Genomic DNA, 112,448 nt, shown 5'->3' with positions numbered 1-112,448 from the left:
GGGATCGACTTCTCGTTGATGTAGAGCCCGTCGGCGACGAAGGCGAAGGCGATGCCGTTCTCCTCGGCCTTGCGGGCGTTGCGGATGAAGAAATCCAGATTGACGCTGGCATCGGCCGGATTGCTCGGGTGGCGCCAGGCGTTCATGTGGCTGCCGGCGCCCTGGAGCATCAGGCCGAAGGTGAGGCGGGTGCGGGACATGGGATCAGTCCTTCCGAAATCGGGGATCAGGCGGCGAGTGCCGGGCGTTCGCCGGCGAGCAGCGTGAGGGAAGCGAGGCGCCGGCTGGTGAGGGCATTCGGCGTGTCGATGACGAATTCGGCGATGCCAAAGCGGGCATGGAGCGCATCGAGCTCGCGCCGGACCTGCTCGGGCGTGCCGGCAAGAATGTGCGGCTTGCGGATCTCGGTGCGGTAGGAGGCGACGCCGGCCTGGCGGGCGTATTCGGCCGCCTGCTCCTCGCTGCCGAGGTTGAGGTTCTGGCCGTTGTCGAGGGTGAGTCGGACGACGCGGTGGTTCTCGGTCAGGCTCAGCGCCTCCTCAGCCGTCTCGGCGGCGAAGGCGGCCACCGCAAGCAGCAGCGGTGCCGTGCCGCCGGCCTTCGCATAGGCGTTGAGGCTCACCTCGATCGCTTTGGGATCGCCGTTGTGATGCCCGGCGAAGACGAAGTGCCAGCCGCGTTCGCCGGCCTGCCGGGCGCTGTCCGGGCTCGCGCCGAGCAGGAAGCGCTCCGGCGTCACGGGCGGGACGGGCAAGGCGCGGGCCTTGTCCCGTGGGCCGTCCGTCGCGGCGGGCGGCGCGAGGAAGCCGTCGAGCTCGTCCAGCAAAGCCTCGAAGGACGGCGCTTGCGCCGGATCGTGCAGCACGCGCAGCGCCTTGGTCGAGAGCGGCAGGCCGCCCGGCGCCTTGCCGATGCCGAGATCGACGCGGCCGGGTGCGAGCGAGGCCAGCAGGTTGAAGGTCTCGGCGACCTTGTAGGGGCTGTAATGCGGCAGCAGCACGCCGCCGGAGCCGATCCGGATGCGCTGCGTGCGCGCCAGCAGATAGGCGGCGAACACCTCCGGCGCCGGGCTGACGAGGCCGGGGAAATCATGGTGCTCGGCCAGCCAGAAGCGATGGTAGCCGAGACGCTCCGCCGCCTGGGCGAGGCTGACAGTGCGCTGCAGCGCCGCGCCTGCGGTTTCGCCCTCGATGAGCGGCGTCTTGTCGAGAAGGCTGAGTGAGTAGGTCATGGGTTTCGCTGTCGTTTGGGAGATCAGGCGGAGCGGAGGCCGAGCGCGGTCGCCGCCTCCTCGGCCATCCAGCCGAGCCGCTCGTAGTCGCCGCGCCAGTAGAGAAGGGCGGCGTCGTTGGAGCCGAGCCGGACCTCGCGCACCCGGCCGATGACGATCGCGTGCGAATGTCGTTCGATCAGCTCTTCCAGCTCGCAATCCAGCGTAGCCAGCGCGCCTTGGAGCAGCGGTGCGCCGCTCGGCCCCTCGCTCCATTCCGCATCGGCGTAGCGGGCCGGACCCTTCTCGCCGCCACGCCCGGCGAAGCGGTCGGCGACCTGCTTCTGGGCGGAACTCAGGAAATTCACGCCGAAGCTGCGATGGCGCGCGAGCACGGGAAAGGAGGAGGAGGCGAGATTGAGGCCGAACATCACCGTCGGCGGCTCGGCCGAGAGCGAGGAAAGCGAGGTCACGGTCAGGCCGGTGCGATCCTCGCCGCGCCCCGTCGTGATGACCGAGACGCCGCCGGCGAGATGGCGCAGCGCCGCGCGGAAGTCGCTCTTAGTCGCGGCCGAGGCCGGCAGAGACGACGCGACCCGGCGGGCCGGGAGCGAGGAAGCGAGGGACAGGATCGCCATGGAAATCTCCGGAGCAGGCGGTTCGGATTGGTGAGTGGGCGACGCCCGCAGGTGGCCGCCGTGCGGGTCGCCGCGGTGAACGCGAGTCATGCGTTCTCCATCGCCGGAGGAACCGGCGGCGTGGCTGTGTCGCTATGGAAAGATTTCAGGCGCTCAGGGCGCCCGACATCCTGTCAGGACCATCGACACCGAAGCGCCGGGGCAGGATTTGATGACTTCGTGCATGTCGTCACCGACGCGTCTCCGTGTCTCGGAGCCCACGATTTCGTCGTGGTGCTTTTAGCATTGTTGACGCGGTGCAAGCTGCTCCAGCAAATCCCGCGAAGGAGTGGTGCGAACACCGCTCGATACTGTTCATTCTTTCCGCGGAACGCTCTGCGGTCAATGAAACAGCCTTTCAAAGATCGCCCTCGCAGGAGGCGGAAGCGCCATCACGACGACCTGTGCCGGAAGAAATCCGTTCGCCGGTTCGAACGGGGTACCTGCTCCCGCAATCCGCCCTGAAGTTGCGTTTTCGCAAATTGATGCATGGCTCCTCCAGCTGATGCTGCGGTGCAGAGAGGTCGGATTTGCCCGGCTGCTGACGGAGAAGGCAGATGCCATGGCGATCTCGACGGCGCGGCCGAGCGCATCCTGCTCGACGAGGAAGGCGATGGTCTGGATATCGCCGCTCCTTCGGTGCAGAAGGAGCCCGACCGACCGGCGCCCCGGAGTGAAACGCCATGACCGCGGGTGAGATTGCGCCCGAGCTTCCCTTCGTCCGGGATGCGGACGGCTCCTTCGTGCTCGATGCCGCGCGGCTGGCGAAGCGCTTCGGCTGGTCGGCCGCGGAACTGCGCGAGATGATGCGCCGCGGACTGGTGACCAGCCGCGTCGAGCGGGGCGAGGCGGAGGACGAAGGCCGCTGGCGCCTCTCCGTGCGCTGCGGCAATCGCTGCTGGCAGGCCATCGTGCTGTCCGACGGGACCGTTGCCGAGGAGCAGCTCGATTTCCTGCCGGCCCCGGGCCGCCGCGGGCGGGCCTGAACCAGAGCCCATCGAGCCCTCGTTCGGCATGTCCGCAGCGCGGGCCTGCCGAACGAGGGCTCGATGTACATTTGCAGGCTCCGTCCCGATAATGCGGTTTCGATGGCGCGACTCGCGATCGGCGATCTGCGTGCTCCTCCTGCACTGTCTCGACGAGGGAACGATGCGTCTTATCCATCTCGGCCCGGCCATGATCCTCCTTGCGGCGCTGGGCGGTTGCGCGTCCCGCGAGCCGGCGGAATTCTCGGACGCGCCTGTGGTCCGGAGCATGACCATCCAGCCGCAACAACGCAGCTTTCTCGATCCCGGCCCCGCCCCAGCCCGGCTGAGCGGGCCCAGCTATACGCGCGACAGCGGAGCGAGCTTTGCCGGGCGATCCGACAGCTTCGGCAGCAGCGTGCTGCCCTCGTTCTGAGGTTACGGCATCGGAAACATGCGGCGGCCCAGGCTCGGGCCGCGAACGACGCTATTCCGGCAGGCGAAGCCCGGCGAGAAAGGTGACGACCGTCAAGGTTTTTGCCGGCTGGGCCTGGCAGTGGCGCTCGACGACTTCGAGGATTTCCCCATCGCCGTATTTCGACAGCCGCGAGGGGGAGTTCTGGCGCATGGCGTCCACCACCCAGCTGCCGATCAGATTGTGCATCTCCGAATCGGTGCTTCCACGCTTCATCCAGGCTTCGCAGGTGATGTAATCCTGCAGGAATTGGCCCTGGCGCAGCACTTCGCTCGTCGCCGTTGCCGGACAGGCCAGAATCAAAAGCGCTGCCAGCGCCCCCAGACGCATCATCTCCCCACCCCGTTTCTGTTTCCGCCGCTGCTCGGTCGCTCCGTCTTTCGCGCCCCGCCTGTTCCGGCTCGACAGCCTTGCCCCGCTTGAACTCGCGCGCTGTCGCCTGACGCGCATGGCGGGAGGGGCCTTGGAGATCCGGTCGTGTATCTGCGAAGGGAGCGGTAGATCATCGAGCATAGCAAGCTTCGCCTGCACGGCACCAGTGGAATCCCCTATCCGGCGTTGCTGCAATCGGGTTCGATGATATCTCGCGCCTGCAATATAATGACGATGTGGTTTGCAGTAATTCTCGACTGCATAGCTGAGAATCTCGCGGCGGCGCCGCGAAAGCCTGCCGTCACAGATGCGGCTTGGGAAAGCGGGACAAGCATGGCGCTTCAGCCATGGGCGGCGCACGAGCGGCCTTGTCCGGGCGGATGCGCGCCTTGCGTGTCGAATGCAGCGAAAAGATGCGCCTTCGGCTTGAGCGCGGGCTTCCGATTCAACCGCGGTTAACCGCCGCGGATGAATATTGCCCCATCGGACAGGGCTACCACCGGGGGGGAGATGGCCAGGGCCTGCGACAACGCCATCACTGATCGCCCGCGCTGGCGGGCGCAGCCTGTGATTGCGGCGGTCGCCGCTGTGCTCGCCTTCGCAGGTTGGGCAGCCATGGCCCAGACGCGTCCGGAAGAGCCGGTCAAGCTGCAGATCATCGGCGGGCTCGCCGGCATCACCCAATACACCAAGATCGAGCAGCCATTCTGGCTGTCGGAGATCAACACGCTGTCGAAGGGGCGGATCAGTGCAACGATCAGGCCGCTCGATACGGGTGGTTTGCGCAACCAGGAAATGCTCCAGCTGATGCGGCTCGGCGTCGTGTCGTTCGGCACAGCCCAGCTCAGTGCCATCGCAGGCGATGAGCCGGAATTCAGCGCTGTCGATCTGCCCGTGTTGAATCCCGATGTCGCGACGCTGCGCCGCACGGTCTCGGCATTTCGGGCGCATCTGCGCCAGATCATGCGCGAGCGCTACGACATCGAGCTTCTCGGGATCTACGCCTTGCCGGCCCAGGTCCTGTTCTGCACCAGGCCTTTCAAGGGGCTCGACGATCTCGCCGGCCGGAAAGTGCGGACCTCGTCGGTGGCGCAATCCGAGCTGATGGCGGCGATGGGCGCGGTGCCGATCATCCTGCCCTTTGCCGAGATCGCAACGTCCTTGCGCGATGGGGTGGCAGACTGCGCGATCACCGGCACGCTGAGCGGCTACGAGATCGGCCTGCCGCGCGTCGCCGTCGCCGTTCACGCCTTCGCGCTGAACTGGGGCATCTCGCTCTTCGGAGCCAACGGGGCCTATTGGGACGGGCTGCCGGCAGATGTGCGCGACATCATCCGCCAGGGCGTGGACCGGCTGGAGGAGCGGATCTGGTCGCAGACGGAGGCCGACACGCAGCGCGGCCTCGCCTGCAATGCCGGAACGGAAGCCTGCTCCGGCAAGCCCGAGCGGCCGATGACCGTGGTGCCGGCCCTGCCGGCGGACGCAACGCGCCGGCGCCTCCTGGCGGAGGTCGTCCTGCCGCGCTGGTTCGAGCGCTGCGGCCGGGACTGCGTCTCGGCCTGGAACACCTATCTCAAGCCGCTTCACGCCATCGAGCCCCGGACGCCGTGACTCGCCGCCCCCTCGATGAGGATCAATGATCAAGCGCCTTAAACTCCTGGTGGTAGCGGGGATGGCGGCCATCATAGCGGTGGCGGCCTTCGGCGCCTCCAATCTGGTGAGCCAGAGGGAGGTTGCCGCCTGGCGCACCGCCGAGCAATCCCTGGAAGGCGCGGCCGTCGCCGTCGAGAATGCGCTCGACCGGCAATTGCTGCAGGTCGACGGTGCGCTGGCGAGCTTTGCGACCCTGTTCGACGTCGCGCAGATCGGCCCCGGCCAGAGAGAGGCCGCCAGCCGCCTGCTTCGCGGGCTCAACTTCCAGACCATGGCGTTTCGCGATCTGCTGCTCGTCGGGCCGGATGGCAGCATCGTGGCCTCCGCCAGGGCGAGCGGCGCGCGTCACCCGCTGCCGCTGGATGTCGCGATGGTCTGGCGCATGCCGACGAACCTGATCGGCCCGCTCCGCAATGCCGTCACCGGCGACTGGGCGCTCTATGTCGCGCGCCGGATTCCGGCCTGGCACGGCATCATCCCCGTTGCGGAAGTACCCCTGCACACGCTGATGAAGCTGCTGGGAGAGGCCGGGGTCAGCCCCGGAACGCAGATTTCCCTCGAACGCGCCAATGGCCAGATCGTCGCGACGCTGCCGCATGACGAATTGCTGATCGGCAAGACCCGCGCTGTGGCACTGCCCGGGCAGGCGGCGAATGGCAAGGCCTTCATGATCGGAGACCGGAAAAGCGATACCAGCACGCTGAACGTGGTCAGAGGCTCGCTTTATGGCGATATCCGGGTCGTCCTGAGCGCGAAGAGCACGGTGGTCCTGGCGGATTGGCGCCATGATCGCGACAGGACGGTCACGGCGGCTTTCGTCGCCGTCCTGCTCCTGACAGCCTTTGCTGCAGCGATCCTGCTGGCCATCCACCAGCGCGAACGGGCGGATGCCGAACGTGCCCGGGCCTCGGCCGTGCTCGACAACGCGATCGAGGCCATGTCGGACGGCTTCGTGATGTGGGACAGCAACGACCGGCTGGTGACGTGCAACCGGCGCTATCGCGAGCTCTATGCCCTGAGCGCTCCCTTCATGACCACCGGAGCGCCCTTCGAGGACATCATCCGCAAAGGTGCCGAACTCGGCCAATATCCCCAAGCCACCGGCGATCTCGACGCGTTCGTCAGGGATGTCGCGACCTGGCATCGCCTGGGCAGCGGCTCCATCGAGCGCCTGCTGCCGGACGGCCGTTGGCTCCTCATCACGGAACGGCGGATGCGGGATGGTGGGATCGTCGGAATCCGCACCGACATTACCCCGCTCAAGGGAGCGCTGGCGGAACTCGCCGTCGCCAATACCCGCGCGAACGAAGCGGCAGAAGAGGCGCGGCAGCAGAATGCGGCCCTGCTCGAACAGGAAAGCCGCATTCGCTTCCTGGCGCATCACGACGATTTGACGAGCTTGCAGAACCGCTTCGCCTTCCGCGGCCAGATCGCGAAGTCGCTGCTGCGCAAAGAGGAGGATCCTGCGTCGGTCGCGCTGCTCTTCCTCGATCTCGACCGCTTCAAGGACGTCAACGACACGCTCGGGCATCCCGTCGGCGATCTCCTGCTGCTGTCGGTCGCGGAGCGCCTGTCGACCTGCGTGCGGGATAGCGATTGCGTCGCCCGGCTGGGCGGCGACGAGTTCGCGGTCCTCAGCCTCGGCCAGGAGCAGCCACGGCAGGCCGAGGCGCTGGCCGCGCGCATCATCGAGGTCCTGAGCCAGCCCTATGTCATCCAGGAGCGGACGATCTCGATTTCCGCGAGCGTCGGCATCGCCGTCGCCGAGGGGCCGGGCTTCGATGCCGACCTCCTGCTGAAGCAGGCCGATCTCGCGCTCTATCAGGCGAAGGCGCAGGGCCGCGGCGTCTGTTGCGTGTTCACGGCCGCGATGGACGACCAGTTGCGCGCCCGCCTCGCCCTGGAGATGGACCTGCGCCAGGCGATCGAGGAGCGGCAGTTCGAACTGTCCTATCAGCCGATCTTCGACCTGAAATCGAGCAAGCTCAGCGGTTTCGAGGCGTTGCTGCGCTGGCACCATCCGGTGCGGGGGCTGGTCGGGCCGGCGGAGTTCGTGCCGCTGGCGGAGGAGACGCGACTGATCGTCGAAATCGGAGAATGGGTCATCCGGCAGGCCTGCATGGATGCGGTCCAGTTGCCGGGCGATCTTCGCATCGCCGTCAACCTGTCGCCGGTGCAATTGATTTTCGGCGACGCGGTCGCGACCGTGCGCGGTATCCTCGCCGAAACCGGGCTCGATCCGGCGCGGCTCGAACTTGAGATCACCGAGACCGCGCTGCTCGCCAACGACAATCGCAATCTCGGAACGTTGAGGAGCCTCAAGGAGCTCGGCGTCCGCATCGTTCTCGACGATTTCGGCACGGGCTATTCCAGCCTGAGCCACCTGCGGCTGTTCCCGCTCGACAAGGTCAAGATCGACCGTTCCTTCGTGCGCGACATGACGGCCCATTCCGACAGCGCCGCCATCGTCACCGCCGTTGCCGCACTGGCGGCCGAACTCGGCATGGCGACGACGGCGGAAGGGATCGAGACACAGGACCAGCTTGATGCGGTCGATCGGGCAGGCTGCACGGAAGCCCAGGGCTATCTTCTTGGAAAACCGCAGCCGATCCTGCAGGCGGTCCACATGACGCTGTTCAGGCGCTCCTCCCGGAGCCGCGGGGGGCTGCGGGGCGGGCGGGCGCAGGATTCGTCCGACACGTTGTGACCCACGCGGGGGACGCCGCGGAAACGGTGACGTCACTCCAGCGTTGCGCCGGGTGGCGCGCTTCTGCCGGTCGTGCACCGACGGAGAAGTACGGAAACGCAGGACGGGAGGGACGTGGAGCGGGTACCGGGAATCGAACCCGGGTATTCAGCTTGGAAGGCTGCTGCTCTACCATTGAGCTACACCCGCATCGGGCGCCAAATTCCCCATCGGACCCGCCAGTGTCAAGGGGTCGATAAAGGTTGTCCGCCAGATGTCACCGTCGTGGCGGCGCGAGCCACCCGGCGTTTCCGTCAGAACCCGAAGTTCACGCCGGCCTTGAGGATGTCGCCGGAGGTGCGCGCCCGCATCGTGGCGAATTCGCCGGGAGCGAGACCGGTGACGTCCCGCAAAACCAGCTGCGCGCGCCCGAGGTCGTAGCGCGTATAGTCCAGCCGGACGGAGACGCCGGGCGTGATCGCGTATTCGACGCCACCACCGAGGACCCAGCCGCTGGCCATCTCCGAACGTGACGCCAGGTATGTCGGGTTGTTGGTGGGGTCGGGGGTGATCGAGCCGCTCTGCTCGACGCGGCCATAGGCATAACCACCCGTGCCGTAGACCAGCAGGTCGCCGAAGGCGATGCCGGCGCGCGCGCGAACCGTGCCAAGCATCGAAAGCTTGTTCTCGGTCTGCGTCGTGACCTGCACGCCGAACGGATTTACGGACGATATGTCCCTGCCGCCGAGGCGTGTGGCGGACAGGTCGGTTTCCGCCCCGAGGACGACCGGGCCGATCTGGTAGTTGAAACCGAGCTGCGCGCCGCCGACGGCACCGTTTCCATCGGGCGAGAGACGAGGAGCCACATTGCCGGCGTCGATAGAGGTGCGGACCGAGTCCGTGGGACCGTAGCCATCGACGATAGTGCGGCTATTTTGCCGGCCGGCACCGAGCGAGCCGCCGACATAGAAGCCTGTCCAACGGGGACGGTCTGGCCAACCCAACGGCAGAACCGGCTCGGCGACAGGCTGCGGCGCCGCGGGGACGGTCCTCGGAGCCGGAGCAGCCGGCATGACCGGGGCCTGGCGAGGCATGCCGGCTTGCGCCGGGGAGACGCCACGCGGCGTATAGTCGGCGCGGCGCGTGCGGGGCTGCTGGACAGCCGGGCAGACCGGGCAGGTCTGCGCGACCTGGACGCGGTTGCGGCTGGGCGCGGTCGCGGCCAGTCGCAGGGCCGCGGCGGTATGATCCGACACCGGATAGAGCCGGGCGTAAAGCTTGAAGGATTCTGCATCGCCCGCGAGCACTGCCTCGGCCCAGGCCCGTTCATCCGTTCGCTGGGCGAGGATGCGGTTCAGGCGCAGCGCAGCCTGATCTTCGGGGTTGAGGCTCAGCGCATTGCCGTAGATGTCGCTGCGGTCCCAGGCGATGGCGGTCCGGGCGGCATCGGCCGGCGACATGCCGCGCAGCGAGGCCAGGGTCGGGCGCGCCGTCATCGGCACGTTGCCCGCGGTCGCCGACGGGCTCGCAGCGGCACCGGCCGGGCGCTGGAAGAAGCTGAACTCGGTGATCAGCGAGGAGGTGTCCCAGGGGATCTGGGTGCCGTTGGTGGAGTCGTAGACGGCGAGGCGAATGCGCCGGAAGATCTGCTCGACGGCGAGACCCGGCTCGCGCGCCTCGCGTAGGAAGGCCGTGGTGAAGGGGCTGTTGGCGCCGGTGCCGTCCGCGGCGGTGGAGCCCGGAGAGGTCGCGAAGGCAACGAACGTGCCGCTGTTGGAGTCGATGCGGGCCAGACCGGCTTCGCTGTTGATGCCTTCATTGGCGCCGTCGACGATCTGCAGGGCGAGACCGCGGGCGGTCGGGCGGTCCGCAAAGGGGTTGTTGCGGCAGGCGTCGAGGATCGCGATCTTGGACTTGGCGCCGGCGCCGTCGAGCCGCCGCAGGATATCGCTCAGCGACAGGGATTGATCGGCAATGCTGGTTGCGATCTGCGGGCGGACATCGGTCGGCAGGATGTAGTTGGCGCCGTCGAGCTGCACGGCATGGCCGGCGTAATAGACCAGAGCCGTCGCATCGGGACCGCCGCGGCGCACCTTGTCGACGAAGACGTCGAGCGCGCCGCGCAGGCCGGCGAGCGACAGGTCGAGCGCCGGCGTGATGTCGAAGCCCGCCTCCTGCAGCATGGCGCGGGTGGCATTGGCGTCGTTCAGCGCGTTCGGCAGCTTGGTGACATTGGCATAGCCGCCATTGCCGACGACGAAGGCGAAGCGCTTCTGGGCAAGGGCAGGCGTGGCACCGAGGCTGAACGCGGCCAGGGCCACCGTCCACGCGGCGATGAGATACGCATAGGCCCGGGCATGTAAACGCATGCTGCTTCCCCTGCGCGAGAAGAACGACTCGCTCGTTCCTGTCTGACGCCCGCGAGTCGAACGGGCATCCGCCATATGATGGAGGTTCCCAGAAACGCGGTGGTCGAAGCAACATCAAATCGACACTGAAAAGCCACGCGCGAACAGCGGAGCTGAAGGCTTCATTCTTCAATTCCTGCCTTGCGTTAGCCGTAGCAGTCGCAGCGATATTGCAAGTATAATAGTGACGGTGTGACTTAATTGTCGTGGCATGCGGGTTTGTTTCGTACGCGCGGCAGGGGCAGTCTCGGGCTCCGCTCCTTCAAATGAATGAGGCGTCCGGGCGGCGCTTCGGCTGGAATGACGCGGACGGAGCGGGGCGGAAGCGGCCATGACGAGCGATCCTGCCATCAATCCCTATGACGCCGTGGCCTATCCCGGCCATTCCTTCTCGCAGACCCACCCGTCGCGGCTGGCGACCATCGCCCATTTCCACGGCATGGACCCGGCGCTGCCGAGCGCGATGCGCGTGCTCGAGCTGGGGTGCGGGCGTGGCGGCAACCTCATCCCGATGGCGGCGCAATATCCCGGCAGCCGCTTCCTCGGCATCGACCTCAGCGGCGACTCGATCCGCCAGGCGAGCGTCAATGCATCGGAGCTGGGCCTGAGCAATCTCGCCTTCGAGCAGCGCGACATTCTTGCCGTGGGCGAGGAGATCGGGACCTTCGACTACATCATCGTCCACGGTGTCTACTCCTGGGTGCCGGATGTCGTGCGCGAGCGGATCCTCGGGTTGTTCGGGCAATTGCTGGCGCCCGAGGGCGTCGCCTATGTCAGCTACAATGCGCTTCCCGGCTGCCGCCTGCGCGATCTCGCCCGCGACGTCATGCTCTTCGCGGTCAAGGATATCGAGGACCCGCGCGAGCGGGTCCGGGTGGCGCGTGCGGCCCTGAAGGAGATCGCCGAAGGCAGCGACCCCGACAGCTTCCACGGCGCGGCCCTGCGGCAGCGCCTGAAGCAGGTCGACGAACTGCCCGACAATGTCCTCTATCACGACGATCTCAATCCCGGTGCGCGCGCCTTCGCGCTGCACGAGGTGCTCGCGGTCGCCGAGCGGAACGGCCTGCAGTTCCTGGCCGAGGCCTCGTTCCCGAACCTCTACGGCGCCGCCAAGGGGCCAGCGCAGCAGATGCTCGACAGGATGCCTCTGGAGCAGATGGCGCTGCGCGAGCAGACGCTCGACCTGCTGATCGGCCGGGCCTTTCGCGAGACGCTGCTGTGCCGGGCTGCGATCCCGCTGAGGCGTGGCGTGCGGCCGGGCTCTCTCAGGCCCTATCATCTCGCCGCCAATGCGCGGCTGGCGCCGGCCAAGAGCGACGAGAAGCCCGGTGTCCAGCGCTTCAGCTTCGATGAGGGCGTGCAGCTTGCCGTCGACCTGCCGGTCTGCAAGGCGGCACTTGGGATTCTCAGCGCGATCTGGCCGGCGAGCATTCCCTGGGACGAGCTGGTCGAGCGTTCCTGCCGCGATGCGGCGGCCGAGCTTGGACCAGACCGCGCGCATGAGATCGCAAGGCTCGACGAAGCCCTGGTCGCGATCTTCAAGGCGGGGTTGCTCGACATTCGCCTGGAAGCGCCGCCGCTGACGACAGCGATCAGCGAGAAGCCGGCCGCCAGCGAGATCGCGCGCTGGCAGGCCTCGACTTCCGCCGAGGTCACCGATCTGCGCCATCGCACGGTGCAGCTCGACGGCGTCGTCGTGCGCAAATTCGTCAGCCTGCTCGACGGTTCGCGCGACCAGCGCATGCTGCTCGATGCGATGAACGCCTTTCTCGGGGAGGCCCGGGCAGCTGGCATCGCCGTGCCGGACCTGCCGGAGCGGGCGACGGCCGAGGAGGTGGCGATGCATCTGAAGGATGTCGCGCGCCTCGGGCTGCTGCGGGCGTGACGATTGTGAAGCGCCCCTCCGAGGGGTAACCTTGCGGTAGGGGGCGATGGAGCGCGGGCCAGCGGAATGAGCGAGCGCTTCCGGCAATTCCAGGCGCTGTTTCCGGAGGAGGCTTGCCTCGCCGCGCTGATGCGCCTGCGCCATGGCGGGACGAGCATGAGCTGTCCCGCATGCGGCCGGCCGGCGCAGTTCGAACCGCGTCCGAAATTGCGCGGCTTCGCCTGCCAGCATTGCAACTACATGATCCATCCGGCTGCCGGAACGCCGCTCGAAAGCCGGCGCACGCCGCTCCAGCTCTGGTTCTACGCCGTGAAGGTGGTGTCGGAGCAATCCGGCAAGGCCGCCGTCAGCACGATCGCGCGCGAGGCGAGCGTGCCGCAAGTGATGGCTCAGCGGCTTGTCGACGACCTGACGGTGCTTGCCGGAAAGGAGGAGGCCGGGTGGCTGGAGAGCTTGCGGAGCCTGGTGACGGGAAAGCCAGAAGCCGCTGCGGCTCCGGCGGTTGCGAGCCCGCCGCCTCCGCGCCCGTTACCCGCTCCGATCGCGTCCCCTTCCGTGCGGCCGGCGATGGCGGAACCGCCGCGACCGACTCCGGCGGCTCCAGCTCCATCGTCCGGGCGCCCAGCCACGCCTGCTCCTCCGGCCGGCGCGCGACCAGCTCCGGCGAAGCCTGAGGCCGCTGCCGAGCCATCCGATCCGCGGCCGAAGAAGGCTTCGTCCGGCCGCAAGGCGATCGCCGCGGTGGCGGCCGGCGTGGCCTGCGTGGTCGCCGCCGTGCTCGGCCTGGCCTATGCGCGGCTCCAGCAGCAGGAGCGACCGCAGCCGGAGCGGGGCATCGAGATCGCGGCCGTCGAGGCTCCCGCGTTGAAGGATGCGCCGGCCCGGCCTTCGCTGATCCTGTCCTCGGTCGAGCAGGATCTGGAGGGCGCGCGGCAGGCCGCCCAGTTCGCTCTCGACAACGACCCGTCGCTGGCGGCGATCAAGCCGCAGGACGACGCACCGACCCAGCAGGTACCGGTCAACCAGTTGCAATTGCCGTCGAACATCCTGCTGGTGCCGCCGAAGATGCAGAGCGGGCCGCCGCCGGGGCCAGTCTCGCCGAGCGGCGCGCCGCAGCCGCCGCCGCAGATCTCCAGCGGCGATCCTGATCAGATCCTGTCCTTCGGGCCGATCAAGATCCGCCGCCATCTCGTCGACCTGATCGTGCGCGCCAGCAAGGTCGTCGGCGCCGACCCAACGCTGCTGATGGCTGTCGCCGACAAGGAATCCTCGTTCTCGACCGCGGTGAAGGCGCAGACCTCCTCGGCGACTGGGCTCTACCAGTTCATCGAGCAGACCTGGCTCGGCGTGATCTACGAATTCGGGACGAAGCACGGGCTTGCCGCCGACGTGAAGCTGATCGGCCGGTCAGGGCGGCAATTCGTCGTGACGGACGGGTCGCAGCGCCAGCGCATCCTCGACATGCGGCGCGAGCCCTATATCTCGGCGTTGCTGGCGGCCGAGATGCTGAAGCGCGACACGCTCAGGCTGGAGCGGGCGCTCGGGCGCCACCTCACCGGCGGCGAGATCTACCTGATCCATTTCCTCGGCCCCGATGCGGCGCAAACCTTCATCGAGACGATGGAGGAGACGCCGGGCGTCAAGGCGGCGGAGCTGCTACCGAGGCCGGCCCAGGCCAACCGCCCGATCTTCTATGCCGATGCTGGCGGCGAGACCAAGGTGCTCTCGGTCTCCGAGGTCCACAAGAAGTTCAACGACATGATCAAGATCAGGCTCGACCGCTACAGCGCGGTCAGGCCGGGCATGGGCGGCGGCATCGCCCGGCCACAACCGAAGAAATGACGTTCCGCCGCCGCCCGCGGCCATCCGCTCCCTGGGAGCACCGAAAGGAGAAAGCCCATGCCGGCCAACCGTTTCGAACAGGTCGACGAGCCGCCGACCGATGCGATCACGCTGAAGCTGTCGGAGCGCGGCGGGGAGGCCTTCGGCCATGTGCTCTGCCCGGCCGATCTCGCCGGCGGGCATCTGGTCAACGATTTCGTCAGCGAGGAGCTGGCCGCGAAAGAGGCCTTCCGCACGGCGATCCGCCTCGCCAACGAGATCCAGGCGCCGATCGTGGTCGAGGACAAGGCCGGCATCTGGCAGGACGAGTGGGGCGTGCTGTATCGGGAGGAGTGAGGGCGGGGCCAGCCTCCGTCATGCTCGGGCTCGACCCGAGCATCTCCTCGATGAGATTCTCGGGTCTCCGCTACGCTGCGCCCGAGAATGACGGCTGAAACATAAGCCTCACTCGATCCGGAAATACTTGATCCCCAGGCCGAGCTTGCCGCTCTGGCGGGCGAGGTCGAGCTTGAGATTGGCGAAGAACTCGCTCGCGGGTGACGGGTTTGGCCCTGATAGTGCCGGCAGCGCCTCCTTCGTAACCAGTGCGAGCACGGTCTGCGGGCGGGCCGCGCCGCCGGTCGATTCGAGCTTGAGGTTGAAGACCACCTTGCCGCCCTCGCGCTTTGCGAAACTGGCGAGGTTGTAGACCAGCCCATCGTCGCCGATCAGCACGACGTCGAGATTCTGGCCGCCGCCGGCCTCGACCGAGCCGTTGAGGATCTCACCGCTCTTCATGTTGAAGGCGCCGATCTGGATTCTGGGGCTGCGGTCGATGCCGACGCCGGGCCGACGCAGGAAATCGACCATCGGGCATTGCGCCTCGGTCATCGGCCGCAGGTGGATCTGCGCCTCGAAGCCCTGCGCGGCCTTGAAGGCACCGTCGAAGGCGACGAAGGGGGCCGACGCGCTGCCGAAGCCTTCCAGCGTGGCCTTGCGGTCGCCGATCTCCAGCGGCCAGAGGAAGAAGCAGGAGCCGCCGTCATAGTCGCGGACATAGCGCTCGATCCGCTCGGCCGGCGTGCGTGGCTCGGGCTCGGGCACCATGGCGGCGACCTGCGGCGGCGCGACGCTCTGGCTGGCGGGAGGCGTCGGAATGACGACCGCGACGGGCGGCGGCTCCGGCGGCTTCACCTCGACGGCCGGGGGCGGCTTGGTGGGCTCGGGGGTGGGAGGACGCACCGGCGCCTGCTGGGGCGGTTCGACATTGACGGCGACCTGCGATCCCGAGGAACCGGGTGGAGGCCGTTGCGGCCGCGGCGTCTGGGGTGGAGGCGTTTGCGGTTGTGCGACGGGGGGCTGTGCCACCGGCGGCTGGCTCGGCTGAGGCGGAGGAGCCTTCTCGGCTGCCGGTGTCGCTGGCGCGGATGGCTGCGCCGGTGCTTCGGTTGGCGCGGCGGGCGGGTTGTTCGTCGCCGGCGGCTGGGCTGCAGGTGCCTCGGTCAAGGCGGGCGGTGCGCTGGCCGAGGCCGCGGGTGCACTGGCCGATGGCAACTCCGAGAGTGGCGGGGGGACATTGTTCGCCACGCGGGCCGTCTGGCCGCCACCGAGCGTCGTCCAGGCATAGAAGCCGCCGCCCGCCAGCAGGGCGAGCGCGGCGATGCCGGCGACGAGCGGCAGCGGCGAGCGTCCCGGCTTATCCGATATCTCCTTGCCGGTCGGTGCCCTGGCGGCGGCCTTCTTGCCTGAAACGGGGGCCTGCCAGTTGGCGACCTCCGCCATATCGGCCGGGCGGTCCTTCGGATCGGGCGCGAGCATGCGGGCCAGCAGCGGACGAATCCGTGCATCGACGCCGGACAGATCGGGCAGGCGGCGGCGCTTGTCGATGATGTCGACCTGGGAGCCGCCCATGTCGATGGCACGACCGGTCAGGGCCTGCGCCAGCACCAGCGCGAAGGAATACATATCCGAGCGGCCGCTGACCTCGCCGCCATGGAGGCCGAGCTGCTCGGGCGAGACATAATTGTATTTCCCGGCAAAGCCGGAGCCGATCACCGTGCCTTCGCCGAGGATGCTGGAGCGGGCGATGCCGAAATCGATGATCTTGGCGCGGGAGGGATCGCCGCCCGGCAGGATGATGTTGTCGGGCGAGATGTCGCGATGGATGATGCCGAGCCGGTGCGCGGCATGCAGGCCCGGCCCGACACGCTGGCGCAGGATATCGGCCTCCTCGACGCTGAGCGGCCCCTGCTGGATACGCTCGGAGAGCGGCTGTCCGTCGACGAATTCCATCGCGAGATAGGGCGTTTCGCTCACCGGATCGATGGCGAAGACGTAGTAGCGGACGATCGCTTCGTTATAGAGGTTGTGCAGGGCTGCCGCCTCGCGCCGGAACAGGGCGAGTACGGCCTCGTCGCGGGCCATGTCGGGGCGGATCATCTTGATCGCCACGGCGTCGCCGGTCTGGATGGCGCGGCCCTTGTAGACCTCGCCCATGCCGCCGACGGCGATCAGGCTCTCGATCTCGTAGATGCCGTTGAGCTTCGTGCCGATGCGGGCATTGGCGCGGGGCGCGAAGACGGTGCGCTCGGAGTCGTCGCTCATGGCGTTGTGCTCCCTGGCGTAGTAACTCCGCGCATAGACCGGTTCGGCATCCAGCGTGTCCTTTCGCTCGCCCCCTGTCGATAGCGCACGATCACGACGGTGACGTTGTCGCGCGCGCCGCGCTCCAGCGTCAGCGCCAGCAGGGCGTCGCAGGCGGCTTGCGCGCCGCCGGCCTCGACCGCGGCCAGTATCTCGGCGTCAGTGACATGCTCGGTCAGCCCGTCCGAGCAGAGCAGGAAGGCGTCGCCATCGGCGATCTCGCCGTTTTCCAGGTCGAGCTCGGGCGTGTCATGGACGCCGATCGCGTGGGTGATGATGTGCCGGCGCGGCGAGCGCTTCGCCTCCTCGGGCGTCAGCAGGCCGCGATCGACCATGTCCTGGACCTCGGTATGGTCGCGCGAGACCTGCGCGATGCGGCCGCTGCGGATCAGGTAGATGCGGCTGTCGCCGGACCAGAGGCAGGCGAAATGGCGCTGGTGGATCAGCAGACAGACAAGCGTCGCGCCCATGGTCGCGCCGCGCCGGTCGATCTCGGCGCGCAGATCGTCATTGGCCTTGAGCACGCCGGCTTCCAGCATGGCGAGCAAGTCCGGTGCGGAACCTGCGGCGCCGACAGCCTCCAGCGCCGCGACCACCGTCGCGCTGGCGAGCGCGCCGTTCTCGTGCCCGCCCATGCCGTCGGCGACGGCCCAGAGGCCGATTTCGGGCCGCAGGATGAAATTGTCCTCGTTGGCCGTGCGGACCTTGCCGGTATGGCTGATGCAGCCGGTCTCGAAATCCGGGTTCCGGCGCGGGGCGTCGTTCATGGCATCGCCCTCATGACCCGGCGCGCTCGGGCGCGAGATGACCGTCGAAGCGGCCGGTGAGCAGGCCGGCGAAGAGATAGGGATCGGGCAAGGCGTGGCCGGTCAGGGCGAGCGGCTCGAAATTCGGGCCGCCGACGGTCCAAAAATAGCACGCATGGGCATAGGCGCGGGCATGGTCCTCGACGCGCAGGGCCGCCAGCCGCTCGGGGAATCCGGAGCCGATCGCGGCGCTGACGATGGTGCCGTCGGCGAGCCGAACCATGTCCCGCGGTGGCGCGGCGAGGTGATGGTCATTGGGCAGGGGCAGGGCGCTCAGCCGCTGCGCCACGGCCTCGTAGCTCGCTTGCGGCTCCAACGCCTGCAACAGGAAATCCTCGATCGCCTCGAACCATGTGTCCTGAGGGTCGAGCTCCGGCGGCGGGATCGCGGCGCCCGAGCTGGCGGCAGCGAAGACGGTCAGCGGGAAATAGCGGCCGACGCCGTCGACGGAGGGCATGAAGGCGCCCGCCACCGTCTGCCCGCCATGGCCGCCGCCCAGCCAGAAGCGCCAGATCGGGGCGTTGAGATAGGCCTCCTGCCAGCGGTTGCCGAGTTCGAGCCGGCTCGCCGTTAGCCCGCCCTGCAGCCACTTTTCATACACCGCGAGGAAGCCGGAGGGGGCGTTCAGCGCGATGAAGTCGCGCTTGGCCGGGAGCTTGCCGAAGAGGCCGCAGGGCACGGGGTCATATTCCCGAAGGGCAGCGGATTTCCCGCAGTGCCGGCAGGATCAAGGGGTTCTTGAGCGAGCCGACGCCGAAGGAATAGCCGACCTGCCGGCCACCGGCGTTAAGGTTGAAGCCGACATTGTCGCCCTGTTTCAGCACCGAGCCGGCATCGAGCAGGCGGAAGAAGGACCAGGTGCCCTCCTTCTCGAAGAGCTTGGCCTCGCCGCCCTGCGCACCGCCGCCGCCCTGCTGGCCGGAGGAGAAGAAGCCGCCGCTGAACATGCCGCCGGAAGCGTTGCCGCCGCCGCCGCCGAGTGTCAGCGTCACCGCCGTCTTGCCGACGCCGCCGCCCGGCCACATCACCGGGGTCGGCGTGTTGACGCCCTGCTGGCTCGTCACGGTGAAGCCGTTGATCTCCAGCTTGGCATTGGCGGCATCGGCCGAGAGCGCGGTCGGGGTCACCACCATCTGGAAGGAGGGCAGGTTGCCGCCGGTCGGGAAGAAGGCCTCCTTGATCTCGCTGGCGCGCTGGAACTCGCGCAGCGTCGTCGGCGAGAGGGCGCGGGCGACGCGGCTGTCGACGCGCCAGTTCCATTGCGGCTTCGAGGTATCGACGAAGGGCTCCAGACGCTCCTTGTAGAACTTGTCCATGATCTGGCCGGGCGCGAAAAGCCGGGCGAAATCGGCGAGCGGCACGTCGCGGGCGCTGGCCCTGGTGAAGGGATAGCGGTTGTTCATCACCTCGGTGCAGACGCGGGTGACCTGCTCGGCCAGCGCCTGCCGCAGCAGGGCGACCGTCGCGCCGGTGGCGTCGCCTTCGAAATCATTGACCGCCTGGATCACCATGCCGTCGAAGGGGGCGGGGTAGCGCGAGGAATTGGCGCGCAAGGTCGCGATCAGCGGGACCAGCGCTGCATTCGCCGCCGCCGACTGGGCCGGGTTTGTCGCGGCGGTGGCGAGGTTCTGGTTGATCTCCGAGAAGGTCTGCAGAAGCTGGTCCACGGGCCGGCGGCCGAGATCGCCGTCGACGAGGACGTGGAACGGCTTGAACTGGCTCTCGATATCGGCGCCGAGCGCGGTGTCGGCCCCGCCGCCCGCGAGGATGCGGTCGACGCCGGGCGCGGCCAGCGGCAGATTGGCCCCGAGGCGGCTCAGTGCATTGCTCGCGCGCCGGGCCAGCGTATCGGCAGCAGCTTGGGCTGCTGCCTGGGTGACCGCCTTTTTTGCGTCGGGGCGTTCCTTGGTGAGCTGCGTCTCGTCGCGGAGTGCTTCCAGCACCTGCTTGAAGGGGGAGGTTGCGGCGCTGATCGCGCTGAGTGCGACATAACGCGGCTTGTCGGCATTGAGCGGCCGGAGCTTCAGGCGCTTCAGCATGCGCTGCCAGCTCGCGGCATAGTCGCGGCTGTAGAGCTTCATCAGGTCGGGGAAGAGCGTGGCGTATTGAGCGGTGATCGCCTGCTGGTCGAGGTTTTCGCCGAGTACCCAGCGTTCGCGCTCGATCTGGTCGCCGATATCGCCGAGCTTGGCGATGAAGGCGTTCTGGAAGCCCTCATAGGTGTAGAAATAGGGCACGCGGATCTGGTCGAGATCCTCGCCGGTGACGCCTTCGAAGACGAGGCGGACATCGGAGCCGCCGCGCTGGGACATGACCCAGTCCTTCTGGCTTTCGCTGCGGGATTGCGTGCGCAGCAGCTCATAGGCGCGCTCGGCGATGCTGAGGCGGCGCAGCGTGCGCTGGCTCTGTTCGATCAGCGACTGGTTGAGCTTGACGATCGGCTCGCCCGTGCCCTCGTCGAGATCGAGCATGGCGGCGAGATGCTCCTCCAGCGCTTCGCGGCCCTTGGCATTGGCCGGGCCGGGGAAGAGGTTCTCGGCCCAGTCCAGCCGCATCCAGGAAGTCACGAGCTCGCGGTCCAGCTTCGCCTGGCCGCCGACCATCATATAGACCTTGAGCGCTTCGTAGACGAAGCCGGGATTATTGGCGTTGGCCTCGAGCTGCTCTTCGAGCCGGAAAATGATGCGCGAGCGCAGCATCCGCTCCAGCGCCTGCTGGTAGGTGATCTCGGTCGCGTTCTGCAAGCGATCGCGCTGGCTGAGGCCGAAGGTCGCGAGCGTCGGCGTCGGCTCGCTCTTCGTCGCGTAGCCGGCGGGCATGTTCCGGAGCTTGTGCAGCAGCGGCAGGACGCGGCTGAAATTGCGGTCGGAGATCGTGGTTTCCTGCAGCACGGGGGCTGCGGCGCTGCGATAGTCGGAAAGCCCATAATTGGTCGCGGTGATCAGGTCGCTATTACGCGAGAAACTCGTCCACCACAGGCCCAGCGCGGCGAGCGACAGCAGCGCGACCGTCGCGAAGCCGGCGATGCGCAGGGCGGTCGTGCGTCGCGCGGCGCCGAGATCGGTCGATACCCAGCCGGATTCGCCGATCACGACCTTCTGGACAAGCTCGGTCAGGAAATAGCTCTTGCCCTTGCCGGAGAAGGAAGCCGCGCCGGCATGGTCCGAGCCGAAATTGCGCGAGAGCGCGCCGATCAATTGATCGATCGGGGTGCCTTCTTGCGTGCCGGAGGTGAAATAGAAGCCGCGCAAAGTCGCATTGGCGTGGTAGCGCGTCGGCTCGAAGACGCGGGTCAGGAAATCGACGATCGAACGCTTCAGCGTCGCCATCTGGCTGGGGAAGCCGAAGATCTGGGCGCGCGCGGTCGGGTTGTGCTCGTCCTGCAAACGATCGGGCAGGCGCTCGTTCAGCCGCTCGATCAGCGCGTCATATTCCGGCGGCACGTCGCCGATCATGTTGCGGGTCTTGTCGGCGGTCTGGAAGGTGTGGCCCCAGACCATGCGCCGCTGCGGCTCGGTCAACTGACCGAAGAACTCGTTGAAGCCGGCGATGAGGTCGGCCTTGGTGAAGATCGCATAGACCGGGAAATCGACCTTCAGCCGCTCGTGCAGCTCGAGCAGGCGGGCGCGGATCGCGTCGGCATGGGCGGCGATCTCTTCGGCTGAGGAGGTCAGCAGGTCCTCGACGCTGATCGCGACGAGCACGCCGTTGATCGGCTGGCGCGGACGGTTGGTCTTGAGCAGGTCGAGGAAGGCAAACCAGCTCGATTTCTCGGCCCTGGTGTCGGTGTCCTGCGTGGTGTAGCGGCCGGCGGTGTCGATCAGCACCGCATCCTCGGCGAACCACCAGTCGCAATAGCGCGTGCCGCCGGAGCCGGCGACGGCGGCGGGCGTCGCGCCGCGTGCGAGCGGGAATTTCAGGCCGGAATTGACCAGCGCCGTGGTCTTGCCGGCGCCGGGCGGGCCGATGATCACATACCAGGGCAGGTCGTAGAGATAGTCGCCGCCCTTGCCGCGCGCGCTTTTCAGCGTCGCGAGCGCGTCCTTCATGGCGCTGGAAAGGGCGGCGCCGTCGCCGGTCGCCTCTTCCTTCTCCAACGCCTCGGTGAGCGCAGCGGTCGCCTTGCGGCGGCGGATGACGATGAAGGCGATCCAGCCGAGCGCGCCGACGAGGAAGAGCAGGGCAATGGGCAGGCGGACCCAGACGGATTCGAACGGCCGGACCTCGCCGAAGGCGACGAAGGGGCTGCCGAACCAGATCAGCGCGGCGAGCGCGAGCGCGCCGATCAGGATCGCGAGGATGCGCAGCCAGGTGGCGAGATTCATAGCTTCGCCCTCCTAGTTCTGCCGCTGGATCAGGATTTCGACGCGCCGGTTCTGGGCGCGCCCATCGGCGGTATTGTTGGGGGCGATCGGCGTATCGGCGCCCTTGCCCTCGAAGCTGATCCGGTCCGGCTTGCTGAGCTTGGCCTTCAGGCCGTCGCCGACCGCCTTGGCGCGCGCCTGCGAGAGTTCGACATTGGACGGGAAACGGGCGGTGCGGATCGGCACGTTGTCGGTATGGCCGACGACCTTGATCGCGCCGCCCTCCTGCTCCAGCACGGCGGCGATGCGGTCGATCAGCGGCTGGAACTCGGCGCGCACGGCGGCCTGGCCGGGCTCGAACAGGGTGATGCCGACGAGGCGGACGATGACGACATTCGGCGTCACCAGGCAGACGATCGGCGGCTGCACGGCGGCGCAGACCTTGGGCGGCTGCGGCGGAGGCGGGGGAGGCGGCGGCGGGGCCGAGAAGACCTTGCGCATGATGCCGATCTCGCCCTTAGGATGGACCGAGAGCAGCGCAGTCGAGGCCGCCTCCGCATTGCCGGCGAGCAGGGCGCGGAAGACGAAATAGACGCCGAGCAGGGCAACCGCCGCGATCGCTGCGACCGACCAGACCGGGATCTTGAAGCCGGCGAGGGCCTGCGCGATCGCTTGTCCGCGCCAGCGTGGCGAGAGCTCGGGATCGGGCTGTTTCACCCGGCGCAGCGTTTCGAACAGGTTGCGCTGGATCATCTGGAGATTGTTGGCGCCACCGGCAGACGTCCGGTGGATGCCCTGGAAGCCGAGCGCGAGGCAGGCATGCATCAGTTCGAGCAGGTCGTAATTGACCGACGGGTCGGCCTTTGCCTTGTCCAGCATCTCGAAGAAGCGCACGCCGCCGATGCGCTCGCCGAAGAAGCGCGAGAGCATGCTGTATTGGGTCCAGACATGGCGGTCGTCGCCGGGGATGTTCTGGACGATGTCGTCGGCGCTGGCAGCGATGACGTATTTCGCGGTCTGCGCGGTTTCGTGCGAGACGCCGGCAGCGCGGACCTCATGCTCGAAGGCCTCGATGGATTCGCCGACCTGGCCGAGAAGCTGGGCGAAGGGCGCGTTGGAGAGGTTGGCGCGCATCCGCCCGAGCAGGAGCAGGAGCGGACCCGCGGCGCGCAGAAGCGGGTTGGCGTTCGGCGTCAGGAGTTGGTCGCGGCGCGGCAGGGCCTGGCCGCCGCCGCCCGAAGGCGGCGCCTGCCGCTGTTGCGGGATCGGTGTGGGCTGCGACATCCACTCGTCACCGGTGCCGGGCACGCCGGGCGAGGGCACTTGCGGTGGCTGATAGGGCTGGGGCGCCTGCGGTGCGGCCGGTGCCGGGGTGGCGGGAGCGGGCGGCAGGGGCGCGCGGCGCCCACCAGGGTTCGGCCTGATGATCGTGCGTTCGGAGCGGCCGAACGGATCTGAGGGCGAACCCGGATCGCTCATCGCCTGCCCTCCAGAACGGCCCAGAGCTCGAAGCTCGAGATCGGGCCAGTCACCGGAAAAATGCATGCCGATCGAACTCGCCGTCGAGAATTCCGGCCAGAGCGGCGAGGTGCGGTCGAGATAGAAATAGACATGATCCGTCAGTGCGCGGATCTGCGGTGGCGGCGTCGGCAGGTGGACGAGATTGATGCCCGGTAGATGGGCATGGACGATCTCGTTCATCTTGGTATTGGGGCCGACCTTGAAGAGCTGCGGGAACTGCGCCTGGATCTCGGTCAGCGGGCGGCGGGCGGCGACTTCCAGCACCAGTGTCGCGTTGCGCACGAGGCTGCGGTCGCGGATCGTCGACATGAAGGCGTTCTGCGCCCGCTCGACGATCTCCAGCCGGATCGCCCGGCGGCCGAGATTGGCCGAGAGGAAGTCCTGGATGTCGCGCACCACCGGGGCGAAGCAGTTTTCCAGGTCGTCATGATCGTAGGCCGGGTAGTCGCGGGCGCGACGCTCGGCGGTGGTGAAGGTGGCGAGTTCGCCGGCCAGTGCGAGGAAGGCCGAGAACAGCCGCTCGGGATGGACGAAGCGCGAGCGGCGCATGTGCTTGAGCACAGGGATGCTGCGGTTGAGGAGCTGGAGCACGAAATAGTCCGCGCTCTGCAGGCCGCCGCCGGCCGTCGGATCGGCGGCGTAACGGGCGAGCTCCTCCAGCTTGTTGTCGATCCAGCCAATGACGCGGTCGAGCCAGCCCTCGATCACCGGATAGGCCGAGCAGACCAGCACGGGCGGGGCGAATTTCTCGTCGAACAGGATGGCGCGGTCGCGCACTTCGAGAATGCGGCCGAGCGCCAGGCCGACATAGCCGGCCTTGGAGGTCTTGCGCAGCTCCAGCGTCAGGCGCGGGTGGGCGACGTCGATCTCTTCTTCCGTGCGCAGCGACGCGGTGGAATCGATCAGCATCTCGTTCGCCGGGACATAGCGGCTGGCCGAGCCGTTCAGCGTGTCCTCGACCTCGCGCGTATTGGCGGCGGCGAGCGGCAGCGAGAGCCAGACGATCTGGCCTGCGGCGTTCTCCGGGACCTCGATCGCGGCCGGGAGCGGGCTGTTGTCGGGCAGCGCGAAAGGCGTGCCGTCCGGCATCACGCCGACGGCGCGGCGCAGGCCGATGCGGCTCTGCTGGGCGAGGTCGCGGTCGATCTCCAGCACCGAAAAGCCCCATGGATAGGGCGTGACGTTCCTGACGCGGCTTTCCAGCAGGTTTTCGAGATAGCGGTCGCTCTGCTGGAAGTGGTGCGGCCTGAGAAACAGTCCTTCCGACCAGACGACCTTGCTGTACCACGACATTCCGGTCTCGCTCACTCGAAGGCAGGCGGGCTGAGCTTATACGGGCCTTGCCCAAGCGTCACCAAACGAATGCTAGCGCTCCGCGCGCGCGTCGCCGTCATTGACTTGAAGGATGCGGCGGGGTGATTTTCGCGGCAGTCCTGAGAGGAACGAGTCCGTTCGAGCAGGGGAGGCCCGCATGCCCAAGGGACCGGCCGCACGCGTCATGGACCCGGTGCTGCATCCGCTGCCCGGCATGCTCCAGCCCGGGCCGGGCAGCCTGAACGTGATCATCGGCGGCATGCCGGCCTGGCGCGGTGTGCCAGCCGCGGCCGCCGCCGCGCTTCAAGCCGCGAAGGCCACCTCCGACGCGACCCTTCAGGCGGCGCAGGCTGCGACATTGGCGGCTGCCGGAACGCCCGGCGCGCCCGCCGCCAAGGCGGCGGAAGAGGCGGCGAAGACGGCGGCGCTCTCCGCCATGAGCTCGGCGATCACCGGCGGAGCGGGCGGGGCGGACATCCATAACTGCCTGACATTGATGCCGCCGCAGCCGCATGGGCCTGGCGTGGTGATCGACGGCTCGCAGACCGTGCTGATCAACAACCTGCCGGCCTGCCGGGTCGGCGACACGATCCTCGAGGCACTGGGGCCACCCAACAAGATCATCATGGGGTTGCCGACCGTGATCATCGGCGGCTGATTGCAGATTGATTCAGGAAACCGGCGGAAGCCGCTGAGGCTGAATCGTTTTCTCGTTGGCGGAGTGCCATGGGCAAGGGCAGGCGGACGGTCCCGGATCGGGCGGAGGCGAAGATCGAGCGCTTTCGCCACAAGATCGTGCAACGCCTGTCCTCGGACCAGCGGCGGGCGAAGAACCATGGGCTTGCCCGCAACGGGCGCGTCGCCGAGACGCTCTGCTTCATGGCGCTGATCCGCGATCCCGCGCGACGCAAGCGCCCGATCCTGCCGGTGCCGAACGTGAGCTGCACGGCGGCGGTGCGCCAGTTCTTCCGGGCCGACGATGGCGAGCAGGCGGCGCATCTGCTACCCGGCCAGATCTCGATCGACGGCGCCTTTCCCTGGCTGTTCCTTGCGGGACCGGCGGCGCGGCAGCTCGAAAACCTCTTCGGCTATGTCGAGCCGCTGCGGGCCGACTACAACAAGGCCGATTCCGCCGCAGAGGCGAACGGGCTGACCGATGCCTTCGCCGATGCCTGCCGGAGGGTGCTGACCAGCAAGGGAGAACCTGCGGCCGATATCGTCGCGGCCTATGAGCAGGTCTGGCAGCCGGGCGCGCTTGCCGCCTTCGCGGCGGCCGAGGCACAGAAGCGCAGCAAGCCGACCCCGCCGCCGCTCGAGCGCGGTGTCGGCCTGGAATACGGCATGATCCTGAATTTCGAGGAGCGGATGGCCGCCTTCGAGGACGACTCGATCTGGGCGACCTACGAGCAGCTCAGCATCCTCGGCTATTACAAGGCCGCGATGGACGAGACGCCGCGCCAGCTCCAATTGCGCGCCATCCGGGAGATCCTGGCGCTGCCGCCGGCTTGACCGGGCAGGATTGGCGGGCCAAGCCGGCCCTTCCATTTCTCCTGCGACAGGACGTAAAGCCCATGACCATCGAACGCATCGGACTGGCCGCCCGCTACTGCGACGCCGCCATCTTCAACGGCATCGTCTTCCTCGCCGGCCATGTCGCGGAGAAGACCGAGGGCGCCTCGCTGACCGAGCAGACCGAGGAGGTGCTGGCGCTGCTGGAAGACACGCTGGCGCAGGCCGGCAGCCGCAAGGAGCGCATCCTCAGCGTCCAGATCTTCCTCACCGATATCAGCAAGATCGGCGAGATGAACGCAGTCTGGGACAAGTGGGTGGCCAAGGGCCATTCCCCGGCCCGCGCGACCGTCGAGGCGAAGCTGGCTTCGCCCGGCTACGCCATCGAGATCACCGCGGTGGCGGCGAAGGGCTGAGCCCAGCCCGCTCGACGCTGATCCAGCAGTGTCATCCCGGGCGCAGCGAAGCGAAGACCCGGGATCCATGCCTGAGCCTCTCCCATGAATGTTCCGGCATGGATCCCGGATCGGCGCGGCTTTGCCGCTTGTCCGGGATGACATCCTGAGAGGAGAGTTTGGCTATTTCCCGCCGCGGTCGTAGCACTCGGCGAAATAGATCATGAAGGCGTCGACGAGGCCGTTCTCGTAAGGCGCGGTCTTGGCGTCCCAGCGCGCGACATAGGCCTCCCACATCTTGGCCTTGCGTGAGCCGATCAGGCCGCCGAGACCGCCATCCTGCGCCGTCGCCTCGTTGATCGCCTGCGGATCGAGATCCTCGACCAACATCTTCAAGGCGTGCTGCATGGCCGAGTATGTCTTGATCTGGTGGGCCTTCAGGTCGCGGAAGCTTTCGTCGAAGGCGCGCTTGGCGTCGAGATAGCCGCTGCGCGGCTGGCCGAAGATCAATTGCAGGGCGTCGTCGACCGTCGGCGAGAATTTCAGCGGGTTGTTGTCCTGCGCCTGGATCATCGTCTGGCTGGTGCTGCGGGCGATGCGCTTGCTCTCCGCGCGGGCGGCGAGCAGGCTTTTCAATTCCTCGGCGATCAGCCGCATCAGGCCGCCGAGCTGCTCGGCGAAAGCGCCAGGGTCCTGCGTCGCCAGTGCCTGCGGCGAGACGCCGGCGCCCTTGGCGAAGCGCTGCATGAACTCACCCATCGAGATCGGCGTGGGGGCACCCGCCCGCGCCACGAGCTCCGCAGGGAAGGCAGGGACAGGAGGAGTGAGGGCCGGCGTGGACGCAAGGGGCGGTTCGGCCGGCATCTCCGGCGGAACCGCATCCTCAGCGGGCTCGTCCCACGGGTTGGCGCCTGATGGCGTGCTTGCGGGCGGGCGGCGCGGGGTCGGAATCGCCACGACCGGCTCTTCCGGCGGGAGAGGCTGCGGCTGGAGCGGCGCCCAGGCGAATTCATCGGTGCGCGGGGGAGGGGGCGCCCAATCCTGTGTAGGCGGCGGCGCCGGCGCGGCATTCGGGGCGGGGATATCGGCCGCCCAGTCGATGAAGCCGGCATGAACCGGCCTGGCATGGCTTGGCGGCATCAGGTCGCGGCGGGGTATCGGCGGGGCGGCTTCCTCGCTCGGCGCCCACAGCGAGTCCGGCTGGGCTGCGTAGGGCGGAGGGGGTGGGGCGGCGCTCGATGTCTGCCCGGCTTCGTCGTCGATGGCGACGGCGATGATGTAATGGCCGATCTCCAGCCGGTCGCCGCTCTGGAGCCGGTAGGGCGACTGCACGCGATGCTCGCCGCCATTGACGAAGGTGCCGTTGGTCGAGATGTCGCGCAGCCACCAGCCGCCGTCACGGAAGCGGATCTCGCAGTGGCGGCCGGAGACGGCGCGTGTGGGATCGGGCAGGGCCCAGTCCAGGTGCTGGTCGCGGCCGATATCGAGGCCGCGCCCGCCGCTGGTGGTGACGCTGAGCGGGCCGCCGTCGGGCAGAGAGGTTTCGTTCTCGATCGTCAGTGTCAGCGCCATCGCGGATATCCCGTTACGGCCCGAGCGGAAGGATCAGCGCTTGCCGGCATCGTCTTCAGCCAAACGAATGCATGCTTCGACGCAGGCGCGCAATGCGCCGTCGCGCTCGCGGGCCGGCAGGCGGTTGATCGCATTGAGCACCGCGATCCGGGCCATCTTGGCGGTCAGATCCGGCGGCGTGGGGATGGGGTGGCTTTCCGACATGCTGCCGCCGGAATAGCCGGCCGCCCAGGCGACGAAGGTGCCGGGTCTTGCGCTGTCGCCCACCTGAGCCAGCCGCAGCGCCGCGAATCTGGTCTTGTCGCCGGGCTCGCGCACCCAGGCTTCCGCAGCATCGAGGCCCGGGTCCTGCGTGCCGGGCGGCTGCATCGATCGGACTGCCTGCAAAGCCCACCACACCGTCTCGCGCCGCGGCAAGAGGAAGGCGCAAAAGCCGGCAGCCTCCGTCGGCGCCGGGCCCCTGACGAGGCGGCCGAGGAAGGCCAGCGGCGGCTCCGTGCTCGGCGCCATCGTCACGGCCTGATAGGCCGCTGGGTAGGTCTCGAACACTTCGCGGGCGGTGCTGAAGCGCAGGCGTGACATGGAGGCTCCGGCCGTTCGGTCGCTATCGGTCTGTGCGGTCAGTTGATGTTCACCATCGACGCCTTGATGGTGAGGATGCCGTCGCTCTTCACCTCCGTCAGCGCCTGGCTATGGATCGTGATCTTCGGCGATGTGATCTCGATGCTGCCGGGCGTCATCGTGATCTTGCTCTCGCCGACCTTGAGATTGATCTCCCGGAGCGCCTCGATGTCGAGCTTGCCGTTCTGCACGTCGAGCTTGTCGTCGCCCTTCTTCAGCGTGGTCTCGCGCGAATAGCCCGCGCCGTCGTAGCGCTCGCCGATATCGCGGGTCTCGATGTTGTTGACCGTGATCTTGTGGTCCTTCTCGGTCCGGATCTCCAGGACCTCCTGATCCTTGCGGTCCTCGAACTTGATCTCGTTATAGGTGTCGGAGAAGCCGGCGCCGTCGGTCGATTCCGATTTGAGGCCGGACTGGGTCTTGTTCGCCGGCAGGTCGTAGGGCGGCTTGTGCTGGTCGTTGACCACAGCGCCGACCACCAGCGGCAGGTCCGGGTTGCCCTCGATATATTCGACGATCACCTCCTGGCCGATGCGGGGGATGATCTGCCCGCCCCAGCCCTTGCCGGCCCACATCTGCGCGACGCGGGTGCGGCAGGAGGTCGAGCCGTCCTCGCGGTCCCAATGGAAGCGCAGCCAGATGCGGCCGTATTCGTCGACGTCGATATCGCCTTCCTCGCCCTTGTTCTTCTCGCCGACGACCTTGGCGGTATGCGGCCCGTAGACGGTCGGGCGGGGCGTCACGATCGGCGCGCGGAAGCGCTTGTCGCTTTTCTGGAGCTCGTAGGAACCGTGATAGAGCGCCTCGTCCCGGCGGCCGGACGAGCGGTAGCTCTGGATGCCATAGGCATGGGTGGCTCTGACGACGATGTACTCGCCGTTCTCGGCGCCGGTCGGGTGGTCGATGAGCTTCATCAGTGCGCCGGGATAGAGGCTCGCGGCGTCGCCGCCGGCATAGCGGCGGTCGTCCTGCGCCTGCTCGGCCTGCGCCATCACGCGGGCGAAATGCTCGCCCTGGTCGCGCTTGGTGTAGGCGGCCGGATAGTCGTAGGCCTCGTAGGACTTGGCCTTCGGAAACCCCTCCTCGGCGCGGGCGGTAAGGTCGGATTCCGATTTCTCGAAATCATAGTCCTTGAGCTCGAACTTGCCGGTGCGGAGGCGGCGGATCGTCGACCAGTGGGTCAGATGCTCGACGGCGCTGCGCGGGAAGCGGTTGCCCTGGGGCACGAAGGCGTAGCCGGAGGCATCGCCCTGGAAGCTCGGCTCGGCCGCCGCCTGGACCTGGTCATGGGCGGAGCGGGAATCGCAGAGCACGAGCTTGTGGTCGCCGTCGCTGTGCTTGAAATAGTAGTAGATGCCGTATTGCTCCATCAGGCGCAGCACGAAATCGAGGTCGGTCTCGCGATACTGCACGCAGTAGTCGATCGGCTGGAGCGTCTCGCTGGTTCGATCGTCGAAGCTCGCCGACCCCTCCTTCTTGAAGATCTCCTTGATGATGTCGATCGCGGTCTTGTTCTTGAAGATCCGGCAGTCGGCCCGCTGCGAGAGCAGCCAGAGCCAGGGCTTGAGCGTGAAGCGGTAGATATAGAGATCGTCCTGCTTGCCGAGCCATTGCGCGTCGACCAGCGTGCCGTTCAAAACGCGCTCGCTCTTGTTCTTGAGCGTGAACTTGATCGCGCATTTCTCGCTCATGGTGCTTTGCAGGTCGGCATTCTCAGTCTTGCTGGCCGCTTCGACATTATAAGTAAATAATTCGCTCAAAGCTTCGCTGGCTTCGAACTTGATAATAGAAAATTCGTCTTTTCCCTTTGGTGTAGAGAAAGACGCGGTGCTATTGTCTTGCCTAAGGGCGGGGGGCATCAACTGAACCTTTCGATTCGTGCTGCTATTTTTATCTTGACGTAGATGATTTCTGGAGTCATCCTTCCGTCCCTAAGTCATTAACTGCCAGACGGCGAAATCCAGCGGGAGTGTTCCCATGCGCAAGCAGCCCGGCCTCACTGCCTTTGTCGCCCTGACCGGCGCTTTGGTTCTCACCATGGCGAACGCGGGAGCGCAGACCTACAAGGCCGACGACATCGTCAAGCATTTCGGGCCGGCCGTGGCGCCCAAGCCCGCCATCACGCGCGGCCTCTGCGTCGGCACGGAAGCCGAATGCGCCAGGGCGGGGCAGGTGGTCGAGCCGGCCAAGCCGGTCAGCGCCTTCGACCTCGTCGTGAAATTCAAATACAATTCCGACGAGCTGGAGCCCGAGGCCAAGCTCAATCTCGACGAGTTCGCCAAGGCGCTGAAGACGCCGCAGCTCGCGAAGCAGACCTTCATGGTCGAGGGGCATACGGACGCCGCCGGCAGCGCATCCTACAATCTCAACCTGTCGCAGCGCCGCGCCCAGGCCGTGGTGCGCTATCTCGGCGGGCACGGCGTCAAGGCCTCCAATCTGGTGGCCAAGGGCTACGGGCAGAGCAAGCCGATCGCGTCCGATCCGCTCTCCGGCGACAACCGCCGGGTGGAGACCCGCCTGCGCACCGAATGAAACATGAGACGAAACGGTCGCGGCGATCCCGGCCGTGACCGGACCGCCGCTTCTGTGAGCGGGGAGAGCGATGGCCGGCCTGAATTTCGCCGAACTGACGAAGCCGGCCTCGGCCGACGAGCCCTGCGGGCCGGATCTCGAGGACGATCTCGATTTCATGAATGCCACGGCGCGGCTCGAGGTCGCGCTGCCGGTCTCGTATTTCCGCCGCGACGACGACGGGCGGCAGATCGCCTTCGACCGGACGAGCATCGAGTTCCCCGCCGCCTTCGCCGATCTCGGCAAGCTGCTGGAGCGCTCGCGCGACCTGCGGCTCTTCGTGCTCGCGGCGAAGCTGACGATCCTCAACCGCGACGTTCCCGGATTTACCGCCAGCCTCTCAGCCATGGCCGATCTCCTCGGCAGCTACTGGGAGGAGATGCATCCCCGCGCGATGGACGGCGATTTCGTGATGCGCGAGGTCGCGCTGCAGGGGCTCGACGAACTGGCGACGGTGGTGCTGCCGCTGCAGCATGCGCCCCTCTTCGTCAGCCGGCGGATCGGGCCATTCATGTTCCGCAGCCAGCTCGTCGCGAGCGGCGAGACCAAGCTGGTCGAGGGCGAGCAGCACCCCGACGCGAGCACGATCCAGGCGGCGCTGGGCGAGGTCGAGGTCGATGATCTCGTCGCGGTTCTCGGGCAGGTGAACGCGGCGCGTGATGCGCTCGCGCGCCTGCGGACGATCTGGCTGGAGAAGGTCGGTGTCGATCATCCCCTCGGCTTTCCGCGCCTGGCGACGCTGCTGGACCAGATCGCCGCCTTCCTCGACGCCGCGGTCGCACGGCGCGTCCCGGGCCATCAGGCGTCGGGGCCGGAGCCCGTGGCGACCGGCCCGCAGGGATCGGCAGCAAACACCGCAACCTTCAGTCCCGGCAGCGTTTCGAGCATCCTCCATGTGAAGGATACGCTCTCTGCCTGCCTCGGCTACTTTCGCAAAACCGAGCCTTCGAGCCCGGCCGTCCTGCTGATCGGGCAGGCGCAGCAGCTGATCGGAAAGTCGTTGATCGAGGTCATCCAGATCATGTTCCCCGACCAGGTGGACAAGGCGGTCTTCGAGATCGGCGAGCAGCGCCGGTTCCGTTTGCCGCTCGAGCGGCTGCCGGCGCCCGACGGCTACGAGGCGGAGAGCGAATACGAAACGAGCAGCGACACGGACGAGAGCTACGGCGACAGCGCGGACGAGGCCGGGGACGGCTACGACGGCGATGCCGAGGCGAGCGAGGAGGCTTCCGACGGGAGCGATAGCGAGGAGCTTGCTGTGGAGGTGGTCGAGGCCGTCTCCGCGCCGGTAGTTTCCGTGTCGTCCGCGATCGTGATCGGCAGCCGTGCGGACGCGGTCGGCGCGATGAGGGCGGTCGCCGCCTTCTATCGCCAGGCCGAACCCTCGCACCCGACGCCGCTCCTGATGGACAAGGCCTGTGCTCTGGCGCAGCATGATTTCATGTCGCTTCTCGGCAACATCCTGCCAGATGTCGTGCCGGTTCCGGAGGTCGACAGCTAGGGAAGTTATTCGTCATCGCCTTGAACCTCCCGTCACGCTTACGCGACTATATCGATGACGGGTGAAAACGGATAGGATGTCACGTTACGTCGGCGTGGCACGAATGCAGAGGGGCACGTCACATGGCCGGAGATTCTGGACAGAAGTTCATCCGCCGCAACAGGCCGCCTAGGGTCCATATCACCTATGAGGACCCGTACAACGCGGAGCAGAAGGTCGAGCTGCCTTTCGTCATGGGCGTCATGGCCGATCTCTCCGGCAACGCCTCGGCGGTCGAGAAGAGCGAGATCTCGCAGCGCAAGTTCCTCGACTTCGATATGGACAATTTCGATCAGCGCATGGCCGCGATCGAGCCGGCCGTGTCCTTCAACGTGCCAAACAAGCTGGGCGAGGACAGCAGCGAGAAGCTCTCGGTGGCGCTGAAATTCTCCAAGTTCGAGGATTTCAACCCGGCTGCGATCGCCCGCCAGATTCCGGCGACGGCGAAGCTGCTGGAGGCGCGCGAGCAGCTCGCCAACCTCTTGCGCTACATGGACGGCAAGATGGCCGCGAGCGACCAGATCAAGGCGCTGCTGGCCGATCCCCAGCTGATGGCGGCGCTGAAGGACAGGCTCGGCAAGGGCGAGCCTTCCGAGGACAAGACGGCGAACTGAGGGCAGGGCACGGGCCCGGCCCCCCGGAGCAACGGGCGAGGGAGCGCGAGCCGCTCTGTCGCCGGAGCGACGCTCCGGAAGGTTTGAGACGATCCTGTCCGCATGCGGCGGGGTCGGGGCCTGCAGGCGGTTAAGCGAGCGAGGCGGCAATGGCAGCGGAAGCACAAACCCAAAAGCCCGGCGGGGCACCAGTCGAGACGCGCGAGATCGACGATTTCTCGTCGATCCTGAAGCAGAGTTTCAAGCCCAAGACGGAGCGCGCGGCGACCGAGGTCGAGAACGCCGTCGCGACCCTGGTCAACCAGGCGCTGGCGGACCAGACCCTGATCAAGGGCGACGTCATCGACACGATCGAGGAGATGATCGCCAGGCTCGACGCCAAGCTGACCGAGCAGATGAACGAGGTGCTGCACGCACCCGAATACCAGAAGATCGAAAGCGCCTGGCGCGGTCTCAACTATCTCGTCTTCAATTCGGAGACGGATGCGCAGTTGAAGATCAAGGTGATGAACGTCTCCAAGGGCGAGCTTTACCGCAATCTCAAGACCTATCCCGGCGCGCGCTGGGACCAGAGCCCGCTGTTCAAGCAGGTCTACGAGCAGGAATTCGGGCAGCTCGGCGGCCAGCCCTTCGGCTGCCTGGTCGGCGACTACCATTTCAGCCATGTCCCGACCGACGTGCAGCTCCTGCGCGACCTGTCGAAGGTGGCGGCGGCGGCGCATGCGCCCTTCTTCGCCGGGGCCGACCCGACGTTGATGGGCATGGATACCTGGACGGAGCTGTCGAACCCGCGCGATCTCGGCAAGGTCTTCGATACGCCGGATTATGCGGCCTGGAAGGGCCTGCGCGACGCGGCCGACTCCCGCTATGTCGGCCTGTGCCTGCCGCGCGTGCTCGCCCGGGTGCCCTATGGCGCCAAGTCCGAGCCGGTCGAGGAGTTCGCCTTCGAGGAGGATACCGACGGGCACAAGGGCGAGAAATACGCCTGGATGAATGCGGCCTACGCGATGGCGGTCAACATCAACCGCGCCTTCAAGGAATATGGCTGGTGCACGCGCATCCGCGGCGTCCAGTCCGGCGGCGAGGTGCTCAACCTGCCGACCCATACCTTCCCGACCGACGATGGCGGCATCGATCTGAAATGCCCGACCGAGATCGCGATCAGCGACCGGCGCGAGGCGGAGCTGGCGAAATCCGGCCTGATCCCGCTGATCCATCGCAAGAACACCGACAAGGCCGCCTTCATCGGCGCCCAGTCGCTCTACAAGCCCAAGGCCTTCTCGGGGCCGGACGGCGTGGCGGCCACCGCATCCGACAACCTGTCGTCGCGGCTGCCCTACATGTTCGCGGTTTCGCGCTTCGCGCATTACCTGAAGTGCATGGTCCGCGACAAGATCGGCTCCTACAAGGAAAAGGAGCCGCTGCGCCGCTGGTTGCAGGAGTGGATCACCGACTATGTCGACGGCGATCCGCTCAATTCCAGCGAAGAGACGAAGGCGCGGCGCCCGCTCTCCGATGCGCGCATCGACGTCTTCGAGGACGAGGAGAACCCTGGCTATTACTCGGCCAAGTTCTATCTGCGGCCGCACTTCCAGCTCGAAGGCATGGATATCGGCCTGAGCCTGGTCTCGCGACTGCCAGCTCCCAAGCAGTGACCGTCACCTGACCCGCAGGTGACGGCGACAACGAGGATCTTCGGCGCGCCGACCGTGTGAGGGTGGCGCGACAGGAGAAGTGCGTCCACAGCGGGCCCGCATCCGCGCGCCCATAGCAATCCCTACCCTGGAGGTAACAATGGCTAGCGACTTCCTGCTCGAGATCGACGGCATCAAGGGCGAAAGCAAGGACTCCAAGCATAAGGACACGATCGAGGTCGATTCCTTTTCCTGGGGCGTCAGCAATGCGGGCTCGCATGCGTCGAATGCCGGCGGCGGCGCCGGCAAGGCGAGCTTCCAGGACATCCACTTCACGTCCTCGGTCGGCAAAGCCTCGACCAACCTCGCGCTGTTCTGCGCCACCGGCAAGCACATCAAGAAGGCCGTGCTCTATGTCCGCAAGCAGGGCGACAAGCAGCAGGACTATTACACGCTGACGCTGGAGGACCTGCTGGTGTCGGGCTACCAGTCCGGCGACGCCGCCGGCGGGTCGAGCATCCCGACCGACCAGTTCTCGCTGAACTACGCCAAGATCAAATACGAGTACAAGCCGCAGAAGGCCGATGGCTCGCTCGATGCGGCGCTGACCATGTCGTATGACATCAAGACCAAGGAAGCCAAGTAAGACGAAGCGTATCGGCTCCGGCCCGGGGCCGGAGCCGATACCTTGCCGGCAGCGTGGCAGATCATGGTCGATTCCGTCTCGAAGAAGCGGCTCAGGCCGCCCTTGATGTTCGCATTCCGGGAGGCGCATCTGGAGAAGGATGCGAAGACCGCGCTCGACCTGAGGGACGAGGGCGGTGAACGCGTGATCGCGCCGCGTCGCGCCGCGCCCCGTGCAGCCATCACCGAGCAGAAGCTGCGCCGCGAGATCGCGCTCGACCTCGATGCGCTCGTCAACACCATCAATCTGGGCTCCTGCCTCGATCTTTCCGGGCTGGAGCATGTGCGCCGCTCGGTGCTCAACCACGGCTTTCCCGACATGACGCGGCTCTCGATCGACGAGCACCGCGTCGATGCCATCCGCGAGGACCTCGCCGACGTGCTGGTCGGTTACGAGCCGCGCCTGATCCGCAAGTCGGTCGCCGTCGAGCGCGACGAGAGCCTCGATCCGGCCGAGCTCAAGATCCGCTTCCTCGTTCGCGCCGATCTCAATTGCGAACCGCTCAATATTCCCGTCCAATTCGTCGCCGATCTCGAACTCGACACCGGCAAGATCGCGATCAAGGGGCGGTGAGGCGATGAACCAGGAGTTTCTCGACCTCTACAACCAGGAACTCCGGCTTTTCCTGGAGCACAGCAAGGAGTTCGCGGAGGAGTATCCGGGCATTGCCGAGCGGCTCGGCGGGCTTGCCGGCGAGCGCATGGACCCGATGGTCGGCGGCCTGCTGGAGGGAGCGGCCTTCCTCGCCGCGCGCGTCCAGCTCAAGCTCAAGCATGAGTTTCCCGAATTCACCAACAACCTGATCGAGCAGCTCCTGCCGAACTATCTGGCGCCGACGCCTTCGGCGCTTCTGGCCGGCGTGGTGCCGACCTATTCGGACCCGGCCCTGCGCGAGGGCATGCGGATTCCGCGCGGCTCCTATATCGACGCGACCTATCTGGAGCGCGAGCGCCGGGTCGCCTGCCGCTACCGGCTCGGCGGCGACGTCACGCTCTGGCCTTTCGAGATCACGGCCGCCGAATACATCCCGGCACCGGGCCCGCTGCAGGCGCTGGGCCTGCGCACCGGCCCGCGAGCGTTGTCGGGCCTGCGCCTCTCGCTGACCCATCGGATGATGGCCGACCGGGAGCAGGAGCCCTCCGCGGCGCAGGCGCTGAAGAATCCGGCGAGCTGGTTCGCCGGCTGCCGGACCCGCGAATTGCCGTTCCATCTGCTCGGCAGCGAGGGTGACGCGGTCGCGCTCTACGAACAGCTCTTCGCGAACTGCATCGGCATCCATTTCCGCCATCTCGACGCGTTTGGCGATCCCGTGGTGACGCCGGGCGATGGCTGCCGGGTCGAGCAGATCGGCTTCGACGAGGACGAGGCGCTGCTGCCGGCCGATACCCGTGTGTTCCGGGGTTTCGACCTGCTGCGCGAGCTGTTTTGGTTCCCGCGCAAGTTCCTCGGCTTCCGGCTGGAGGGGCTCGGCGGCATCATGCCGAAGCTCAAGGCCAAGGCGATCGACATCATCTTCGTCTTCGACGAGGTCAACACGCGTTTGCCCGGCGCGGTGCGCAAGGAGATGTTCGCGCTCTACGCTGCGCCGGCGATCAACCTGTTCGAGAAGACGACGGACCGCATTCCGGTCAAGACGAACCAGCACGAGTTCCATGTCGTGCCGGACCGAAGCCGTGCGCTCGACTACGAGCCGCACAGCATCCTCTCTGTCCACGCGCATTATGTCGGCGGACGGGAGAAGCAGCCGGTCCATCCGCTCTATTCCTCGCCGGAAGGGGCCTCGCCGACGCAGGGGCTGCATTATACGCAGCGCCGCCTGCCGCGGCGGCGCTCCTCCGTCGAGCGCCGGCAGGGCAAGGCCTCCGACTATACCGGCACCGAGATGTTCATCTCGCTGGTCGAGCCGGCCGGCATTTCCGATGCGGCCTCCGTGGCCGAACTCAGCGTGCGGGCGCTCTGCTCCAACCGGCACCTGACCGAGCATCTGCCGACGGGGCAGGGCGGCGCCGATTTCCGGCTGATCGACAATGTCTCGCTCGACATCGCCTGCCTCGCCGGGCCGACGCCGCCGCGCGAGCCGGTCGTCTCCCAGCTCAAGCTGCGTTCGGAGACCGCAAGCACCGGCGTCGTGACCTGGCGCCTGGTCAACCTGATCAGCCTCAACCATCTCGGCCTCGTCCAGCGCGGGGCCGGCGAGAACGGCGAGGCGCTGCGCGAACTGCTCTCGCTCTTCGCCGATCTCGCCGACAGCGCCACCGAGCGGCGCATCCGCGGCATCAAGAGCGTCGACAGCCGCGCCGTTGTTCGCCGCTTTCCGCAGCGCGCCGGGACCGGAGCGGCGCGCGGGCTCGAGATCACCGTGCTGCTCGACGAGAAGGCCTTCGAGGGCTCGGGCGTATTCCTGCTGGGCGCGGTGCTCGATCGCTTCTTCGCCGAATACGCGGCGATGAACCATTTCACCCAGACGGTGATCCGCACCGTCGAGCGCGGCGAGGTGATGCGCTTCCCGCCGCGCGCCGGCGCGAGGCGCATCCTGTGAGCGAGGACGCCGTCACCCCCCTGGAGAAGACGCCGAGCTATGAGGCGCAGCTCGAAGCCGAGCCCTGGCGCTTCGACTTCTACGCGGCGATGCGTCGGGTGGAGCGCAGCTTCCTGGACCGCGCTCGCGTCGGCGACGTCGCCTCCCGGCGCGACGAATATGTCGCGCTGGGCGAGCAGCCCTATCTCGATTTTCCGGCGTCGAGCATCGCGGCCGCCGATCGCGACGGGCAGGGGCGGATGCGGCTCTTCGTCAAGTTCCTCGGCCTGCTCGGGCCGCAGGGGCCGCTGCCGCTGGCGACGACCGAGGAAAGCTATCACTGGACGCTGGCGCGCGATGATGCCTTCCCGCGCTTCCTCGACATCTTCAACCACCGCTTCCTGCAATTGTTCTACCGGGCCTGGGCGGATTCACGGCCGATCGCGCAGCATGACCGGCCCGATCTCGACCGCTTCGCCGCCTATATCGGCAGCATGATCGGAGTGGGCTCGAAGCCCTATCTCAAGCTGGACACGGTGCCCGATGCCGAGAAGCTCGCTCATGCCGGCCTGATCGGGGCGCAGGCGAAATCGGCCTCGCGCCTGCGGCGCTTCCTCGCCGGGCTGTTCAAGGCCGATATCGAGATCGAGCAGTTCACCGGCATGTGGCTGGTCTTCGATCCGGGAGACCGCACGCTGCTTGGGCAGGCGCATTGCACGCTCGGCGGCGACGCGCTGCTGGGCGGCAGCGTCTACAGCGTCGAGGACAAGTTCCGCGTGAAGATCGTCGCGCGCGACCTCGAACAGTTCGAGCGCTTCCTGCCGGATGGCGACCGCTGCGAGCCGCTGGCGGATGCGGTGTTCTTCCATCTCGGCGAGCAGTTCGAATGGGATGTCGAGCTCGCCCTGCCGGTCGGCGAGGTCAAGCCGGTCCGGCTCGGCCAGTCCGGCCATCTCGGCTGGACGAGCTGGATGGCGCCGAACTGGGACGTCGAGGAGGGCGCGCTGCGCCGCGACGCCCGCTTCCACCCTGCCGAAAGCCTGCGCCTGAAACGAAGCCGCACTGCCGCCACCGGACACTGAAGGGGACGACCATGGCCGATATCAGCCTCGAAGCCGTCACAGGCAAGCTCAACCGGGTCGGCTACGACACCTTCCTGCAGGCGCTCCGGCAGGCGAAGGGGGCGGGGAACCGCAATGTCGAGCTGGCGCATTGGCTGCTGCAGATCCTCCAGGGGACGTCGAACGACCTCACCCTGACCGCAGACCATTACAAGCTCGACCGCGCCAAGATGCTGATGGAGCTCGGCGGCGTGGTCGAGGGCTTCCGCCGCAACGAGACGGAGATGCCGGGCATCGCCAACCACATCGTCGATATCCTCGACCGTGGCTGGCACTATGCGACGCTGTTCTTCGGGGAGACGCAGATCAGAACCGGCCACTTGCTGGTCGCCGCGCTGAAATCGACCGAACTGCGCCGCGTGCTGACGGGCCTTTCCAAGGAATTCTCCAAGATTCCGGTCGAGGAACTGGCCGCAGGCTACGGCAAGATCTGGGAAAGCTCGGAAGAGGAGAACCTGCGGCCGATGGATGGCTCGGGCCTGCGCGCGGCGGGAACGCCCGGCGCCGAGCAGGCCGAGGGGGCGAAGGGTACGACCGCGCTCGACCGGTTCTCGCAGGACCTCACGGTCAAGGCCCGCTCGGGCACGATGGACCCGATCCTCGGCCGCGACGACGAGATCCGGCAGGTCATCGACGTGCTGATGCGGCGGCGCCAGAACAATCCGATCCTCACCGGCGAGGCCGGCGTCGGCAAGACCGCGATCGCCGAGGGCTTCGCCCAGCGCGTCGCGTCCGGCGACGTGCCGCCGCCGCTCCGTGGCGTGCGCGTCTGCGCGCTCGATATCGGCCTGATGCAGGCCGGCGCCTCAATGAAGGGCGAGTTCGAGCAGCGCCTGCGCTCGGTGATCGACGAGGTGCAGTCCTCGCCGACCCCGGTGATCCTGTTCATCGACGAGGCGCATACGCTGATCGGTGCAGGCGGGCAGGCCGGCACGGGCGATGCCGCCAACCTGCTGAAGCCGGCGCTGGCACGCGGCACCCTGCGCACGATCGCCGCGACGACATGGTCGGAATACCGCCAGTATTTTGAGAAGGACCCCGCACTGACCCGGCGCTTCCAGCCGGTGCAGGTCGACGAGCCGGATGTGGCGCGCTGCTGCACCATGCTGCGTGGGCTGATCGGCCCAATGGAGAAGCACCACAAGGTTCGCATCTCGGATGCCGCCATCGTCGCGGCGGTCTCGCTATCGCATCGCTACATCCCGGCGCGGCAGCTCCCTGACAAGGCGGTGAGCCTGCTCGACACGGCCTGCGCCCGTGTCGCCATCAGCCAGAGCGCGACCCCGGCCGCGATCGAGGATGCGCGCGTCGCCATCGCCTCGCTGGAGCAGGAGAAGGCGGCGCTGACGGCGGATGCTGATCTCGGCACCGACGCCACCAAGCGGCTCGGCGAGATCGAGGCCGAGATCACCGAGCGGCAGGAGAAGCTCGCGGCGCTCGAAGGCGCCTGGGCGGGGGAACTCGCCATCGTCGAGGAGATCAAGACGCTGCGCGCGAAGCTCGGTGAAAAGGCGCCCGGCGGGGAGGCGAAGCAGGAAAACGGCAAGCGGGAGGCGAACGAGAACGTCGCGCCTGCGCCTGCCGAAGCGGAGGCCCCGGCCGCCGAACTCGCGGCCGATCCCGAGGACGCGCGTGCCGTGCTCAACGCCAAATTCGCGGCGCTGGGCGAGATCGATCCGGCCAACCGGATGATCTACGCCCATGTCGACGAGCAGTCGGTCGCCTCGGTCGTCTCGGACTGGACCGGCATCCCGGTCGGCCGGATGGTCAAGGACGAGATCGAGACCGTGCTCAATCTCGCGGAGACGCTGAACAAGCGCGTCGTCGGGCAGGGCCACGGCATCGGCATGATCGCCAAGCGCATCGAGACCAACCGCGCCCGGCTCGACAACCCCAACAAGCCGATCGGCGTGTTCATGCTCTGCGGCCCCTCCGGCGTCGGCAAGACCGAGACGGCGCTGGCGCTGGCGGAATCGCTCTATGGCGGCGAGCAGAACGTCATCACCATCAACATGAGCGAATTCCAGGAGGCGCATACCGTCTCGACGCTGAAGGGGGCGCCTCCCGGCTATGTCGGCTATGGCGAGGGCGGCCGGCTGACGGAAGCGGTGCGGCGCAAGCCCTATTCAGTGGTGCTGCTCGACGAGGTCGAGAAGGCGCATCCCGACGTGCACGAGCTGTTCTTCCAGGTCTTCGACAAGGGCCAGATGGAGGACGGCACCGGCCGCCGGATCGACTTCAAGAACACCCTGATCATCCTGACCTCGAATGTCGGCACCGACGAGATCATGAGCCTGTCCGCCAACGGCGCGGCCAAGCCCGATCCGGAGGTGATGGCGGTGAGCCTGAGGCCGGCGCTGCTCAAGGTCTTTCCGCCTGCGCTGATCGGGCGGCTCGTGACCATCCCCTATTACCCGCTGTCCTCGGATATGCTGGCCGGGATCGTCAGGCTCCAGCTCGGGCGCATCGGCAAGCGGCTTGCCGAGAACCACAAGGCGGCCTTCGTCTATGACGACGCGGTGGTCGAGCACATCGTCGGCCAGTGCAACGACCCGGATTCGGGCGGGCGCATGATCGACAACATCATCACCAACTCGATGCTGCCGGCGCTCTCGCGCGCGATCCTCAACCTGCAGCTGGAGAAGAAGCCGCTGACCGAGGCGAAGGTCTCGGTCGAAGAGGGGAACTTCGCCTATCAGGTGGCGTGAGCTGACGCTCAGGTCTGCTGCATGAAGTCGTCGAGCACCTCGCTCTCGGCTTTCGACAGCCGCAGACCCAGCTTGCCGCGGCGCCAGAGCACATCCTGCGCCCGGCGCGCCCATTCGGCCTTCATGAGGTAGCGCACCTCGCGCTCGTAGAGATCCGCGCCGAAATGCCGGCCAAGATCGGCGAGGCTCTTCGCGCCGTCGAGGATGTCGCGGGCGCGGGTGCCATAGGCGCGGACGAGCCGGATCGCGCTGCGGCGTTCGAGCCAGGGACAGGCGGCTGCGATCTCACCGACCAGCGTGTCGAAGCCTCCGACCGGGAAATCTCCGCCGGGCAGGGCGCCGGCAACCGTCCATTCGGCGCGGGCGGCCCAGGGCGCGAGCGGAGCAAGCTTGGCGATCGCCGCCTCGGCGAGGCGACGATAGGTCGTGATCTTGCCGCCGAAGACGGAAAGCAGTGGCGCTTCGCCTTCGGGCGCGTCGAGCGTCAGGACGTAATCGCGCGTCGCTTCCTGCGCCTTGGATGCGCCGTCGTCATAGAGCGGGCGCACGCCTGAATAGGTCCAGACCACCGATTCCGGCGTGACGGGCTGGCGGAAATATTCGCTCGCGGCGGCGCAGAGATAGGCGATCTCGTCCGGCGTCGCGACGACTTCGGCGGGGTCGCCGTGATAGTCGCGGTCGGTGGTGCCGATCAGCGTGAAATCCTGCTCGTAGGGGATGGCGAAGATGATGCGGCCGTCCGCGTTCTGGAAGATGTAGCAGCGGTCGTGCTCGTAGAGCCGGGGCACGACGATATGGCTGCCCTGGACCATGCGGACGCCGGCTTTGGCATTGGTGTGGATGACGCCGTTCAGGACCTCGCCGACCCAGGGGCCGGCGGCGTTGACGAGCGTGCGCGCCCAGATCGCCTGCCGGCCTTCCGGACCGTCGGTGTCGAGCTGCCAGAGCCCGTTCTCCCGCCGCGCCGCCGTGACGCAGGTGCGGGTATGGATCGCGGCGCCGCGCACGGCGGCGTCCATCGCGTTCAGCACGACGAGGCGGGCATCCTCGACCCAGCAATCGGAATATTCGAAGGCCTTGGCCTTGTCGTCCTTGAGCGGCCTGCCGGCGGCGTCATGGGCGAGGTCGAGCGTGCGCGTCGCCGGCAGCAATTTGCGGCCGCCGATATGGTCGTAGAGGAACAGGCCAAGCCGCAGCAGCCAGGCCGGGCGCAGGCCCTTGTGATGCGGCAGCACGAAGCGCAGCGGGCGGATGATATGCGGCGCGATGGCCCAGAGCCGCTCGCGCTCCATCAGCGCCTCGCGCACCAGCCTGAACTTGTAATGCTCGAGATAGCGCAGACCGCCATGGATCAGCTTGGTCGAGCGCGAGGAGGTGGCGCTGGCGAGATCGTCCTTCTCGAACAGCACGACCGAGGCGCCGCGCCCGGCCGCGTCGCGGGCGATGCCGCACCCATTGATGCCGCCGCCGATCACGGCGAGGTCGTAGGGATTGACGGAGTCGGTGCCGAAGCCGGCTAAGGGCGATGTCGTTTCGGAAGCCATGCGCGTCTTCTGGAAAGGCTGGAAAAGGCTTGAGCGATGGCGCCATCCAATCCCGGCCGAGACCGCGCCACAAGCCTGCTCCTGCGGCCAATTCGAGGATGATGTCAATTCCGGCGGCTTGACGGGGCGTGCCCGAGACCGGCAGACAACCGGACGGGGATGGCGGCGGATGAGCCAGTCGGACGATCGAGAGCGCGGGAGCCATTTCCCGGAGCGGGCGGAGGCTGCCCTTCGCACGGTGCTGGAATATTCCGGCGCTGCGATCCTCGCCGCGCTGTTCCTCGTGGTCATGGCGGCGGTTCTCCAGCGCTATCTGTTCGGCGGCGGCTTCGTCTGGTCCGACGAACTTGCGATCTGGCTGAATCTGGCGCTGATCGCGGTCGGCGCGCCGCTCGCCGTCACCGGGACGCTGGCGATGCGGCTGGATGTGCTGGTGCGCCTGTTGCCGGTGCTGCCGCGCCGGATCGCGGCCGTGTTCGCGGATGCGATCGCTTTCCAGGGGGCCATGGTGCTGGCGGCCGGCGGGGCAAGCGTCGCCGGGCATGTCGGTGGGCATTCCACCGTGCTCGGCCTGCCGGAAGCCTTGCGCTTCGCCGTCTTCGCCTGCGGCGGCGGGCTGACCATTCTGGCGCTGTTCCTGCGGGCCGGGCAGGAGCGGGGCTGGGCGGGCGCCGTCGCGGCACTCGTTCTCGGCGCATGCCTCTACGCGCTGGCGCAGCTCGCCTTCGATCTGTTTCCGACGCCGAGCCTGGTTGCCGCGCTCGTCGCGGGGGCGGGGCTGCTGCTCGGCGCGCCGTTGCCCTTCGCCCTCTTGGCCGGAGTTTCGCTGACGGGGCCGTTCGGCGGGCTGATGCCGGAGCCGGCGATTGTGCAGACCCTGGTCGGCGGGGTCGGGAAATTCCTGCTTCTCGCGATTCCCTTCTTCCTGCTCGCAGGCGAATTGTTGACAACGGGTGGGCTCGCCGAACGGCTGATCCGCTTCGCGGCGACGCTGGTCGGCCATTGGCGGGCGGGGCTGGCGCAGACGGCGCTGGTCGCGAGCGTGCTGTTCTCCGGCGCCTCCGGCTCGTCAGTAGCCAACGCCGCCTTCGGGGCCAAGGTGATGGCGCCGACTTTGGTGGCGCGCGGCTATCCGCCGGCTAACGCGGCGGCAATCGTCGCCGGGGTCTCGATGCTCGACAACATCATCCCGCCGTCGATCGCGTTCCTGATCCTGGCGAGTGCGACCAATCTTTCGGTCGGCTCTCTGCTGGTCGGCGGCTTCGTCGCAGGCGGCGTGCTGACGCTGGCCCTGGCCATCGGCATCCATCTCAGCGCGCGCGGCGTCGTCGATGCAGCACTGAAGGCGAGCATGGCCGAGCGGGGCAGGGCGCTCATCGGTGCCATCCCCGCGATCGGGCTCGGCATCGTCGTGGTCGTCGGCATCCGCTTTGGCATGGTGACGGTGACGGAAGCCTCTGCGCTCGCCGTCGCCTATGCCGTTATCGCCTGCCTTGCGCTGCGCAGCCTGAACGGGCGCGGCGTGCTTGCCGCCTTGCGCAAATCAGCGTCCGAGGCCGCGGCGATCGGCCTTCTGATCGGCGCCTCGGCGCCCTTCGCCTTCCTGCTCGCGGTCGACCGGGTCTCCGAGCAGATGGCCGGGCTCGTCACCGCGTTCGGCGCCGGACCCTATGCCGTGATGCTGCTCGCCAATCTCGTGCTGCTGGTCGCCGGGCTCTTCCTCGATATCGGCGCGGCGATCCTGCTGCTGGCGCCGCTGCTGCTGCCGGTCGCCGTGGCGGCGGGGCTCGATCCGATCCAGTTTGGCGTCGTGCTGGTGGTCAACCTGATGATCCATGGGCTGACGCCGCCGCTCGGCATCCTCGTCTATGTCGTCAGCGGCATCATGCGGGTGCCGGCGGGGGCAGTTTTCCGGGCCGTCCTGCCGCTGCTCGGCGTATTGCTGGTCGCCCTCATGGTGCTGTCGCTGGGCATGGCTGCGTGGCCCGCGCTTGCGCCGGGGCTCAAGGCGCTGTTCTGATGCGCCTTCCTTCGCCCGGCGCCCGCGCCGTTCCACCGCCTATGCCGTGAGCCGGCCCGGACTTCGATATGATCTTCACCGACATCGCGACGCGGACCTACAACCACGGCTGGCGGCTCGACCCGATCATCCGCAGCCTGCTCGACACCGATTTCTACAAGCTCCTGATGCTGCAGATGATCCGGGCCTTCCATCCGGACGTGCAGGTCACCTTCTCGCTGATCAACCGCTCGAAGCATATCCGGCTGGCGGACATCGTCGACGAGGGCGAGCTCCGGGCGCAGCTCGACCATGCCCGCTCGCTGCGCTTCACCAAGAACGAGCTGATCTGGCTCTCCGGCAACAGTTTCTACGGCAAGACCCAGATGTTCTCGCCGGACTTCATGGCCTGGCTCGCCGATTTCCAGTTGCCCGACTACGACCTGCGCAAGGTCGACGGCCAGTACGAGCTGCATTTCGAGGGACCCTGGACCCACAGCACGATGTGGGAGGTGCCGGCGCTGGCGATCGTCAACGAGCTGCGTGCAAGGCGCGTCATGCTCGGCCAGAAGCGCTTCTCGCTCGACGTGCTCTATGCCCGCGGCAAGGCCAAGATGTGGGACAAGGTCGAGCGGCTGCAGAAGCTGCCGAACCTCAAGCTCTCCGATTTCGGCACGCGCCGCCGCCATGGCCATCTCTGGCAACGCTGGTGCGTCGAGGCGCTGAAGGAGGGGCTGGGCTCGGCCTTCACCGGCACTTCCAACGTGCTGCTCGCGATGGATGCCGATCTCGAGGCGATCGGCACCAATGCGCATGAACTGCCGATGGTGCTGGCGGCGCTGGCCGATTCGGACGAGGAATTGCTGCGCGCGCCCTATCGGGTGCTCGACGAGTGGCGCCAGGTCTATGGCGGCAACCTGCTGATCGCGCTGCCCGATGCCTTCGGCTCGCAGAGCTTCCTGCGCCATGCGCCGGACTGGGTCGCCGACTGGACCGGCTTCCGCCCCGACAGCGCGCCGCCGATCCCGGCCGGCGAGACGATCATGGCCTGGTGGCGCGAGCACGGGCGCGATCCGCGCGACAAGATGCTCGTCTTCTCCGACGGGCTCGATGTCGATGCGATCGAGCGCGTCTACCACCATTTCGACGGCAAGGTCCGCATGGCCTTCGGCTGGGGCACGGACCTGACCAACGATCTCGTCGGCTGCTCGCCCGACGGCTCGCGCGCGCTCGACCCGATCTCGCTGGTCTGCAAGGTCACCAAGGCCAACGGCCGACCCGCCGTGAAGCTCTCCGACAATCCCGAGAAGGTCTCGGGCGATCCGGAGATGGTGAAGCGCTATCGGCGGGTGTTCGAGGCTCCCTGACCTAGCGTCAGAAAAATATGTTGCCATTATGTTCTCTGTGCGCGACCATGCTTGCGGGTTGGGGGACTCGACATGATGCGCTTGCTGCTTGCGGTATTTGCCATGCTTGTGGTGTGGCCGGCTCCATCGAGCGCTGAAAAGGCGGATTGCGCTGGATGTGGCGCACCTCACCGCGATGCCGCCGCGTTCAAGAATTCGCTGCTGCTCACCGTCAAGAACCGCAGCTTCGTCGCGGCCGTCGCGGAAAAGGCCCGTGCGCAACCGCAACCTGCACCAGGACTCGTCCATGCTGATCTAGGGGTCGATATCTCGGTCGTCGTCGTCGAAGATCGCAAGGACATGTCTCGCTATGTCACAAGCGGTGAAGGAAAGCGTTTCGGGCTCAGCGACCAGGATATGATGAATATTGGACGGGAAAACCTGAAGCGCAGGGTCGCGCGCTTGCAGGTCGAGGAACATGGTCCCGTCAGGACCCTGTCTTTCGAGGCAGACTACAATGCGGCGTTGTTGTTGCTTCCTGAAGTCTGGTCCGCGATCCCGAAATCTCCCTGACGGCCTGGTCGTCGCCGTGCCGGCACGCGATATCGTCGCCTTCGGTGATGGAGCCGATCCGGAGGCGCTAGCAGCTTTGCGTCGCATCGCTCGAATGCCGAGTGACGGCTATCCGGTGACGACGTTTCTTCTGCAACGGGTCCGGGGACGCTGGATGGCGAAGAATTAGCGAGGATCCGCCCCTCTGATGTCACGGCAGCTCGATAAATGCGTCGGCTTGCATCCCCGCGCAAAAACCCCTAATGCGACCGCGTTTCTGGGCCCGAAGGGCCGCCTTCGAGGACAAGGGTGTCATGGCCAAAGAGAAATTTGCGCGGACCAAGCCGCACTGCAACATTGGAACGATTGGTCACGTTGACCATGGCAAGACGTCGTTGACGGCTGCGATCACGAAGGTGCTGGCTGAGTCTGGCGGCGCGTCGTTCACGGCGTATGACCAGATCGACAAGGCTCCGGAAGAGAAGGCTCGTGGCATCACGATCTCGACCGCGCATGTCGAGTACGAGACCCCGGCTCGCCACTACGCCCATGTCGACTGCCCCGGCCACGCCGACTACGTGAAGAACATGATCACGGGTGCGGCGCAGATGGACGGCGCGATCCTGGTTGTGTCGGCGGCCGACGGCCCGATGCCGCAGACCCGCGAGCACATCCTGCTGGCGCGCCAGGTCGGCGTTCCCGCGCTGGTGGTGTTCATGAACAAGGTCGACCTGGTCGACGACGCCGAGCTGCTCGAGCTGGTCGAGATGGAGATCCGTGAGCTCCTGTCGAAGTACGACTTCCCGGGCGACGACATCCCGATCACGAAGGGCTCGGCCAAGGCCGCCCTCGACAACGTCACGCCGGAAATCGGCCATGACGCGGTGATCGCGCTGATGAAGACGGTCGACGACTACATCCCGCAGCCGGAGCGCCCGATCGACCAGCCGTTCCTGATGCCGGTCGAGGACGTGTTCTCGATCTCGGGCCGCGGCACGGTGGTGACCGGCCGCGTCGAGCGCGGCATCGTCAAGGTCGGCGAGGAAATCGAGATCGTCGGCCTGAAGGACACCGTGAAGACGACGGTGACCGGCGTCGAGATGTTCCGCAAGCTTCTGGACCAGGGCCAGGCGGGCGACAACATCGGCGCGCTGCTGCGCGGCACGAAGCGTGAGGACGTCGAGCGCGGGCAGATCCTGTGCAAGCCGGGTTCGGTGAAGCCGCACACGAAGTTCAAGGCCGAGGCCTATATCCTGACGAAGGAAGAGGGTGGCCGTCACACGCCGTTCTTCACCAACTACCGCCCGCAGTTCTACTTCCGCACGACGGACGTGACCGGCGTGGTGACCCTGCCGGAAGGCACGGAGATGGTGATGCCGGGCGACAACATCTCGATGGAGGTGACGCTGATCGCCCCGATCGCGATGGAAGAGAAGCTGCGCTTCGCCATCCGCGAAGGCGGCCGCACGGTTGGAGCAGGTGTTGTCGCTTCGATCATTGCTTGATCGAAGCGACAACGACGTCCGCGGAAACCGCAGACTTTGCGGCGCCGGGGTCGTCGCCTCGATCATCGCCTGATCGACTGCACGCAAAGTGATACGGGAAAGGGCGGTGGCGACACCGCCCTTTTTCTTTTGGCTGCTCCCCCGGCATGTGTATTTCAGTTGTCAATTCGCCGCGTTGTGTGTATCTTGGTGCACATGCTTGAAGTCCGACAGACTGCAGCCTTTCATGCGTGGCTGTCTGGATTGAAGGATCGCAAGGCGCAGGAAATCATCGCCAAGCGCCTGGTGCGGATCGGCGCAGGCCTGATGGGCGATGTGAAGTATTTCGACGGCATCGGAGAGCTGCGCTTCGATTATGGTCCCGGATACCGGATCTATTTCTCCAGGCGTGGCAATGTGGTCGTCATCCTCCTTTGTGGTGGCGACAAATCCTCGCAACCGCGAGATATCGAACGGGCCATCGCGATGGCCAAGGAGATCTGACATGCCCCTCGAAACCACCCCCTTCGATGCGGCTGAATACCTGACCAGCGATGAAGCCCAGATCGAACTCCTGAAGGATGCGATGGAGGCGGGCGATCCGACCTATATCGCCCATGCTCTGGGTGTCGTGGCCCGCGCTCGCGGTGTTTCCGAATTCGCCCGGGAGACCGGCTTGAGTCGGGAAGCGATCTACAAGGCGTTCAAGCCGGGGGGAAATCCGACGCTGGACACACTCACGAAGGCGACGAAGGCACTGGGCCTGAAGCTCACTCTGGTCGCCGCCTGACGAATGGGGCGGTGGCTCTGAAGCTTCTATCGAGCCCGCCGATTCCGTGCTCTCAATCGCTGCGAGAGAGCGGACCAGCCGCTCCCGCTGCGGAGGAGCCAGTCCATGCCGTTCAAGCCGCCGTTTCCGGGTATCCATTCCATCGTCTTCGCGCTGTTCGACGCACATGAGCGGCTCGACCGGGCGGCGATGCGCAAGCAGGTCCAGATCAGCCTCGATCTCGACGTGCAGGGCATGGCGGCGCTCGGGCTTGCCACCGAAGTCTCGAAGCTGAGCTTCACCGAACGCTGCAGCGTGATGGAGTGGATGGCGGAGGATGTGGCGGGCAGGAAGCCGCTCGCCTTCACGATCTTCGGCTCCTCGGTGGCGGAGCAGGCCGCGCTGGTGAAGGTCGCGGAGCAGAACGGCGCCGACTGGGTGATTCTCCAGCCTCCGATGGTCGGCAGCTTCGGTGCGGCCGAATACATCAATTTCTTCGGGCGCATCGCCGAGACGACCGCGCTGCCGGTCGCGATCCAGAACGCGCCGGCCTATATGGGCCGCGGCCTCTCGGCCGAGGATATCCGCGAGCTGACGCGGCGCTATCCGAATATCAGCCTGATCAAGGGCGAGGGCACGGTCGTCGAGATCGAGCGCCTGATCGCGGTGACGGAGGGCCATCTGCCGATTCTCAACGGGCGCGGCGGGCTCGAGCTCATCGACAATTTCCGCGCCGGCTGTGCCGGCATGATCCTGGCGCCCGATACGATCGACTACGCGCTGCGCGCCTATAACCGCTACAAGGCGGGCGATGAGGCGGGGGCGGATGCGGCCTATCGCGAGGTTCTGCCGGCGATCACCTTCATCATGCAGTCGATCGAGACGCTGCTCTGCTACGGCAAACGCATCTTCGGGGCGCGAGCCGGTATCCCGATCCATGATCGCGGCCCGGCGTTGAGGCCCACCGAATTCGGGCTGAAGCTGGTCGAGCGCTATGCGCGGGAGCTCGGCCCCTACAGCAAATGAGGATGATCAGCGATTTCGACTTGAAATGCTCCGCGCCTTGGGGCACATGACGCCCACCTGCAGGGGTATAGCTCAGTTGGTAGAGCGGCGGTCTCCAAAACCGCAGGTCGCGGGTTCGAGCCCTGCTGCCCCTGCCAGTCGTCCCACTGGCGACGTCAAGCCCGGATGCCCAAGCAGGTTGGCGAGGCATCCATGACCCAGAACATCTACGACGACGAGACCTTCTTCGCGGGCTACAGCCAGCTGCCGCGTTCCGTCCACGGCCTGGACGGTGCGCCGGAATGGCCTGTGCTGCGCGGGATGCTGCCGGAGCTCGCCGGCAAGCGCGTTCTCGATCTCGGCTGCGGCTTCGGCTGGTTCTGTCGTTTCGCGGCGGGCGAGGGGGCTGCGGGCGTGCTCGGCGTCGATGTCTCCGAAAAGATGCTGGAGCGGGCGCGGCGCGAGACGCCCGATTCCCGCGCCGCTTACGAGCGCGCCGATCTCGAAACCTATGCGCTGCCGGCCGGTGCCTTCGATCTCGCCTATAGCTCGCTCGCCTTCCACTATGTCGAGGACCTTGCCGGGCTGTTCGGGCGGGTTCATGCGGCGCTGAAGCCGGGCGGCGGCCTCGTCTGTTCGGTCGAGCATCCGATCATGACAGCGCCGGCGCGGCAGGAATGGCTCGTCGATGCCGATGGCCGCCCGACCTGGCCGGTCAACGGCTATCATGACGAGGGCAGGCGGGTCAGCAACTGGCTGGCGGAGGGCGTGGTCAAGCGCCACCGCACCATCGGCAGCTATCTCGACCTGCTGCTGGGCGCCGGCTTCCGGCTGGACAGGCTGGTCGAATGGGCGCCGAGCCCGGAGCAGGTCGCGAACGAGCCGGGATGGGCGAGGGAGCGCGAGCGGCCCTTCTTCCTGCTGATCGCCGCGAGCCGGGGCTGAGCCCGGGCCCGAAAGGGTCTTGGCTAAAGGCCGCAAGCGATGTAAGAGGCTTGCGATGACGGCGCGCAACCCTCCCCGGGTTCCGCGCCGCGAATGTTTCAGGACGGCCGAATCGGCATCGCGCGGGATCGCGGGCCGGCTCGGAACCCGAGGTGGTTCATGGCGAAATCCAATCCCTTCCAGTTCCTGCAGGACGTGCGCTCCGAGGCGACCAAGGTCACCTGGCCGTCGCGCCGCGAGACGCTGATCACCACGGGCCTCGTGCTCGCCATGGTGGTCCTGTCCAGCCTGTTCTTCCTCTTCACCGACACCGTCATCCGCTGGGTGCTCGGCCTCGTCCTCGGCGCCCGTTGAACGGAATTACGCACGTGAGCACCCGCTGGTATATCGTCCACGCCTATTCGAACTTCGAGAACAAGGTCGCCCAGTCGATCCGCGACCAGGCTGCGCAGCGCAACCTTGCCGACAAGTTCGACGAGGTGCTGGTGCCGACCGAGAAGGTCGTCGAGGTTCGCCGTGGCCGCAAGGTCGAGGCCGAGCGCAAGTTCTTCCCGGGCTATGTGCTGGTGAAGTGCGAGATGACCGACGAGGTCTACCACCTCATCAAGAACACGCCGAAGGTCACCGGCTTCCTGGGCGCCGACAAGGCCAAGCCCATGCCGATCCCCGAGAGCGAGGCGATGCGCATCAAGGGCCAGGTGGCCGAGGGTGTCGAGCGGCCGAAGCCGACGATCGTTTTCGAGGTCGGCGAGCAGGTCAAGGTCGCAGACGGGCCCTTCGCTTCGTTCAACGGCGTCGTCGAGGATGTCGACCACGCCCGCGCCCGCCTCAAGGTCGCGGTCTCGATCTTCGGCCGCGCCACGCCGGTCGAGCTCGAATACAGCCAGGTCGAGAAGCTCTGAGGCTTTTCGCGAATTCGACTGGCGCGGCGGCCTGCGCTTCCGGTGCTCACGGACCAATGTCCGCTCCGCTCCGGTTCTCGGCCGCCACGCCATTCGGCTCGCGCCAGCGAATTCTCGAAGAAGCCTCACCGGGAAGGATTTTTCCTTCCCTTCGGCGCGGCCTTATGTCATAGGGCGCGCCTCAACCGCGTGGGAGGCGTGCCGGTCGCCAGCCGGATCACAGGCGCCGCACCACGCACTGCAACCACCCCGGCCCCGATGAAGAGCATCGGCAGGCGGGGTCGTCGTCGTTCCGGATAGGCATCGGGGCGGACGGCAGGAGCAGCCATCATGGCGAAGAAGATCACGGGCTACGTGAAGCTTCAGGTTCCGGCGGGCGCGGCCAATCCGTCGCCGCCGATCGGTCCGGCGCTGGGTCAGCGCGGCCTCAACATCATGGAATTCTGCAAGGCCTTCAACGCGAAGACCCAGCAGATGGAAAAGGGCATGCCCATCCCGGTGATCATCACCGCGTATGCGGATCGCTCCTTCACCTTCGAGATGAAGCAGCCGCCGGTCTCGTACTGGCTGAAGAAGGCCGCTGGCCTGACCTCGGGTTCGAAGACCCCGGGCAAGGGCGCCAATGTCGGCAAGGTCACTGCTGCGCAGATCAACGAGATCGCCGAGAAGAAGATGGCCGATCTCAACTGCGACACCGTCGAATCGGCTTCGGCCATGATCCGTGGCTCGGCCCGCTCGATGGGCCTGGAAGTCGTGGGCTGAGGGGGCGATCATGGCACATATCGGAAAGCGCGTCGTCAACGGCCGTGAAGGCATTGACCGCACCAAGCTCTACTCGCTCGACCAGGCTGTCACGTTCATCAAGGAACGCGCCAACGCCAAGTTCGACGAGACCGTCGAGATCGCGATGAATCTCGGCGTCGATCCCCGCCACGCCGACCAGATGGTCCGCGGCGTCTGCAACCTGCCGAACGGCTCAGGCCGCACGCTGCGCGTCGCCGTCTTCGCCCGCGGCGCCAAGGCCGAAGAGGCCAAGGCCGCCGGTGCCGACATCGTCGGCGCCGAGGAGCTGGTCGAGTCCGTCCAGAAGGGCGAGATCAACTTCGATCGCTGCATCGCGACCCCGGACATGATGGGCCTCGTCGGCCGTCTCGGTAAGGTGCTCGGCCCGCGCGGCCTGATGCCGAACCCGCGCGTCGGCACCGTCACCATGGACGTGACCAGCGCGGTCGCGGCCTCGAAGGGCGGTTCGGTCGAGTTCCGCGTCGAGAAGGCCGGTATCGTCCACGCTGCGGTCGGCAAGGCCTCGTTCTCGGCCGAGAAGCTCTCGGAGAACATCAAGGCTTTCGTCGACTCCGTCGCCAAGGCGAAGCCCGCCGGCGCCAAGGGCACGTACATTCAGCGCGTCGCGCTGTCGTCGACCATGGGCCCGGGCGTCAAGATCGAGCCGAACACCGTCATCGGCGGCTGATCGGGCTTCGGCGCAGGGCGGCCGGTATCGACGGTCGCCACCCGCTCTTGATTTCGTGAAGTCAAGAGCCTACTTGGCAGGAACAGGCGAAGGCGCTATACGCACGCCTGTTTCCATGAGTGAAGGGGCTCCGGCGTGCCTGGCACGAAGGGGTCTGTTTCGCGTTTTTCGGCGGTTTTCCGCTGAAGAATGGGTGATTGGGGCCGCGGAGAGTGATTTCCAAGGCCAGAATCATCCAGTCCTGTCTGAGACTGCAGGTGCCTTCCCGGTTCGTCCGGGAGCATAATTTCGCCAAGAGGCCTGCATAGACGGTGCAAGAGCTTAGTCCCGGATCGCGAGATCCGGACAAGACGGTTCGAACCATCTCGCCCGATCGTGACCCTCAGGGGTCGGGAGCGGGGACAGGGCACCAAGCGCCGCTTTGCGGGACGCCGGTGTCAACCGGGGTTTCGGGAAGCGGCATTTGCAACCGGCGGCGAGCCCTCAAAGCTTGTCGCCTACCGGAGAGAGCCCAGTGGATAAAGCGGCAAAAAAAGATGCCGTCGCGTCGCTGAACGATGTGTTTGCGAACACGTCGGTCGTCGTCGTGGCCCACTATGCGGGTTTGACCGTGGCCCAGTTCCAGAAGCTTCGTCGCGAGATGAAGGCGAATGGCGCCACTGTTAAGGTCGCAAAGAACCGCTTGGCCAAGATCGCTCTTGAAGGCACCGACGTCGCGTCCATCAGCAAGCTGCTGACGGGTCCCACCCTGATCGCTTATTCAAACGATCCGGTCGCGGCGCCGAAGGTCGCCACCGCTTTCGCCAAGGAGAACGACAAGCTCGTCATCCTGGGCGGCGCGATGGGCACGACCGCCCTGAACCCCGATGGTGTCAAGGCCCTGGCCACGATGCCCTCGCTCGACGATATGCGCGCCAAGCTCATCGGCCTTATCCAGGCCCCGGCTACGAAGCTCGCGCAGCTCACGAACGCGCCCGCCGGCAAGCTGGCACGCGTGGTTCAGGCTTATGCCGACAAGAATGCGGCTTGATAGCCAGCAAACCCTTATCGTTCGAACCTCTTAACACAGGAAGTTAAACCATGGCCGATCTCGCCAAGCTCGTCGACGATCTCTCGTCGCTCACCGTTCTCGAGGCCGCTGACCTCGCCAAGATGCTCGAAGAGAAGTGGGGCGTTTCCGCCGCTGCCGCCGTCGCCGTTGCGGCTGGCCCGGCTGCCGGTGGCGCTGCCGCCGCCGCTGCTGAAGAGCAGACCGAGTTCACCGTTGTCCTGGCTTCGGCCGGCGACAAGAAGATCGAGGTGATCAAGGAAGTCCGCGCCATCACCGGCCTGGGCCTCAAGGAAGCCAAGGACCTGGTCGAAGGCGCTCCGAAGCCGGTCAAGGAGTCGGTTGGCAAGGACGAGGCCGAGAAGCTCAAGAAGCAGCTCGAGGCCGTCGGCGCCAAGGTCGAGCTCAAGTGAGCTTGGGCCGGCTGATGCCGGTCCGACCGTAGTCACTATCGACAGTCCCGGGGCGGTTCACGCCTCCGGGGCTGTTGCGTCGTTTCCGCGAGGTACGACGAATCGGTGAGACAGATCGAAGCGATTTGTCTCGAACGGCTGACCCGGCGGCCTTGCCGCCGGCTCGGTGGGACCTCCGGGTCAGCCGTCTGCAACAGCGGTTCATCGTCGGATGAATCTGCGCGGATGTGTCAAGGTTGGGCATGGCGTTCTCCGCCGGGCCCGAAGAACGCGAGGAACAACATGGTCAATTCGCTCCAGGGTCGCAGGCGCGTCCGCAAGTTCTTCGGCAAGCTCAAGGAAGTCGCGGAGATGCCGAACCTCATCGAGGTTCAGAAGGCGTCCTACGATCAGTTCCTGATGGTCGACGAGCCCAAGGGCGGCCGTGCCGACGAGGGCCTTCAGTCCGTCTTCAAGTCCGTCTTCCCGATCGGCGATTTCTCCGGCGCCTCGCTGCTGGAGTTCGTGAAGTACACCTTCGAGCCGCCGAAGTACGACGTCGACGAGTGCCGCCAGCGCGGCATGACCTTCTCGGCGCCGCTCAAGGTGACGCTGCGCCTGATCGTGTTCGATATCGATCCGGACACCCAGGCGAAGTCGGTCAAGGACATCAAGGAGCAGGATGTCTACATGGGCGACATGCCGCTCATGACCGATAACGGCACCTTCATCGTCAACGGTACCGAGCGCGTCATCGTCTCGCAGATGCACCGTTCGCCGGGCGTGTTCTTCGACCACGACAAGGGCAAGACCCATTCCTCGGGCAAGCTGCTCTTCGCCGCGCGCATCATCCCCTATCGCGGGTCCTGGCTCGACATCGAGTTCGACGCCAAGGACATCGTCTATGCCCGTATCGACCGGAAGCGTAAGATTCCGGTGACGTCGCTGCTGTTCGCGCTCGGCATGGACGGCGAGGAGATCCTCAGCCGCTTCTACAACCACATCACCTACACCAAGGACGCCAAGGGCTGGCGCGTTCCCTACGACGCGGAGCGCATGAAGGGCTTCAAGGCCAATGAGGACCTGATCGACGCCGATACCGGCGAGGTCGTGGTCGAGGCCGGCAAGAAGCTCGTCGCCCGCACCGCCCGCCAGCTGGCCGAGAAGGGCCTGAAGTTCCTGCGCGCGCAGGACGAGGACCTGTACACCCAGTACATCGCCGAGGACCTGGTCAACCCGGCAACGGGCGAGGTCTATGCCGAGGCCGGCGAGGAGATCGACGAGAAGCTGCTGAAGCAGCTGACCGACGACGGCTTCGACGAGATCCCGGTGCTCGACATCGACCACATCACGGTCGGCCCCTATATCCGCAACACGCTGAAGGTCGACAAGAACTCGCGTCGTGAAGAGGCGCTGTTCGACATCTACCGCGTGATGCGTCCCGGCGAGCCGCCGACGCTCGAGACCGCCGAGAACATGTTCCAGTCGCTGTTCTTCGACTCGGAGCGCTACGACCTCTCGGCCGTCGGCCGCGTCAAGATGAACATGCGCCTCGACCTCGACGCCGAGGACACCGTGCGCATCCTGCGCAAGGAAGACATCTTCGCGGTCGTCAAGGCGCTGGTCGACCTGCGCGACGGCAAGGGCGAGATCGACGACATTGACCATCTCGGCAACCGCCGCGTGCGCTCGGTCGGCGAGCTCATGGAGAACCAGTATCGCCTGGGCCTGCTACGCATGGAGCGCGCCATCAAGGAACGCATGTCCTCGGTCGATATCGACACGGTCATGCCGCAGGACCTGATCAACGCGAAGCCGGCGGCTGCCGCCGTGCGCGAGTTCTTCGGCTCGTCGCAGCTCTCGCAGTTCATGGACCAGACGAACCCGCTCTCGGAAGTCACCCACAAGCGCCGTCTTTCGGCGCTTGGCCCGGGCGGCCTGACCCGTGAGCGCGCCGGCTTCGAGGTGCGCGACGTGCACCCGACGCATTACGGCCGCATCTGCCCGATCGAGACGCCGGAAGGCCCGAATATCGGCCTGATCAACTCGCTCGCCACCTTCGCACGGGTGAACAAGTACGGCTTCATCGAGAGCCCCTACCGCCGCATCCGCGACGGCAAGGTCACGGACGAGGTGATCTATCTCTCGGCGATGGAAGAGGCGAAGTACAACGTCGCCCAGGCGAATGCCGCCGTCGACGCTGAAGGCCGCCTGACCGACGACCTGATCGTCTGCCGCCGCGCCGGTGAAGTCATCGTCACGCCGGTCGACAAGGTCGACTTCCAGGACGTGTCGCCGAAGCAGCTCGTTTCGGTCGCCGCGGCGCTGATCCCGTTCCTCGAGAACGACGACGCGAACCGCGCGCTGATGGGCTCGAACATGCAGCGCCAGGCGGTGCCGCTGGTTCGCGCCGACGCGCCCTTCGTCGGCACCGGCATGGAAGCCGTCGTCGCCCGTGACTCGGGCGCCGCGATCGCGGCCCGCCGCGGCGGCATCGTCGACCAGGTCGACGCGACCCGTATCGTCATCCGCGCTTCGGACGAGATGGATCCGACCAAGCCCGGCGTCGACATCTATCGCCTGCAGAAGTTCCAGCGCTCCAACCAGTCGACCTGCATCACGCAGCGTCCGCTGGTCCGCGTCGGCGACATCATCAAGAAGGGCGACATTGTCGCCGACGGCCCGTCGACGGAGTTCGGCGAGCTCGCGCTCGGCCGCAACGTGCTCGTCGCGTTCATGCCGTGGAACGGCTACAACTTCGAGGACTCGATCCTTCTCTCCGAGAACATCGTGGCCCAGGACGTCTTCACCTCGATCCATATCGAGGAGTTCGAGGTCATGGCCCGCGACACCAAGCTCGGCCCGGAGGAGATCACGCGCGACATTCCGAACGTTTCGGAAGAGGCGCTGAAGAACCTCGACGAAGCCGGCATCGTCTATATCGGCGCCGAAGTGGCGGCCGGCGACATCCTCTGCGGCAAGATCACGCCGAAGGGCGAAAGCCCGATGACGCCGGAAGAGAAGCTTCTGCGCGCCATCTTCGGCGAGAAGGCTTCCGACGTCCGCGACACCTCGCTGCGGGTTCCGCCCGGCGTGCAGGGCACGATCGTCGAGGTCCGCGTGTTCAATCGCCATGGTGTCGACAAGGACGAGCGCGCCCAGGCGATCGAGCGCGAGGAGATCGAGCGTCTCGCCAAGGACCGTGACGACGAGCAGGCGATCCTGGACCGCAACACCTTCGCGCGTCTGGCCGAGATCCTGACCGGCAAGACCGGCCTCGCCGGCCCGAAGGGCTTCAAGAAGGACACGGTCATCACCCGTGAGGTGATGAGCGAGTTCCCGCGTTCGCAGTGGTGGCTGTTCGCCACCGCCGAAGACGCGCTGATGACCGAGATCGAGGCGATGCGGAAGCAGTACGACGAGTCGAAGAAGCGCCTCGAGCAGCGCTTCCTCGACAAGGTCGAGAAGCTGCAGCGCGGCGACGAACTGCCTCCGGGCGTGATGAAGATGGTCAAGGTCTTCGTCGCGGTGAAGCGCAAGATCCAGCCGGGCGACAAGATGGCCGGCCGCCACGGCAACAAGGGCGTCGTTTCGCGCATCGTGCCGGTGGAGGACATGCCGTTCCTCGAAGACGGCACCCATGCCGACATCGTGCTGAACCCGCTCGGCGTGCCCTCGCGCATGAATGTCGGGCAGATCCTGGAGACCCATCTGGGTTGGGCGGCTGCGGGCCTCGGCAAGCAGATCGGCAAGGCGCTCGATGCCTACAAGAAGTCGAGCGACTTCAAGGCGCTGAAGGCGGAGTTCGACGCCGTCTACGAGGATAACGAGATCATCGCCTCGATGGACGAGGCCGAACTCGTCGAGATGGGCCAGAACCTGCGCCGCGGCGTCCCCGTCGCGACCCCGGTCTTCAACGGCGCCAAGGAGGCCGATATCGAGCGGCTCCTGGAGCAAGCCGGCCTGCATTCCTCGGGCCAGTCGACGCTCTATGACGGCCGCACGGGTGAGCCTTTCGACCGCAAGGTGACGATGGGCTACATCTATATGCTCAAGCTGCACCACCTGGTCGACGACAAGATCCACGCCCGTTCGATCGGTCCGTACTCGCTCGTCACCCAGCAGCCGCTGGGCGGCAAGGCGCAGTTCGGCGGCCAGCGCTTCGGCGAAATGGAGGTCTGGGCGCTCGAAGCCTACGGCGCCGCCTACACCCTGCAGGAAATGCTGACGGTGAAGTCGGACGACGTCGCGGGCCGCACCAAGGTCTACGAGTCGATCGTGCGCGGCGAGGACAATTTCGAGGCGGGCATCCCCGAGAGCTTCAACGTTCTCGTCAAGGAAATGCGCTCGCTCGGCCTCAATGTCGAGCTGATCAACAACAAGGTGAAGCCGGGCGAATTGCCGCCGGCCGAAGCGGCTGAATAAGCCGCCACCCGACACCTTGAACAATGCCGGCGGCACTCACGCCGCCGGCTGACGGATTTGACGAGCCGGGCAGGGCGGCCTTTGCCCCCGCCGGCGGAAGGAGACAGGCGATGAAGCAAGAGGTCATGAACCTTTTCGGCCAGCAGCCGGTCCAGCAGGCCTTCGACGCGATCAAGATTTCGATCGCGAGCCCGGAGAAGATCCTGTCCTGGTCCTTTGGCGAGATCAAAAAGCCCGAGACCATCAACTACCGCACGTTCAAGCCGGAGCGTGACGGCCTGTTCTGCGCGCGCATCTTCGGGCCGATCAAGGACTACGAGTGCCTGTGCGGCAAGTACAAGCGCATGAAGTTCAAGGGCGTCATCTGCGAGAAGTGCGGCGTCGAAGTGACGCTCGCCCGCGTCCGGCGCGAGCGCATGGGCCATATCGAGCTCGCCGCGCCCGTCGCGCATATCTGGTTCCTGAAGTCGCTGCCCTCGCGCATCGGCCTCCTGATGGATATGCCGCTCAAGGATCTGGAGCGCATCCTCTACTTCGAAAGCTATGTCGTCATCGAGCCGGGCCTGACCCCGCTCAAGGACCGTCAGCTTCTGTCGGAAGAAGAGTATGTCCGCTGCCAGGAAGAGTACGGCGCGGACACCTTCACCGCCATGATCGGCGCGGAAGCCATCCGCGAGATGCTGCGCGCGCTCGACCTCGACCAGATCAACGCCGATCTCAAGCATGAGATCGCGACGACGACGTCGGAGCTGAAGCCCAAGAAGCTGATGAAGCGCCTCAAGATCATCGAGGCCTTCCAGGAGTCGGGCAACAAGCCGGAATGGATGGTGATGACCCAGATCCCGGTCATCCCGCCGGATCTGCGCCCGCTCGTGCCGCTCGACGGCGGCCGTTTCGCGACCTCGGACCTGAACGACCTCTATCGTCGCGTCATCAACCGTAACAACCGCCTGAAGCGCCTCATCGAGCTGCGCGCGCCGGACATCATCATCCGCAACGAGAAGCGGATGCTGCAGGAGTCGGTCGACGCGCTGTTCGACAACGGCCGTCGCGGCCGCGTCATCACGGGTGCCAACAAGCGCCCGCTGAAGTCGCTCGCCGACATGCTGAAGGGCAAGCAGGGCCGCTTCCGCCAGAACCTGCTCGGCAAGCGCGTCGACTACTCGGGCCGCTCGGTCATCGTCGTCGGCCCGGAGATGAAGCTGCACCAGTGCGGCCTGCCGAAGAAGATGGCGCTCGAGCTGTTCAAGCCGTTCATCTATGCGCGCCTCGACGCCAAGGGCTACTCGACCACGGTCAAGCAGGCCAAGAAGCTCGTCGAGAAGGAGAAGCCTGAGGTCTGGGATATCCTGGACGAGGTTATCCGCGAGCATCCGGTGATGCTGAACCGCGCGCCGACGCTCCACCGCCTCGGCATTCAGGCCTTCGAGCCCGTGCTGATCGAGGGCAAGGCGATCCAGCTCCATCCGCTGGTCTGCGCCGCCTTCAACGCGGACTTCGACGGCGACCAGATGGCCGTGCACGTCCCGCTGTCGCTCGAGGCGCAGCTGGAAGCGCGCGTGCTGATGATGTCGACCAACAACATCCTGCACCCGGCGAACGGCATGCCGATCATCGTGCCCTCGCAGGATATCGTGCTCGGCCTGTACTATCTCTCGATCGTTTCGGATGGCGAGCCCGGCCAGGGCAAGGTCTTCGGCGATTTCGGCGAGCTCGAGCACGCGCTGCACGAGAAGGTCGTCACGCTGCATTCGAAGATCAAGTATCGCTGGACCGGCACCGGCAAGGACGGCAAGCCGTACACGAAGATCTATGACACCACGCCGGGCCGCGTGATCCTCTCGACCGCGCTGCCGGACCATCCGGCCGTGTCCTTCGACGTCAGCAACCGCCTGATGACCAAGAAGGAAATCTCCGGAATGATCGACGCCGTGTATCGCGGCTGCGGTCAGAAGGAATCGGTGATCTTCTGCGACCGCGTCATGGCGCTGGGCTTCCGCCACGCGTTCAAGGCCGGCATCTCCTTCGGCAAGGACGACATGGTCGTGCCGGAGAACAAGTGGGAGATCGTCGACACGACCCGCGCGCTCGCCAAGGATTACGAGCAGCAGTACCAGGACGGCCTGATCACCCAGGGCGAGAAATACAACAAGGTCGTCGACGCCTGGGCGAAGTGCTCCGACAAGCTCGCCCAGGAGATGATGGCCCGCATCTCGACCGTCCAGAAGGACGAGACCGGCCGCGACAAGCAGATCAACTCGATCTACATGATGAGCCACTCGGGTGCCCGTGGTTCGCCGGCGCAGATGCGCCAGCTCGCCGCCATGCGCGGCCTGATGGCCAAGCCCTCGGGCGAGATCATCGAGTCGCCAATCATCTCGAACTTCAAGGAAGGTCTCGACGTTCTCGAGTACTTCAACTCGACCCACGGCGCCCGTAAGGGCCTCGCCGACACGGCGCTCAAGACGGCCAACTCCGGCTATCTCACCCGCCGTCTCGTCGACGTGGCGCAGGACGCGATCATCTCCGAGGTGGATTGCGGCTCGGATAACGGCATCAAGATGCGCGCCATCGTCGATGCCGGCCAGATCGTGGCCTCGCTGGGCATGCGCATCCTGGGTCGCGCGACGGCCGAGGACATCGTCGATGTCGAGGGCAAGGTCATCGTCGCCAAGGGCGTGGTGATCGAAGAGAGCGACATCGCCAAGATCAACGCTGCCGGCGTCCAGGAGGTGAAGATCCGTTCGGTTCTCACCTGCGAGACCAAGAACGGCGTCTGCGCCACCTGCTACGGTCGCGACCTCGCTCGCGGCACGCCCGTCAACATGGGCGAGGCCGTCGGCGTCATCGCGGCGCAGTCGATCGGCGAGCCGGGCACGCAGCTCACCATGCGTACCTTCCACATCGGCGGCGCGGCCACCATCGCCGACCAGTCCTTCGTCGAGTCGAACTTCGAAGGCACGGTCAAGATGCGCAACCGCAACGTCGCGCGGAACTCGGACGGCGACCTCATCGCCATGGCGCGCAACATCGCCATCGTGATCGTCGGCCCCGACGGTGCCGAGCGTGCGGTCCATCGCGTCCAGTTCGGCTCGAAGCTGCGCGTCGACGAGGGCGACAAGGTCAAGCGCGGCCAGCGCCTGATCGAGTGGGACCCCTATTCCCGCCCGATCCTGGCGGAAGTGGACGGCAAGGTCGGCTACGAGGACCTCGTGGACGGCATGTCGATCACCGAGACCACCGACGAAGCGACGGGCATCTCGAAGCGCGTCGTCATCGACTGGCGCGGTTCGGCCCGTACGGCCGACCTCAAGCCGGCGATGGTGATCTTCGGCGCGGACGGCAAGGTTGCGAAGCTCGCCCGTGGTGGCGAAGCCCGCTACATCCTGCCGGTCGACGGCATCATCTCGGTGGAGCCGGGCCACGCGATCAAGGCCGGCGACGTGCTGGCGCGCGTCTCGACCGACTCGGCCAAGACCCGCGACATCACCGGCGGTCTGCCGCGCGTCGCGGAGCTGTTCGAGGCGCGTCGTCCGAAGGACGCGGCGATCATTGCCGAGAAGTCGGGCGTGATCGGCTTCGGCAAGGACTACAAGAACAAGCGCCGCGTCACGCTGACGCCGCATGACGGTTCCGACGGGGTCGAGTACCTGATCCCGAAGGGCAAGCACATCCATCTCCAGGAAGGCGATGTCGTGGAGGTCGGCGACTACATCCTCGACGGCAACCCGGCCCCGCACGACATCCTTGCGATCAAGGGCGTCGAGGAGCTGGCGGCTTATCTGGTCAACGAAATCCAGGAGGTCTATCGCCTCCAGGGCGTGACCATCAACGACAAGCACATCGAGGTTATCGTCCGGCAGATGCTGCAGAAGGTCGAGATCACGGAGTCCGGCGACAGCGACATCCTGACCGGCGACCAGATCGACCGGATCGAGCTGGAAGAGGTCAACGCGAAGCTGCGCGAGGAGGGCAAGAAGCCGGCATCCGGCGTTCCGGTCCTGCTCGGCATCACCAAGGCCTCGCTGCAGACCCGCTCCTTCATCTCGGCGGCGTCGTTCCAGGAGACCACCCGCGTCCTCACCGAGGCGGCGGTCAACGGCAAGTCGGACATGCTCGAAGGCCTCAAGGAGAACGTCATCGTCGGCTCGCTCATCCCGGCCGGTACGGGCGCCCAGGTCGCCCGCATCAAGCAGGTGGCGACGCGCCGCGACGATCTCATCGTCGGCCAGAAGGCGGATGCGGCTGCCAAGGCCGCCAAGGCAGCCGCCGCGGTGCTCCCGGCTGCCGAGTAACAGCCAGGCTCAAGCCTCACGTCATGAAACGGCCGCCTTCGGGCGGCCGTTTCTTTTTGCGCAAGCCGCGGCGCCGTTGAGCCGCGTGGCGCCCCGGACGCTCGGACCAATCCGTGCCCCTGCAGCGTGGACAGCCTGCGGATCGAGGTTTTCTCACGTTTTCTTCACGCGCTTCGGTGTCCACAGGGCGTGGAAATACTCTAAGTTTCGAGGGCGAACGATGCGAGGGCATGATGCGTTGGCCAGCAAGGCGAGAGGGCAAGGAAGCCCCGGATCACGAGGTGCCGCCTGGTTTCGTCGAGGCGGTCGAGGCAATCTATGATGCGGCTCCCGCCCCCGAGCGCTGGCCCGTGGCACTGCAGGCGATCGCCGATGCATTCGGCGATGTCGGCGCTCATCTGATCTATCAGCGGGAAGACGGTGCCTATGGCACGATCTGCTCGCCCGGCCTGGAAGCGGCCCAGCGAGATTACGAGGCGGGGGAGTGGTGGCGCCACGACGTGCGCTTCTCGCGCTCGCTCGAAGGCGGCGCGATCTCGCGCTCCGACACCATCTCGGATCGCGACATCGCGACGTCCGAAGAAATGCAGGAGCTGCCCTTCTATACCCAGTTCCTGCGTTCGCACGGCCTCGGCTGGTTCGGTGGCGTCGGCATCTCGCCCGATCCGCGGGTCGGGGTGGCGCTGGCGGTCCAGCGCGCAGCGGACAAGGGGCCGTGGACCGATGCGGAGCTCGGGACGCTGAGCCGGCTTGGCCGTCATGTCGAGAATGCGCTGAGGCTCGGCATCCGGCTGATCAATGCCGAAGCTTCGCAGCACGCGCTCGCCGATGCCTTGACCCGGCTCGGAGTCGGCGTCTTCCTCCTCGCCGGTGACGGGCGCGTGCTGTTCGCCAACCCGGCCGGGCAGGTGCTCGCCGGTGACGGCCTGCTCGTCAGTGCCGGGCGGCTGACGGCACGGGCAGAGGCGCCGCGCGAGCTGCTGCGGGCCAGGATCGCGGACGCGGCTTTCGGGCACGCAGCCCTTCTCGACGCACCGCGCCCGGTCGTCGTGCAGGATCACCAGCGCGACGGCTTCCTGGCCGTTCATGTGCTTCCGGTCCGGGTAGCGGATCGCGGTGCGGTCGAGACGTTGCTTGCGGAGGTCGTGGCGATCGCCGTCGTCACGAGCTCTCAGGCTGATGCTCCGGCCGATCCGGCACTTGTCCGCGATCTTCTCGGCCTGACGCTGGCCGAGGCTCGCCTGACGGCCCTGGTCGGGGTGGGGCTGGCGCCGCGAGAGGCGAGCGAGCGTCTCGGCATCACAGAGGAGACGGCGCGCACGACCCTGAAGCGCGTCTTCCAGAAGACCGGCGTGACCCGGCAGAGCGAGCTTTCGGCGCTGCTCGCCCGGATGGCGGTTCGGTAGGGCAGGGCGGCGGGGCTCTCGCCGAGACGCTCGTTCAACCCACCGATTCTCTCCTGGGGATCGAGCGGTGGCCCGGATCGAAGGGAGCTGTACGCCTCGTTTCGCGCGGCTATGCTGTCGACCGGCGCATGACATGCGATCGCGATCGGCCCGGAGCCGCCATTCGCCCGGTGGGTGGCGGAAATGCAGGCCGAAACGCGCCCGGAAGCGGATTCCGGGGTTGACGCGAATCTCCGCGTGAGTCATAAGCGCGCCACTGTCGACGGTTGTCGGACACGTTTGTCGCTCGCGCATGGTTCGCGAGCGAGTTTCGCGACCGAAACTCCGTCGGAATTCCAGCGTCGATTGACGACATGGCAGGATGCATGAACGCGGATTTTCCGTGTTCCTCTGCTGGCGAACGCGCCTGAGGCCCCTGAAAGGGCGCCGATGGCGCGGCTTCGTTTATGTCATGACTTTGCTCGGCCTGGGAGATTGACCAGGAATTTCCAAACGCTCAGTGGGGCGAGAGGCCAGAATGCCGACAATCAGCCAGCTCATCCGCAAGTCGCGGTCGCCCGTGAAGGCGCGTAACACCGCCCCGGCGCTTGAGAATTGCCCGCAGAAGCGCGGCGTCTGCACGCGCGTCTATACGACGACCCCGAAAAAGCCGAACTCGGCGCTCCGCAAGGTTGCGAAGGTTCGCCTGACCAACGGCTTCGAGGTGATCGGCTACATCCCCGGCGAGGGTCACAACCTCCAGGAGCACTCTGTCGTCATGATCCGTGGCGGCCGCGTGAAGGACCTTCCCGGCGTGCGCTACCACATCCTGCGCGGCGTGCTCGACACCCAGGGTGTCAAGAACCGCAAGCAGCGCCGTTCGAAGTACGGCGCAAAGCGTCCGAAGTAATTTTCTGCCAGGCCGGCGGGGTCATTCGATCCAAGCCGGTCCGCAGCGTTCCAGATTGACCGGAGACTAGACGATGTCCCGCCGCCACAGTGCCGAAAAGCGCGAAGTTATCCCGGACCCGAAGTTCGGCGATATCGTCGTGACCAAGTTCATGAACTCCGTGATGTATGAAGGCAAGAAGTCGACCGCCGAGCGGATCGTCTACGGTGCCTTCGACATCATCGAGGCCAAGACCAAGAGCGAGCCGCTCGGCGTCTTCAAGTCGGCGCTCGAGAACGTCGCTCCGGCGATCGAGGTTCGTTCCCGCCGCGTCGGTGGCGCGACCTACCAGGTTCCGGTCGAAGTCCGCACCGAGCGCCGCCAGGCTCTGGCGATCCGCTGGCTGATCACGGCCGCTCGCGGCCGCAACGACAAGACCATGGTCGAGCGCCTGTCGGCCGAGCTGATGGACGCCGCCAACAACCGCGGCAACGCCGTCAAGAAGCGTGAAGACACGCACCGGATGGCGGAAGCCAACCGCGCCTTCTCGCACTACCGCTGGTAAGCGGCGTACTGCACCGAGACACAGAGCACGATCATGGCCCGTTCCCATCCCATCGACCGTTATCGCAACTTCGGCATCATGGCCCACATTGATGCCGGCAAGACGACGACGACCGAGCGCATCCTTTTCTACACCGGCAAGTCGCATAAGATCGGCGAAGTCCATGACGGCGCCGCGACCATGGACTGGATGACGCAGGAGCAGGAGCGTGGAATCACGATCACCTCGGCTGCGACGACATGCCTGTGGCGCGACCACCGCCTGAACATCATCGACACCCCCGGCCACGTCGACTTCACCATTGAAGTCGAGCGTTCGCTGCGCGTGCTCGACGGCGCCGTCTGCGTTCTCGACGGCAACCAGGGCGTCGAGCCCCAGACCGAGACCGTCTGGCGCCAGGCCGACAAGTACGACGTTCCGCGCGTCGTCTTCGTCAACAAGATGGACAAGATCGGCGCCGATTTCTATCGCTGCGTTCAGGACATCATCGACCGCGTCGCCGGCAAGCCCGTCTGCCTGCAGATTCCGATCGGTTCGGAGTCCGACTTCGCCGGCGTCATCGACCTCATCAAGATGAAGGCGATCGTCTGGAACGGCGAAGCGCTGGGTGCGTCCTTCGAGGAGAAGGACATCCCGGCCGATCTCGCCGACAAGGCGGCCGAGTATCGCAACAAGCTCGTCGAGGCTGCCGTCGAGATGGACGATGCCGCGATGGAAGCCTATCTCGAAGGCACCGAGCCGGATGCCGCGACCCTGCGCAAGCTGGTCCGCACCGCCGTGCAGCGCCGCGCCTTCCATCCGGTCTTCTGCGGCTCGGCCTTCAAGAACAAGGGCGTGCAGCCCCTGCTCGACGCGGTCGTGGACTTCCTGCCGTCGCCGGTCGATCGCGGCGCGGTCGAAGGCATCGACTTCAAGACCGAAGAGCCGACGACCCGTAATCCGACGGACGAAGATCCGTTCTCCATGCTCGCCTTCAAGATCATGGACGACCCCTTCGTCGGCACCATCACCTTCTGCCGCGTTTATTCGGGCAAGGTCGATGCCGGCCAGGGCGTCATCAACTCGACCCGCGACAAGAAGGAGCGCGTCGGTCGCATGCTCCTGATGCATGCGAACAACCGTGAAGACATCAAGGAGGCTTTCGCCGGCGACATCGTCGCCCTGGCCGGTCTCAAGGACGTCCGTACCGGCGACACGCTCTGCGACCCGACCCATGCGGTCATCCTGGAGCGCATGGAGTTCCCCGAGCCGGTCATCACGATCGCGATCGAGCCGAAGTCCAAGGCCGACCAGGAGAAGCTGGGCCTCGCCCTGTCGAAGCTCGCGAACGAGGATCCGTCCTTCCGCGTCTCGACCGACCAGGAGAGCGGCCAGACCATCCTGAAGGGCATGGGCGAGCTCCATCTCGACATCAAGGTCGACATCCTGAAGCGCACCTACAAGGTCGACGCCAATATCGGCGCGCCCCAGGTTGCGTATCGCGAGACGCTGACCAAGAAGGCCGAGATCGACTACACCCACAAGAAGCAGACCGGCGGTACCGGCCAGTTCGCCCGCGTCAAGCTCGTCATCGAGCCGAACGAGACCGGCAAGGGCTTCGAGTTCGAGTCGAAGGTCGTCGGCGGTTCGGTGCCGAAGGAGTATATCCCCGGCGTCGAGAAGGGCCTGAACTCGGTCATCGGCTCTGGTGTCCTCGCCGGCTTCCCGGTCGTGGACGTCAAGGTCACGCTGATCGACGGCGCCTTCCACGAAGTCGACTCGTCGGCGCTCGCCTTCGAAATCGCCTCCCGTGCAGCGCTGCGCGAAGGTCTGCAGAAGGGTGGCTCCGTGCTGCTCGAGCCGATCATGAAGGTCGAGGTCGTGACCCCGGAAGACTATACCGGTTCGGTCATCGGCGATCTGAACTCGCGTCGTGGCCAGATCCAGGGCCAGGACATGCGCGGCAACGCCGTCGTGATCAACGCGATGGTTCCGCTGGCCAACATGTTCGGCTATGTGAACCAGCTGCGCTCGTTCTCGCAGGGCCGCGCCAACTACACGATGCAATTCGACCACTACGAGCAGGTTCCGTCGGCGGTGGCCGCCGAGGTCCAGGCCAAGTACGCCTGATCACCAGCCCGACCTGCTTTAACGCAACAACGATTTGACTGACGGAGGCTACGATGGCCAAAGAGAAATTTGCGCGGACCAAGCCGCACTGCAACATTGGAACGATTGGTCACGTTGACCATGGCAAGACGTCGTTGACGGCTGCGATCACGAAGGTGCTGGCTGAGTCTGGCGGCGCGTCGTTCACGGCGTATGACCAGATCGACAAGGCTCCGGAAGAGAAGGCTCGTGGCATCACGATCTCGACCGCGCATGTCGAGTACGAGACCCCGGCTCGCCACTACGCCCATGTCGACTGCCCCGGCCACGCCGACTACGTGAAGAACATGATCACGGGTGCGGCGCAGATGGACGGCGCGATCCTGGTTGTGTCGGCGGCCGACGGCCCGATGCCGCAGACCCGCGAGCACATCCTGCTGGCGCGCCAGGTCGGCGTTCCCGCGCTGGTGGTGTTCATGAACAAGGTCGACCTGGTCGACGACGCCGAGCTGCTCGAGCTGGTCGAGATGGAGATCCGTGAGCTCCTGTCGAAGTACGACTTCCCGGGCGACGACATCCCGATCACGAAGGGCTCGGCCAAGGCCGCCCTCGACAACGTCACGCCGGAAATCGGCCATGACGCGGTGATCGCGCTGATGAAGACGGTCGACGACTACATCCCGCAGCCGGAGCGCCCGATCGACCAGCCGTTCCTGATGCCGGTCGAGGACGTGTTCTCGATCTCGGGCCGCGGCACGGTGGTGACCGGCCGCGTCGAGCGCGGCATCGTCAAGGTCGGCGAGGAAATCGAGATCGTCGGCCTGAAGGACACCGTGAAGACGACGGTGACCGGCGTCGAGATGTTCCGCAAGCTTCTGGACCAGGGCCAGGCGGGCGACAACATCGGCGCGCTGCTGCGCGGCACGAAGCGTGAGGACGTCGAGCGCGGGCAGATCCTGTGCAAGCCGGGTTCGGTGAAGCCGCACACGAAGTTCAAGGCCGAGGCCTATATCCTGACGAAGGAAGAGGGTGGCCGTCACACGCCGTTCTTCACCAACTACCGCCCGCAGTTCTACTTCCGCACGACGGACGTGACCGGCGTGGTGACCCTGCCGGAAGGCACGGAGATGGTGATGCCGGGCGACAACATCTCGATGGAGGTGACGCTGATCGCCCCGATCGCGATGGAAGAGAAGCTGCGCTTCGCCATCCGCGAAGGCGGCCGCACCGTCGGCGCCGGCGTCGTCGCCTCGATCATCGCGTAACGCGTTTGCGTGAGGGGCAGGGGCCCTTCGGGGCCTTTGCCTTTTCTCACGTCACGGAGAATTGAGACCATGAACGGTCAGAACATTCGGATCCGCCTCAAGGCGTTCGACCACCGCATCCTCGACGCCTCGACGCGCGAGATCGTGTCGACCGCGAAGCGGACGGGCGCCCAGGTCCGCGGACCGATTCCGCTGCCCACGCTCATCGAGAAGTTCACCGTCAACCGCTCGCCGCACATCGACAAGAAGTCGCGCGAGCAGTTCGAGATGCGGACCCACAAGCGGGTTCTCGACATCGTCGACCCGACCCCCCAGACGGTCGACGCCCTCATGAAGCTCGATCTCGCCGCCGGCGTCGACGTCGAAATCAAGCTTTAAGTCGGAGATGGTCTGAACGACGAAGCGGTTTCCACTTCGTCTGACCATCTTCGGATCCGATTAAACGGGTCCTCTGTTTCCGGCGACCCCGGATGGACATGACCCCAGAGGAAGGTATGCACCGATGCGTTCCGGTGTGATTGCACAGAAAGTCGGGATGACCCGCATCTTCACGGATGCCGGCGAGCACATCCCGGTCACCGTGCTGAAGCTCGACAACTGCCAGGTCGTCGCGCATCGCACGATCGAGAAGAACGGCTATGCGGCCGTGCAGCTGGGCTCCGGCACGGCGAAGGTGAAGAATGTCTCGAAGGCCGAGCGCGGTCATTTCGCGGTCGCCAAGGTCGAGCCGAAGCGCAAGGTGGTCGAGTTCCGCGTCAGCAACGACGCGCTGATCCCCGTCGGCGCCGAGCTGACCGCGGACCACTTCGTCGTCGGCCAGTTCGTCGACGTCTCCGGCACCACCACCGGTAAGGGCTTCGCCGGCGGCATGAAGCGCTGGAACTTCGGCGGCCTGCGCGCCACGCACGGCGTGTCGGTCTCGCATCGCTCGATCGGTTCGACCGGTGGCCGTCAGGACCCGGGCAAGACCTTCAAGAACAAGAAGATGCCGGGCCATCTCGGCGCCGAGCGCGTCACCACGCAGAACCTGCGCGTCGTCCAGACGGATGCCGAGCGTGGCCTGATCCTCGTCGAGGGCGCCGTTCCCGGCGTCGCCGGCGGCTGGATCCATGTCCGTGACGCCGTCAAGCGCGCCCTCCCGAAGGACGCGCCGCTGCCGGGCAAGTTCAAGGTTTCCGGCGAGGCCAAGGCGGAAGAGGCTCCTGCGGCCCAGGCTGAGGAGAACGCGTGATGAAGTTCGATATCACCACTCTTGAAGGCAAGTCGGCCGGTTCGGTCGAGCTGTCGGATGAGGTGTTCGGCCTCGAGCCGCGCGCCGATCTGCTCGCCCGCATGGTCCGCTATCAGCTCGCCAAGCGCCGCGCCGGGACTCACAAGTCCAAGGGCCGCTCGGAAGTCGATCGCACTCGCAAGAAGATCTACAAGCAGAAGGGCACCGGCGGCGCTCGCCACGGCGCGGCTTCGGCCCCGCAGTTCCGCGGCGGCGGCAAGGCCTTCGGCCCGGTCGTTCGTGACCACGGTCATGATCTTCCCAAGAAGGTCCGCGCTCTCGCCCTGCGTCATGCGCTCTCGTCCAAGGCCAAGGATGCCGGCATCATCATCATCGACGATGTGACGCTGTCCGAGCCGAAGACCAAGGTGCTGCTCGGCCATTTCGGCAAGCTCGACCTGTCGAGCGCGCTGATCATCGGCGGCGCCGAGATCGATACCAATTTCGGCCTGGCCGCTCGCTCGATCCCGAATGTCGACGTGCTGCCGGTCCAGGGCATCAACGTTTACGACATCCTGCGTCGCGACAAGCTTGTCCTGACGCGCGCGGCCGTCGATGCGCTGGAGGCGCGCTTCAAATGAGCCAGTCCGCCAAGAACCTCGACCCGCGCCACTACGATGTGATCGTGGCGCCGGTCATCACCGAGAAGGCGACGATGCTCTCGGAGCATAACAAGGTCGTCTTCAAGGTTGCCAAGACCGCAACGAAGCCGCAGATCAAGGCGGCGATCGAGAAGCTCTTCGACGTCAAGGTGAAGAGCGTCAACACGATCGTCACCGAGGGCAAGGTCAAGATGTTCCGTGGCCGTCCCGGCCAGCGTTCGGACGTCAAGAAGGCGGTCGTGACCCTCGAAGAGGGCCACTCCATCGACGTGACCACGGGCCTGTGAGGGAAGCATCATGGCTTTGAAACATTTCAAGCCGATCACGCCGAGCCTTCGCCAGCTCGTGATCGTCGACCGCAGCGAGCTCTACAAGGGCAAGCCGGTCAAGGTGCTGACCGAGGGCAAGAGCTCCTCGGGCGGCCGCAACAACACCGGCCGCATCACCGTCCGCTTCCGCGGCGGTGGCCACAAGCGCACGCTGCGTCTCGTCGACTTCAAGCGTCGCGGCAAGGCCGGCATCCCGGCGACCGTCGAGCGGCTCGAGTACGATCCGAACCGCACCGCCTTCATCGCCCTGATCAAGTATCAGGACGGCGAGCAGGCCTACATCCTGGCGCCGCAGCGCCTGGCTGTCGGCGACACGGTGGTCGCGGGTGACTCGGTCGACGTGAAGCCCGGCAACGCGGCCCCGATGGGCTCGCTGCCGATCGGCACGATCGTCCACAATGTCGAGCTGAAGATCGGCAAGGGCGGCGCGCTCGCCCGTTCGGCCGGCAACTACGCCCAGATCGTCGGTCGCGACCAGGGCTACGTCATCGTTCGCCTGAACTCGGGCGAACAGCGCCTGATCTCGGGTCAGTGCTATGCCACGGTCGGCGCCGTCTCGAACCCGGATCACATGAACCGGAACGACGGCAAGGCTGGTCGCTCGCGCTGGCTCGGCCATCGTCCGCATAACCGCGGCGTCTCGATGAACCCGGTCGACCATCCGCACGGCGGTGGTGAAGGCCGCACCTCGGGTGGCCGTCATCCGGTCACGCCCTGGGGTCTGCCGACCAAGGGCAAGAAGACCCGCTCGAACAAGCGGACCGATACGTTCATCGTGTCGAGCCGTCACGCCCGCAAGAAGAAGAACTGAGGTCCGTCATGGCGCGTTCGCTTTGGAAAGGTCCGTTCGTCGACGGATACCTCCTGAAGAAGGCCGAGGTCGCCAGGACCTCGGCCCGTAATGAAGTTATCAAGATCTGGAGCCGTCGCTCCACGATCCTGCCGCAGTTCGTCGGTCTGACGTTCGGCGTCTACAACGGCCATAAGCATGTGCCGGTGTCCGTGTCCGAGGAGATGGTGGGCCACAAGTTCGGCGAGTTCTCGCCGACGCGCACCTTCCACGGCCATGCCGCCGACAAGAAGGCGAAGAGGAAGTAAGCCATGGGTAAAGCATCCGCCCCCCGTGCGCTGCCCGAGAACGAAGCTACGGCGATTGCCCGCAACCTTCGCGTCTCGCCGCAGAAGCTGAACCTCGTCGCTCAGCTGATCCGTGGCAAGAAGGTCGCGACCGCGCTCGCCGATCTCGAGTTCTCGCGCAAGCGGATCTCGCTCGATGTGCGCAAGTGCCTGCAGAGCGCCATCGCCAACGCCGAGAACAACCATGATCTCGACGTCGACGATCTCGTCGTGGCGCAAGCCTTCGTCGGCAAGGCCCTCGTCATGAAGCGTTTCCACGCTCGTGCCCGTGGCCGTGGCGCCCGCATCCTGAAGCCCTTCGCGAACATCACGATCGTGGTGCGCGAAGTCGCTGCGGCCAAGGCCTGAGGAGAGAACGATGGGTCAGAAAATCAATCCGATCGGCCTTCGCCTCGGCATCAACCGCACCTGGGACTCGCGTTGGTTCGCCAACAAGGGCGAGTACGGCAAGCTGCTGCATGAAGACATGGCCATCCGCGCCGCGCTCATGAAGCTGCTGAAGCAGGCTGCGGTCTCGAAGATCATCATCGAGCGTCCGCACCGGAAGTGCCGCGTCACCATCCACTCGGCCCGTCCGGGCGTGGTGATCGGCAAGAAGGGTGCAGACATCGAGAAGCTCCGCAAGGAAGTCTCGAAGCTGACCAAGGCCGACGTGACGATCAACATCGTCGAGGTGCGCAAGCCCGAGATCGACGCGACGCTCGTCGCCGACTCGATCGCTCAGCAGCTCGAGCGCCGCGTCGCCTTCCGTCGCGCCATGAAGCGCGCCGTTCAGTCGGCGATGCGTCTGGGCGCCGAGGGCATCCGCATCAACTGCTCGGGCCGTCTCGGCGGCGCCGAGATCGCCCGCCTCGAATGGTATCGTGAGGGCCGCGTGCCGCTGCATACGCTGCGCGCCGACGTCGACTACGGCGTCGCCACCGCTTTCACGACCTACGGGACGTGCGGCATCAAGGTCTGGATCTTCAAGGGCGAGATCCTGGAACACGACCCGATGGCCCAGGACAAGCGCCTCTCCGACGAGGGCGGCCGCTCCGGCGGTCGTGATCGCGACCATCGCGATCGTCGTGAGCAGGCTGCGTAAGGCTGATCGAGAAGAGCCATGCTGCAACCAAAACGCACCAAGTTCCGCAAGCAGTTCAAGGGACGCATCTCCGGCGTCGCCAAGGGCGGCACGGATCTCAACTTCGGCCAGTTCGGTCTGAAGGCCCAGGAGCCCGAGCGCGTCACCGCCCGGCAGATCGAGGCGGCCCGCCGCGCGATCACCCGCGCCATGAAGCGCGTGGGCCGTGTCTGGATCCGCATCTTCCCGGACGTGCCGGTTTCCAAGAAGCCGACCGAAGTCCGCATGGGTAAGGGCAAGGGTTCGCCCGAGTTCTGGGCCGCCAAGGTCAAGCCGGGCCGGATCATGTTCGAGCTCGATGGCGTGTCCGAGGAGATCGCCCGCGAGGCGCTCCGTCTCGGCGCCGCCAAGCTGCCGATCAAGACGCGCTTCATCCAGCGCATTGCCGAGTGAGGGAGGGCAAGATGAAAATCACACAGCGTCAGTCCGACCTGAAGGCCATGAGCACGGACCAGCTCCAGGACGAGCTCCTGAAGCTCAAGAAGGAGCAGTTCAACCTGCGCTTCCAGAAGGCCACCGGGCAGCTCGAGAACACCGCGCGCGTCACCGAAGTGCGCAAGGACATCGCCCGCATCAAGACGCTGCAGCGGTCGAAGACCGTCGCAGCGAGCGCGTGAGGAGAGAATAATGCCTAAGCGCGTACTGCAGGGCGTCGTCGTCAGCGACAAGCAGAACAAAACTGTTGTGGTCAAGGTCGAGCGGCGTTATACGCACCCGCTGCTCAAGAAGACGGTGCGCCGCACGAAGAACTATCACGCCCATGACGAGGCGGGTTCGTTCAAGGTCGGCGACACGGTTTGGATCGAGGAGTCCAAGCCGATTTCCAAGCTGAAAAGCTGGGTTGTGCTCGAAGACGCCCCCAAGGCGTGATTCGAGACGGCTTCGCCCGGCCCCGAATCAGGGGCGGGGCGGGGCAGGAAAGAAGCCGGACATGTTTCTCCGCAAAGGTGGAAACCACTTTTGCGGATCGTGTTTTGTTTGAGGCCAGGGGGGCGATCGACCCCCGTCAGTCGTAGTCCCGCCCGGCACTGATGCTGGCCGGGAAACCGCGCTGATACACAGATTGGAAGGATCAAGGCCATGATCCAGGTGCAGACGAATCTCGACGTCGCCGACAATTCCGGCGCCCGTCGCGTGATGTGCATCAAGGTTCTCGGCGGATCGAAGCGGCGCTATGCCCGCATTGGCGACATCATCGTCGTTTCGATCAAGGAAGCCATTCCGCGCGGTCGCGTGAAGAAGGGCGACGTCATGAAGGCGGTCGTCGTTCGCACCGCCAAGGACGTCAAGCGCCAGGACGGTTCGGTGATCCGGTTCGACCGCAATGCGGCCGTGCTGATCAACAACCAGAAAGAGCCGGTCGGCACGCGTATCTTCGGACCGGTTCCGCGCGAGCTGCGCGCCAAGAACCACATGAAGATCATCTCGCTGGCGCCGGAGGTGCTGTGATGGCTGCTAAGATCAAGAAGGGCGACAAGGTCGTCGTGCTCGCTGGTCGCGACAAGGGCAAGTCGGGCGAGGTGCTGCAGGTTCTCCCGAAGGATGCCCGCGCCGTCGTGCGTGGTGTCAATCTCGTGAAGAAGCACACCAAGCAGTCGCAGACGTCCGAGGGTGGCATCATCTCGAAAGAGGCCACCATCGACCTGTCGAATATCGCCGTGGCCGATCCCAAGGACGGCAAGCCGACCCGCGTCGGTTTCAAGGTGCTCGATGACGGCCGCAAGGTCCGTTTCGCCAAGCGTTCGGGGGATCTGATCGATGGCTGAGGCTCAGCAGGCGGCTCTTTCGCCGCGTATGAAGAAGCATTACGAGGACGTCGTTCGTCCCGCGATGATCGCCGAATTCGGCTACAAGAACGTCATGGAAGTGCCGACGATCGAAAAGATCGTCATCAACATGGGCGTTGGTGAAGCGACTGCCGACCGCAAGAAGGTCGACAACGCCGCCGGCGACCTCGCCATGATCGCCGGCCAGAAGCCGGTCATCACCAAGTCCCGCCTCGCCATCGCCGGCTTCAAGCTGCGCGAGAACATGGCGGTCGGCTGCAAGGTCACGCTGCGCAAGACCAAGATGTTCGAGTTCGTCGACCGGCTCGTCACCATCGCCTTGCCGCGCGTGCGCGACTTCCGGGGCCTCAACCCCAAGTCGTTCGACGGGCGCGGCAATTTCGCGCTCGGGATCAAGGAGCACATCGTGTTCCCCGAGATCAACTACGACAAGGTCGACCAGGTCTGGGGCATGGACGTGATCGTCTGCACGACTGCGAAGTCGGACGACGAGGCACGCGCTCTGCTCAAGCACTTCAACTTCCCGTTCCGGCAGTGAACCTCAGCGTTCATACGCGGAAACCAGGAGAGATCGATGGCTAAGAAAAGCTCCGTCGAGAACAACGAGCGTCGCAGGAAGCTGGTGAAGAAATTCGCCGGCCGCCGGGCTCGCCTTCTCGCGATCGCCAATGACGACAACCAGCCCATGGACGAGCGTTTCCTCGCCCGCCTGAAGCTGGCCGAACTGCCGCGCAACTCGGCCAAGATCCGCATTCGCAACCGCTGCGAAGTCACGGGTCGTCCGCGCGCGTTCTATCGCAAGCTCAAGATGTCGCGTGTCGCGCTGCGTGAGCTCGGCAACAAGGGGCTGGTTCCCGGCCTCGTCAAGTCGAGCTGGTAAGGAGGACTGGAACAATGGCTATCATTGATCCGCTCGGCGATATGCTGACCCGCATCCGCAATGCGCAGATGCGTCGCAAGTCCCGCGTTTCCACCCCTGGCTCGAAGCTGCGCGCCCGCGTGCTCGACGTGCTGCAGTCCGAGGGCTACATCCGCGGCTACAGCCAGACCGAGTTCGGCAACGGCCGGACCGAGTTCGACATCGAACTGAAGTATCACGAGGGCCAGCCGGTCATCCGGTCGATCTCGCGTGTTTCGAAGCCCGGCCGCCGCGTCTACTCGTCGGTCGAGACCATGCCGCGCGTGGCCGATGGCCTTGGCGTGACGATCGTCTCGACCCCACGTGGCGTGATGGCCGATCATGTGGCCCGCGAGCAGAACGTGGGCGGCGAAGTGCTCTGCAAGGTCTTCTGACCTTACAGGCGCCCCGCTCATTTTCAGGAGAGATCCAAATGTCTCGTATCGGTAAGAAGCCGGTTTCGGTTCCCGCAGGCGTCACCGCCTCGGTCACCGGCCAGCTGGTCAAGATCAAGGGCTCCAAGGGCGAGCTCTCCTTCACGGTTCCCGAGGACGTCTCGGTGGCCATGGAGGACGGCGCGATCGCGGTGCAGCCGCGTTCGCAGTCGAAGCGCGCCCGTGCGCTCTGGGGCACCTCGCGCGCCCGCATCAACAACCTCGTCGTCGGCACCACCGCCGGCTTCGAGAAGCGCCTCGAGATCAACGGCGTCGGCTACAAGGCCGCCGTCAACGGCAAGGTGCTGAAGCTGTCGCTCGGCTACAGCCACGACATCGACTACGAAATCCCGGCCGGTGTCGCGATCGTGACGCCGAAGCCGACGGAAATCGTCGTCACCGGCATCGACAAGCAGGTCGTCGGCCAGACCGCCGCGGAGATCCGCGACTATCGTGGCCCCGAGCCCTACAAGGGCAAGGGCGTCAAGTACGCCGGCGAATTCATCTTCCGCAAGGAAGGCAAGAAGAAGTAAGGACGCCAGCCATGAGCAAGCAGAACGATGTGACTGCGCGCCGCAAGGCCCGCGTCCGCCGCGCGATCAAGGCGGTTGCCAATGGTCGCCCGCGCCTGTCGGTGCACCGCACCGGCAAGCAGATCTACGCCCAGGTCATCGACGACGTGAAGGGGGTCACCCTGGCCTCTGCCTCGTCGCTCGACAAGGACGTGCGCGAGCAGATCAAGTCCGGCGCCAATGTCGAGGCGGCCGGCCAGATCGGCAAGATCGTCGCCGAGCGCGCGGTCAAGGCCGGCGTGACGGAAGTGGTCTTCGACCGCGGCCCGTACATGTACCATGGCCGCGTCAAGGCGCTGGCCGATGCGGCCCGCGAGGGCGGCCTCAGCTTCTGAGGTTATCGGGTTTCGCCCGGCCCGGCGTTTTGCGCCGGCCGGGCGGTACCCGTTTCTCGATCGTCGCGCGCCAGGATGGGCGCGGTCACGACGATCGATGCGTTAAGGCATCGGGTTCTTCCGAAAAGTGGTTCCCACTTTTCGGCCCGATGCACAGCTTCCCCGCGCAATGACGCGCAGGGTTAGGCTCGAGCGAGCGGCGGGGCTTCGACCCTCGTCCGCGCAAGTAAGAGGACAGACATGGCTAGAGAGCCGCGTGAGCGTAGGGACCGGGAAACGGAAGTTTCCGAGTTCGTGGACAAGCTCGTCCACATCAATCGTGTCGCCAAGGTGGTGAAGGGTGGACGTCGCTTCGGCTTCGCCGCGCTCGTCGTCGTCGGCGACCAGAAGGGCCGCGTCGGCTTCGGCCACGGCAAGGCCCGTGAAGTTCCCGAGGCGATCCGCAAGGCGACGGAAGCCGCCAAGCGTGGCCTCGTCCGCATCCCGCTGCGCGAGGGCCGTACCCTCCATCACGACGTGCAGGGCCGCCACGGCGCCGGCAAGGTCGTGCTGCGCGCGGCTCCGGCCGGTACCGGTATCATCGCCGGCGGCCCGATGCGCGCCGTCTTCGAGGCGGTCGGCATGCAGGACGTCGTGTCGAAGTCGCTCGGCTCCTCCAACCCGTACAACCTCGTGCGCGCCACTTTCGACGCGCTGAAGAACGAAGACAGCCCGCGCTCGGTCGCGGCCCGTCGTTCGCTCAAGGTTTCGGCCCTGCAGACCCGTCGCCGCGATGCCGGCACGGATGCGGCCGCGGAAGCGTGAGGAGGGAATCATGGCAAAGGCTGAGAAGACCTTCACCATCGAGCAGACCGGTTCGCCGATCCGCCGCGAGGCCGCCCAGCGCCAGACCTTGATCGGTCTCGGCCTGAACAAGATCCGCCGCCGCTCGACCCTCCAGGACACCCCCGCGGTGCGTGGCATGGTCGAGAAGGTGAAGCACCTCGTGCGCGTCATCGACGCGAAGTGAGGAGGGCGACACATGAAACTCAATGAAATCCGCGACAACGAAGGCGCTCTGAAGCAGCGCATGCGTGTCGGCCGTGGCATTGGCTCCGGCAAGGGCAAGACCGGTGGTCGTGGCGTGAAGGGTCAGACCTCGCGCGCCGGCGTCGCCATCAAGGGCTTCGAAGGCGGCCAGATGCCGCTGTATCGTCGCCTGCCGAAGCGCGGCTTCAACAACCTGTTCGCGAAGGACCTGAACGAGGTGAACCTCGGCCGGATCCAGCAGGCGGTGGAAGCCGGCAAGCTCGACGCCAAGGGCGCTGTCACCATAGAGGCACTCGTCGCCGCCGGTGTCATCACCCGCCAGGCCAAGGACGGCGTCAAGATTCTCGGCGCCGGCGAACTCAAGACCAAGCTCGCTTTCGAAGTCTACGGCGCGTCCAAGTCGGCCGTCGCTGCGATCGAGAAGGCCGGCGGTTCGGTCAAGATTTCTGGCTGCCGCTTCACAGGCGTGATCCGAACGCCTACATGACGTTTGCGAACGGCGGCCGGGCCCAGCGCCTTGGCCGCCGTTTGACTGTTTGACGCAAGGCACGAATCCGCAGACAGCACGCATGCGTGCGTTCGGGAAACGTGCTTCCAGAGTATCGGACCGAAAAGTGGAATCCACTTTTCGGAACAATCCGATGCTCCGACTATGAGATAGATCATCGTTACCGCGTCCGGTAGGACGCGCGATGATCTGGGACCAGTTTGAGACCCAGGGACCGGACGCATGGCATCGGCGGCTGAACAGCTTGCGGCGAACCTCAATTTCGGGGCTTTCGCCAAGGCGGATGAACTCAAGAAGCGGATCTGGTTCACGCTGGGCGCGCTGGTCATCTACCGGCTCGGCACCTACATCCCGCTTCCCGGCATGAATCCGGACGCGGTCGCCGACCTGTTCCGCCAGACCCAGTCCGGCATGCTCGGCATGTTCAACATGTTCTCGGGCGGCGCGGTCGGGCGTCTCGCGATCTTCGCGCTGGCGATCATGCCGTACATCTCGGCCTCGATCATCGTGCAGCTGCTCTCCAGCGTCATCCCGAGCTTCGAGGCGCTGAAGAAGGAAGGCGAGCAGGGCCGCAAGACCCTGAACCAGTACACCCGCTACCTGACCCTCGTGCTGGCCGTGTTCCAGGCCTATGCGATCGGCGTCGGCCTGCAGGGGTCCGGCAACCTCGTTCTCGAACCCGGGCCGTTCTTCCTGCTCTCGACCACGATCACGCTGGTCGGCGGTACGATGTTCCTGCTCTGGCTGGGTGAGCAGATCACCAGCCGCGGCATCGGCAACGGCACCTCGATGATCATCTTCGCGGGCATCATCGCCGAATTCCCCTCGCAGCTCGCCCAGACCTTCGAGCTCGGCCGCCAGGGCGCGATCTCGACCGGTCTGCTGCTCGGCGTGCTGGTGATGGCGATCTGCGTCATCGCCTTCTGCGTGTTCATGGAGCGCGCCCAGCGCCGCCTGCTGATCAACTATCCGAAGCGCCAGGTCGGCAACCGCATGTATGAGGGTCAGACCTCGTTCCTGCCGCTGAAGCTCAACACCGCCGGCGTCATTCCGCCGATCTTCGCCTCCTCACTGCTGCTGCTGCCGACGACCGTCGCGAGCTTCCAGCAGGCCTCGGGCGGCACCGGCTTCCTGTCGACGATGGCGACCTACCTGGCGCATGGCCGGCCGCTGTTCATGATCCTCTACGCCGCGCTGATCATCTTCTTCTGCTTCTTCTACACCGCGATCGTGTTCAATCCGGTCGAGACGGCTGACAATCTCAAGAAGCATGGCGGCTTCATGCCGGGCATCCGCCCCGGCGAGCGGACCGCCGAGCATATCGACCGCATCCTCACGCGCATCACCGTTCTCGGCGCAGGATATTTGACGATCGTCTGCCTTATCCCCGAGTTCATGATCACCTATGCTCAGATCCCGATCATCCTGCTGGGCGGCACTTCGCTCCTCATCGTGGTGACGACGACGATGGACACCGTGGCGCAAGTTCACGGGCACCTGCTGGCCCATCAGTACGAAGGGCTGGTCAAGAAGGCCAAGTTGCGAGGAGCGAGGCGCTAAATGCGGTTGATTTTCCTGGGGCCGCCGGGGGCGGGTAAGGGCACTCAGGCGGCGCGCATCGTCGCGAAGCACGGCATTCCGCAACTCTCCACTGGCGATATGCTGCGCGCAGCCGTCGCCGCTGGTACGCCGGTCGGCCAGAAGGCCAAGGCCGTGATGGACGCCGGCGGGCTGGTCTCGGACGAGATCGTCATCGGCATCGTCGCCGACCGCATCGAAGAGGCGGATGCCAAGAAGGGCTTCATCCTCGACGGCTTCCCGCGGACGCTGGCGCAGGCCGAGGCGCTCGACCGGATGCTGGACGGCAAGGGCCTGAAGCTCGACGCCGTGCTCGAGCTCAAGGTCGACCAGACCAAGCTTGTCGACCGCATCGTCCGCCGCGCCGAGGAGGCGAGGGCGGCCGGGCAGCCGGTGCGCAAGGACGATGATCCGGAGGTCTTCAAGACCCGGCTCGAAGCCTATAACCGCGATACGGCGGTGGTCGCTCCCTACTACGAGAAGCGCGGCCAGTTGACGGTGATCGACGGCATGCAGCCGATCGACAGCGTCTCGCAGGCGATCACCGACGCGCTTTCGGTCGCCGCTCAGGGCTGATCGGCTCTTCAGCGAAACCAATTCGAACCCGGGCGGACCTCACGGTCCGTCCGGGTTTTTCGGTTTCCCGGTGCGCTTTTGCGCTGATGCCTTTGCCTTTTCTCGCTCCGCCTGTGCGTTGACAGGCTCAAGCCCGGCGGATGTGCTGAGGACCAATCCGCGCGAAGCGGTGGCAAGCATCCGTCGACCGGAAGGCGAAACGGCTTTCTCGGTCCGGACGCAGGACAGGGAGCAGGCGCATGACGAGGTTTGGTGCATTGCTGGTCGCGAGCACGCTGGCACTGATGCCGGCGGCGGCGCGGGCGCAGGATGCGGTGAAGATCGGCGTCCTCAACGACCAGTCGGGCAATTATGCCGAATTCGGCGGGTTGGGCTCGGTCGAGGCGGCGAAGCTGGCGATTGCGGATTTCGGCGGCTCGGTGCTGGGCAAGCCGATCGAGATCGTTTCGGCCGACCACCAGAACAAGCCGGACATCGCCGTCGGACTGGCCCGGCGCTGGTACGATGTCGATGGCGTCACCGCGATCGCGGATCTCACCAACTCCGCCGTTGCGCTCGGCGTGGCCGGCATCGCCAAGGAAAAGCAGAAGATCGCGCTCTATAACGGGCCGGCGACGACGCGCCTCTTCAACGAGGATTGTTCGGCGACCGGCTTCATGTGGACCTTCGACACGGCGACCTCGGCCAAGGGCACCGCGGTTTCGGTGCTGCGCGAGGGCGGCGACAGCTGGTACATCATCGCCGCCGACTACGCTTTCGGCCATCAGCTCACGGCGGATATCGAGTCGATCGTCAAGGCGAATGGCGGCAAGACATTGGGCACGGTGCGTGCGCCGCTGGGAACGCCGGACTTCTCCTCCTTCCTGCTTCAGGCGCAGGCTTCGAAGGCCAAGATCGTGGCCTTCGCCAATGCCGGCACGGACACGATCAACTCGATCAAGCAGGCGGGCGAGTTCGGCCTGGTCGATGGCGGCCAGAAGCTCGCGGCGATGGTCGTGGTGCTCAGCGACGTCCACGGGCTCGGCCTCGACAAGGCCAAGGGCTTGATCACCACCACCGCCTATTACCACGACGCCGACAAGCCGAGCCGCGATTTCGCCGACCGCTACATGGCGAAGACCGGGAAGATGCCCGGCATGATCCAGGCCAGCGTCTATTCCTCGGTGCTGCACTATCTCAAGGCGGTGAAGGCGGCGGGTACGGCTGCCGGCCCGGCGGTCGCGGCGAAGATGAAGGAGCTGCCGGTCGACGATTTCTATGCGCCCGGCGCGAAGGTCCGCGAAGACGGCCGGCTGATGAACGACATGCTGCTGGTCGAGGTGAAGAAGCCCGCCGATTCGAAGGCGCCGTGGGATTACTTCAAGGTCGTCCGTAAGATCCCGGCGGCCGAGATCATCGCGCCGCTTTCGGAGAGCAAGTGCAGCCTGGTGAAGAAGTAGGGCGCGCACCGGAGGGAGCAGGGCGGGGCCGTTATTCTCGGGCGAAGCGAAGCGCAGACCCGAGAATCTGCTGCAGGACGTTCGAAAACCTGATCCGGCCTGAGATGCTCTGGGCAAGCCCGAGCATGACGCCGAATACTCGGTCTGGCCTTGGCCTTCCCTGCCTTGGCACGGTTCTTGGTTGCGGCGGGGTTGACTCGTTGCGGCCGACGAGTTAACGACCCGCCATCCGGTTTCATGGGAGCGATGCCGTTGCCTTCGCGAGAAGGGACGACGTCGCGTTATCGCGTGGAGCCGTTCAACGTCCTGCAAGAGCCGGCCTCCACCGGACGCGGGATTTTCCCCACCGCCGGAGTGCCATCGGGTGCTTCGGCCGACATGGAGATGAGATCATGGCTCGTATCGCGGGCGTTAACATTCCGACCGGCAAGCGCGTCGTCATCGGCCTGCAGTACATCCACGGCATTGGCGCGGCCAAGGCCCAGGAGATCTGCGAGAAGGTCGGCATCGCCGCCGAGCGCCGCGTCAATCAGCTGACCGACGCCGAAGTCCTGCAGATCCGCGAGACCATCGACCGCGACTACCTCGTCGAGGGCGATCTGCGCCGCGAAGTCTCGATGAACATCAAGCGCCTGATGGACCTCGGCTGCTATCGCGGCCTGCGTCATCGTCGCTCGCTGCCGGTCCGCGGCCAGCGCACGCACACCAACGCCCGTACCCGCAAGGGCAAGGCGAAGCCGATCGCCGGCAAGAAGAAGTGATTTCGGCGGGCCGCTAGTCGGCCCGCTGTCTATACGCCGGCCGGTCCGCTCACGGGCCGCCGGCATCCCCAGCGCCTGGCATGACGGGCGCGCCTGAAGGATGGAAGAAGAGTTATGGCCAAGGAAGCCCAGCGCGTCCGTCGTCGCGAACGCAAGAACATCGTCTCCGGCGTCGCGCATGTGAACGCCTCGTTCAACAACACCATGATCACCATCACCGACGCGCAGGGCAACACGATCTCGTGGTCGTCGGCCGGCACGATGGGCTTCAAGGGCTCGCGCAAGTCGACCCCGTACGCCGCCCAGGTCGCCGCCGAGGACGCTGCCCGCAAGGCTGCCGAGCACGGCATGCGCACCCTCGAGGTCGAGGTGACCGGTCCGGGTTCGGGCCGCGAGTCGGCTCTTCGCGCTCTCCAGGCCGCGGGCTTCACCGTGACCTCGATCCGCGACGTGACGCCGATCCCGCACAATGGCTGCCGTCCGCGCAAGCGCCGTCGCGTCTGACGCCTGACTTGTAGCCTTGAAGGCGCCCGCAGGGGCGGGCGCCTGTCCGGGGCGGCGGTGGCCGCCAGATGAATTCAGCACCAGGAGTGCGGTCGTGATCAGCAAGAACTGGCAGGATCTTTCCAAGCCGAACAAGCTCGAAGTGAAGGTCGGAGACGACCCGAAGCGTCAGGCGACCGTGGTTGCGCGTCCGCTCGAGCGCGGCTTCGGCATGACGCTCGGCAATGCGCTCCGTCGCGTGCTGCTGTCGTCGCTCCAGGGCGCGGCCGTGACCGCCGTCCAGATCGACGGCGTTCTCCACGAGTTCTCCTCGATCCCGGGCGTCCGTGAGGACGTCACCGACATCGTCCTCAACATCAAGGCCATCGCGGTCAAGATGCAGGGCGAGGGCCCGAAGCGCATGACGCTGCGCAAGTCCGGCCCGGGCACCGTCACCGCCGGCGACATCAACACCATCGGCGACGTCGCGATCCTGAACCCCGACCTCGTGCTCTGCACGCTGGACGACGGGGCCGAGATCCGCATGGAGTTCACCGTCAACACCGGCAAGGGCTATGTCCCGGCCGAGCAGAACCGTCCCGAGGACGCGCCGATCGGCCTGATCCCGGTCGACAGCCTGTACTCGCCGGTCAAGAAGGTCTCCTACCGCGTCGAGAACACCCGCGAGGGCCAGAACCTCGACAAGGACTCGCTGACGCTGGCGATCGAGACCAACGGCTCGGTCACCCCCGAGGACGCGCTGGCGCTCGCCGCCCGCATCCTGCAGGACCAGCTCGCGGTGTTCATCACCTTCGAGGAGCCGCGCAAGGAAGAGGCCGTCTCGACCGCGCCGCAGCTGCCCTTCAACCCGGCGCTGCTCAAGAAGGTCGACGAGCTCGAGCTTTCGGTCCGTTCGGCGAACTGCCTCAAGAACGACAACATCGTCTATATCGGCGACCTCATCCAGAAGTCCGAGGGCGAGATGCTGCGCACCCCGAACTTCGGCCGCAAGTCGCTGAACGAGATCAAGGAAGTGCTGGCGACCATGGGCCTGCACCTGGGCATGGACGTCCAGGGCTGGCCGCCGGAGAACATCGAAGAGCTCGCAAAGCGCTTCGAAGAGCACTACTGAGTTCTAACGGCGCGGAAGGCATTCCGCGCCAACCCCGCCCGGCTCATCCGAGCCGGAGCATAAGGAACGGCCGTACCGTGGCACGGCGGCCGTAAGCAACGAAGGAGCCAAACAATGCGTCACGGATTTCGCGGTCGTCGTTTCAACCGTTCGGCCGAGCATCGCCAGGCGATGTTCGCCAACATGGCCCAGGCCCTGATCAAGCACGAGCAGATCACCACCACTTTGCCCAAGGCGAAAGATCTGCGTCCGGTCGTCGAGAAGCTGATCACGCTCGGCAAGCGCGGCGACCTGCACGCCCGCCGTCAGGCGATCGCCCAGATCAAGGACGTCGAGATCGTCGGCAAGCTCTTCGCGGTCCTCGGTCCGCGCTACAAGGAGCGCAACGGCGGCTATCTCCGCATCATGAAGGCGGGCTTCCGCTTCGGCGACAACGCCCCGATGGCGATCATCGAGTTCGTCGATCGCGACGTCGATGCCAAGGGCAAGGATTCCGGCCCGGTCTTCACGGCGGAAGACGAAGCCGCCTGAGCGGCTTCACTCAAGCGAATCTCTGAAGAGGCGGCCTCCGGGCCGCCTCTTTTTTTGTCCGCGCTCGCGGCCATGCCGTTTTTTGCCGCAACAGCGCCCCGATCCTGTCGCTTCTCGAGAAAGTCGGGGTTGGCTCTTGCCGCCGGGACGCGATTGCACGACATGTCGGTGCGGAACCGGAGCGTCGCCGCGCGGTATAGTTCCGGAAGAAGACAGCGCAGATGCCCCCGTGAATGCGGGCTGTCAGGACGAGGATGAGCATGACCTATCGCTTTGCACGCAAGCGGACGACTTTGGCGGCGACGACGATCGCTTGCGCGCTGATGAGCGCTGCGACGCTGCCGGCCTTCGCGCAACAGCGGCAGGTGCCCGAGACGCGCGAGCAGGTGACGCTCTCCTTCGCGCCGCTGGTCAAGCAGACGCAGGCCGCGGTCGTGAACGTATATGGCGCGCGCGTCGAGAAGCGCCCGCAGAATCCGTTCATGGACGACCCGTTCTTCCGCCGCTTCTTCGGTGATGGCGGCTTCGGCGTGCCGCGCGAGCGGGTGCAGCGTTCGCTGGGCTCCGGCGTGATCGTCGATGCCGCCGCCGGCCTCGTGGTGACGAACAACCACGTCATCGAGAACATGAGCGAAGTGAAGGTCGCCTTCGCCGACAAGCGCGAGGTCGAGGCCACGATCCTGCTGCGCGATCCGCGCACCGATCTCGCCGTGCTCAAGCTCGCCGATGCCAAGAACCTGACCGCGATCGAGCTGGCCGATACCGACGAGCTCCAGGTCGGCGATATCGTGCTCGCAATGGGCAATCCCTTCGGCGTCGGCCAGACGGTGACGCAGGGCATCGTCTCGGCGCTGGCGCGCACGCAGATCGGCGTCGGCGACGCGCAGTCCTTCATCCAGACCGACGCGGCGATCAATCCCGGCAATTCCGGCGGCGCGCTGATCGACATGAAGGGCCGCGTCGTCGGCATCAATACTGCGATCTATTCGCGCTCCGGCGGCAGCGTCGGCATCGGCTTCGCCATTCCCTCGGCGATGGTGCGCCTCGTCGTCGACAGCGCCAAGGCCGGCGTCAAGACGGTGAAGCGCCCGTGGTTTGGCGCGCGGCTGCAGAGCCTCACGGCTGAGGTCGCCGAGGGGCTCGGGCTCGACCGCCCGGCCGGCTCGGTCGTCGCCAGCGTCGTCGAGAAGGGGCCGGCCGACCAGGCGGGCCTGAAGCGCTCGGACGTCATCCTCTCGGTCGACGGCGTCAATGTCGACGATCCCGAATCCTTCGGCTATCGCTTCGCGACCCGGCCGATCGGCGGCACGACGATGCTGAGCGTGCTGCGCGGCGGCAAGCGCATCTCGATCCCGGTGAAGCTCGTCGCGGCGCCCGAGACCCGGCCGCGCGACATGGTGAAGCTCACCAGCCGCTCGCCGCTCGCGGGCCTGACCGTCGGGAACATGTCGCCGGCGCTGGCCGAGGAGCTCTCGATCGAGACCGGCAATGACGGCGTCGTGGTCAGCGAGGTCGAGGAAGGCAGCACCGCTGCCAATGTCGGCTTCCTGAAAGGCGACATGATCAAGGCGCTCAACGGCGAGCAGATGACCACTTCGCGCGAGGTCGAGACGATCCTCAAGGAGCGCAAGCGCGCCTGGGAGGTGACGATCATCCGCAACGGCCAGACGATCACCTCGGTCTTCCCGGGGTGAGCGACCTGTTCGAAGCCTCGGGGCTGGACAAGTCCGGCCCGCGGCCGCTGGCCGACCGCCTGCGGCCGACGACGCTCGCCGAAGTCGCCGGCCAGGAGCACCTGACCGGGCCGGACGGGGCACTGACGCGGCTCGTCGCCTCCGGCACGGTCGGCAGCCTGATCTTCTGGGGGCCGCCGGGCACGGGCAAGACGACGGTGGCACGGCTGCTGGCCGGGCTGGTCGATCTCGGCTTCGAGCAGATCAGCGCGATCTTTTCCGGCGTCGCCGATCTCAGGAAGGTGTTCGAGGCGGCGCGCGGGCGCCGGCTCGGCGGCCGGGGCACGCTGCTCTTCGTCGACGAAATCCATCGCTTCAACCGCGCCCAGCTCGATGCCTTCCTGCCTGTCATGGAGGACGGCACGATCACGCTGATCGGCGCGACGACCGAGAATCCGTCCTTCGCCCTCAACGCGGCGCTGCTGTCGCGGGCGCGGGTGCTGACCTTCAAGTCGCTGGACGAGGGCTCGCTGCTTTTCCTGCTCGGCCGGGCCGAGGTTCTGGAGGGGCGGGAATTGCCGCTGACGACGGAAGCCCGCCTCGCGCTGGCCCGTTTCGCCGATGGCGACGGCCGCGCCGTGCTGACGCTGGCCGAGGAGATCTGGCGGGCGGCGAAGCCCGGCGAAATCCTCGACGAGCACGGTCTCTCCGATGTCATCCAGCGCCGGGCGCCCATCTACGACAAGGCGCAGGACGGCCACTACAACCTGATCTCCGCCCTGCACAAGACGATCCGCGGCTCCGACCCGGATGCGGCGCTCTACTATTTCGCCCGCATGCTCGATGCCGGCGAGGACCCGCGCTTCCTCGCGCGGCGGCTCGTCCGCATGGCGGTCGAGGATATCGGGCTCGCCGATCCGCAGGCGCTATTGCATGCCCGGGCAGCCGCTGAGACCTACGAGCAGCTTGGCACGCCCGAAGGCGAGCTCGCGCTTGCCAATTGCGTGATCTATCTGGCGACCGCGCCGAAATCGAACGCGGCCTACATGGCCTACAAGGCGGCGGTGCGGGTGGCGAAGGAGCGGGGATCCCTGACGCCGCCGAAGACCATCCTCAACGCGCCGACCAAGCTGATGCGCGAGGAGGGCTACGGCGCCGACTACGCCTATGACCACGACCAGCCCGATGCCTTTTCGGGCCAGAACTACTGGCCGGATGCGCTCGGCCGGCAACGCTTCTATGATCCGCCGGAGCGCGGCTTCGAGCGCGAGATCCGTAAGCGGCTGGAATACTGGGAACGGCTGCGGCAGGAGCGGGGAGAGTAGGGATGTATCTGATCGCGCGCCTGCTTCTGATCGTGCCCTCGGTGATCGCCGGCTGGTTCGTCTCGAAGGACGATGTCTCCTATTGGGTCATAGCCTTCGCCATCGCGCTGGTCTTCATCGTGCTGACCATCGCTTTCGAGCTCTATGTGCATCCGAGGTTGCGGCGCAGGCGCGAACCTTGAACGCACTCAACTCCGGCAGGTGAACGGCAGGAAGGTGCCGGACATGCCGCTGTTCATCGCCATGAGCACAAGCAGGTTGGCACGCTCCAGCTCCTCCTTGCTGCGGGCGCAGACCTCGGCGCGAGCCTGGCAGTTCGAGGCGAGGAAGGCGTCGTGGCTGGCGAGGAATTCCTGGCCCAGGCCCTTCTTGCCGAGCCGCGCGATCGACTGGTCATAGGCCTTCCGGTAGCGATTGCATTTCTCGGTCGGCCAGTCGGTGCCGCCGCTTTGCTGGGCGAAAGCGATCGTGCTGCCGAAGGCCAGCATGACGGCCAGCAATCCCATGCGGCCAAACCCAGCCTGAAGAGCCATCGCTTTCCTTCCCATCGCTGCGACCGGTCGTTTTCCGATACCGATCTTCCTGTCCGGCCGCACGGAGCCGTGCAATTGCGGCGGATTTCGTTTGTGCAAGGCGCCAGCGCGCTCTATTCCACAGCGATGATCTCCACTGCTTTTGTTTTTGTAGGCGCCGGCATCGGCGGCGCCCTGCGCCACGGCATCAATATGGTGTCGCCGCGCTGGTTCGGCATGGGGTTTCCCTATGGGACCATGGCCATCAACATCATCGGCTCCGCCCTGATGGGCCTCGTCGCGGGCTGGTTCGCGTTCCGCGCCGGCGAAGGCGTGCCGCAGGACCTACGCCTGTTCCTGGCGACGGGCATCCTCGGCGGTTTCACCACTTTCTCGGCCTTCTCGCTCGATGCCGTCCTGCTCTGGGAGCGGGGCGAGGCGATGCTGGCGGCCACCTATGTGATCGGCTCGGTCGTGCTGTCGCTGGCGGCGCTGGTCGGTGGCCTCGCGATGATGCGGAGCATGTCATGAAAACGGGCGGCAAAGGCCCCGGCAGCAAGGGCGCCGGCGGAAAAGGCACCGGTGGCGCCTCGCGCGGCGGCAAGCCGCCATCCGCGGGCGCGCCGCGCGGCAAGCGGCCGAGCCACGACGCCCGGCGCCGTGCAACGGCGCGTCCGGCCGGCGGAGAGGAGCGGGTGCAGCGCGCTGCGCGCCCGCGGCCGGCGGAGGACGCTCCCAAGCCGACCCGCGCGCAGGTCAAGGCCGAGACCTCCGAGGTGCTCTCGACCGGCGTGCAGCAGCTGGTGGTGACACCGGACGAGAACGAGATGCGGATCGATCGCTTCCTCGAAGCGCGGTTCCCGCAACTCTCCTTCAGCCATATCCAGCGGATCGTCCGGAAGGGCGAATTGCGCGTCAACGGCAAGCGCGCCGACAGCAAGGATCGGCTCGAAGAGGGCCAGACGGTCCGCATCCCGCCGCTGAAGCTCGAGCCGCAGGAACAGCGGCCACGCTCGCTCAAGGCCGATACCGATACGGTCGAGTTCCTGCGCTCGATCACGCTCTACGAGGATGACGACGTCATCGTGCTCAACAAGCCGGCCGGTTTGGCCGTACAGGGCGGCTCCGGCACGACGCGCCATGTCGACCAGATGCTGGAAGTGCTGACCGACAAGAGCGGCCAGAAGCCACGCCTCGTCCACCGCCTCGACAAGGACACGGCCGGCTGCCTCGTCATCGCCAAGTCGCGCTTCGCGGCGGCGACGCTGGCCAAGACCTTCCGCTCGCGCTCGGCCCGCAAGGTCTACTGGGCGCTGGTCGCGGGCGTGCCGCGCGTCCGCCAGGGCCGGATCTCGACCTATCTCGCGCGCGAGGAGGCCTATGACGGCGACCAGCGCATGGCCGTCGCCAAGCATGGCGAGGACGGGGCCATGCATGCCGTGACCTATTACGCCGTGGTCGAGACGGCGGCGCAGAAGCTCGGCTGGCTGTCGCTGAAGCCGGTGACCGGGCGCACGCATCAATTGCGCGCCCACGCCGCCCATATCGGCCACCCGATCATCGGCGACCCCAAATATTTCAACATCCAGAACTGGGAGCTGCCTGGCGGCATCCAGAACAAGCTGCACCTGCTGGCGCGGCGGATCGTGCTGCCGCATCCGCGCGGCAAGGGCACGATCGACGTCAGCGCGCCGCTGCCGCCGCATATGCGTCAGAGCTGGAACCTGCTCGGCTTCGACGACGCACCCTACGATCCGATCGTCGAGGCGCCGGACGAGTAAAACCCTCCGCCCCTGTGACGAAACGTAAGAGAACAGTTGCGGAACAAAACGCTTTCTGTTCTAGTCATGTTCTCGTCATCGGAGGGGCTGACCATGCGTTCGATCTGGATCGTTTCCGCCTTTGTTCTCGGGCTTGCCGGGGCTGCCCAGGCACAGACTGCCCCGCCGGCCAAAGCGGCGGTTTCGACCGCTGCTGCGGCATCGACGGATCAGCCGATTCCGCGCACTGAGCGGGCCAAGGCCCGGCAGGATTGCGTGTCCGAGAATGTCGCGCTGACCGGCGACGATCTGCGTGCGGCCATGCGGATCTGCATGCAGGGCAAGTTTCCGGGCGTGCAGCTTTACGCCCGCGACGGCGTTACGCGCGACGGCAAGCCGACGGCCGTGGCGGCCCGCGCCGCCTGCAAGGAAGAGGTCGACGGGCGCAAGCTGGAAGGCTCCACGCGAATCGCGGCGCTGACCGCCTGCTTCAACGGCAAGCGTCCGGACCTCGCGCAGCGCTCCGAATGCCGCAAGGAGGCGCGGGCCAAGGGGCTCGACGGCGCCGATCTGCGCAAGGCGGTGGGCGCTTGCGCCCGCGAAGCCAAGGGCTGACGGCCTGAAAGCGGGATGACGCCATGCCGGGCTTGCAGTGGATCGCCAGGGCGATCCGGGCTAAAGCGCCGGCATGGACCTCATCATCTTCGATCTCGACGGCACGCTGATCAATTCCGAGGCGATCATCCTCGAAGCGCAGTATGAGACCTTCAGGCGCTGCGGGCGGGTGCATCCGGGTCGCGAGGCCGGCCTCGGTATCGTCGGGCTGACCTTGGACATCGCGATGGCGCAGCTCGCCGGGCTTGCCGCGCCGGATGATGTGCTGACCGAGACCTATCGCCAGGTCTTCAGCGCGATGCGGGTGCAGGCCGAGAGCGATCCGTCGCTGGACGAGCCGCTCTTCGCGGGCGTTGCGGAAACGCTGGCGGAACTCAAGCGCCATGGCGGGCTCAAGCTCGGAATCGCCACCGGCAAGTCGCGCAAGGGCGCCGAGTTCATCGTCGCCCGGCATGGCTGGCAGGGCCTGTTCGACACGGTGCAATCGGCCGACGACGCGCCCTCGAAGCCGCATCCCGGCATGATCCAGCGGGCGATGGCGGAAACCGGGGCCGCGCCGGAGCGCACGGCGATGGTTGGCGACAGCTCCTTCGATATCGAGATGGCAGTGGCCGCCGGCGTGGTGCCCGTCGCTGTGTCCTGGGGCTTCCAGCCAGTCGAGAAGCTGGTGACGTTGGGCGCGCGGCATGTCTTGCGCGCGTTCCAGGAGCTGCCGGCGACGCTCGGGTTGCCGAAGGCCGCGGCGGCGTAGAACCGCCTGAGACGGGACACCGCGTCTTCAAGGCGCAACCTTTGTCATTCCGGGGTGCGCCAGCGGCGCGAACCCGGAACCCACGACGGGGTGGGATGTCAGGTGTTCGGCTGCGAGCGGTACGCCCGGTCGTTGGTTCCGGGTTCTTCGCTGCGCGAAGCCCCGGAATGACAAGGAGGCGGCCGGAAGCGATCGAGCTTCAGGCCGCATCTGCGTCAGGGCACGCCTTGACCACTCTGACTTTGCCCATGTTCGCCTGTCCGATCTCAGGCGGCGCGATCATCCGGCGCCCTCGCCGCAACGCGGGCTGAAAGCTGGAATTCACGGCGGCCGAGCCCTCTTAGTAACGTCCTCGCAACCAAGCCGACTCAGTTCCGTTTAACCTGAATAACCGTTCAGATTTGCGCGTTAACCACCTGATGCCGCGGCGGGGTGCATGGTGTTCCTACAGCAGGAACGTACCGGCACAAAACAACGCCGGACAGGGGTTCGAACATGATGGATCATGAGCTTCGTGAATTCGTCGATCGCGTGATGGATCGTCGCGCGATCGACGAAGAAGACGTCAAGATGCTTCAGCGCAATATCTTGAGCGACATCGTCATCACGCGGGACATCGTCGATGTTCTGGTCGCGCTCGACCGGGCCGTGCCGCTCAACTGCAAGGCCTATGCGGATTATCTGGTGGCGCTCGTCGTCGACTTCGCTGTCTGGGAGAACCGCCCGACCGGCGTGATCGATCGCGACAAGGCGCATTGGCTGGTCACGACGCTCTCCGCCGGCGAAGGCCCGACCGCGACCGCCCTGCGCATCGCCAATGAGATCGCCCGCGAGGCCGAGCATTGCGACGAGACCCTGCTGGCCTTCGCTTTTGCCAAGGGCGCGGCGAAGGACGTGCTCCGGGCCGGCGTCGGTGCTGCTCCCCGCGTGGTCCTGCTCGCGAGCTGAGTTTGGCGTCATTCTCGGGCTTGACCCGGGAATCTCAGGCCGGAAGAGGGAGCCCCTTCCGGAGAAGGATGCCCGGGTCAGGCGCGGGCATGGCGACGTCGGGCAGGCCTCCGCAAGGAGCGCGACGCCCGAGCCTGTGCATCCTTGCACAACGGCTTGGCCGATAGCCGACTTTCGCATCGGTGGACGGCAGTTGCGGCATCCCATAGACCCCGGCTATTGCAGTCTGGTCTGAAGCCGGGAGTGGCCGCGCATGTTCTCGAAGATCCTGATCGCGAACCGCGGCGAGATCGCCTGCCGTGTCATCAAGACGGCGCGGCGCATGGGCATCAAGACGGTCGCCGTCTATTCCGATGCGGATCGCGACGCGCTGCATGTCGAGATGGCCGACGAGGCCGTGCATATCGGTGCAGCCCCCGCCGCCCAATCCTACCTGCTGATCGACAAGATCATCGATGCCTGCAAGGCAACCGGCGCGCAGGCCGTGCATCCCGGCTACGGCTTCCTGTCGGAGCGCGAGGCCTTCGCCCAGGCGCTCAAAGATAACGGCATCGTCTTCATCGGGCCCAATCCCGGCGCCATCGCCGCGATGGGCGACAAGATCGAATCGAAGAAGGCGGCGGCCGCGGCCAAGGTCTCGACGGTGCCGGGTTTCCTCGGCATCATCGAGAGTCCCGAGCATGCGGTGACCATCGCCGACGAGATCGGCTATCCCGTCATGATCAAGGCTTCGGCCGGCGGCGGCGGCAAGGGCATGCGCATCGCCCATTCTTCGGGCGAGGTGGCTGAGGGCTTCGCCCGCGCCAAGTCGGAAGCGGCGTCCTCCTTCGGCGACGACCGCGTCTTCGTCGAGAAGTTCATCGTCGATCCCCGCCATATCGAGATACAGGTTCTCGGCGACAAGCACGGCAACGTCATCTATCTCGGCGAGCGCGAATGCTCGATCCAGCGCCGCAACCAGAAGGTTCTGGAGGAGGCGCCGTCGCCGCTGCTTGACGAGGCGACCCGCAAGAAGATGGGCGAGCAGGCCGTCGCGCTGGCCAAGGCCGTGAACTACGACTCGGCCGGTACCGTCGAGTTCGTCGCCGGGCAGGACAAGTCCTTCTACTTCCTGGAGATGAACACCCGCCTGCAGGTCGAGCATCCCGTCACGGAGATGATCACCGGCATCGATCTCGTCGAGCAGATGATCCGGGTGGCCTATGGCGAGAAGCTTGCGATCACGCAGGCGGATGTGAAGCTCGACGGCTGGGCGGTCGAGAGCCGCGTCTATGCCGAGGATCCGACCCGCAATTTCCTGCCCTCGACCGGGCGGCTCGTGACCTATCGGCCGCCGAGCGAAGGGCCGGACGGCGAGGCGATGGTGCGCAACGACACCGGCGTGTTCGAAGGCGGCGAGATCTCGATCTATTACGATCCGATGATCGCCAAGCTCGTCACGCATGCACCGACGCGCGAGGCCGCGATCAAGGCGCAGGCGCGCGCGCTCGATGCCTTCGCCATCGATGGCATTCGCCACAACATCCCCTTCGTCGCCGCGGTGATGCAACATCCGCGCTGGATCGCCGGCAATCTCTCGACCGGCTTCATCGCCGAGGAGTTCCCCGAGGGCTTCTCGCTGCCGGTGCCGCAGGGTGAGACGGCGCGGCGCATGGCGGCGATCGCGATCGCCTGCGACCACCGCATGAACCAGCGTAAGCGCAACGTCTCGGCGCAGATGGAAGGCTGGCGCAAGGTCGCCTTCGATCGGCAGCGCATCGTTCAGCTCGGGGTTGAGCGCTTCGAGGGCGAGGTGACGGAGCAGGGCGGGGCAGTCGTCATCGCCTTCCAGGGCCGCAGCGTCAGCGTCGCCAGCGACTGGGTGCCGGGCGAGCCGGTCTGGCATGGCACGCTCGACGGGGTGAAGGTCGCGGCACAGGTTCGGCCGATCCTGAACGGCGTCGCGCTCGGTCATGCCGGCGCCTATGCCAATGCGCATGTCTATACGCAGCGCGAGGCGGAGCTTGCCGCGCTGATGCCGGAGAAGGTCGCGGCCGATACCGGCAAGTTCCTGCTCTGCCCGATGCCGGGCCTGGTCAAGGCGATTTCGGTCGCGGTCGGGCAGGAGGTCAAGGCCGGCGAGCCGCTGGCCATGGTCGAGGCGATGAAGATGGAGAACGTGCTGCGCGCCGAGAAGGACGTCACCATCGCCAAGATCCTGGCGAAGGAGGGCGACTCGCTCGCGGTCGATGCCGTCATCATGGAATTCGCCTGAACGGATGGGCATGACGCGGCTCTGCCGTCATGGTCGGGCTTGTCCCGACCATCCACGTCTTCACTGATCAAAGTCGAGTTCAATACGTGGATGCTCGCCACGAGGGCGAGCATGACGGTCTGGAGGATTTCATGCTGACGATCTGGGGCCGGTTGAGCTCGATCAATGTCCAGAAGGTGGTCTGGGCGGCCGGCGAGGCCGGGCAGGCCTTCGAGCGCATCGATGCCGGCGGGCCGTTTGGTGGGCTCGATACGCCCGAGTTCACGGCGATGAATCCCAACCGGCAGATCCCGGTGCTGCGCGACGGCGAACTCGTCCTCTGGGAGTCGAGCAGCATCCTGCGCTATCTCGCGGCCCGCTATGCCTCGGGCGTGCTCTGGGAGGAGGATCCGGTTCGACGCGCGCCGGCCGACCGCTGGGTCGACTGGATGCAGTCGGAGTTGCAACCGGCACTGGCGCCGGTGCTCTGGGGCGTCGTGCGCAAGGTGCCGGCCTTCACCGAGCCGAAGGTGATCGCGGATGGCATCGCCCGGGCCGAGACTTTGATGACGATCCTCGAGGCGCAACTGGCGGACCGGCCTTATCTCGCCGGGGAGAGCTTCGGCATGGCCGATATCGCGGTCGGCTGCGGCGTGCATCGCTGGCTCAACATGCCGGTCGAGCGGGTCGCGAGGCCGCGCGTCCAGCAATGGTATGGGACGCTCTTCGCGCGGCCGGCGGCGCAAGCGGCGCTGCCGTTGCCGATCACGTGAGGTCGCAACGCGACGCTTGATCGATGCGCTGCCGCTGGCATGATGGCGGCATGAGCGCTTTTCGGACGATCCTGCTCCTGTGCAGCCTCACTGCGACCGCGCCAGCGGTGGCACAGACGTCGCCGACGCTGCGGACCGATCTCGCGGCGCTCTCCGGCTGCCTGCGCGATGCGGGCGCCTCGCAATCGGCCTGCATCGGCACGGTGGCGGTCGCCTGCGTGCGCGCTGCCAGCAATGATCCGCGCGGGGCGGAAGCCGCCTGCGCCCGGCGCGAGGAGGCGGCCTGGCGCGAGCGCCTGACGCTTGCGCTGCAAGTCACGGGACGTGCGCTCGACGCCGGCCAGCGCAGCCGGCTGGCGGCGCTGCAGCTCGCCTGGGAGAGCTATGTCACCCAGAAATGCGCCTTCTACGGCGCGACCCAGCGCGAAGTTCTGCAGGCAGGGCGGCAGGCGGGCTGCGAATTGCGCGAGGTCGCCGGCCGGGCGATCGAGCTCGCGAAGGCCCTGCCGCAGGCTGGCGGACGACGCCCGCAATCGCCGCCGCAGATCATTCGCTGAGCGTGCTATCCCGGTAGGTGCTTTCGGGAGGTCCCGGTTCAGAAAGCCGTCAGCATTTGCCGGTAGGACTTGAGCGATCTTTCCTCCGTTCGGGCTTCCGATGTTCTTCGTTCTCTCAAAGGTCGTCTGGTTCGTCCTGTCGCCGGTCAATCTTGCGATCCTGCTCGCGGGGCTTTCGGGGCTGCTCGCGTTCACGCGCTTCGCTCGCCCTGCGCGCTGGGTCGGCTTGGCCTCGCTGATCGTGCTCGGCCTGATGGCCTTCAGCCCGCTGCCGCGCATCGTGCTCAGGCCGCTGGAGGACCGGTTCCCGCAGCAGGATGCCCGCAAGGGCCCGGTGACCGGCATCGTCGTGCTCGGCGGCGCCGTCGGTGTCGCGCGCGGCGATGTCGCGATGAATTCCTCGGCGGCGCGCATGACCAAGGCAGTGGAGCTGGCGCGCTTGCATCCGCAGGCAAAGATCGTCTTCACCGGTGGCGCAGCCAATCTGATCTCGGAAGCGACCGTGACCGAAGCGGATGGCGCGAAGCTGCTGTTCGAAGGGCTTGGGCTCGACCCGGCTCGGCTCATCCTCGAAGACAAATCGCGCAACACGCGCGAGAACGCTGCCTTCACCCGCAAGCTCGTCGACCCCAAGCCCGGCGAGCGCTGGCTTCTGGTGACGTCGGCCTGGCATATGCCGCGCTCGATCGGCGTCTTCCGCAAGGCGGAGTTCGCGGTCGAAGCGTTCCCGGTCGATTTCTGGTCGAGCGGCGAGCCCGGCGATTTCATCCGGCCTTACACCCGCGCCCCGCGCGCGCTCGAAATCGCCGATAACGGCTTCAAGGAATGGGTCGGTCTCGTCGCGTACCGGCTCGCGGGCTATACGGACGAACTCTTCCCGGCGCCGTAATCAGGGTGCCGCGGGCAGGACCAGCCGATAGACGCCGCGAAAATCGTCGGGATCGACCGGGCGTCCCTTGCGCGTGATGACGAGCCGACCGTCCTTCATCAGCTTCACGGCGGCGCGGCGCACCGGCTGCATCAACGGACCCCAGCCATCGGGATGATCGCCGCCGAGACGGCGGGCGACATCCATCGGGGAGATCGTCAGGCCGGCTTCGCGCTGCGCCAGCAGGTCGAGGATCGCGCTTTCGATCGCTTCGGGTTCGATGCTCATGGCCCACTCGGATAGGTGAAGACGCGGGCGGCGTCGGAAGCGTACTGGCGGCGATACATCGCGATCAGCACGGCACCGGTGAAGCCGATGAAGGTGACCGGCCCAAGAAACCAGCCGAGATAGCCGAGCGCGAAGAAGAAGGCGCGCTGGCCGCGGTTGAAATGCCGGCCGGCGGCGATGTTCATCTCGATCGTCTCATGCACCGCATGGGCCATCTTCACCTCGTCCTTGCTGTCGAACGGGGGCAGGGCGCCGAGCAGGATGACGCAGTAGTTGAACAGCCGGTAAGCCCAGGCGAACTTGAAGAAGGCGTAGCCGAAGATGCAGACGAGCCCGATGATCTTTAGTTCCCAGACGGAACGAAGCGTCACCGGCACGAAGGGCAGGTCGCTGAAGATCGCGACGGCGCGGTCCGTGGCGTTGAGCAAAGCGAGCGTGCCGCCGATCGCGAGCAGCGAGGTCGAGGCGAAGAAGGCGGTGCCGTTCTGCAGCCCGCCCATGACTTGGGTATCGACGATCCGCACCTCGCGGGCGGCCGATTCGTGAATCCAGCGCGCGCGGCGCAGGTTCATGCGCATGTTCAGCGTCCGCGCGGCGTGCGGGCCGAGCTCGACGACATAATGATAACCGATCCAGGATGCGGCGAAGAACGCCAGCGCCATGACGTCGAGATTGCTGAAACCGAGCATGCTGACGCTCTGCCATTTCGGGAGCCGGAGAGGCAAGCAGCTTGGCGTGAACCCGTGCGGGCCACAAGCCGTGCGGCATTGACGCTGCGCCGGCGAGCCGCCACGGTGCGGCCGGAATCGGGGAGGGCGAGAGCCATGCCGCAGACCATCACCAAGGGCTACAAGGCGCTGGTCGCGGAGGCCGAGAGCCGGATCGAGACGCTGTCCGTCGAAGAGGCACGGTCGCTGCACGGCAGCGACGAGGTCGTCTTCGTCGATCTGCGCGACCCGCGCGAGCTGGAGCGGGAAGGGCGGATGCCCGGCGCCTTCCACTGCCCGCGCGGCATGCTGGAGTTCTGGATCGACCCGGAAAGCCCCTATGCCAAGCCGGTCTTCAGCCAGGACAAGCGATTCGTCTTCTTCTGCGGCGGCGGCTGGCGCTCGGCATTGGCGGCGCAGGCCGCGCAGGAGATGGGGCTGAAGCCGGTCGCACATGTCGCCGGCGGCTTCGGCGCCTGGAAGAAGGCGGGTGCGCCGGTCGACACGGCCCCGGCTGACAAGAAGGCTTAAGACCCGACCTTGTCCCACTATGTCATCGTTCTGCTGGTCGCGGCTTTCGTTTTCCGCAAGCCGCTGGGTCGGCTGCTCGCGCGGCGCTGGCCTAACCATGCCAAGCGCCAGCAGGTGCTCGGCACCATCATAGCCGCCTTCCTGCTGGTGATCGCAGCCCGGCTCGTGGCGCTGTTCTGGTAAGCCGGCGCACAACTCTGCCTTGAATTGGGCGAAGATGCCCCGTGCAGCCATTGCATGGGAGGCAGGGTTGCGCGCTGCTTAAACATCAGGCATCTTCCTGCATCTTGGCTCCAACTCTAGAAAGGGAGGGCTGAATGAAATTCATCAACACCGCAGCCACTCCCATGCGACCAACCCGGCACTAGGTCGGTCTCGCACGAGGCCCGCCTCCGGTTGGTCTCCTGAGCCTTTTTCCAACTTTTGTCTTTCATTGCCGGAGCTGGCGCTGCGTCGTCGTCTCCGCCTGATTTCGGAGTCGGCTGCCGTCCTGGCGCCGAATGACGCTATGTCTCACGATACTCAAACCGGGCGGCGGGAGCCGTTCCGGGCCGTTCTCGGCTTCACTTTCAAGCATTGGGCCCGCCAGCCCGGGCAGGTCGCCTGGGTGGCCGGCGTCACCATCGCCGCCACGCTCGCCGAGCTGTTCACGCCGGTCTATGCCGGCCGCCTCGTCGATGCGGTGTCCGGTACCGCAGGCGCCGGCGGCGCGGAGGCGGCGCTTTGGGCGCTCGGCGCGATGATGGTGCTCGCCGCCATCATGGTTGTCGGGCGGCATTTCGCCTTCACCGGCATCACCACGATGACGCTGCGTACGATGAGCGACGTCTCGCAGGAGGCCTTCGCGCGCCTGCAGCGCTTCTCGACCGACTGGCATGCGAACAATTTCGCGGGCTCGACGGTGCGCAAGATCACGCGCGGCATGTGGGCGCTGGACCTGCTGACCGACACGGTCCTGATCGCGCTCTTGCCCTCGCTGGTCATCCTGCTCGGCATGACGGCGGTGTTGGCTTGGCACTGGCCCGCGATGGGGCTGGTCGTCGCGCTCGGCGCTCTCGCCTATATCGGGCTGACGCTGGCGCTCTCGCTGCGCTTCGTCGCGCCGGCGGCGCGGCTCGGCAATGCCTGGGATACGCGCCTGGGTGGTTCGCTGGCCGACGCCATCACCTGCAACCCGGTGGTGAAGGCCTATGGCGGCGAGGCCCGCGAGGACCTGCGGCTGGCGACAGTCATCTCCAAGTGGAGCCTGCGGACGCGGCGCGCCTGGATTCGCGGCACCTGGTCGGGCACCGGCCAGAACGTCGTGCTGCTGGTGCTGCGCGCGGCGGTGATCGGCCTGGTGATCTGGCTCTGGGCGAACGGGCAGGCTTCGCCCGGCGACGTCGCCTTCGTGCTGACGGCCTATGCGGTGGTGCATGGCTATCTGCGCGATGTCGGCCAGCACGTCCATAACCTGCAGCGCTCGGTCAACGACATGGAGGAGCTCGTCTGGATGCACGATCTTCCCTATGGCGTGCCGGACCGGAAGGGCGCTGTGGACATGAGCGTGACGGCTGGCGAGATCGCCTTCAAGGACGTGACCTTCCATTACGGAGGCCATCACGATCCGCTCTACCGCGATTTCTCGCTGACCATCCGTGGCGGCGAGAAGGTCGGCCTCGTCGGCCGCTCGGGCTCCGGCAAGACGACCTTCGTCAAGCTGGTGCAGCGGCTCTACGACGTGACCGCGGGCCGCATCGCGATCGACGGGCAGGACATCGCCGATGTCACGCAGGCGTCGCTGCGCCAGCAGATCGCGATCGTGCAGCAGGAGCCGGTGCTGTTCCACCGCTCGCTGGCGGAAAACATCGCCTATGGCCGGCCGGGCGCGAGCCTGGCGCAGGTCGAGCAGGCGGCAAAGCTCGCCAACGCGCATGAGTTCATCATGCGCCTGCCCAAGGGCTACGCCACGCTGGTCGGCGAGCGCGGCATCAAGCTCTCGGGCGGCGAGCGCCAGCGCGTCGCGCTGGCCAGGGCCTTCCTGGCCGATGCGCCGATCCTGATCCTGGACGAGGCGACCTCGAGCCTCGATTCGGAAATCGGAGGCGCTGATCCAGCAGGCGATCGAGCGCCTGATGGAAGGCCGCACCACGATCGTGATCGCGCATCGTCTCTCGACGGTGCGGGCCATGGACCGCATCCTGGTCTTCGATCGCGGCCGGGTGATCGAGGAGGGGCCGCACGAGGCCCTGCTGACCCGGCCGGACGGCGCCTATCGCGCGCTGTTCGAGAAGCAGGTCAGCGAGCTGGCCAAGGGGCTGGCGGCGTAACGGCTGCCAGCTTCCCCAAACAAGGAAAGGGCCGCGCGAGCGGCCCTTTTTTCGTGATCAGGCTATTTCGGCGCGAGCGCCCTTGGCCTGACGCCCTTCACCGGGCCGGGCGGCAGCGGCGCGCTCGCATCCTGATCCAAGCTCTTCAGATCGAGATTCGGCTTGGTCAGAAAACGATTCAAGCCGGCGACGTAAGTCTCTGGCAGGCCGAAATGTTTCGCCCCGGCGATGACTGATTCCGATATAGCCCGGCCGAGGCCGCCCCGGATCGCCGGAGCGGCCGATATAGATCAGCGCGCGCTTGGCGCCACCCGGCACGATCACCGGCTGATTGATCTTCACATAGAGCCCGCTGGCCAGTTCCTCGAACTTGTCGAGGACGCGCATGTCGCTGAGCGAGCAGTCCCACAGCACGCCATGGACCTCCTCGCGCGGATCGCGGATCACAGAGGCATAGCCGTCGCGCGTGACGATGAAGCGGTGGCGCGGCAAGCGGGCGGGGCCGAGCGGCCGCGCCTTCGGGCAGCGCTCGGCCATCCCGACCGGGTCCATGTTGAGGCCGTAGGCGAAATAGAGGGGCATCGGGGCCTCACGTCATTCTCGGGCGAAGCGCAGCGCAGACCCGAGAATCTCTTGCTGGATGAGGCGCTCTCTTCAAGCCGTAGCCATCTCGTCCAGAGATGCCCGGGTCAAGCCCGGGCATGACGGCGGAGCGTTTTCACTTCGTCTTGTTGAACAGCTCCCGCCCGATCAGCATCCGGCGGATCTCGCTGGTGCCGGCGCCGATCTCGTAGAGCTTGGCGTCGCGCAGCAGGCGGCCCGTCGGGTAGTCGTTGATATAGCCGTTGCCGCCGAGGAGCTGGATCGCGTCGAGCGCGACCTGCGTCGCCTTCTCGGCCGCGAGCAGGATGGCGCCGGCGGCGTCCTCGCGCGTGGTTTCGCCGCGGTCGCAGGCCTTGGCGACGGCATAGACATAGGCGCGGCAGGAATTCATCGCGACATACATGTCGGCGACCTTGCCCTGGACGAGCTGGAACTCGCCGATCGACTGGCCGAACTGCTTGCGCTCATGGACATAGGGCATGACCACGTCGAGCGCCGCCTGCATGATGCCGAGGGGGCCTGCCGCCAGCACGACGCGCTCGTAGTCGAGGCCGGACATCAGCACGTTGACGCCGCGGCCGACGGTGCCCAGCACGTTCTCCTCCGGCACCTCGCAATCCTGGAAGACGAGCTCGCAGGTGTCGGAGCCGCGCATGCCGAGCTTGTCGAGCTTCTGGTGGGTCGAGAAACCCTTCATGCCCTTCTCGATCAGGAAGGCGGTGATGCCGCGCGGGCCGGCTTCCGGGTCAGTCTTGGCGTAGACGACCAGCGTCTCGGCGATCGGGCCGTTGGTGATCCACATCTTGTTGCCGTTGAGAACGTAGCGGTCGCCCTTCCTGTCGGCGCGGGTGCGCATCGAGACGACGTCCGAGCCCGAGCCGGGCTCCGACATGGCGAGCGCGCCGACATGTTCGCCGGAAATCAGCTTCGGCAGATACTTCCGCTTCTGCGCCTCGTTGCCGTTGCGGCTGATCTGGTTGACGCAGAGATTCGAGTGGGCGCCGTAGGAGAGGCCGACCGAGGCGGAGGCGCGGCTGACTTCCTCGACCGCGATGCAGTGCTCGAGATAGCCGAGGCCGGTGCCGCCATGCTCCTCATCGACCGTCATGCCATGCAGGCCGAGCGCGCCCATTTCCGGCCAGAGATCGCGCGGGAACTGGTTGGTCTTGTCGATCTCCTCGGCGCGCGGGGCGATCTTCTCCTGCGCGAAGGCATGGACGGTGTCGCGGATGGCGTCGGCGGTCTCGCCGAGATCGAAATTGAACGGGCGCGGCGCGTTGGCGAGCATGAGGTCCTCCCGGGTCGAATGACGTTTTGCGCAGCCTGGATGCCGGCCGCCTTGCCGCGAGCTTACAGATCGGGAATGGCGGTGTCAGGCGGAGCGGAGCAGCGGGCGGTTTGCGAGGATTCGCACGGGCGGGCCTCTGGCGATGCCGACCCCTTATGCAGCGCTCGGTCTTTACCCGCCTTGCTAGGCAGCTTAGCCGCATGCCGGATCAGGCCTTTCAGGAACTTCAGAATGTCCCAGCCGTCGACCATGTCGCCCATTTCGAGCGGCGCTCTCCTCCTGCGCTACATCGCTTTCCTGATCATCGGGGTGATCGTCCTGAATGTCGCGATCATGGCGCTGGAGTCCTATTTCAAGCAATCGCCGGGCAGCACGGGCGCCGTGGGCCTGATCCTGATCTGGAGCGCCGCTTCATGGATCGGGCAGATCTGGTTCAGGCGCGAGCAGACCCGCCCGCCATCCGGCCGAGCCTGGTCCGTCGCGCTGCTGTGCGCGCTTGCGACCTTGGTGCTGCAGGCCCTTTTCGTGCTCGTCATCGCCGGCTTCATGCCGGGCGGCTTCGCCAGCATCGCGCACTATCGCAGCAGCGATCAGATGCTCATCGCCGGGGCGTTTCTCGGGATTTTCGTACTGGAGTTCCTACTGATCCGCGCCGCGATCAGCTGGGGGGCGAGGGCCGAGGAGAAGCGGGCGCAGCGGCTGGCCGCCAAGGGCGCTGTCTAGCTCCCGATCACGCCCCGGCGCCGGAGCAGGACAAGAGTCAGTAGCGCGGCGGCGAGACAGGTCAGCGTCACGAAGACCGCGCCGGCCTCCGATTCGACCCAGGGCAGACCCTTCACGTTGATGCCGAACAGGCCGGTGATGAAGGTCGCGGGCAGGAAGAGTGCCGTCAGCAGCGACAGCACATAGAGCTGCCGGTTGGTGCGGCTGGCCGAGCGGGCGGCGATTTCATCCTGCAAGAGCCGCGCCCTGTCCTGCACCGACTGGACATCGTGGTGCAGCCCGTCGACGCGCTGGAGCAATCGCGTTGCCGCGGCCTTGACCGCATCCGGCGCGCTGCGGCCCGACTGGGTCTCCGCGAAGCGCCGGAACAGGACATGCAGGCCGCTGAGCTGGCGATGCAGCCGGACGGCTGTGCGCCGGACCGCGCCGACGCGCTGGGGGCCGTCGTGCAATCGGTCGAGCAGGATATGGTCCTCGACGCTGTCGGTCTCGTCGACGAGGCGCACGACCGCATCCGTGACGTCGTCGATGATGTATTCGATGATCTGCTCGAAGAGGCCTGCCGGGCTCGCCGCCGGCTCGCCGCGATCGAGCGCTTCGGCCGTCATGCGGATCGAATGCAGGGCCTCGCGCCGGCCGGTCAGCAGGAAGCTCTCGCCGATGATCCAGCGCAGTGCGCCGACATCCTCCGACTTGTCGGCGATGTCGCGGATCAGGTCGTGCGAGACGCCCCAGGCGAGATTGGCGGAGTGGTCCAGCCGCTGGTGCGGCTCATGCGAGAGGAAGGCTTCCTGCGTCGCGTCCGGCAGGTCCTGTTCGGCGACCCAGCTCTGCGCGCGGGTATGGACGAGATCGAGATGGAGCCAGACGAAGCCCTCTGTCGGGGCGAGGTTCGGCATCTCGTCGCGCGGGATGCGGGTGGGCTGCCCGTCCGCGTCGAAGCGATAGGCCCAGATGATGCCGGACTGGGATTGGAGATCGCTGAGCATGCCGGGCTTCCGCTACCGCTGCGGGGCCGATCCGGCAGCGCGGCGCCTAAGGGCGCCGCGGATATGACGGCGGCATGACAGCCGGCAAAAGGGCTTCAGTCTCGGCCGATCGAGCCGGTCACGTCGGCGCGGCGGTTATCGGCCGTGCGTGCGTTCGGAATCCGGCCGGGCGGGGCGAATTTCAGCCTGGTGCCGCCGGCTTCCCTGGGCGCGCGCAGGCCGGCGGGCGTAGGAGGCGGCGTCCGGGCCGCGACCTTCGGCTCGCCGCCATGCCATTTACGCGTGCCGATATCGAAGCGGCCCTGGCGCCAGGCCTCGAACTCGCGCTCGCTGCCGAAGAAGGCGTTGCGGTCGACATCGCCGGTGATGCCCGGCACGCGGCCGGTGGTGGTGAACTGCCAGAACTCCCAGCGGTCGCGCTCGTAGCGCTTCGCCAGCGGCGCGGCGGTCGAGCGCAGCCAGAAGGGGTGGTCGTTGAGCTCGCCTTCCAGCACGTCCTCGTGGAAATTGATGTCGGTATAGATCACCGGCTTCTTGCCGGTGTGCTCGCGCAGGCCCTTCAGCATCTCGTTGATCTTGGCCATGGCCAGCTCCTTCGAGATCTTGCGGGTGCATTGCGAGTCGTTCTGCCATTCGACGTCGAGCACTGGCGGCAGGGCGTCGGGATCACGCGGGATGTGCTTCTTGATCCAGCGCACCTGGTCCTTGGCCGAGCGGCACCACCAGACGAAGTGATAGGCGCCGCGGGCGACGCCGTGCTTCTTCGCCTCGGCCCAGTTGCGCTTGAAATTCGGATCGAGATGGTCGCCGCCCTCGGTCGCCTTGATGAAGGCGAAGCGCGTGCCGGCATCCTTGACCCGGGCCCAGTCGATCTCGCCCTGCCAGCGGGAGACATCGATGCCCTGGATCACCTTGCGCCGCGCATCGCGGACGCCGTGATGCGGCGAGCTGTCGCCCTTCTTCGGATAGAGCGCCTGCGCGGGCTCGACGAGACCTATCATCAGGGCCGCGAAGGCGAGGGCTTTCAGCCCGATCCGTCCGCTGGTCAGCTTGCGCGCTGGCATGTGTTCCTCCCGCATCACAGGTCCAGATGCGAGGAGCGTGGTTAAGCGCCGGTTAGAATTGCCGCGCAGTCGAACAATGAATTTCAGCCTTGGTTAACCGGGGCGGTTTGGCCCGTCCGCTCAGTCGAGGACGACGGGCTCGACCTGGTTGTCCATGGCCCGCATCGTCGAGGCGACGGCCGGCACGCTGCCGGGGATGCGCGCGACGGGCATGTCGCCGGGCTCCTGCGGCTCCGGGGCGGCAGGGGGAGGCAGCGGCTGCTGCTGGACCGGCGCAGGCTGTGCCGGCCCCTCGCGCCGGTCCCAGCGGCGCGTGCCGATATCGTATTCGCCGCGCAGCCAGCCGGCGAACTGGCTCTCGCTGCCGAAGAAGGCGTTGCGATCGACGTCGCCCTTGATGCCCGGCACGCGGCCGGTGGTGGTGAACTGCCAGAAGGCCCAGGGGCGGTTGCTATAGCGGGTTTCCGGCAGCGCGGCCGTCGAGCGGATCCAGTAGGGGTAGTTGTTGAACTGCCCCTCCAGCACCTCGCGATGGAAGGTGATGTCGGTGTAGATCACCGGCTTCTTGCCGGTGAGCTGTTCCAGCTCGGTCAGCATGAGCGCGATCTTCTCGCGGGCGAGCTCGCGGTCGATCTTCTGCGGGCAGGTCCGCGAATGGCCGTTCCATTCGACGTCGAGCACCGGGGGCAGGGCATCGGGATCGTTCGGGATCTGCTGCTTGAACCAGACCGCCTGCTCATGGGCCGGGCGGCACCAGAAGACGAAATGGTAGGCGCCGCGCGGGACGCCGGCGCGGCGCGCGCCTTCCCAGTTGCGCCGGAAGGTCGGGTCGACATGGTCGCCGCCTTCGGTCGCCTTCATGTAGACGAAGCGGGTGCCGGCCGCCTTGACGGCGTTCCAGTCGATCTCGCCCTGCCAGCGGGAGATGTCGATGCCGTGGATCGGATACTGATGCGCCGCCGCGACGCCGGGATGCGGCCGGGCATCGCCCTTCGAGGGGTAGTTGTCGAGCGCCACGCAGCCGCCAAGGGCCGCAAAAGCGGCGGCGGCCAGAAGGGGCAGGGCACGGAAGCGAGGCATGCGGCGGGCGTTCATGTCCCGGAGAATTGCTGGGAATGCTTGACGGCCGGTTTACGTTACCAAAGTTCTGCCATCTGTCAGCCCGATCTCGGGCGGAACGAGGCCGAGTGCCGGTGGCGAAGACGAATCGCAGCTGACGCGCAACCTGAAGGCTTGAGCCGAAGTCGTTGACATCGCCCGGAAACACGAAAGGCGACCCGAAGGTCGCCTTTCGCTGGACTTTCATCCGAATTTGGTGCGGTCGAGAGGACTCGAACCTCCACGGGTCTCCCCGCTACCACCTCAAGGTAGTGCGTCTACCAATTCCGCCACGACCGCAGCTCGGTTCCGGTTGCGGGCGGTGCAACCAGGGAGCGGCGCCGATCTAGCAAATCGAATCCGCTGCCACAAGGGTGTCATCAAGGAAAAACGCAGAACCGCGAATTTTCCCCAGGTCGGCCGCCTCAGGCGGCCTCGGCGACGGTCTGCAGGGTGTAGATCGTCGGCCGCTTGAGCATCTGGGTGATCTCGACGGAGATTCGCGCGCCGCTGACCACGACGATTCCCTTGGCGAAGGGATGGTTGTTGGCGAGAATCTGGACCTCGTCGGTCTCGCTGGTGTTCAGCTCGATGATGGCGCCGCGGCCGAGGCGCAGCAGCTTGTAGATCGGCATTTCGGTCTGGCCGAGCACCACCGTGAGTTCCACCGGGACGAGATCGAGATCGGCCTTCAAGTCCTGCCTCCGGAACCCTACTTCAGAATTGGACCAGCGAAACTTGCCTGCCTGCCGGTTTTGGGCGCAAGAGGCGTTCCGCGTGTCGGGCCGGTGTGTCGCCAGCCCGGAAACTTTGGACGAAACATGGTTAAGCCATGGTGAAGATGCGTGAAGATCTGGCCGTCTCCTTCCTGCCGGAGGGAGCGTCCGAGCCGGTCGAATGGGTCGTGGCCGAGGGGTTCGTCGGCTATGACGAGGCCGTTGCCGAGATGGAGGCCCGTGCCGGGCTGATCGCGGACGGGCTGGCGCGCGAGCGCGTCTGGCTGGTCGAGCATCCGCCGCTCTATACCGCCGGCACTTCGGCCCGCGACGAGGACCTGATCGCGCCGGAGCGCTTCCCGGTGTTCCGCTCGGGGCGGGGCGGACAATTCACCTATCACGGTCCCGGCCAGCGCGTGGCCTATGTCATGCTCGACCTGAAGCGGCGCCAGCCGGACCTGCGCCGCTTCGTCGCCGCGCTGGAGGGCTGGCTGATCGGCGCGCTCGACGACGTCAATATCCGCGGGGAGCGGCGCGAGGACCGCGTCGGCGTCTGGGTGCGCCGGCCCACCAAGGGCGCCGATGTCGAGGACAAGATCGCCGCGATCGGCATCCGCGTGCGGCGCTGGGTCTCCTTCCACGGCATCTCGCTCAATGTCGACCCGGACCTGTCGCATTTCGACGGGATCGTGCCCTGCGGCGTCAGCCAGTACGGGGTGACCTCGCTGGTCGATCTCGGCCTGCCGGTGACGATGCCGGAGGTCGATTCGGTGCTGCGCGAGGCGTTCGAGCGCGTGTTCGGGCCGACCGTCCAAATCTGATCGTCCCAGCCTGATTTACCATCCGTTAGCCATGCGCGGCCATCTTCGACCGGGGTTGGGTTGAAGATGGGGACGACAATGCGAAGCTTTTTTCTGGCGGGCAGCCTCGCCATGCTGCTCGCGGCCTGCAACACGACCGACCAGCGTATCGCCGGTGCAGCGGCCGGCGCGGGAGCCGGCGCACTCGTCGGCGGGCCGATCGGGGCCATTGCCGGTGGCGCGATCGGTGCGGTTGCCGCGCCGTCGGTGACCGGCTCGATCAACAAGATGCAGGAATGAGACGATCCAGCGGCGCGGATTTGCACGGCCGCGTCCGTGCGTCCGCGCCGGTTGGCGTTTTCGACGCGGCGCGCCATAAACTCGGCAGAGATTGTCGTCGAGGAGCGCGCCCGTGCCTGTCATCGAGAGCAAGGTCGACCTGAATTCGGCCGAGACTCGCGCCAATACCGAAGCCTGGGCCGGATTGCGCGACGAACTCCGGCAGCATCGCGCCACCGCCGCGCTCGGCGGCAATGCCAAGTCCCGCGAACGCCACACCGCCCGCGGCAAGCTGCTGCCGCGCGAGCGCGTGCTGCGGCTGACCGATCCGGGCTCGGCCTTCCTCGAGATCGGCTCGCTCGCCGCCTTCGGCATGTATGAGGGCGATGTCCATGCCGCCGGCATGATCGCCGGCATCGGGCGCGTCGCGGGCAGGGAGTGCATGATCGTCTGCAACGACGCGACGATCAAAGGCGGCACCTACTACCCGATGACGGTGAAGAAGCATCTGCGCGCCCAGGAGATCGCGCGTGAGAACCGCTTGCCCTGCATCTATCTCGTCGATTCCGGCGGCGCGAACCTGCCGCACCAGACCGAGGTCTTCCCCGACCGCGAGCATTTCGGCCGCATCTTCTACAATCAGGCGACGCTCTCGGCCGAAGGCATCCCGCAGGTCGCGGTGGTGATGGGCTCCTGCACGGCCGGCGGCGCCTATGTGCCGGCGATGTCGGACGAGACGGTGATCGTCCGGAAGCAGGGCACGATCTTCCTGGGCGGTCCGCCGCTGGTGAAGGCGGCGACCGGCGAGGTCGTCTCGGCCGAGGACCTGGGCGGCGCCGATGTCCATGCCCGCCTCTCGGGCGTGGCCGACCATTATGCCGGCGACGACACCCATGCGCTCGCCATCGCCCGGCGCATCGCCGGCAATCTCAACAGCGTCAAGCGCCCGGATATCGACATCGCCGAGCCGGTCGAGCCGCTTTACGACCCGGCCGAGCTCGAAGCCGTCGTCCCGACCGATCTCAAGAAGCAGTACGATATCCGCGAGGTGATCGCGCGGCTCGTCGACGGCTCGGAATTCGACGAATTCAAGAAGCTCTACGGCACGACGCTGGTGACGGGCTTCGCCCGCATCCACGGCATCCCGGTCGGGATCATCGCCAATAACGGCATCCTGTTCTCGGAAAGCGCGGTCAAGGGCGCGCATTTCATCGAGTTGTGCTGCCAGCGGCGAATTCCGCTGCTCTTCCTGCAGAACATCACCGGCTTCATGGTCGGCCGCGATGTCGAGACGCGCGGCATCGCCAAGGACGGCGCCAAGCTCGTCACGGCGGTGGCCTCGGCGCGGGTGCCGAAGATCACGGTGCTGGTCGGCGGCTCGTTCGGCGCCGGCAATTACGGCATGTGCGGGCGGGCCTATTCGCCGCGCTTCCTGTTCACCTGGCCGAATTCGCGGATCTCGGTCATGGGCGGCGAGCAGGCAGCGAGCGTGCTCGCGACGGTACGCCGCGACAATATCGAGGCCGAGGGCAAGAGCTGGCCGGCGGCCGAGGAGGAGGCCTTCAAGGCGCCGATCCGCAGCAAGTACGAGGAAGAAGGCTGACCCTATTTCGCGACGGCGCGGCTCTGGGACGACGGCATCATCCTGCCCTCCGAGACCCGCCGCGTGCTGGCGCTGGCCTTCTCGGCGACGCTCAACGCAGAGGTGCCGGAGACGAAGTTCGGCGTGTTCAGGATGTGACAGGCGCTCGGGCAATGCCCGAGTCGCCTGCTCCTCGTCCGAGCGACCCTAGTTCTTCACGGTCGAGACGATGCGAACCTCGCCCGGTGCGGCCTGCCGGGCCGGGCGCTCGACTTGCAGGGCCGTCACCGGCCCAGCCTTGAGGGCCCTGACCGCACCGTTGAAATAGTCGGTGA

General features: G+C 66.4%; 108 protein-coding genes, 3 tRNA genes and 4 pseudogenes (2 of these 115 running past the window's edge). 88 read left to right on the top strand and 27 right to left on the bottom strand.

The window, feature by feature from the left end:
- The 3 genes in view from ACFJGT_RS13365 to ACFJGT_RS13355 are tightly spaced (at most 26 nt apart) and all read right to left on the bottom strand, a layout consistent with a single transcriptional unit that may run on beyond the window.
- Positions 1-200, bottom strand: the start of a protein-coding gene (locus ACFJGT_RS13365) for an LLM class flavin-dependent oxidoreductase (protein ID WP_377838433.1). Its footprint begins 1,144 nt before the window's first position; only the first 200 of its 1,344 coding nucleotides appear in the window; its start codon is at positions 198-200; its stop codon lies off the left edge, out of view.
- 26 nt (positions 201-226) lie between these two features.
- Positions 227-1,231, bottom strand: coding sequence for an MsnO8 family LLM class oxidoreductase (locus ACFJGT_RS13360; protein WP_377838432.1), 1,005 nt, complete (start codon positions 1,229-1,231; stop codon positions 227-229).
- Between the two features lie 23 nt (positions 1,232-1,254).
- On the bottom strand, positions 1,255-1,848 hold the full coding sequence (locus ACFJGT_RS13355) for a flavin reductase family protein (RefSeq protein ID WP_377838431.1): 594 nt from the start codon (positions 1,846-1,848) through the stop codon (positions 1,255-1,257).
- 722 nt (positions 1,849-2,570) lie between these two features.
- Between ACFJGT_RS13355 and ACFJGT_RS13350 the strand changes: the two genes are divergently transcribed.
- Entirely contained in the window at positions 2,571-2,873 is a 303-nt protein-coding gene (locus ACFJGT_RS13350; RefSeq protein WP_377838430.1) for a DUF6522 family protein, read from the top strand.
- A gap of 130 nt (positions 2,874-3,003) precedes the next feature.
- On the top strand, positions 3,004-3,288 hold the full coding sequence (locus ACFJGT_RS13345) for a hypothetical protein (protein ID WP_377838429.1): 285 nt from the start codon (positions 3,004-3,006) through the stop codon (positions 3,286-3,288).
- A gap of 51 nt (positions 3,289-3,339) precedes the next feature.
- Here the strand turns inward: ACFJGT_RS13345 and ACFJGT_RS13340 are convergent, their stop codons facing one another.
- Positions 3,340-3,660 (bottom strand): hypothetical protein, encoded by a 321-nt coding sequence (locus ACFJGT_RS13340; RefSeq protein WP_377838427.1) that lies wholly within the window; start codon positions 3,658-3,660, stop codon positions 3,340-3,342.
- Between the two features lie 654 nt (positions 3,661-4,314).
- Between ACFJGT_RS13340 and ACFJGT_RS13335 the strand changes: the two genes are divergently transcribed.
- A complete protein-coding gene (locus ACFJGT_RS13335) occupies positions 4,315-5,310 on the top strand; it encodes a TRAP transporter substrate-binding protein (protein ID WP_377838424.1) in 996 nt (331 codons plus the stop codon).
- Between the two features lie 25 nt (positions 5,311-5,335).
- Positions 5,336-8,059, top strand: a complete 2,724-nt coding sequence (locus tag ACFJGT_RS13330) for an EAL domain-containing protein (protein WP_377838421.1) — start codon at positions 5,336-5,338, stop codon at positions 8,057-8,059.
- A gap of 115 nt (positions 8,060-8,174) precedes the next feature.
- On the opposite strand, the gene ACFJGT_RS13325 is transcribed toward ACFJGT_RS13330, so the two are convergent.
- Positions 8,175-8,248, bottom strand: a tRNA-Gly gene (locus ACFJGT_RS13325).
- Between the two features lie 104 nt (positions 8,249-8,352).
- Positions 8,353-10,407 (bottom strand): caspase family protein, encoded by a 2,055-nt coding sequence (locus ACFJGT_RS13320; protein WP_377838418.1) that lies wholly within the window; start codon positions 10,405-10,407, stop codon positions 8,353-8,355.
- Positions 10,408-10,777: 370 nt separating this feature from the next.
- Here ACFJGT_RS13320 and ACFJGT_RS13315 point away from each other — a divergent pair, with 370 nt between their 5' ends.
- The 3 genes from ACFJGT_RS13315 to ACFJGT_RS13305 all read left to right on the top strand — a co-directional run bounded on the left by ACFJGT_RS13315 (position 10,778) and on the right by ACFJGT_RS13305 (position 14,509).
- Positions 10,778-12,331 (top strand): methyltransferase domain-containing protein, encoded by a 1,554-nt coding sequence (locus ACFJGT_RS13315; protein ID WP_377838416.1) that lies wholly within the window; start codon positions 10,778-10,780, stop codon positions 12,329-12,331.
- A gap of 66 nt (positions 12,332-12,397) precedes the next feature.
- Complete coding sequence (locus ACFJGT_RS13310) at positions 12,398-14,173, top strand: transglycosylase SLT domain-containing protein (RefSeq protein ID WP_377838413.1); 1,776 nt, start codon at positions 12,398-12,400, stop codon at positions 14,171-14,173.
- A gap of 57 nt (positions 14,174-14,230) precedes the next feature.
- Positions 14,231-14,509: a hypothetical protein gene (locus tag ACFJGT_RS13305; RefSeq protein ID WP_377838411.1), complete on the top strand. Its 279-nt coding sequence runs from the start codon at positions 14,231-14,233 to the stop codon at positions 14,507-14,509.
- Positions 14,510-14,617: 108 nt separating this feature from the next.
- Here ACFJGT_RS13305 and ACFJGT_RS13300 read toward each other — a convergent pair whose 3' ends face one another.
- The 6 genes and pseudogenes from ACFJGT_RS13300 to tssK form a co-directional block, all read right to left on the bottom strand.
- Entirely contained in the window at positions 14,618-16,756 is a 2,139-nt protein-coding gene (locus ACFJGT_RS13300; RefSeq protein ID WP_377838408.1) for a serine/threonine-protein kinase, read from the bottom strand.
- Complete coding sequence (locus ACFJGT_RS13295; protein ID WP_377838405.1) at positions 16,753-17,562, bottom strand: PP2C family protein-serine/threonine phosphatase; 810 nt, start codon at positions 17,560-17,562, stop codon at positions 16,753-16,755. Before ACFJGT_RS13295 ends, ACFJGT_RS13300 begins: the two co-directional genes overlap by 4 nt.
- Positions 17,563-17,572: 10 nt before the next feature.
- The gene (gene tagF / locus ACFJGT_RS13290) at positions 17,573-18,280 is read right to left on the bottom strand and encodes a type VI secretion system-associated protein TagF (RefSeq protein WP_377838403.1); all 708 of its coding nucleotides are present in this window, start codon (positions 18,278-18,280) and stop codon (positions 17,573-17,575) included.
- Between the two features lie 4 nt (positions 18,281-18,284).
- On the bottom strand, positions 18,285-21,926 hold the full coding sequence (gene tssM, locus ACFJGT_RS13285) for a type VI secretion system membrane subunit TssM (RefSeq protein WP_377838400.1): 3,642 nt from the start codon (positions 21,924-21,926) through the stop codon (positions 18,285-18,287).
- Between the two features lie 12 nt (positions 21,927-21,938).
- Complete coding sequence (gene tssL, locus ACFJGT_RS13280; protein WP_377848979.1) at positions 21,939-23,189, bottom strand: type VI secretion system protein TssL, long form; 1,251 nt, start codon at positions 23,187-23,189, stop codon at positions 21,939-21,941.
- Positions 23,190-23,380: 191 nt separating this feature from the next.
- A pseudogene (gene tssK, locus ACFJGT_RS13275) lies at positions 23,381-24,719 on the bottom strand (type VI secretion system baseplate subunit TssK).
- Between the two features lie 178 nt (positions 24,720-24,897).
- On the opposite strand from tssK, the gene ACFJGT_RS13270 reads away from it, so the two are divergent.
- From ACFJGT_RS13270 to ACFJGT_RS13260, 3 genes are all read left to right on the top strand, one after another.
- On the top strand, positions 24,898-25,398 hold the full coding sequence (locus ACFJGT_RS13270; RefSeq protein WP_377838397.1) for a PAAR domain-containing protein: 501 nt from the start codon (positions 24,898-24,900) through the stop codon (positions 25,396-25,398).
- A 68-nt stretch (positions 25,399-25,466) separates the two neighbouring features.
- Positions 25,467-26,249 carry a hypothetical protein gene (locus ACFJGT_RS13265; protein WP_377838394.1) on the top strand — a complete coding sequence of 261 codons (783 nt, stop codon included), beginning with the start codon at positions 25,467-25,469 and terminating at the stop codon, positions 26,247-26,249.
- 62 nt (positions 26,250-26,311) lie between these two features.
- The gene (locus ACFJGT_RS13260; protein WP_091861342.1) at positions 26,312-26,665 is read left to right on the top strand and encodes a RidA family protein; all 354 of its coding nucleotides are present in this window, start codon (positions 26,312-26,314) and stop codon (positions 26,663-26,665) included.
- Positions 26,666-26,827: 162 nt separating this feature from the next.
- Here ACFJGT_RS13260 and tagH read toward each other — a convergent pair whose 3' ends face one another.
- The 3 genes from tagH to ACFJGT_RS13245 are packed head-to-tail and all read right to left on the bottom strand — an operon-like array spanning position 26,828 to position 30,696.
- Complete coding sequence (gene tagH / locus ACFJGT_RS13255; protein WP_377838390.1) at positions 26,828-28,216, bottom strand: type VI secretion system-associated FHA domain protein TagH; 1,389 nt, start codon at positions 28,214-28,216, stop codon at positions 26,828-26,830.
- A 33-nt stretch (positions 28,217-28,249) separates the two neighbouring features.
- A complete protein-coding gene (locus tag ACFJGT_RS13250; protein WP_377838388.1) occupies positions 28,250-28,798 on the bottom strand; it encodes a DUF6931 family protein in 549 nt (182 codons plus the stop codon).
- A gap of 38 nt (positions 28,799-28,836) precedes the next feature.
- Positions 28,837-30,696 (bottom strand): type VI secretion system Vgr family protein, encoded by a 1,860-nt coding sequence (locus ACFJGT_RS13245; RefSeq protein ID WP_377838385.1) that lies wholly within the window; start codon positions 30,694-30,696, stop codon positions 28,837-28,839.
- Positions 30,697-30,814: 118 nt separating this feature from the next.
- Between ACFJGT_RS13245 and ACFJGT_RS13240 the strand changes: the two genes are divergently transcribed.
- The 9 genes from ACFJGT_RS13240 (at position 30,815) to tssH (ending at position 42,228) form a co-directional block, all read left to right on the top strand.
- Complete coding sequence (locus tag ACFJGT_RS13240; RefSeq protein WP_377838383.1) at positions 30,815-31,369, top strand: OmpA family protein; 555 nt, start codon at positions 30,815-30,817, stop codon at positions 31,367-31,369.
- A 70-nt stretch (positions 31,370-31,439) separates the two neighbouring features.
- Positions 31,440-32,909 carry a type VI secretion system ImpA family N-terminal domain-containing protein gene (locus tag ACFJGT_RS13235; protein WP_377838380.1) on the top strand — a complete coding sequence of 490 codons (1,470 nt, stop codon included), beginning with the start codon at positions 31,440-31,442 and terminating at the stop codon, positions 32,907-32,909.
- A 122-nt stretch (positions 32,910-33,031) separates the two neighbouring features.
- The gene (tssB, locus tag ACFJGT_RS13230) at positions 33,032-33,562 is read left to right on the top strand and encodes a type VI secretion system contractile sheath small subunit (RefSeq protein ID WP_377838378.1); all 531 of its coding nucleotides are present in this window, start codon (positions 33,032-33,034) and stop codon (positions 33,560-33,562) included.
- 149 nt (positions 33,563-33,711) lie between these two features.
- Complete coding sequence (tssC, locus tag ACFJGT_RS13225; RefSeq protein WP_377838376.1) at positions 33,712-35,217, top strand: type VI secretion system contractile sheath large subunit; 1,506 nt, start codon at positions 33,712-33,714, stop codon at positions 35,215-35,217.
- A gap of 139 nt (positions 35,218-35,356) precedes the next feature.
- Entirely contained in the window at positions 35,357-35,842 is a 486-nt protein-coding gene (locus ACFJGT_RS13220) for an Hcp family type VI secretion system effector (RefSeq protein ID WP_377838373.1), read from the top strand.
- Between the two features lie 42 nt (positions 35,843-35,884).
- Positions 35,885-36,454, top strand: a complete 570-nt coding sequence (locus ACFJGT_RS13215) for a type VI secretion system baseplate subunit TssE (protein WP_377838372.1) — start codon at positions 35,885-35,887, stop codon at positions 36,452-36,454.
- A gap of 4 nt (positions 36,455-36,458) precedes the next feature.
- Positions 36,459-38,420 carry a type VI secretion system baseplate subunit TssF gene (tssF, locus tag ACFJGT_RS13210; protein WP_377838369.1) on the top strand — a complete coding sequence of 654 codons (1,962 nt, stop codon included), beginning with the start codon at positions 36,459-36,461 and terminating at the stop codon, positions 38,418-38,420.
- Positions 38,417-39,481: a type VI secretion system baseplate subunit TssG gene (gene tssG, locus ACFJGT_RS13205; RefSeq protein WP_377838367.1), complete on the top strand. Its 1,065-nt coding sequence runs from the start codon at positions 38,417-38,419 to the stop codon at positions 39,479-39,481. The genes tssF and tssG overlap by 4 nt, the downstream gene beginning before the upstream one ends.
- An 11-nt stretch (positions 39,482-39,492) precedes the next feature.
- Positions 39,493-42,228, top strand: a complete 2,736-nt coding sequence (gene tssH, locus ACFJGT_RS13200; RefSeq protein ID WP_377838365.1) for a type VI secretion system ATPase TssH — start codon at positions 39,493-39,495, stop codon at positions 42,226-42,228.
- A gap of 8 nt (positions 42,229-42,236) precedes the next feature.
- Here the strand turns inward: tssH and glpD are convergent, their stop codons facing one another.
- Positions 42,237-43,772: a glycerol-3-phosphate dehydrogenase gene (glpD, locus tag ACFJGT_RS13195; RefSeq protein WP_377838363.1), complete on the bottom strand. Its 1,536-nt coding sequence runs from the start codon at positions 43,770-43,772 to the stop codon at positions 42,237-42,239.
- A gap of 169 nt (positions 43,773-43,941) precedes the next feature.
- Here glpD and ACFJGT_RS13190 point away from each other — a divergent pair, with 169 nt between their 5' ends.
- The 53 genes from ACFJGT_RS13190 to ACFJGT_RS12930 all read left to right on the top strand — a co-directional run bounded on the left by ACFJGT_RS13190 (position 43,942) and on the right by ACFJGT_RS12930 (position 90,301).
- On the top strand, positions 43,942-45,792 hold the full coding sequence (locus ACFJGT_RS13190; RefSeq protein WP_377838361.1) for a TRAP transporter large permease subunit: 1,851 nt from the start codon (positions 43,942-43,944) through the stop codon (positions 45,790-45,792).
- 68 nt (positions 45,793-45,860) lie between these two features.
- Complete coding sequence (gene pncB, locus ACFJGT_RS13185) at positions 45,861-47,138, top strand: nicotinate phosphoribosyltransferase (protein WP_377838359.1); 1,278 nt, start codon at positions 45,861-45,863, stop codon at positions 47,136-47,138.
- A gap of 72 nt (positions 47,139-47,210) precedes the next feature.
- A complete protein-coding gene (locus tag ACFJGT_RS13180; RefSeq protein WP_377838357.1) occupies positions 47,211-47,690 on the top strand; it encodes a hypothetical protein in 480 nt (159 codons plus the stop codon).
- Between the two features lie 293 nt (positions 47,691-47,983).
- On the top strand, positions 47,984-49,174 hold the full coding sequence (tuf, locus tag ACFJGT_RS13175; protein WP_377838329.1) for an elongation factor Tu: 1,191 nt from the start codon (positions 47,984-47,986) through the stop codon (positions 49,172-49,174).
- Positions 49,175-49,210: 36 nt separating this feature from the next.
- Positions 49,211-49,657 carry a type II toxin-antitoxin system RelE/ParE family toxin gene (locus ACFJGT_RS13170; protein WP_377838355.1) on the top strand — a complete coding sequence of 149 codons (447 nt, stop codon included), beginning with the start codon at positions 49,211-49,213 and terminating at the stop codon, positions 49,655-49,657.
- Between the two features lies 1 nt (position 49,658).
- Positions 49,659-49,943: an addiction module antidote protein gene (locus tag ACFJGT_RS13165; protein WP_377838354.1), complete on the top strand. Its 285-nt coding sequence runs from the start codon at positions 49,659-49,661 to the stop codon at positions 49,941-49,943.
- A 105-nt stretch (positions 49,944-50,048) separates the two neighbouring features.
- Complete coding sequence (locus ACFJGT_RS13160; protein WP_377838352.1) at positions 50,049-50,948, top strand: dihydrodipicolinate synthase family protein; 900 nt, start codon at positions 50,049-50,051, stop codon at positions 50,946-50,948.
- Positions 50,949-51,009: 61 nt separating this feature from the next.
- Positions 51,010-51,085: transfer RNA gene (locus tag ACFJGT_RS13155), tRNA-Trp, on the top strand.
- A 55-nt stretch (positions 51,086-51,140) separates the two neighbouring features.
- Complete coding sequence (locus tag ACFJGT_RS13150) at positions 51,141-51,872, top strand: class I SAM-dependent methyltransferase (protein WP_377838350.1); 732 nt, start codon at positions 51,141-51,143, stop codon at positions 51,870-51,872.
- A 159-nt stretch (positions 51,873-52,031) separates the two neighbouring features.
- On the top strand, positions 52,032-52,226 hold the full coding sequence (secE, locus tag ACFJGT_RS13145) for a preprotein translocase subunit SecE (RefSeq protein ID WP_061966725.1): 195 nt from the start codon (positions 52,032-52,034) through the stop codon (positions 52,224-52,226).
- Between the two features lie 14 nt (positions 52,227-52,240).
- Complete coding sequence (gene nusG / locus ACFJGT_RS13140) at positions 52,241-52,774, top strand: transcription termination/antitermination protein NusG (protein ID WP_377838347.1); 534 nt, start codon at positions 52,241-52,243, stop codon at positions 52,772-52,774.
- 330 nt (positions 52,775-53,104) lie between these two features.
- On the top strand, positions 53,105-53,536 hold the full coding sequence (rplK, locus tag ACFJGT_RS13135; RefSeq protein WP_377838344.1) for a 50S ribosomal protein L11: 432 nt from the start codon (positions 53,105-53,107) through the stop codon (positions 53,534-53,536).
- A gap of 10 nt (positions 53,537-53,546) precedes the next feature.
- Positions 53,547-54,245, top strand: coding sequence for a 50S ribosomal protein L1 (gene rplA / locus ACFJGT_RS13130; RefSeq protein WP_377838342.1), 699 nt, complete (start codon positions 53,547-53,549; stop codon positions 54,243-54,245).
- A 514-nt stretch (positions 54,246-54,759) separates the two neighbouring features.
- On the top strand, positions 54,760-55,275 hold the full coding sequence (rplJ, locus tag ACFJGT_RS13125; RefSeq protein WP_113586819.1) for a 50S ribosomal protein L10: 516 nt from the start codon (positions 54,760-54,762) through the stop codon (positions 55,273-55,275).
- A gap of 50 nt (positions 55,276-55,325) precedes the next feature.
- Positions 55,326-55,706 (top strand): 50S ribosomal protein L7/L12, encoded by a 381-nt coding sequence (gene rplL / locus ACFJGT_RS13120; RefSeq protein ID WP_377838339.1) that lies wholly within the window; start codon positions 55,326-55,328, stop codon positions 55,704-55,706.
- A 282-nt stretch (positions 55,707-55,988) separates the two neighbouring features.
- Positions 55,989-60,110: a DNA-directed RNA polymerase subunit beta gene (rpoB, locus tag ACFJGT_RS13115; RefSeq protein WP_377838337.1), complete on the top strand. Its 4,122-nt coding sequence runs from the start codon at positions 55,989-55,991 to the stop codon at positions 60,108-60,110.
- A 110-nt stretch (positions 60,111-60,220) separates the two neighbouring features.
- Positions 60,221-64,405, top strand: a complete 4,185-nt coding sequence (rpoC, locus tag ACFJGT_RS13110) for a DNA-directed RNA polymerase subunit beta' (protein WP_377838335.1) — start codon at positions 60,221-60,223, stop codon at positions 64,403-64,405.
- 230 nt (positions 64,406-64,635) lie between these two features.
- Entirely contained in the window at positions 64,636-65,811 is a 1,176-nt protein-coding gene (locus tag ACFJGT_RS13105) for a helix-turn-helix transcriptional regulator (RefSeq protein WP_377838333.1), read from the top strand.
- A 517-nt stretch (positions 65,812-66,328) separates the two neighbouring features.
- A complete protein-coding gene (gene rpsL / locus ACFJGT_RS13100; protein ID WP_199085547.1) occupies positions 66,329-66,700 on the top strand; it encodes a 30S ribosomal protein S12 in 372 nt (123 codons plus the stop codon).
- A gap of 73 nt (positions 66,701-66,773) precedes the next feature.
- Positions 66,774-67,244, top strand: a complete 471-nt coding sequence (gene rpsG, locus ACFJGT_RS13095) for a 30S ribosomal protein S7 (protein ID WP_061966717.1) — start codon at positions 66,774-66,776, stop codon at positions 67,242-67,244.
- A 33-nt stretch (positions 67,245-67,277) separates the two neighbouring features.
- A complete protein-coding gene (gene fusA, locus ACFJGT_RS13090) occupies positions 67,278-69,353 on the top strand; it encodes an elongation factor G (protein WP_377838331.1) in 2,076 nt (691 codons plus the stop codon).
- 53 nt (positions 69,354-69,406) lie between these two features.
- Positions 69,407-70,597 carry an elongation factor Tu gene (tuf, locus tag ACFJGT_RS13085; RefSeq protein ID WP_377838329.1) on the top strand — a complete coding sequence of 397 codons (1,191 nt, stop codon included), beginning with the start codon at positions 69,407-69,409 and terminating at the stop codon, positions 70,595-70,597.
- A gap of 69 nt (positions 70,598-70,666) precedes the next feature.
- Complete coding sequence (rpsJ, locus tag ACFJGT_RS13080; protein WP_043237115.1) at positions 70,667-70,975, top strand: 30S ribosomal protein S10; 309 nt, start codon at positions 70,667-70,669, stop codon at positions 70,973-70,975.
- A gap of 124 nt (positions 70,976-71,099) precedes the next feature.
- The gene (rplC, locus tag ACFJGT_RS13075; protein ID WP_377838327.1) at positions 71,100-71,828 is read left to right on the top strand and encodes a 50S ribosomal protein L3; all 729 of its coding nucleotides are present in this window, start codon (positions 71,100-71,102) and stop codon (positions 71,826-71,828) included.
- Complete coding sequence (rplD, locus tag ACFJGT_RS13070) at positions 71,828-72,448, top strand: 50S ribosomal protein L4 (RefSeq protein WP_377838325.1); 621 nt, start codon at positions 71,828-71,830, stop codon at positions 72,446-72,448. Before rplC ends, rplD begins: the two co-directional genes overlap by 1 nt.
- Complete coding sequence (locus tag ACFJGT_RS13065; RefSeq protein ID WP_047582026.1) at positions 72,445-72,756, top strand: 50S ribosomal protein L23; 312 nt, start codon at positions 72,445-72,447, stop codon at positions 72,754-72,756. Before rplD ends, ACFJGT_RS13065 begins: the two co-directional genes overlap by 4 nt.
- Before the next feature lie 10 nt (positions 72,757-72,766).
- A complete protein-coding gene (gene rplB / locus ACFJGT_RS13060; RefSeq protein WP_377838323.1) occupies positions 72,767-73,609 on the top strand; it encodes a 50S ribosomal protein L2 in 843 nt (280 codons plus the stop codon).
- 8 nt (positions 73,610-73,617) lie between these two features.
- Positions 73,618-73,896: a 30S ribosomal protein S19 gene (gene rpsS, locus ACFJGT_RS13055; protein WP_047582029.1), complete on the top strand. Its 279-nt coding sequence runs from the start codon at positions 73,618-73,620 to the stop codon at positions 73,894-73,896.
- 3 nt (positions 73,897-73,899) lie between these two features.
- Positions 73,900-74,283, top strand: a complete 384-nt coding sequence (rplV, locus tag ACFJGT_RS13050) for a 50S ribosomal protein L22 (protein WP_377838321.1) — start codon at positions 73,900-73,902, stop codon at positions 74,281-74,283.
- Between the two features lie 10 nt (positions 74,284-74,293).
- Positions 74,294-75,019 (top strand): 30S ribosomal protein S3, encoded by a 726-nt coding sequence (rpsC, locus tag ACFJGT_RS13045; protein ID WP_291658356.1) that lies wholly within the window; start codon positions 74,294-74,296, stop codon positions 75,017-75,019.
- 18 nt (positions 75,020-75,037) lie between these two features.
- The gene (rplP, locus tag ACFJGT_RS13040; protein WP_038365403.1) at positions 75,038-75,451 is read left to right on the top strand and encodes a 50S ribosomal protein L16; all 414 of its coding nucleotides are present in this window, start codon (positions 75,038-75,040) and stop codon (positions 75,449-75,451) included.
- A gap of 11 nt (positions 75,452-75,462) precedes the next feature.
- Complete coding sequence (gene rpmC, locus ACFJGT_RS13035; protein ID WP_047582036.1) at positions 75,463-75,675, top strand: 50S ribosomal protein L29; 213 nt, start codon at positions 75,463-75,465, stop codon at positions 75,673-75,675.
- A gap of 10 nt (positions 75,676-75,685) precedes the next feature.
- On the top strand, positions 75,686-75,928 hold the full coding sequence (rpsQ, locus tag ACFJGT_RS13030; RefSeq protein ID WP_199085553.1) for a 30S ribosomal protein S17: 243 nt from the start codon (positions 75,686-75,688) through the stop codon (positions 75,926-75,928).
- 210 nt (positions 75,929-76,138) lie between these two features.
- The gene (rplN, locus tag ACFJGT_RS13025; protein WP_038365406.1) at positions 76,139-76,507 is read left to right on the top strand and encodes a 50S ribosomal protein L14; all 369 of its coding nucleotides are present in this window, start codon (positions 76,139-76,141) and stop codon (positions 76,505-76,507) included.
- On the top strand, positions 76,507-76,824 hold the full coding sequence (gene rplX, locus ACFJGT_RS13020) for a 50S ribosomal protein L24 (RefSeq protein ID WP_377838317.1): 318 nt from the start codon (positions 76,507-76,509) through the stop codon (positions 76,822-76,824). The genes rplN and rplX overlap by 1 nt, the downstream gene beginning before the upstream one ends.
- Positions 76,817-77,383, top strand: a complete 567-nt coding sequence (gene rplE, locus ACFJGT_RS13015; RefSeq protein ID WP_199085555.1) for a 50S ribosomal protein L5 — start codon at positions 76,817-76,819, stop codon at positions 77,381-77,383. Before rplX ends, rplE begins: the two co-directional genes overlap by 8 nt.
- Before the next feature lie 36 nt (positions 77,384-77,419).
- Complete coding sequence (gene rpsN, locus ACFJGT_RS13010; RefSeq protein ID WP_199085556.1) at positions 77,420-77,725, top strand: 30S ribosomal protein S14; 306 nt, start codon at positions 77,420-77,422, stop codon at positions 77,723-77,725.
- A gap of 14 nt (positions 77,726-77,739) precedes the next feature.
- Positions 77,740-78,138, top strand: a complete 399-nt coding sequence (gene rpsH / locus ACFJGT_RS13005; RefSeq protein WP_047582049.1) for a 30S ribosomal protein S8 — start codon at positions 77,740-77,742, stop codon at positions 78,136-78,138.
- 38 nt (positions 78,139-78,176) lie between these two features.
- Positions 78,177-78,710 carry a 50S ribosomal protein L6 gene (gene rplF, locus ACFJGT_RS13000; protein WP_377838312.1) on the top strand — a complete coding sequence of 178 codons (534 nt, stop codon included), beginning with the start codon at positions 78,177-78,179 and terminating at the stop codon, positions 78,708-78,710.
- A gap of 11 nt (positions 78,711-78,721) precedes the next feature.
- Positions 78,722-79,084 (top strand): 50S ribosomal protein L18, encoded by a 363-nt coding sequence (gene rplR / locus ACFJGT_RS12995; RefSeq protein ID WP_047582052.1) that lies wholly within the window; start codon positions 78,722-78,724, stop codon positions 79,082-79,084.
- Between the two features lie 240 nt (positions 79,085-79,324).
- On the top strand, positions 79,325-79,888 hold the full coding sequence (rpsE, locus tag ACFJGT_RS12990) for a 30S ribosomal protein S5 (RefSeq protein ID WP_377838310.1): 564 nt from the start codon (positions 79,325-79,327) through the stop codon (positions 79,886-79,888).
- A 10-nt stretch (positions 79,889-79,898) separates the two neighbouring features.
- Complete coding sequence (rpmD, locus tag ACFJGT_RS12985; RefSeq protein ID WP_377838308.1) at positions 79,899-80,093, top strand: 50S ribosomal protein L30; 195 nt, start codon at positions 79,899-79,901, stop codon at positions 80,091-80,093.
- A gap of 12 nt (positions 80,094-80,105) precedes the next feature.
- Positions 80,106-80,600 (top strand): 50S ribosomal protein L15, encoded by a 495-nt coding sequence (gene rplO, locus ACFJGT_RS12980; protein ID WP_377838306.1) that lies wholly within the window; start codon positions 80,106-80,108, stop codon positions 80,598-80,600.
- Between the two features lie 243 nt (positions 80,601-80,843).
- Positions 80,844-82,181 carry a preprotein translocase subunit SecY gene (gene secY, locus ACFJGT_RS12975; protein ID WP_377838304.1) on the top strand — a complete coding sequence of 446 codons (1,338 nt, stop codon included), beginning with the start codon at positions 80,844-80,846 and terminating at the stop codon, positions 82,179-82,181.
- Entirely contained in the window at positions 82,182-82,775 is a 594-nt protein-coding gene (locus ACFJGT_RS12970; RefSeq protein WP_377838303.1) for an adenylate kinase, read from the top strand.
- Positions 82,776-83,014: 239 nt separating this feature from the next.
- Positions 83,015-84,214 (top strand): ABC transporter substrate-binding protein, encoded by a 1,200-nt coding sequence (locus ACFJGT_RS12965; RefSeq protein WP_377838301.1) that lies wholly within the window; start codon positions 83,015-83,017, stop codon positions 84,212-84,214.
- 392 nt (positions 84,215-84,606) lie between these two features.
- Positions 84,607-84,975: a 30S ribosomal protein S13 gene (gene rpsM, locus ACFJGT_RS12960; protein ID WP_055730198.1), complete on the top strand. Its 369-nt coding sequence runs from the start codon at positions 84,607-84,609 to the stop codon at positions 84,973-84,975.
- A gap of 114 nt (positions 84,976-85,089) precedes the next feature.
- Positions 85,090-85,479, top strand: coding sequence for a 30S ribosomal protein S11 (gene rpsK, locus ACFJGT_RS12955; protein ID WP_043237079.1), 390 nt, complete (start codon positions 85,090-85,092; stop codon positions 85,477-85,479).
- A gap of 94 nt (positions 85,480-85,573) precedes the next feature.
- Positions 85,574-86,590, top strand: a complete 1,017-nt coding sequence (locus tag ACFJGT_RS12950; RefSeq protein WP_061967382.1) for a DNA-directed RNA polymerase subunit alpha — start codon at positions 85,574-85,576, stop codon at positions 86,588-86,590.
- Positions 86,591-86,704: 114 nt separating this feature from the next.
- A complete protein-coding gene (gene rplQ / locus ACFJGT_RS12945) occupies positions 86,705-87,121 on the top strand; it encodes a 50S ribosomal protein L17 (RefSeq protein ID WP_377838298.1) in 417 nt (138 codons plus the stop codon).
- A 260-nt stretch (positions 87,122-87,381) separates the two neighbouring features.
- A complete protein-coding gene (locus ACFJGT_RS12940; protein WP_377838296.1) occupies positions 87,382-88,815 on the top strand; it encodes a DegQ family serine endoprotease in 1,434 nt (477 codons plus the stop codon).
- Positions 88,812-90,119: a replication-associated recombination protein A gene (locus tag ACFJGT_RS12935; RefSeq protein WP_377838294.1), complete on the top strand. Its 1,308-nt coding sequence runs from the start codon at positions 88,812-88,814 to the stop codon at positions 90,117-90,119. Before ACFJGT_RS12940 ends, ACFJGT_RS12935 begins: the two co-directional genes overlap by 4 nt.
- A gap of 2 nt (positions 90,120-90,121) precedes the next feature.
- Positions 90,122-90,301 (top strand): hypothetical protein, encoded by a 180-nt coding sequence (locus ACFJGT_RS12930; protein WP_199088573.1) that lies wholly within the window; start codon positions 90,122-90,124, stop codon positions 90,299-90,301.
- A gap of 6 nt (positions 90,302-90,307) precedes the next feature.
- On the opposite strand, the gene ACFJGT_RS12925 is transcribed toward ACFJGT_RS12930, so the two are convergent.
- Entirely contained in the window at positions 90,308-90,652 is a 345-nt protein-coding gene (locus tag ACFJGT_RS12925) for a hypothetical protein (RefSeq protein WP_377838292.1), read from the bottom strand.
- Positions 90,653-90,745: 93 nt separating this feature from the next.
- Here ACFJGT_RS12925 and crcB point away from each other — a divergent pair, with 93 nt between their 5' ends.
- The 9 genes from crcB to ACFJGT_RS12880 all read left to right on the top strand — a co-directional run bounded on the left by crcB (position 90,746) and on the right by ACFJGT_RS12880 (position 99,157).
- A complete protein-coding gene (gene crcB / locus ACFJGT_RS12920) occupies positions 90,746-91,162 on the top strand; it encodes a fluoride efflux transporter CrcB (protein ID WP_377838290.1) in 417 nt (138 codons plus the stop codon).
- A complete protein-coding gene (locus ACFJGT_RS12915) occupies positions 91,159-92,412 on the top strand; it encodes an RluA family pseudouridine synthase (protein WP_377838288.1) in 1,254 nt (417 codons plus the stop codon). The genes crcB and ACFJGT_RS12915 overlap by 4 nt, the downstream gene beginning before the upstream one ends.
- A gap of 93 nt (positions 92,413-92,505) precedes the next feature.
- Positions 92,506-93,006 (top strand): hypothetical protein, encoded by a 501-nt coding sequence (locus tag ACFJGT_RS12910; protein ID WP_377838286.1) that lies wholly within the window; start codon positions 92,506-92,508, stop codon positions 93,004-93,006.
- Between the two features lie 73 nt (positions 93,007-93,079).
- Positions 93,080-93,757, top strand: coding sequence for an HAD-IA family hydrolase (locus tag ACFJGT_RS12905; RefSeq protein WP_377838284.1), 678 nt, complete (start codon positions 93,080-93,082; stop codon positions 93,755-93,757).
- Between the two features lie 495 nt (positions 93,758-94,252).
- Positions 94,253-94,705 carry a hypothetical protein gene (locus ACFJGT_RS12900; RefSeq protein ID WP_377848885.1) on the top strand — a complete coding sequence of 151 codons (453 nt, stop codon included), beginning with the start codon at positions 94,253-94,255 and terminating at the stop codon, positions 94,703-94,705.
- A gap of 253 nt (positions 94,706-94,958) precedes the next feature.
- Positions 94,959-96,959 carry an acetyl-CoA carboxylase biotin carboxylase subunit gene (locus ACFJGT_RS12895; protein ID WP_377848884.1) on the top strand — a complete coding sequence of 667 codons (2,001 nt, stop codon included), beginning with the start codon at positions 94,959-94,961 and terminating at the stop codon, positions 96,957-96,959.
- Positions 96,960-97,045: 86 nt separating this feature from the next.
- Complete coding sequence (locus ACFJGT_RS12890) at positions 97,046-97,711, top strand: glutathione S-transferase family protein (protein ID WP_377848883.1); 666 nt, start codon at positions 97,046-97,048, stop codon at positions 97,709-97,711.
- Positions 97,712-97,761: 50 nt separating this feature from the next.
- Positions 97,762-98,268, top strand: a complete 507-nt coding sequence (locus tag ACFJGT_RS12885; RefSeq protein ID WP_377848882.1) for a lysozyme inhibitor LprI family protein — start codon at positions 97,762-97,764, stop codon at positions 98,266-98,268.
- 100 nt (positions 98,269-98,368) lie between these two features.
- The gene (locus tag ACFJGT_RS12880; protein ID WP_377848881.1) at positions 98,369-99,157 is read left to right on the top strand and encodes a YdcF family protein; all 789 of its coding nucleotides are present in this window, start codon (positions 98,369-98,371) and stop codon (positions 99,155-99,157) included.
- On the opposite strand, the gene ACFJGT_RS12875 is transcribed toward ACFJGT_RS12880, so the two are convergent.
- Both ACFJGT_RS12875 and ACFJGT_RS12870 read right to left on the bottom strand, forming a co-directional pair.
- Positions 99,158-99,424: a DUF3253 domain-containing protein gene (locus ACFJGT_RS12875; RefSeq protein WP_377848880.1), complete on the bottom strand. Its 267-nt coding sequence runs from the start codon at positions 99,422-99,424 to the stop codon at positions 99,158-99,160.
- Positions 99,421-100,113, bottom strand: coding sequence for a DUF599 domain-containing protein (locus tag ACFJGT_RS12870; RefSeq protein WP_377848879.1), 693 nt, complete (start codon positions 100,111-100,113; stop codon positions 99,421-99,423). The genes ACFJGT_RS12875 and ACFJGT_RS12870 overlap by 4 nt, the downstream gene beginning before the upstream one ends.
- Positions 100,114-100,248: 135 nt before the next feature.
- Between ACFJGT_RS12870 and ACFJGT_RS12865 the strand changes: the two genes are divergently transcribed.
- The 3 genes and pseudogenes from ACFJGT_RS12865 to ACFJGT_RS12855 all read left to right on the top strand — a co-directional run bounded on the left by ACFJGT_RS12865 (position 100,249) and on the right by ACFJGT_RS12855 (position 102,971).
- Positions 100,249-100,662 (top strand): rhodanese-like domain-containing protein, encoded by a 414-nt coding sequence (locus ACFJGT_RS12865; protein WP_377848878.1) that lies wholly within the window; start codon positions 100,249-100,251, stop codon positions 100,660-100,662.
- A 9-nt stretch (positions 100,663-100,671) separates the two neighbouring features.
- Positions 100,672-100,845 (top strand): hypothetical protein, encoded by a 174-nt coding sequence (locus tag ACFJGT_RS12860; protein WP_291657084.1) that lies wholly within the window; start codon positions 100,672-100,674, stop codon positions 100,843-100,845.
- Between the two features lie 325 nt (positions 100,846-101,170).
- Positions 101,171-102,971: pseudogene (locus ACFJGT_RS12855) on the top strand (ABC transporter ATP-binding protein).
- A gap of 57 nt (positions 102,972-103,028) precedes the next feature.
- Here ACFJGT_RS12855 and ACFJGT_RS12850 read toward each other — a convergent pair.
- A complete protein-coding gene (locus ACFJGT_RS12850; RefSeq protein ID WP_377848877.1) occupies positions 103,029-103,553 on the bottom strand; it encodes a gamma-glutamylcyclotransferase family protein in 525 nt (174 codons plus the stop codon).
- Between the two features lie 136 nt (positions 103,554-103,689).
- Positions 103,690-104,862 (bottom strand): isovaleryl-CoA dehydrogenase, encoded by a 1,173-nt coding sequence (locus tag ACFJGT_RS12845; protein WP_377848876.1) that lies wholly within the window; start codon positions 104,860-104,862, stop codon positions 103,690-103,692.
- Positions 104,863-105,093: 231 nt separating this feature from the next.
- Between ACFJGT_RS12845 and ACFJGT_RS12840 the strand changes: the two genes are divergently transcribed.
- Complete coding sequence (locus ACFJGT_RS12840; RefSeq protein WP_377848875.1) at positions 105,094-105,585, top strand: ABZJ_00895 family protein; 492 nt, start codon at positions 105,094-105,096, stop codon at positions 105,583-105,585.
- On the opposite strand, the gene ACFJGT_RS12835 is transcribed toward ACFJGT_RS12840, so the two are convergent.
- The 5 genes and pseudogenes from ACFJGT_RS12835 to ACFJGT_RS12815 form a co-directional block, all read right to left on the bottom strand.
- Entirely contained in the window at positions 105,582-106,574 is a 993-nt protein-coding gene (locus ACFJGT_RS12835; protein WP_377848874.1) for a CorA family divalent cation transporter, read from the bottom strand. The genes ACFJGT_RS12840 and ACFJGT_RS12835 overlap by 4 nt on opposite strands.
- Positions 106,575-106,669: 95 nt before the next feature.
- Positions 106,670-107,638, bottom strand: a complete 969-nt coding sequence (locus tag ACFJGT_RS12830; protein ID WP_377848873.1) for a GH25 family lysozyme — start codon at positions 107,636-107,638, stop codon at positions 106,670-106,672.
- Positions 107,639-107,959: 321 nt separating this feature from the next.
- Positions 107,960-108,733, bottom strand: a pseudogene (locus ACFJGT_RS12825) (GH25 family lysozyme); the annotation flags it as partial.
- Between the two features lie 218 nt (positions 108,734-108,951).
- Positions 108,952-109,036: transfer RNA gene (locus tag ACFJGT_RS12820), tRNA-Leu, on the bottom strand.
- A 125-nt stretch (positions 109,037-109,161) separates the two neighbouring features.
- On the bottom strand, positions 109,162-109,431 hold the full coding sequence (locus ACFJGT_RS12815; RefSeq protein ID WP_047582254.1) for a FliM/FliN family flagellar motor switch protein: 270 nt from the start codon (positions 109,429-109,431) through the stop codon (positions 109,162-109,164).
- A gap of 146 nt (positions 109,432-109,577) precedes the next feature.
- Between ACFJGT_RS12815 and lipB the strand changes: the two genes are divergently transcribed.
- The 3 genes and pseudogenes from lipB to ACFJGT_RS12800 all read left to right on the top strand — a co-directional run bounded on the left by lipB (position 109,578) and on the right by ACFJGT_RS12800 (position 112,272).
- Positions 109,578-110,273 (top strand): lipoyl(octanoyl) transferase LipB, encoded by a 696-nt coding sequence (lipB, locus tag ACFJGT_RS12810; RefSeq protein WP_377848872.1) that lies wholly within the window; start codon positions 109,578-109,580, stop codon positions 110,271-110,273.
- Positions 110,274-110,351: 78 nt separating this feature from the next.
- On the top strand, positions 110,352-110,552 hold the full coding sequence (locus ACFJGT_RS12805; RefSeq protein WP_377848871.1) for a hypothetical protein: 201 nt from the start codon (positions 110,352-110,354) through the stop codon (positions 110,550-110,552).
- 139 nt (positions 110,553-110,691) lie between these two features.
- A pseudogene (locus ACFJGT_RS12800) lies at positions 110,692-112,272 on the top strand (carboxyl transferase domain-containing protein).
- A gap of 48 nt (positions 112,273-112,320) precedes the next feature.
- Here ACFJGT_RS12800 and ACFJGT_RS12795 read toward each other — a convergent pair.
- Positions 112,321-112,448: the end of a hypothetical protein gene (locus tag ACFJGT_RS12795; RefSeq protein ID WP_377848870.1), read on the bottom strand. 412 nt of this gene lie beyond the right edge of the window; only the last 128 of its 540 coding nucleotides appear in the window; the start codon falls outside the window, past its right edge — the gene reads right to left on this strand; the stop codon is at positions 112,321-112,323.

The sequence above is a fragment of the Allobosea sp. UC22_33 genome, assembly GCF_042700715.1.
Classification (GTDB): Bacteria; Pseudomonadota; Alphaproteobacteria; order Rhizobiales; family Beijerinckiaceae; genus Allobosea.
This window is presented reverse-complemented; position numbering and strand designations above follow the sequence as displayed.

Coding starts and splice junctions, on each gene's coding strand:
- ACFJGT_RS13320 (WP_377838418.1), bottom strand. CDS start 10,407: ATGCGTTTACATGCCCGGGCCTATGCGTATCTCATCGCCGCGTGGACG.
- rpsC (WP_291658356.1), top strand. CDS start 74,294: ATGGGTCAGAAAATCAATCCGATCGGCCTTCGCCTCGGCATCAACCGC.
- tssM (WP_377838400.1), bottom strand. CDS start 21,926: ATGAATCTCGCCACCTGGCTGCGCATCCTCGCGATCCTGATCGGCGCG.
- ACFJGT_RS12905 (WP_377838284.1), top strand. CDS start 93,080: ATGGACCTCATCATCTTCGATCTCGACGGCACGCTGATCAATTCCGAG.
- rpsS (WP_047582029.1), top strand. CDS start 73,618: ATGGCGCGTTCGCTTTGGAAAGGTCCGTTCGTCGACGGATACCTCCTG.
- ACFJGT_RS13270 (WP_377838397.1), top strand. CDS start 24,898: ATGCCCAAGGGACCGGCCGCACGCGTCATGGACCCGGTGCTGCATCCG.
- ACFJGT_RS12900 (WP_377848885.1), top strand. CDS start 94,253: ATGATGGATCATGAGCTTCGTGAATTCGTCGATCGCGTGATGGATCGT.
- ACFJGT_RS13235 (WP_377838380.1), top strand. CDS start 31,440: ATGGCCGGCCTGAATTTCGCCGAACTGACGAAGCCGGCCTCGGCCGAC.
- rplF (WP_377838312.1), top strand. CDS start 78,177: ATGTCTCGTATCGGTAAGAAGCCGGTTTCGGTTCCCGCAGGCGTCACC.
- ACFJGT_RS12965 (WP_377838301.1), top strand. CDS start 83,015: ATGACGAGGTTTGGTGCATTGCTGGTCGCGAGCACGCTGGCACTGATG.
- tssF (WP_377838369.1), top strand. CDS start 36,459: ATGAACCAGGAGTTTCTCGACCTCTACAACCAGGAACTCCGGCTTTTC.
- rpoC (WP_377838335.1), top strand. CDS start 60,221: ATGAAGCAAGAGGTCATGAACCTTTTCGGCCAGCAGCCGGTCCAGCAG.
- rplR (WP_047582052.1), top strand. CDS start 78,722: ATGAGCAAGCAGAACGATGTGACTGCGCGCCGCAAGGCCCGCGTCCGC.
- glpD (WP_377838363.1), bottom strand. CDS start 43,772: ATGGCTTCCGAAACGACATCGCCCTTAGCCGGCTTCGGCACCGACTCC.
- ACFJGT_RS12840 (WP_377848875.1), top strand. CDS start 105,094: ATGTCCCAGCCGTCGACCATGTCGCCCATTTCGAGCGGCGCTCTCCTC.
- ACFJGT_RS13190 (WP_377838361.1), top strand. CDS start 43,942: ATGAGCCAGTCGGACGATCGAGAGCGCGGGAGCCATTTCCCGGAGCGG.
- tssB (WP_377838378.1), top strand. CDS start 33,032: ATGGCCGGAGATTCTGGACAGAAGTTCATCCGCCGCAACAGGCCGCCT.
- tssC (WP_377838376.1), top strand. CDS start 33,712: ATGGCAGCGGAAGCACAAACCCAAAAGCCCGGCGGGGCACCAGTCGAG.
- ACFJGT_RS12910 (WP_377838286.1), top strand. CDS start 92,506: ATGCGTTCGATCTGGATCGTTTCCGCCTTTGTTCTCGGGCTTGCCGGG.
- rpsG (WP_061966717.1), top strand. CDS start 66,774: ATGTCCCGCCGCCACAGTGCCGAAAAGCGCGAAGTTATCCCGGACCCG.
- ACFJGT_RS13165 (WP_377838354.1), top strand. CDS start 49,659: ATGCCCCTCGAAACCACCCCCTTCGATGCGGCTGAATACCTGACCAGC.
- ACFJGT_RS13350 (WP_377838430.1), top strand. CDS start 2,571: ATGACCGCGGGTGAGATTGCGCCCGAGCTTCCCTTCGTCCGGGATGCG.
- ACFJGT_RS12940 (WP_377838296.1), top strand. CDS start 87,382: ATGACCTATCGCTTTGCACGCAAGCGGACGACTTTGGCGGCGACGACG.
- ACFJGT_RS12830 (WP_377848873.1), bottom strand. CDS start 107,638: ATGCCAGCGCGCAAGCTGACCAGCGGACGGATCGGGCTGAAAGCCCTC.
- ACFJGT_RS13150 (WP_377838350.1), top strand. CDS start 51,141: ATGACCCAGAACATCTACGACGACGAGACCTTCTTCGCGGGCTACAGC.
- ACFJGT_RS12925 (WP_377838292.1), bottom strand. CDS start 90,652: ATGGCTCTTCAGGCTGGGTTTGGCCGCATGGGATTGCTGGCCGTCATG.
- ACFJGT_RS12865 (WP_377848878.1), top strand. CDS start 100,249: ATGCCGCAGACCATCACCAAGGGCTACAAGGCGCTGGTCGCGGAGGCC.
- ACFJGT_RS13260 (WP_091861342.1), top strand. CDS start 26,312: ATGACCATCGAACGCATCGGACTGGCCGCCCGCTACTGCGACGCCGCC.
- rplV (WP_377838321.1), top strand. CDS start 73,900: ATGGGTAAAGCATCCGCCCCCCGTGCGCTGCCCGAGAACGAAGCTACG.
- rplQ (WP_377838298.1), top strand. CDS start 86,705: ATGCGTCACGGATTTCGCGGTCGTCGTTTCAACCGTTCGGCCGAGCAT.
- ACFJGT_RS13240 (WP_377838383.1), top strand. CDS start 30,815: ATGCGCAAGCAGCCCGGCCTCACTGCCTTTGTCGCCCTGACCGGCGCT.
- rplB (WP_377838323.1), top strand. CDS start 72,767: ATGGCTTTGAAACATTTCAAGCCGATCACGCCGAGCCTTCGCCAGCTC.
- ACFJGT_RS12835 (WP_377848874.1), bottom strand. CDS start 106,574: ATGCTCAGCGATCTCCAATCCCAGTCCGGCATCATCTGGGCCTATCGC.
- ACFJGT_RS12895 (WP_377848884.1), top strand. CDS start 94,959: ATGTTCTCGAAGATCCTGATCGCGAACCGCGGCGAGATCGCCTGCCGT.
- ACFJGT_RS13355 (WP_377838431.1), bottom strand. CDS start 1,848: ATGGCGATCCTGTCCCTCGCTTCCTCGCTCCCGGCCCGCCGGGTCGCG.
- rplD (WP_377838325.1), top strand. CDS start 71,828: ATGAAGTTCGATATCACCACTCTTGAAGGCAAGTCGGCCGGTTCGGTC.
- ACFJGT_RS13310 (WP_377838413.1), top strand. CDS start 12,398: ATGAGCGAGCGCTTCCGGCAATTCCAGGCGCTGTTTCCGGAGGAGGCT.
- ACFJGT_RS12885 (WP_377848882.1), top strand. CDS start 97,762: ATGAGCGCTTTTCGGACGATCCTGCTCCTGTGCAGCCTCACTGCGACC.
- tagH (WP_377838390.1), bottom strand. CDS start 28,216: ATGGCGCTGACACTGACGATCGAGAACGAAACCTCTCTGCCCGACGGC.
- ACFJGT_RS13335 (WP_377838424.1), top strand. CDS start 4,315: ATGGCCCAGACGCGTCCGGAAGAGCCGGTCAAGCTGCAGATCATCGGC.
- rpsM (WP_055730198.1), top strand. CDS start 84,607: ATGGCTCGTATCGCGGGCGTTAACATTCCGACCGGCAAGCGCGTCGTC.
- ACFJGT_RS13265 (WP_377838394.1), top strand. CDS start 25,467: ATGGGCAAGGGCAGGCGGACGGTCCCGGATCGGGCGGAGGCGAAGATC.
- ACFJGT_RS13065 (WP_047582026.1), top strand. CDS start 72,445: ATGAGCCAGTCCGCCAAGAACCTCGACCCGCGCCACTACGATGTGATC.
- rplC (WP_377838327.1), top strand. CDS start 71,100: ATGCGTTCCGGTGTGATTGCACAGAAAGTCGGGATGACCCGCATCTTC.
- ACFJGT_RS13105 (WP_377838333.1), top strand. CDS start 64,636: ATGATGCGTTGGCCAGCAAGGCGAGAGGGCAAGGAAGCCCCGGATCAC.
- ACFJGT_RS13220 (WP_377838373.1), top strand. CDS start 35,357: ATGGCTAGCGACTTCCTGCTCGAGATCGACGGCATCAAGGGCGAAAGC.
- ACFJGT_RS13160 (WP_377838352.1), top strand. CDS start 50,049: ATGCCGTTCAAGCCGCCGTTTCCGGGTATCCATTCCATCGTCTTCGCG.
- tssL (WP_377848979.1), bottom strand. CDS start 23,189: ATGTCGCAGCCCACACCGATCCCGCAACAGCGGCAGGCGCCGCCTTCG.
- ACFJGT_RS12805 (WP_377848871.1), top strand. CDS start 110,352: ATGCGAAGCTTTTTTCTGGCGGGCAGCCTCGCCATGCTGCTCGCGGCC.
- ACFJGT_RS12915 (WP_377838288.1), top strand. CDS start 91,159: ATGAAAACGGGCGGCAAAGGCCCCGGCAGCAAGGGCGCCGGCGGAAAA.
- rpsQ (WP_199085553.1), top strand. CDS start 75,686: ATGCCTAAGCGCGTACTGCAGGGCGTCGTCGTCAGCGACAAGCAGAAC.
- ACFJGT_RS12970 (WP_377838303.1), top strand. CDS start 82,182: ATGCGGTTGATTTTCCTGGGGCCGCCGGGGGCGGGTAAGGGCACTCAG.
- ACFJGT_RS12875 (WP_377848880.1), bottom strand. CDS start 99,424: ATGAGCATCGAACCCGAAGCGATCGAAAGCGCGATCCTCGACCTGCTG.
- tuf (WP_377838329.1), top strand. CDS start 47,984: ATGGCCAAAGAGAAATTTGCGCGGACCAAGCCGCACTGCAACATTGGA.
- secE (WP_061966725.1), top strand. CDS start 52,032: ATGGCGAAATCCAATCCCTTCCAGTTCCTGCAGGACGTGCGCTCCGAG.
- ACFJGT_RS13360 (WP_377838432.1), bottom strand. CDS start 1,231: ATGACCTACTCACTCAGCCTTCTCGACAAGACGCCGCTCATCGAGGGC.
- ACFJGT_RS12880 (WP_377848881.1), top strand. CDS start 98,369: ATGTTCTTCGTTCTCTCAAAGGTCGTCTGGTTCGTCCTGTCGCCGGTC.
- tuf (WP_377838329.1), top strand. CDS start 69,407: ATGGCCAAAGAGAAATTTGCGCGGACCAAGCCGCACTGCAACATTGGA.
- ACFJGT_RS13295 (WP_377838405.1), bottom strand. CDS start 17,562: ATGAACGACGCCCCGCGCCGGAACCCGGATTTCGAGACCGGCTGCATC.
- ACFJGT_RS13340 (WP_377838427.1), bottom strand. CDS start 3,660: ATGATGCGTCTGGGGGCGCTGGCAGCGCTTTTGATTCTGGCCTGTCCG.
- pncB (WP_377838359.1), top strand. CDS start 45,861: ATGATCTTCACCGACATCGCGACGCGGACCTACAACCACGGCTGGCGG.
- fusA (WP_377838331.1), top strand. CDS start 67,278: ATGGCCCGTTCCCATCCCATCGACCGTTATCGCAACTTCGGCATCATG.
- rpmC (WP_047582036.1), top strand. CDS start 75,463: ATGAAAATCACACAGCGTCAGTCCGACCTGAAGGCCATGAGCACGGAC.
- ACFJGT_RS12870 (WP_377848879.1), bottom strand. CDS start 100,113: ATGCTCGGTTTCAGCAATCTCGACGTCATGGCGCTGGCGTTCTTCGCC.
- rplA (WP_377838342.1), top strand. CDS start 53,547: ATGGCACATATCGGAAAGCGCGTCGTCAACGGCCGTGAAGGCATTGAC.
- rpoB (WP_377838337.1), top strand. CDS start 55,989: ATGGTCAATTCGCTCCAGGGTCGCAGGCGCGTCCGCAAGTTCTTCGGC.
- rplO (WP_377838306.1), top strand. CDS start 80,106: ATGAAACTCAATGAAATCCGCGACAACGAAGGCGCTCTGAAGCAGCGC.
- lipB (WP_377848872.1), top strand. CDS start 109,578: ATGCGTGAAGATCTGGCCGTCTCCTTCCTGCCGGAGGGAGCGTCCGAG.
- ACFJGT_RS13330 (WP_377838421.1), top strand. CDS start 5,336: ATGATCAAGCGCCTTAAACTCCTGGTGGTAGCGGGGATGGCGGCCATC.
- rpmD (WP_377838308.1), top strand. CDS start 79,899: ATGGCAAAGGCTGAGAAGACCTTCACCATCGAGCAGACCGGTTCGCCG.
- tssH (WP_377838365.1), top strand. CDS start 39,493: ATGGCCGATATCAGCCTCGAAGCCGTCACAGGCAAGCTCAACCGGGTC.
- rplL (WP_377838339.1), top strand. CDS start 55,326: ATGGCCGATCTCGCCAAGCTCGTCGACGATCTCTCGTCGCTCACCGTT.
- rpsH (WP_047582049.1), top strand. CDS start 77,740: ATGGCTATCATTGATCCGCTCGGCGATATGCTGACCCGCATCCGCAAT.
- rplX (WP_377838317.1), top strand. CDS start 76,507: ATGGCTGCTAAGATCAAGAAGGGCGACAAGGTCGTCGTGCTCGCTGGT.
- ACFJGT_RS13305 (WP_377838411.1), top strand. CDS start 14,231: ATGCCGGCCAACCGTTTCGAACAGGTCGACGAGCCGCCGACCGATGCG.
- rplK (WP_377838344.1), top strand. CDS start 53,105: ATGGCGAAGAAGATCACGGGCTACGTGAAGCTTCAGGTTCCGGCGGGC.
- rpsN (WP_199085556.1), top strand. CDS start 77,420: ATGGCTAAGAAAAGCTCCGTCGAGAACAACGAGCGTCGCAGGAAGCTG.
- rpsL (WP_199085547.1), top strand. CDS start 66,329: ATGCCGACAATCAGCCAGCTCATCCGCAAGTCGCGGTCGCCCGTGAAG.
- rpsE (WP_377838310.1), top strand. CDS start 79,325: ATGGCTAGAGAGCCGCGTGAGCGTAGGGACCGGGAAACGGAAGTTTCC.
- rplP (WP_038365403.1), top strand. CDS start 75,038: ATGCTGCAACCAAAACGCACCAAGTTCCGCAAGCAGTTCAAGGGACGC.
- secY (WP_377838304.1), top strand. CDS start 80,844: ATGGCATCGGCGGCTGAACAGCTTGCGGCGAACCTCAATTTCGGGGCT.
- ACFJGT_RS12845 (WP_377848876.1), bottom strand. CDS start 104,862: ATGCTCGCCAACGCGCCGCGCCCGTTCAATTTCGATCTCGGCGAGACC.
- ACFJGT_RS13315 (WP_377838416.1), top strand. CDS start 10,778: ATGACGAGCGATCCTGCCATCAATCCCTATGACGCCGTGGCCTATCCC.
- ACFJGT_RS13300 (WP_377838408.1), bottom strand. CDS start 16,756: ATGAGCGACGACTCCGAGCGCACCGTCTTCGCGCCCCGCGCCAATGCC.
- ACFJGT_RS13180 (WP_377838357.1), top strand. CDS start 47,211: ATGATGCGCTTGCTGCTTGCGGTATTTGCCATGCTTGTGGTGTGGCCG.
- rplE (WP_199085555.1), top strand. CDS start 76,817: ATGGCTGAGGCTCAGCAGGCGGCTCTTTCGCCGCGTATGAAGAAGCAT.
- ACFJGT_RS13245 (WP_377838385.1), bottom strand. CDS start 30,696: ATGCCCCCCGCCCTTAGGCAAGACAATAGCACCGCGTCTTTCTCTACA.
- ACFJGT_RS12850 (WP_377848877.1), bottom strand. CDS start 103,553: ATGCCCCTCTATTTCGCCTACGGCCTCAACATGGACCCGGTCGGGATG.
- rpsK (WP_043237079.1), top strand. CDS start 85,090: ATGGCCAAGGAAGCCCAGCGCGTCCGTCGTCGCGAACGCAAGAACATC.
- rpsJ (WP_043237115.1), top strand. CDS start 70,667: ATGAACGGTCAGAACATTCGGATCCGCCTCAAGGCGTTCGACCACCGC.
- rplN (WP_038365406.1), top strand. CDS start 76,139: ATGATCCAGGTGCAGACGAATCTCGACGTCGCCGACAATTCCGGCGCC.
- ACFJGT_RS12930 (WP_199088573.1), top strand. CDS start 90,122: ATGTATCTGATCGCGCGCCTGCTTCTGATCGTGCCCTCGGTGATCGCC.
- ACFJGT_RS13250 (WP_377838388.1), bottom strand. CDS start 28,798: ATGTCACGCCTGCGCTTCAGCACCGCCCGCGAAGTGTTCGAGACCTAC.